Below are 115,343 nucleotides of genomic sequence, written 5' to 3'. Positions count from 1 at the left end.
CTTCGGCGTCAGGTAGTAGATCGCCCCGAAGGTGATCATTCCCACCCAGCCGAGAGCGCCGGAATGCACGTGGCCGATCGTCCATTCGGTATAGTGGCTGAGCGAATTGACGGTTTTCACCGACATCATCGGGCCTTCGAAGGTCGACATCCCGTAAAAGGCGATGGCGACAATCATCATCCGGATGATCGGATCGGTGCGGATCTTGTCCCAGGCGCCCGAAAGGGTCATGAGACCGTTGATCATGCCGCCCCAGGAGGGCATCCAGAGCATGATCGAGAAGACCATGCCGAGGGTCTGGGCCCAGTCGGGCAGCGCCGTGTAATGCAGATGGTGCGGGCCGGCCCAGATGTACATGAAGATCAGCGCCCAGAAGTGGATAATCGAGAGCCGGTATGAATAGACGGGTCGGTTGGCCTGCTTCGGCACGAAGTAGTACATCATACCCAGGAAGCCGGCGGTGAGGAAGAAGCCGACGGCGTTGTGGCCATACCACCATTGGGTCAGCGCGTCCTGAACGCCCGAGAAGACAGAATAGCTCTTCGATCCCAGGAACGAGACGGGCACTGCAAGATTGTTGACCACGTGCAGCATCGCGATGGTGACGATGAAGGCGAGGTAGAACCAGTTTGCCACGTAGATGTGCGGCTCTTTGCGCTTCAGGATCGTTCCAAGATACACGGCGAGATAGGCGACCCAGACGATGGTCAGCCAGAGGTCGACGTACCACTCGGGCTCGGCATATTCACGGGCCTGGGTGATTCCGAGAACGTATCCGGTCGCAGCCATCACGATGAAAAGCTGGTAACCCCAGAATACGAACCAGGCCAGGCTGCCGCCGAAAAGACGCGCGCGACAGGTGCGTTGCACCACGTAGAACGACGTCATGATCAGCGCATTGCCGCCGAAGGCGAAAATGACCGCCGATGTGTGAACGGGCCGCAGCCTTCCGAAATTGAGATAAGGGGCGATGTTGAGGTCGGGAAAGGCCAGTTGCAGCGCGATGACCACGCCAACCAGGAAGCCGACTACGCCCCAGAATACCGTGGCGATCAGGCCATACCGTATCACCTCGTCGAAATAGCCTGATATATCGACTTTCCGCCGTTGGCCTGCCGGCGAAAAATCAACTCTCCTGATCAGGACAGCAGCGCCCGCGGCAAGGCAGAAGCAAAGTATCCCCATATGGACCGCAAAGAGATGATCATGCGCGAATGCGGCTAGTAGCAGCGCTAGAAACGCCGCGACCGCGATCACCATCGTTTCCGTTGTGTAATTCATGATGTCGTCCCCAGTACGCCGACGACCGCGTCGCGGCCGTCTTTCTCGCCAGGACTGTCATGAAGCGGCAAATTGCGCCTTGATCTGCGTCAACGAGAGGGCCGGTAAATGGGACAGCGCTACGCGTCTTAAGTCGTTGGCACATTCCGACTGTCATACCGTCACCCAGGGTGTTCTTGGTTCGATCTCGCGTTTTGCTGGTGGATCAGTTCTCTGGATTGCCGGAAGCATGTTGCTTTCAGCTTGTCGGTCATTCCAGACATTGCGCTGACCACGGCGATAATCTTATTTCTTCCTGCACCGCAACTCAGCTAAATGCCGAACAACTCGAGCGTAATGACAAAGATCTCGAAAACTCGACTCTCCGAATTTGACAATGGTCGTCTTTATGTTTCACCTAGAATATCGGCGCTGTGAACCACCAGGCCGACCATCAGTCCAAGCGTGTCGACGACGATATGACGCTTGCGTCCCTTGATCTTCTTGCCCGCGTCAAATGCCGCCGCTTTCCGTGGTTTTTACGCTTTGACTGTCGATCACGCCCGCAGACGGCGAGGCTTCCCGGCCTTCCAATTCACGCGCCTCCATCACAAGATGATGGTTGATCCGACCCCATAACCCTGTCGCTCGCCATTCATAGAAATAGGACTGCACAGTTGTAAAAGGCGGAAAATCCTTGGGCATCATCCGCCATTGGCACCCAGTCGTGGCGATGTAAAGCAACGCATTCACGACCTCGCGAAGATCGGTGCTACGCGGCCTGCCCAGCCGCCTCGGTTCGGGCAGGCAAGGCGAGATCAATCCCCATTCCCGGTCCGTCAGATCGCTTGCATACCGCATTGCGCGTCGGGCATATTGCCGACGGGTGAAATCAGTCCAGCCCATTGTGGTCTCCGTTCGTCCTAAGCAAACAAACAGAATCACAACTGGCTGATTTAACTCAACTCTTTTTCGGTCAGGCTCTTAGAGATCCTTACAATGTTCTTATGAGAACTTTTACTCAAATCACTGCCAGCTTTATTCTATTCTAAGCTTTATGGCCGCCCAATGCTGGCGGGAATGCAAATCGTCAGCGTCTGGGCGGCGCGCATGACGAAGGGCTGGTTGACCGACGGAGGCCGCTGTCGCGGCCGCCGTAAACAAGACCCTCGGAGCAGGCAAGATTACATGCACGCCGGCCACCGCCTATGAACTGCTCATTAGCTGCAGTTTCTTTCATCCGCCGATTGCTTCGTAGCGTGCAGAATTGGGGCCTCAGGGTGACGAGCGCGCGACAGCGGGCGGAGGTGGATATTCGACTTTCCGCCTCAACCTTCGCGCAAGACCAGAAGAGAATTGTGGGTGTAGGAAACCCCTTACTGGCAGGCGGTCAGGCCGCCCGGATTTCGAATGGCGGCAAAACCGACGCCGTCGATCGTGTTGTCGTTACGGACAATGAAGCAGTAATTCATCGGCGGGAGGTGCGGCGACGATGCAGGAGTTGGCCCCAGCCGGAATGACATAGGTGTCCGCTCCGACGATCGCAAAGACGGAGGCCGTTCCATTCGGATGGGGCACCGGCTGCTTGGTGAACAGGATCGCATCGTTCGGCGGTGCGACCGCAATGGCCTGCTAGTTCCGGGAATCGGACGAAAATACGAGTTGTGCCGCGTCGGGCAGCGCTGTTGCGAGGATAGAGACGGTGGCAATGGCAAGCCCGGCAGCGATTTTACCGCGACGTGCTGTTTGGTCAGCGGATTTCAATGTAATACGTAACGTTGCTATATTCCTTTTGTTCAAGGGTTTATTGGCTTGCTCAAGCGTCAGTGATGATCCGGATCTCTGGGTCTATGGTCCTCCTGTCGCCGAAAAGGTTCCGTCAGCTTTGTAAGTCACGGTGTAGGCCGCGTAGCCCATGGTGAAATCGCAGCATGCCGAGTTGCTCTCGTCATAAGCGACGGTGCTTCCGACCGGCTGGTAGCCCATCTTCACGAAAAAGATCTGCTTCGGTATGCAGTTCATGACGGCGTTGGGGACAGGAGCGACAAAGCTCGAGAGTATAACCGCCTGATTGTTGTTCAGGGCGACGACGCCGCAATAGAGTTCGGGATGCGGCAACGGGGTATAGGAAGGCACGTTCATGCCAAACCCTCCGATCGCAATTCCGGCTTGATTGGCGGGCGCGGAAAGTCCGAGCGGATCGAGCGTCAAGGTCGTGCAGTTGTCCGGCGAACCGTCAACCGTGGTGAGCGTAACCGGTCGGAACGCGGATGTGCTACCGACCACGGATAGTGTGGCGGCATTGAGCGAGAGAAGCGCGATCAGCTGCGAGGGCGACGCCGCCTGTTTGGTGCTGAATGCACCTGCATAGACCTGACTGTCCAAACCGAAATTGACTTGCGCTCCCGAACTTGCGTAATTGCCGATGCTTTGGCAGCCGAGACTGCCGCTGAAGACGAGACCAGGGCTCGGCAGCAACGGAAATGCGGCCTGCTTCTGGAACACATAGAAATATTGCGTCGTCTGCGAAAAGTTCCGAACGATGATCTGGTAGGACGAACTGGTCATTGCGTGTGACAATCCCCTTAGAGATCCAGCCTGTCCGCGCCCGGGCGGCGGCGGCAACCGCGAGGATGGTGCGCAGGTGAAGAGGGGACGGTTCTTCACCTGCATGGGTGCCAAGGCTTACTGGAGCTGCGTGGTCCAGGTGCCGTCAGATTTCAGGCTGACGTTGCAGACGGAATAGCCGCCAGTGAAATCGGAAAGCGCCGCGTTCACGCTCGATTGCGTGAAGTTCATCACGACACCTGGCGTGTAGGCGCCGGTCTGGACATAATATTTAAGGATCGGCTGGCAATCGGTATTGCTGGCGGGGTTTGCCTGCACGAAGTTGGAGAGCACGATGCCGCCATTGACGGCAACCGCCGAGCCGACATTGAAATAGGGCGGCGCGTTGAAGACCGGCGTGGTGATGCGGAAGGCGCCAGGCTGCACACCCTCCCCGTAGATCGGCGAGGATAGTCCGAGCGGATTAACCGTCGCGGTCGTCCAATCGTTCGGTTTGCCGCTGCTACCGGAACTCGTAGCAAGATCGATGGCGCGGCTGGCTGACGAGTAGCCGGAAGAGGCGCCGATTTGCGGCTGTGTGTTCGCCGGCTGGATGCCGGCATAATATTGCAGGTTAACCTGGAAGGTCAGGATCGCGCCCGTGTTGTCATAGTTGCCGAGCGATTGCGAGAAAAGGCTATTCGAATAGACTCTCCCCCCGCCGGTATAAATGGCCGGCTGCTGGAAGAAGTAGAAGGTTTGCGTCTGGGGTTCGCAATTTTTCACGTTGATGGTCAGCATTGTAGACATGTCGGCAACCCTTCTGCCTGAGGGATTTTGCACTTACGTGCAACAGTCGATTTGTGAGATACTCACGGCTGGTCGGCGTGGCATGTTTCGTTCCTGTTGTTTGATCTGCGACACGTTTCAGGTGCTGTGGGGTGTTAAATGCCGCACCCGATCCTCCTTCTCATTTATTTTCCTCCACGTGTTCGAACCGATGCGGTTATCCCGCAACGCGGATGCGAAAGCCGTTCCGCTGCCTCGCAATAGCTCACAAGATTCGTGCCAAGCAGGCCGATAGAGATGACGAACAATATTTACTGCGATTCCAGTTATGTGGGCGCAAAATGCGCGATTGAGAACAGGAACGCTTGTCACGTAAACGACAAAGGTGATGACAATGTCGCAAATTGTTGTATGCGTCTGAAGGACCACAAGCTGGCGCTGGCTCAGCAGTAAGGCGCGTCAGATCAAGTGGCTTCGGCTTTGGTTATGCGGTAGCTCGCCCAACCGATCAGAACGGCGTTGATGTAACGATTGAGGCGGAGAAAAGCCAAGACCTCGACGCGCTGCAGCAGCTTTTATGGACGGCTTTCGATTGATATTTCCAGCAAGGGTTACTCGACGCTTCTGGCAATCATCCTGTTCACGCCCGCAACATCAGCTAAACCGCTTGTCCAAGCCTCACTAGGCGCCCGCAGCGTTATTTTCTCGATCGCTGTGCTTCTGATCGCGCATACGGTGTCGCTAGTCAGATTATCAACGGCAAACCGAAGCGCGATACACGCCCACCGCACCAGAGCTTCAGTCCCCGTGCTATCTCCCGGGGGATTATTCGGCGTTGAAATCTTCCAACTCGTGGCGCAGCTATCATGGACTTGTCCGACCTGAAGGCTATCGAACCGCCCCTCCACTCGCGGTGGTGATCGGGGCGGATTGCGACACGACATGTCGGCAACCCTACAAAACCCCTTCGCATAGCGACAACGAAACATGTGCAATCTCGAAGGCTTACCGGCGCAACCTGATTGGCACGAGCAGTGCTCAGAGTTAGCCGGGTCCCTAAAGCCCGAATCCGATTGGGAGCTTAAACGACGATGCACATCGTGGTCTGTATCAAACAAGTGCCGGACTCAGCGCAGATACGCGTCCACCCGGTGACAAATACGATCATGCGCCAAGGCGTACCGACCATCATTAACCCATACGACCTGTTTGCTCTCGAAGAGGCACTTCAGGTTCGTGACCGCTATGGGGGCGAGGTGACCGTTCTAACGATGGGACCGCCCATGGCTGAGCAAGCGCTACGCAAAGCCCTTACCCACGGCGCAGATCGCGCAGTGCTTCTGACCGACCGCCACTTTGCCGGATCTGACACGCTGGCGACCTCGTATGCTCTTTCTCAAGCAGTAGCGAAGATTGGCGAGAGCTATGGGGGGCCTGATATCGTCTTTACGGGAAAGCAGACAATTGACGGCGACACGGCCCAGGTCGGACCCGGAATTGCAAAGAGGCTGAACCTCCAGCAACTGACTTACGTAACGAAGATTGTCTCCATTGATCCCACTTCGCGCGAGCTCATGGTTGAACGGCACGCGGAGAGCGGCACGCAGATGCTGAAGAGCACGTTGCCATGTCTCATCACCGTGCTGGAAGGTGTCAATGCTATCCGCCGGGGCTCTCTCGATGATGCTTTCCGTGCAGCGCGAAGCCAGGGTCTTAAATGGGGGGCCGCTGACGCCGGCATTGGGGAGTTGACCAAATGCGGCCTACGAGGATCGCCGACGGTCGTGAAGCGAGTATTCGCTCCTGGTCCGCGCGCCGAAAAAGCTATGCAAGTGGACATTAACGACAAAACGTTGGCCGAGGTCGCCGCGGACACGGTCGTTGCAATTTTTGCCCGCCAGCCCGTTTTGGAACGCAAGCTCACGTCCCATGGCAATCGGTGAGCAGCGAGGAGTAGATTTTGGTCGCTAGAAAAAATGAAACGCCGTCAAACGCGGTCGGCCGCGCCAGCTCAGGGAAAAAGCTGCTTAAGTGTTTCGAAGATCACCGGCACGTCTGGGTCTTCATGGAACTTGAGGGCGGCAATGTTCATCCCGTATCGATTGAACTCCTCGGCGAAGGCCGCAGACTAGCTGACAAACTGGGTGTCCAACTGGCCGGGGTAATCCTCGGTTCGTCTGAAGGCGTGGGCACCAAGCCGGCGATCGAAGAGGCCTTCGCTTACGGAGCTGATGTCGCCTATCTGGTAGAGTCGCCCCTCCTCGCCAACTATCGAAACGAACCCTTCACCAAGGCTTTGACGGATCTGGTCACTACTCACAAACCAGAAATTCTCCTTCTCGGCGCGACTACGCTCGGCCGCGACCTCGCCGGTGCTGTTGCAACGACCTTACAAACAGGGCTCACGGCTGATTGCACCGAGCTGGATGTTGATGGAGATGGTTCACTCGCAGCGACGCGGCCAACTTTCGGCGGGTCCTTGTTGTGCACGATCTACACGCTGAACAGCCGGCCGCAAATGGCAACGGTGCGGTCCAGGGTCATGGCGACGCCACAACGCTCGGATAAGCCAATTGGACGCGTTATCCAACATCAACTCCTGATGGTTGAGGAGGAGATCGTCACCAAAGTGCTCGCGTTCCTTTGTAACAGCGGGTCTGAGCAATCCGATCTGGCCAACTCCGACATCGTGGTTGGGGGCGGACTCGGCCTCGGCGCTGCAGGAAACCTTCAATACTTGAGAAACCTGGCAACGACGATCGGCGGGGGAGTCGGGTGCTCGCGCCCACTGGTCCAAAAAGGCTGGATGCCTGCTGATCGACAAATTGGTCAGTCCGGCCATACCATTAGACCCAAGCTCTACATCGCGGCGGGAATATCTGGCGCGGTCCAACATCGCGTTGGCGTCGAAGGAGCCGATCTGATTGTGGCTATCAACCTTGACGAGAACGCTCCGATCTTTGACTTCGCCCACATCGGCGTTGTCGCATGCGCGCTGGAGTTCTTGCCGGCGTTGACAGAAGCTTTCGCCAAGCGAATGCCACCGCACAACTCTATCAAGGTTATGGACCGAGGAAGGCTAGATGACCAAGGGTAAGTTCGACGCGATAGTCATTGGCGCCGGTATGTCCGGCAACGCCGCAGCGTATTCGATGGCTAGTCGCGGTCTAAAAGTGCTGCAGCTGGAGCGCGGAGAACATTCAGGCTCTAAAAATGTTCAAGGGGCTATATTGTACGCCAACATGTTGGAGGCGATTATCCCAAACTTCCGCGATGACGCTCCTCTTGAACGGCATCTGGTAGAGCAACGATTCTGGCTAATGGATGACTCGTCGCACACGGGCGTGCACTATCGCTCTGATGACTTTAACGAACTGAAGCCAAACCGGTATACGATCATCCGCGCCCAGTTTGACAAGTGGTTCTCATCCAAGGTGCGCGATGCCGGCGGCACAATCCTTTGTGAAACGACAGCGACTAGGCTCGCTCGGAACCTGAGAGGTAAAGTAGTAGGCGTTCACACGGACCGGGAGGGCGGTGTGATCCTCGCGGACGTGGTCGTCCTCGCTGAGGGCGTAAACGGACTGCTTGGAACTCGAGCCGGCTTACGCGATATACCGAGGCCAGAAAATGTGGCCCTCGCTGTCAAGGAAATGCATTTCATGCCGGAAGAGGTCATCGCAGAGCGCTTCGGCCTCAACGGTAGCGAAGGCTGTGTGATCGAAGCCGGCGGCACGATCTCACGCGGAATGGCCGGACTGGGCTTCCTTTATACCAACAAGGAGTCGATCTCGGTGGGGATCGGCTGCCTCGTCTCCGGTTTAGCGGGAGGCATGGAAAATCCGTACCGCCTTCTTGACGCCTTCAAGCGACATCCCTCGATCCGACCATTACTGGCCGGATCAGAGATAAAAGAATACGCCGCGCATCTTATTCCCGAAGGGGGCTTCAAGGCAATCCCGCAACTCTTTGGCGACGGGTGGGTGGTCGTGGGCGATGCGGCGCAACTAAACAATGCCGTGCATAGGGAGGGATCAAACCTCGCGATGACATCAGGCCTCATGGCCGGCGAAGCGATCTGTCAGATAAAGAGCCGTGGCGGCTTGATGACGAAGCGCAATCTCTCTCTATATAAGGGCATGCTGGATAAGTCGTTCGTCATGAAAGATCTGATAAAACACAAAGATCTTCCAAGCCTCCTCCACACTGACAGTCACAACTTTTTCATGACGTATCCAACGCTTATATCTCAGGCAGCGCAAAATTTTGTGCGCGTCGACGGTGAACCTAAAATCAACAGGGAGAAGGCCACAGCCGCCTCCTTTATCAAGGCACGATCCCGTTGGGGGTTGATTAGCGACGCGGTCCGCTCCGCCGTATCTTGGCGTTAAAGGAAAATTCGATGAAGGCGACCATCATTGAGCGCATTGAGGACAAGCTGTACCAAAACCGATATCTCGTCGACACTGGACGTCCGCATATAACAGTGCGACCGCACCGGTCGCCAAGCCCGAACCTGCTCGCCTTGACGCAAATCTGTCCGGCCAAATGCTACGAGCTGAACGAAATTGGTCAGGTGGCGATTGTTCCCGATGGCTGCTTGGAATGCGGCACATGCAGAGTGTTGTGCGAAGCTAGTGGCGACATAAAGTGGAATTATCCCCGGGGCGGGTTCGGGGTCCTCTTCAAATTCGGATGAGGAGTCCCTACCTCCGGCGGGATAGCAGCGACCGATCCAGCTGCATTAGCGGCGGCGATTGAATGTGCATCCACTCAACCTTTCGAAAGGCTAATTTTTGCGCCGTCGATAACACCTATTTTTAACTTAGGAATATGCGTTAGCATATTTCGTGCAGCAGGGTAAAAAGCAGTGCACCCTCCCCTGTTTGTAGGCATGATTAAACCAGAGGCGCGGCTCCATATACTCTACGACATATCCAAAGAGCTTATCTCTTCTTTTCCTCTAGACAACGTCCTGAAGGCTGCGATGAACGCCCTCGCCGAGCATCTGCGATTGCGCGATGGCGGAATCGTGATTCACGGCTCCGGAGGAGAGCCCTGGATAAACGTACGGGCTCCCATTGGGCACGACGTTCGCTCACGTTCTCTTACGATTGAACAGGCGGACACAATAAATCGTGTCATCGCTAGCGGGGAAAAGCACTTTGGGAAAAATTCTGTCGTTCTCCCCGTTAAAGTGAACCGGAAAGCAATCGGCGCATTATGGATAGATTTCGCTCAGCAAAGCGGAGCTCAGGACGAAAGCCTTCTGGCAATGATTGCCGTCCTGATCGGCTTAGCCTGCCAGCGCTATCGCGAATTGTGCAGCGATGGCTGCTCAGTCGCCGAGGAACAACAAGCAGGACAGATTCCCAAAATCAAGCCGAAGTCTCATCCCACCCAAGTCGATAAAATCGACTGGATCGTTGGGGAGAGCCTCGCGCTCAAGAGGGTATTAGCTACCACCAAGATCGTGGCCGCGACGAACTCCGCGGTGCTCTTGAGAGGAGAGAGCGGCACTGGCAAGGAATGCTTTGCAAGAGCAATACACGCGTTATCGATACGGAAAAGCAAGGCGTTTATTAAGTTGAATTGCGCCGCGCTGTCGGAGACCGTTCTGGAATCCGAATTGTTTGGCCATGAGAAGGGCGCTTTCACCGGCGCTCTCCTTCAACGAGCTGGACGTTTCGAACTGGCCAATGGCGGAACGCTGTTGCTTGATGAAATTGGCGATGTATCGCCACAATTCCAGGCAAAGTTATTGCGCGTGTTACAGGAAGGCGAATTCGAACGTCTCGGCGGAACGAAGACATTGAAAGTAGACGTTCGAGTCATATGCGCCACCAACAAAAACCTTGAAGTGGCCGTCCTTCGAGGTGAGTTCAGAGCCGACCTCTATTACCGGATCAATGTGGTGCCCATCATTTTGCCGCCACTTCGGCAGCGCGACGGTGACATTTCGCTTCTAGCGCAAGTGTTCCTCGAGCAATTCAACAAGGCAAATGATCGAAATTTCGACTTCGCGCCGTCGGCAATAGGCATTATGTCGAAATGCGCCTTCCCCGGCAATGTTCGCGAGCTGGACAACTGCGTACAAAGGACCGCTACTCTCGCCAGTTCAAATACGATCGCTTCATCAGATTTTGCCTGTCAGCAAGGCCAGTGTTCTTCGGCGCTCCTCTGGAAAGACGGCCGCGATGGCATTGACAACGACGCGGTGCATAGTCTCAACCCGCGAGATACAATGTCGAGCGGACTGGGGCTCTACGCAGGTACCCCCAGCGGTGCCACAGCCACAATGGAGGCACCGGGTCTCACTGAGCGTGATCGACTGATCAATGCAATGGTGAAGGCTGGTTGGGTGCAGGCCAAAGCAGCTCGTATCCTGGGTAAAACGCCGCGGCAGGTCGGCTATGCGCTACGCCGGTTTCGTATCGATGTGAAGAAGGAGTGACCGCGATCGCCAAGAGCTCCGTAAGCGTGGCACAACGACTTCGGGGGCGAGCTATTCATTTCTACAAGACATCTCCGGCAGCAAGCGGGGAAACGGGCGGTAAGGCGACATAAGAGCTGAAACAATAATATCTCATCGCTCGAAATCTCTCTTGCTTTTGGAGATCTAACCTTTCCTCACCAGTGGAACAGTGCAATGTCGGAACCGGAGATAAAGGTCGGGAAGACCAGCAGTGCCCTCTTCGACCGGGCGCCGATGGCTCCCTCTATGCCCGGCGGCCGCGCATCTTCGTCCCATGGCCTTTCGGTGACGGATGACATAGATGCGCGGATCTGGGAGAGAATCAAAGACCATCCCTGCTTTTCAGAGCAAGCCCACCACTATTTCGCTCGCATGCATGTCGCGGTCGCGCCAGCCTGTAACATCCAGTGCAACTACTGCAATCGCAAATATGATTGCACCAACGAAAGCCGTCCCGGGGTCGCATCAGTAAAGCTAACTCCCGACCAGGCACTACGCAAGGTGCTTGCCGTCGCCAGCAAAGTGCCGGAGCTTTCCGTAATCGGCGTTGCCGGACCGGGCGACGCTTGTTACGACTGGAGGAAAACAGTCGCGACGTTTGAAGGAGTTGCGAGAGAAATACCTGACATGAAACTATGCATCTCCACCAATGGATTGGCGCTTCCGGATCATGTCGATGAGCTAGCTGACATGAATATCGATCACGTGACGATCACTATCAACATGGTGGATCCGGAGATAGGGGCGAAGATCTATCCATGGATAATTCACGGACATCGTCGATACACTGGCATAGCAGCTGCCGGGATCCTTCACGAGCGCCAAATGTTGGGTTTGGAATTGCTGACCAAGCGCGGCATCCTCACCAAAATCAATTCGGTTATGATTCCAGGCGTCAATGACACGCACCTCGTCGAAGTTAACCGATGGATCAGAGACCGCGGCGCATTCATGCACAATGTGGTGCCCCTGATTTCCAAGCCTTCGCATGGTACTTATTACGGTCTTACGGGTCAACGTTGCCCGGAGCCGTTCGAACTGAAGGCACTTCAAGACTGTCTCGATGGCAACATTAAGCTTATGCGCCACTGCCAACAATGCCGGGCCGACGCCATCGGTTTGCTGGGCGATGATCGCGAGCGAGAGTTTGCCCTCGACCAGATCTCCACCAAAGTTGAATTCGACACCAGCAAGCGCGAGGCCTATCGCAAGCTGGTCCAGCATGAGCGAGGGGATCAACTGGCAGCAAAATTGGACGCGAACAAAGCAGTCAAGTCACTGGGTTCTTCGGGAACCCTTGCAGTTGCCGTGGCGACTAAAGGTGGCGGCCGGATCAACGAACATTTCGGTCAGGCAAGGGAACTCCAAGTGTATGCAGTCTCACTAAAGGGGATCAACTTGGTGGGACACCGCAAGGTCGAGCAGTATTGCCTCGGTGGTATAGGCGAGAAGGCCACTCTCGATCACACCATCGTTGCACTCGACGGCATCGACATTCTGCTTTCTTCCAAAATCGGCGATTGCCCAAAAAAGCGGTTGGCAGAAACTGGCGTGCGAGCCAGTGACGCATTTTCCTATGATTACATCGAGTCTGCGATTGGCGCGCTATACGCCGCCGAGTTTGGCGGCAAACCGGCAATGCCGACGGCTTTAGGCCCCTCTAATTGAATCAGGAGCTAAAACATGGCCTTCAAGATCATTGTATCCCAATGCACCCAGTGCGGCGCTTGCGAATTTGAATGTCCCTCAGATGCGATCAGTTTCAAAGGTGAGGGATATGTTGTGGATCCAAAAAAATGTACCGAGTGCAGGGGTGAGTTTGACACGCAACAATGCGCTTCGGTGTGTCCGATGCCGAAGACCTGCGTCCCTGCCTGATCGCCACCGGACTAAAGCGCAAAGACAGAGCCACGCCGGAGATATCGGCCTGCGCATATGTCGTACTAAAATAGCAGGCTTTGATAGCGCTCGACTTCCGGAGCTCCAAAGCCGCCGCAGCGAGAAGGGACATGCATGAGAGTGACAATCAGCAGAACTGACGTCGGCTTATCGGTCTATATTCACAAGAAAGACCTTGAGGAACCGATCATTTCGGTTGAGCACAAAAACCTATGGGGCGGCTTAATTTTGCTGAAAAATGGATGGCGGATAGCCCTCCCCGACCTATCGCAGAACAGGCGCCTGCCCGTTACTGTCGACGCGAGGAGGCTATCCAGTTAGCATGTGCGCAGGTTGATAGATGAGCGTCGATGCGAAGGGCAAGCTGCATACACGCCAAATAGGGGGCATCGAGTTCCCGATCCCTTGAAGGCGGCCATCGGCAAGAGGCCGCTCGTAAATCAGGCGGAATCCGATATGACGCAACTCAACGAAACAACGCTCAAAGGCCTCGTTGGCCGCATCCTTGACGATACTGGCGGAGCGTTTAGCGTGCCACTGGTACGGATCGGAGATGCACTCGGGCTATACAGGACACTGAAGATCGGGCCGGCGAATGCCGACGAACTTGCCGATGCCTCGGGATGCGCACCTCGTATACACCCGACAGCAAGGTGAAGTGCACTCCTGAATTCCAGAGCACTCGCTTCAACCTCGGACAGGCTTTCATGCAAATCAGGGAGATAGGAGACATGCTCGCTGATCCAAGAGAAACTGGGTTGCTAGCGATTGCACAGCAGTCGGCGGAGGGCGCTCTTCAATCTTCATCCAACGCGGCAAGGCGAGCCTCGGCACGGGCCGTATCGGTAATCCAAGCAATAGCCCTAATCATCAGCTTGTAACGGCATTCGTCCCCAGTGGTTCTGACATGACTTGCCTTGCAGCAATGTTCAGATCTCAAGCAGGAGAGAAAGACATGGCCCGTATCCAGGAACATGACCAATGCTACTCAAATAAGGACTACGACATCGCACGTGCCTTTTTTCACGCTAAGCCGCTGTTGCTGGCACAGATCGATGCCGCTGCCCCAAGCGACGATACAGTAGCCAACGATCAGGGGACGGTACAGTTCCACCTCATCGGCCAGAAGACCGATGATCCGCAATACAGCGGCATCATGAATGAAAACCAGGACAATCTTCTGGCAATCGGCGGTCTCATCCATGATTATATGCACACCAACTATCCTGATATTGGCTCGAAAAAGCTCGACATTAATACCTGGACGAACGTCGTCGGCCACATTCCCAACCTTTCGGCCGGACCGCAGAAACAGAAGAGCTATTCCAACAAAGTTGCCGGCACATCCGTCTCCGGCACTTTCCTCTCGCTAATCGCAAAGGCCATCGTTACCGACGGGGCATCTCTGATGACGGACTTTCAGTCGTTCTTGACCGCGATGAGCAACCTGACTTTCAGTGCCAACCGCAAGACGCCACATTACAAAGCGGTGACATGCACCTATCAGAATTATCTTCTCGGCAACGGCGGCGGGGGATACTTCGACTACGGCGCCATCGTCTTGCGGGAGATCGAGATCAAGGAACATTTCCTTGAGCTGAAATCCTGCTGCTCGTCGACGCAATACGTCAACATCGACATGAGCTACACTGAGGTCACCAATATCGTTCAAACCCGGCGCATCCGAAAAGGCGGTCCGGATTACGAGAAATTTCAGGAACTGGTGAACAAGAATTCCACCGAGCAGTTCAGGAAGGCTCAGAACTTCTTCAACGGCGGTTCGACGCCGCAACACGACATCGAGCCGCAAGTCTGACACCGGGTCGGCGCATTGCGGCTCACCCGACAAAAGTTCGGCTTAGGACGAACGCATCGACTCCAAGGAAGCGACAGGGCAACGGGGATGCTCTGTCGGGTCGTCAGATTTCGTGATCTCCGCGGCGCTCCGGAAAGGAACTGACATGAACCCATTCGCCAAAACAGTTGCGGGTCTTTTCCTCGTGGTCGGCCCTGAGAGCAATAGCCCCCTCGACGCAGAGAGGATTTGTTCAGGCTTGATCCAGAAACTGTCGGAAGATGCCTCCCGCAATCTGGATGCCCGAACCTGGCAGAACGCCGTGCAGATGGTCCCTGATCAGATAGAAAGTGCGACAACGTCGCAAACGGTGAACTGCATAATGCCGCTCGGGGGTTTGCCGGGCAACCTTGCGATGTTTTGCACCGGAGCCGTCAGTGGAAGCCATCGGCCCACACTGGCGAAATCCATTGGCTCCTACTTGGGAAAATTTGGGAAACCGACAGCGTTCAACTGCCTCATTCTGGATCAATCCGACACGGCTGAAATCCACCTCTATCTCACGTGCCTGAATGTAACGGAGGGCCGAAAATCGGAGAAATTTAGCATCTCGTCGACCCAACTTTCGGCGACGCTGAATCTTTCGAACAAGCAAACGCAGGCCACTATCACCAAGGTCTTCGGCTCCTTCCCGGCGACGAGCGACCAACCTTTCTACCTCCGCATGCTGAATTGATGCAGATGCTCACCTAATCAAGCTCAATGGAGGATATCCGTACCCGATGCTCTGGCCGCACGTAGTCCCGACTAGTTTTATCAGTGACCATGGACTAGGCGTGGACTCTTGGGATTCCCAAGTTTGAGCAAATCAGATTCAAGTCTGTCTTTTGGAGGCAGTCATGGGTGTTTTGGATCGATTGGTGCTGCGGGATGAACAGTGGGAGCGGATTGCTCCCCACATCATTGGTGACGAGCGCACGCGCGGTTCGTCAGGCCGCGACAACCGAATGTTTGTGGAGGCCGTGCTTTGGATCGTACGCACTGGCTCGCCCTGGCGTGACCTACCAGAGGTCTTCGGCGAGTGGAACAGTGTCTTCCGCCGTTTTAGCCGCTGGAGCCAGAAGGGTATCTGGTGGCGCATGTTTGCGGCGATGTCAGACGATCCAGATTTTGAATATCTGATCATCGACTCCACCATCATCCGCGCCCATCAGCACGAACTGCCGGCGCAAAAAGGGGGCTGAAGATCAGGCCCTTGGTCGCTCTCGCGGCGGCCTGAGCACCAAGATCCACATGGTGGTGCGCGGGTTGGGCTGCCCGGTTCGCTTCACACTCACCGCAGGCCAGAAAGGAGATGCGCCGCAAGCCGATGCCCTGATCGAGGGACTTCCCGCCAAGGTCGTCATGGGTGATACCGCCTATGACAGCGATCGCCTGCGCGCCGAAATCGCCGGAAAAGGCGCAGTCGCCGTCATCCCCAACAATCCTTCTCGTGCCAAAAAATATCCGCTGGACAAGGACCTCTATGCTCAGCGCCATCTGATCGAATGCTGCTTCTCAAAACTCAAGCAGTTCCGAAGGGTCGCCACGCGCTTCGAGAAAACCGCCCGAAACTACCAAGCTGTCGTCACAATCGCCGCAACCGTGCTATGGCTCAGATAACTGTCCACACGGCCTAGCGCCTCCTCCACCAAACGCGCCCGGTCAGAAATTTTGTGCGCGTGGGGATAGTTTCAAAGCAGGTCTGGATGCCATTGGAGCCGAGGTTTCCATGGCCTAATAGGATAACGGCATGGAGAGGCGATTCTTTCCTTCGAATCGTTAAGCAGCATTCATCACCGCATTAGTCGCCGCCGAAGCAATGCGGTCGACACGAGGAACGGTACGACTATGTAGATGCAGAGAACACCGATATGCAGGCAGACATTGGCGATTGGTTGGCCCAGCATTGTCGGGCGGATAAGATCTATCGAATGTGCCAAGGGCAAGAAGGCGGCTATCTGTTGGAATGCTACGGGCAATTGGTCTACGGGAAACACTGCGCCTGACAAAAACAACATCGGTGTGATGACAAGGGTTTGGTAGAATATGAAGTAATCGTAACTGGGCGCGAGGGCCGTGACGACCATTCCAAGGCTCGCAAAGGCTAAGCCCGTGATGGCGATGACCGGAAGAGCATAGAGAAGAGCCAGCCAGTGAGTGTATCCCAACATGGCGGCGACGATACCAATACCGGTGCCTGCGAGCGACGCCTTGGTTGCTGCCCACGCCATTTCCCCAACGACGATATCCCCTAGCGTGAGCTGTGTGTACAACATTGCTTCCCAGGTGCGCTGGCCCTGCATTCGGCCAAAGGCCGCATAGATAGTCTCGAAGGTTGCAGCAGTCATCGCGCTTGTCGCGATCATTCCAGCCGCCAAAAATGCAGTGTACGATACGCCGTCAACGCGCCCGACCATCACTCCCAATCCAGCGCCGAGCCCGAATAGGTATATTACGGGATCGGCTAGATTTCCGAGAATGGATGCCAGCGCCGCTTTTTTCCAAGCCAGATAGTTTCTGCGCCAAACTGCGAGCCAGTTCAAACCGCCGGCGGGTAATGTTGCTACGCCCATCGTCTACTTCTCCATCTCGCGTCCGGTTAACCGCAAGAAGACATCCTCTAGATTTGGTGGACGCTCCAGCAAGCGCAGGTTCGAATATGCACGCAGTTGCGCGCGCACCTGCTCTGGATCAGGCGTGTAGCAGAACAGGGTCTCTCCGCTGATTTCCAGTCGCCTAGCATTTGGCCTGATCAAAAGACTTAGCTCCTGCGGATCGCCACCATAAATTTCGATCACGGGACAGCCAATCTGCTCCTCGATCAGGGCATGCGGTCGGCCTTCGGCGATCTTTCGGCCAGCTTCAAGCACGCACAGCCGGTCGCACAAGCGCTCCGCCTCTTCCATGATATGGGTCGTCAGAAGAATTGTCTTGCCGCGTGCCAACAGCGATCGAAGTCGTTCCCAGATCAAGTGGCGCGCGTGTGGGTCGAGACCGGTGGTCGGCTCGTCCAAAATGAGTAGCTGCGGGTCATTAATGAGCGCACGCGCCAAAGTGAGGCGCCGCTTCATTCCTCCCGATAGGTCTGCCACACGCGTATTCGCCTTGCTTTCAAGTCGCGCAAATTCAAGCAGCGATGGGATGACCGTTTCGATTTCTCGGGTGCTCATGCGGAAGTAGCGGCCGTATACCAAAAGGTTCTCACGGACCGTGAATTCCAGGTCGAGATTATCGAACTGAGACACGATCCCGATTTTCGCGCGCGCCAAGCGAACCTGGCCCGGCTCCTGCGCTCCGAGTACAGTGATCTTGCCTACACTCGGCGACGTCATTCCTAGGATCATACGGGTGATCGTGCTTTTACCTGCGCCGTTCGGTCCTAAAAGACCAAAACATTCTCCTGCGGCGATAGTAAACGACAAGTCATTGACGACGATTTTACCACCATATGATTTCGAAACGCCGGCCAGGTCGATTGCGACTGGGGACAATGAGCCAGAAGGCGAATCCATTGCCTTAAATTTCCATTGGTGCTGCCGCTCCGATAGGATGAGATGATCCTGGTGCCGATCAGCGATCGTCGTCTTCAAATTCGTTAATTGCCCGTTCATTTCTTGTCCCAGATTTTGAGCTGCAGTGACGCGTTCATCACTCGCCACTATAGGCAATTTCAGATGTAGCCCGCCCTGGCATTTTGGTAGCGCCCTGCTGCCCAACAGTGGGCGCAATCGCGACTGATCCGCGCGACAGCCAATCGCTATTGGATAGGGTACAAAGGGCATAGGCCTTCAAGGGAATTAAGAGAAAGATGTTCACGAGCGTGTGGAGAGCAAAACCCAAAAACCTAAGTTCGCGGGCGCGATAGGCAGCCACGCTACAGCGTACAAGAGTCATGGATCCAATGACCAGGATCGTCCACCAGGGCAGTGTGGCGGTCAGCGCAAACTGGCCAATTCCTGTCAATACCGACAGCGCAAGAAGTAGCAGGCCGACATTTTGCCCGATTGCGTCCAGCGTGAGATACCGATCGAGACCAGGCAGTACAGGAAGCGCAAGCAAAGTATCCCGAAAGGTGCTGCGTGCCCACCGTAGTTGTTGGCGTAGATAAACACCCATCGTGTCTGGAACGACTGTCGCCGCGATGGCGCTCGGAACATACTCAGTTCGAAAGCCTGCGCTCAGCATGAGAATCGTCAAATGGCGATCTTCGCCGAAGTCACTCGGCTTGCCGCGATAAAGCTGCGTCTCGTACTGATCGAGCAGCGAAAGCATAGCAGACCGACGGTACATCGCACATGGGCCGCAGCAACACATAACTGCACCGAAGCGAGCTTGTGCCGCGCGCTCCTCGTTGCAGGCAAGCCAGTACTCCATGTCAATCAAGCGAGTTAGCCAGGTGTCCGCCTGGTTACTGGCTTTCATTTGGCCCATCGCCGCACCGACTGCTGGATCCCGCATTTTGTGGGCAAGCTTAGATACGACGTCGGGGGCGATCGTGGTGTCTGAGTCCACATTCAAAATGAGATCCCCAGAGGACTGGGTTATAGCGGCGATTTGCGCTTTGCGCTTTCCAACATTTTTAGGGAGAATTGTGAAGTTGAATCTCTCATCGTCTGCATAGGCAGCGCGCTGAGCCACAACCGCGTCGCGATTTTTGGAACCGTCGTCGACTACATAGATGCGCAATTTTCCGGCATAATCTTGCTCCGCAAGCGACGCGAGGCATTCCGAAAGAACGATTGGGTCCTCGTTGAAGCACGGCACGATGACATCAACGCTTGGCACGGGGTTGGTTTCAATGTCTTTCGCAGGTGTTGTTGAAATCGTTGTCCGCCTAGCATGAAAGACCTGCGCGCTCTTGTAAACGGTGGCGAGCATTGCATAAAGCGAGATGGCGGCGATGCTGGTTGTTGCGAGCAGGGTCATGGTTTCTCGTTTGTCCAGTGTTTCAGGGAAGTGAACGAATCTCGAATCCGCGGCTATGCAGTGCCGGAATAATTCGAGAGAGTGCTATGAGCGTCTGGTCACGGAGTCCGGCAAGCGAGCATTGCTCCACCTCATCGGGAGGACACCCGTCGTGCAAAAGCACGATTGCCCCAGGCCGAGCAGCAGCAAGCACCTCATCAACGATCACGTCGACGCCCGGGCAAGACCAGTCTCTAGGGTCGGCCGACCAGTGAACGGCTCCAAGTCCAGCCCTCACCGATGCTGAAAGGACGTCTTCAGTCCAAACCCCGTAAGGCGCTCGTAAGTGCCGGACCAAGGCTTGGGGACAGGCCGAGACAATAGCTTGATGCGCCTCGTCTATTTCACGTTTCACATCCTTGGGATCGCAGGTGGCGAGGTCGGGATGCGTCATGGTATGATTGGCGACATCATGACCTTCCGCCACAAGACGCCGAATGAGTTCGGGGTGATCCTTCACGTATGAGCCGATAGCAAAAAATGTCGCCGGAACGCGGTGCTCAGCTAGAACATCCAGGATTTGCGGCGTGCAGAATGGATTAGGACCGTCGTCGAACGTCAAGTAAACGCAGCGAGCTTCCTGGCCGCTTGTGTGATTGACCGGTACTTCGCTCATATATGCGGGCCGCTTCATAGTTCCGACCCGTTTCGTTCAATCAACGAGCCCGCGGGCCACTCAGTCATTGGACGGTCGACGGGAACCACCAATACGAGGACATCTTCAGTGCGCGTGGCTGGCAGGTCGGAATGCGCGTCTGGAAGCGTCGAGCGCACACGCAGCCCGGTCATGATATTTGCGGTACCGTCTCGGCAGTATCTTTCCATATGATTCCGCATGGCGTGGCGAACTGTTCCGAAAGCAAATGGAACGCTCAACTCGCGCAGAATCGGAAACATAGCGCGGACCGAGTGAGCGATTCCTAATCCTTCTAGATCCGGTCGCACTCCGTACAGGCCTAGCTCGGCCACAAGCAAATCAGTCGTACCGACTTTTATGAAGCGGCGTAACAAGCCCATGTGGCTAGCGACGCCGTGCGAGTCATATGCGATTGCGCGGCGTTCGGGCCTCGCACCACCCCAGCTTCGGCCAGTCTCGAACGGCTTGGCATTGAACGCTCCCGTCGGCCCATAGGTCTTGCAAAAAAAATCGGCGAGTTCCGCGTGGTCGGAAGCTTCCAGCTCATTTTCCCAGCATATTTTCCATCGCACTTCAGAAGACATGCAAAAGCTCCAAGTTGTTTCGTCGCCCAACCACGATCAGAGCTGCGCGATATTGTTGCGCATACTTGTTGGATTGCCGGTTAGGCAATCGAGCGGTTAAGAGATGTAAGAGTCTCAAATCGGGCCCCTGCCCGGCGCTTCGTTTTTTAGTTCCTGGTCCTGATATTGATCAAGTTCCGGGTTTTCTATAAGTGATCCGAAAGATTGGTAAAATTGATTGTTTGGATGGCAATCATCTATGGAATGGATATTCAACCCATGCGTTTTAAAGGCCTAGATCTAAACCTTCTTGTAGCACTCGACGCTCTAATGACCGAGCGCAAGCTCACAGCAGCGGCGCGCAGCATCAACCTCAGCCAACCCGCCATGAGCGCTGCCATCTCTAGGTTGCGCGACTATTTCCGCGACGACCTTTTTATCATGCAGAGACGGGAGCTAGTTCCGACCCCGCGTGCAGAGGCACTTGCCCCCGCTGTTCGCGAAGCACTCTTGCATATTCAGCTCTCCGTTATCGCTTGGGATCCAATAAACCCAGCGGAGTCCGACCGCCGATTCAGAATTATCCTCTCAGACTTCATGGCACTGGTCTTCTTCGACAAGATAATACTGCGCTTAGCTCGGGAGGCGCCAGGAGTCAGCTTCGAGTTGCTGCCACTTGACGACGATCCGGAGGAGCTTCTCCGCCGTGGTGATGTCGATTTTCTGATCCTCCCGGACTTATTCATGTCCGGCGCCCATCCGAAGGCAAGGCTTTTCGAAGAGAGACTGGTGTGCGTCGGCTGCCCTACGAACGAGCAGTTACAAGGGCAGCTCTCCTTGGAGCAATATATGTCCATGGGACATGTTGCGGCTAAGTTCGGACGTGGTCTCAAGCCTTCCGTAGAGCAATGGCTATTGATGCAGCACGGCCTCAAGAGGCGTATTGAGCTCGTCGTCCCGGGGTTTAACTTGATCCCGCCATTGCTGTCTGGCACTAATCGAATAGCAACCATCCCCCTGCGGCTGGTCAAACATTACGAACGAACTATCCCACTAAGAATCATTGAGCATCCTTTGCCGCTTGTTTCGTTCACTGAGGCTGTCCAATGGCCGGCTCTTCACAACACTGATCCTGGAAACATCTGGATGCGCGAGATTATGATCCAAGAGGCTTTGCGCATGGAATCTGAGATGGAAAGTTGTACGTCGTAAGCGGCACCGTCGGCTCATTTCACAGCCCCAGTAATTAGATCCATACGCATTGGCTGTGTTCCCAAAGGAGGTATTACGTTACAGGCGGCCCCCCGCCGCCTCAGCTCAGCTAGCAATCGAAGCTATTGCCGAGAGCGATCGTTTCTATCTGAGAAGGTGCGATTCGTAATGCTTTCCCTGGCCTCATGCAAAAGTGATTCAAAACTTTATTCCTGTAACTTATGTTCGGCCCATCGCGGAAACCAGCATCCAGCTGCGGCGACTTCCACGACCTTCCGCACATGCCTTCTGCGCGAAATTGAGCAACGCGCCGACCCGGGATAGTAGCCGAAGCTCTACTTTCGATCCCGCAATACTTGTTCTTGAGGATTTGCAACGGCGCCGGCGCGAGAAGTTAGCCGCGGCAATATGTCGAGCCACAATCCATAGTGTGGATGCTTTTGATCCACACAATCAATTTTACCAATGATGCCATATGATCCATAGCAGGGCAGCCGCGCGGCGAGATTCCGGTAAGTTTTATTGGTTTCTGTCGTCACTTCGCAGACGAGCCGGAACATCTTCCGATGTTCGCAGCAATTAGATCGAGCCTTCTCGCAAGGCCGTCGGCTTGTCGAAATTAGGCATGATGGAGAGGAATACAAATGGCTGATCAACTCACACTGGAAATTATCAGTGCGATCAATAAGCTCGTCAAAGCTGAAAACGGCGAAAGAACGAGCGTAGCCCTCGGCGAAATAACGACTGACACTGAGTTGACTTCACTTGGCATCGATTCGCTGGGTTTGGCCGATGTCCTTTGGGATCTGGAGCAGCTCTACGGCATTAAGATCGAGATGAATACGGCCGATGCCTGGTCGAACCTCAACAATATCGGCGACGTGGTGGAAGCCGTCCGTGGCTTGCTCACCAAGGAGGTCTGAATGGACAGGCGCGTCGTTATCACCGGATTGGGCGGACTGTGCGGACTGGGCACCGATGCTTCCTCTATCTGGACGGAGATGCGCGAAGGCCGCTCCGCCATCGGCCCGATCTCAAACTCAGAGATTCATGAGCTGAAGGGGATGATCGGGACCGAGATCAAGGTGCTGCCTCAACACGACATTGATCGCAAACAGCTCATCTCCATGGACCGCTTCAGCCTGCTAGCCGTGCTTGCAGCTAAACAAGCCATGCTACAGGCCGGCCTTTCGTGCAATGAAGGAAATGCCCACCGTTTCGGCGCGACAGTGGGCGTTGGCTTTGGCGGCTGGGACGCTACCGAGAAGGCCTACCGCACCCTCCTATTGGGCGGCGCGACTCGCACTGAGCTATTCACTGGGGTAAAGGCAATGCCTAGCGCGGCTGCCTGTCAGGTAAGCATGAACCTCGGGCTGCGGGGGCCAGTCTTCGGTGCCACCTCTGCCTGCGCCTCGGCCAACCATGCGATCGCTTCAGCGGTAGATCAGATCAAGCTCGGTAGGGCGGACGTTATGCTAGCTGGAGGAAGCGACGCGCCACTCGTGTGGATCGTGCTTAAGGCATGGGAAGCAATGCGCGTACTCGCTCCAGATACTTGCCGGCCATTCTCGGCCGACAGGAAAGGACTAGTTTTGGGCGAGGGTGCGGGCATGGCCGTGCTGGAAAGCTATGAGCATGCCGCCGCCCGCGGTGCAACGATGCTTGCCGAGGTCGCCGGCATCGGCCTTTCCGCCGATGCCTACCACATCGCTGCACCAGCTGTGCATGGGCCGGAGGCGGCGATGCGCGCCTGCCTTGTTGATGCGAGTTTAAATGCCGAGGATGTAGACTACCTCAACGCCCATGGCACCGGCACCAAGGCCAACGATCAGATCGAAACGACGGCGATTAAGCGCGTCTTTGGTGACCATGCTCGATCGATGTCCATCTCTTCTACCAAATCCACTCACGCGCACTGCCTCGGGGCAGCAAGTGCGCTCGAAATGATAGCCTGCGTGATGGCGATCCAAGAAGGTGTCGTGCCGCCCACCGCCAACTATCGCGAGCCAGACCCCGATTGTGACCTGGATGTGACCCCTAATGTGCCCCGGGAGCGAAAGGTGCGCGTGGCCATGAGCAACGCCTTCGCCATGGGCGGCATGAATGCTGTCCTTGCGTTCAAGCAGGTGCCATGAAGTTAAGACCGCCACGATTGAACCCCTTGTAGGGCCAGCAGCAAATGCCTGAACCAGGCGCCGCCGATTCCCTTCAGCAAGGCTTCGCTGCAATTCCGCAGATACTCAGGCATCTGAAAGCTCACGCTACACCGAATTCACCACGTGTCGCGGGGAGCTGGAGCCCGCTATTTTTCGACGCCGGGAGCTCTCACGCGGCTCGCCGGCGACCAAAGTTTAGGCCTCACCTTTTCTGCCCGCGAATAAGGAGTGTTGCTTTCGATTCCACCTCTGCCTTCACCCGATATCCCGCCAGGTGCCAGCTTGATCGCGAATTAGTCGCTGGTCCGGTGTTTTTGGGGCGCTTGCCGCTGAGTACGGAACCTGCCAAGTTGAATCCGCACATCTGATTGTGCCCTCCCCAAGCTGGTGAAACGCAAGGTCGCTGGTGCCGTCAGCCCCTTGTGCAGGATTTGCCTCGCTTGAGCAGACGACTTCAACCGGCCGCCAAAGGGGAAAGATTGCTGTTTACTCCTCTGTGAGCTCTGCCGTTATTAGTTGAATTCCAGCGGCAATCACCGACCACCCCCACGAACAAGATCTGAGAAGATACGATGACACGCAGCCAAAAAGAGAAGATGCTAGCAGGCGAAATGTACAACGCAGCGGACCCCGAGATCCAAGCCGAGTTGCTCCTCACCGGGGCTTGGTTGAAGCGGTATAATGACACGCTGGGCGACTCCGCCGAGCGGTGGAATGGGCTCCTTTTAGAACGATTGGGAGCAGTCGGGCTTGGAGCGGTTATTCGTCCTCCGTTCCACTGCGATTACGGGTTCAACATCCGGATCGGAGCTTGGGTTTACATCAATTACAACTGCGTCATTCTTGACGTGGCAGCGGTAACTATCGGTGACGGAACCGCAATAGGCCCTGCTGTGCAGATTTACACCGCGGACCATCCACATGATCCAGAGCAGCGCCAGGCTGGACTGCAGTTGGGACGACCTGTCAGCATTGGCAGGCACGCCTGGATTGGCGGTGGAGCAATCATTCTCCCGGGCGTGACAATTGGCGATCACGCTGTCATTGGCGCTGGTAGTGTGGTCACGCGAGATGTTCCTGCAGGAAGCACGGCCATGGGAAATCCAGCTCGGGTCAAGGCTGGTGGACGCTTGCCGAAATCATAAAAGCAGGCCTTGGGGTAAATCCGGCGGTAAAGGGCTGGTTTCTTTGCTTCTGCGAACGGACTTCTGGCCGCCATGGCCCTTTCGGTTCCAACTGTCGGCACTTTCACTCTGACGCCAACCTCTTTGCAAATGCGGCTGCGCAGTCCTGCTGACCGATTCGTGATCATGTTTGCATGCAAAGGGGCAACTACGCCTTAGGGTCAGCCCGCAGACACATACCGCTTCACCTGCAGAAAAACGAATTGCCTTTCAGCCCGTGCGCCGATGAAAAACAATTGGCGGCATGTCGTCGGCAAATAACAATTCCTGTTGGCGCGAACATTTTCAGAGGCAGGCCCCACGCCCCGGTCGTAGCTTATCAGTCGACACTTTGCAGAAGGCATCATGCGCTGCCTACAGCGTCTAATCGACGCAACCCGAGTGGGCGACATCCATATCGTGGATGATAGCTATCCCAACAATCAATTTTACTAATCTGTTTGGATTTATTAGCACGCGCTGGAGGACACGCGCCGAGCGGCGTCCGCCTCCTGATTACCTGTCGGGGGCTCTTGGGACATGGGTGACGAGCATGTGTGGGATTGTTGGCATAGTGGGACATAAGCCCGTGTCGGAGCGGCTGATCGAAGCCTTGGGGCGGCTGGAATATCGCGGCTATGATTCATCCGGCGTTGCTACGATCTTCGAAGGAGAATTGCACCGGCGCCGTGCGGAAGGCAAGCTCGGGAACCTTAAAACGAGATTGAAGGAAGCGCCCCTGAGCGGCACTGTCGGCATTGCCCACACACGATGGGCGACCCATGGCGCACCGACAGAATGCAACGCTCACCCGCACTTTACCGATGGTGTAGCCGTTGTTCATAACGGCATCATCGAAAATTTCTCCAAGCTAAAGGACGCATTGGCGGAGGTAGGGACCAAGTTCCAGACTGACACGGACACCGAGGTGATTGCGCATCTCCTGACAAAATTCCGCCGGGATGGCATGGGATGCCTTGAGGCAATGCATGCCATGTTGAAGTGCGTCGAGGGCGCCTTCGCTCTTGCCATCCTGTTTGAGGATGATCCCGCGACCATAATGGTGGCGCGCAATGGACCACCGTTAGTGATAGGCCACGGCGATGGTGAGATGTTTCTAGGCTCCGACGCGATCGCTCTTGCTCCGTTCACCAATGACATCACATATCTGAACGATGGCGATTGGGCTGTTGTAGGCAAAACGAGTGTCCAGGTTTTCGATATCGAAGGCAATGTCGTTACGCGCCCACGGCACATATCGCTTGCTACCGCAGACCTGGTCGGCAAGGGCAATCACCCGCATTTTATGGAGAAGGAAATCTACGAGCAACCGGAGGTCATCGCCCGTGCTCTTGGTCACTACATCAATGTCAACGATAGTCATGTCACAACGACTTCAACCGACATCGATTTCGCCGGGGTTGAGAGCCTCGCGATCTCCGCCTGCGGCACGGCATATCTTGCGGGACTAATTGGCAAATATTGGTTCGAGCGCTACGCACGCTTAATCGTTGAAATTGATGTCGCCTCTGAATTCCGTTATCGAGAAATCCCGTTGTCGCCGCGGTCGGCAGCGCTCTTCATCTCTCAATCTGGTGAGACGGCTGACACGCTTGCATCGCTGCGCTATTGCAAAGCACATGGTCTGAGAATAGGCGCTGTCGTCAATACGCGAGAATCAACTATGGCCCGCGAGGCAGATGCCATCTTTCCGATCCTCGCCGGGCCAGAGATCGGCGTTGCTTCTACCAAGGCATTCACTTGCCAGCTTGCTGTTCTCGCTGCGCTAGCCATCGGCGCAGGCAAGGCGCGGGGCACGATCACAGACGACGAGGAACAGGTGCTCGTCCAAAGTTTGGCGACCTTGCCGGGCGTTATGCGACAGGTGCTGAACGACATCACGCCGGAGATCGAACTCTTGTCTCGGGAATTGTCGCATTACCGCGACGTGCTCTATCTCGGCCGCGGCACGAGTTTCCCATTGGCCATGGAAGGTGCGCTGAAGCTCAAGGAGGTTTCCTATATCCATGCTGAAGGTTATGCGGCAGGAGAATTAAAACACGGTCCGATCGCCCTGATCGATGAAAATATGCCAGTCATTGTCATCGCGCCACATGATCGGTTCTTCGATAAAACTGTCTCCAATATGCAGGAAGTGGCCGCCCGCGGCGGCCGCATCATTCTGATCACCGACGAAACGGGAGCTTCGATGTCAAAGCTTCCCACCATGCACACTATCGTATTACCCGATGTTGCGGAGATTATCGCGCCGATGATCTTCTCTCTCCCGCTGCAGCTTCTTGCGTATCATACCGCGGTCGTTATGGGGGCAGATGTGGACCAGCCGCGGAATCTAGCTAAATCGGTCACAGTCGAATGATTGTGACGATTGGTTAGATCGCAAATCGCCTCCCGGAAAATCCAGGACTTGATCAGACATCAAAAAAGTGAGGTCGTATGCACGAACTTTCGCTCGCCGACGTGCCGTCGCGAATTGGCCAGGAGCTCGGTAAATCCGAATGGATCACCGTCGATCAAACTACAATCGATCTCTTTGCCGATGCGACACACGATCATCAATTCATCCACGTGCACCCGGAACGCGCGGCAGTCGAAAGCCCGTTTGGTGGCACTATCGCTCACGGCTTCCTGACACTCTCGCTTCTGTCGGCGATGAACTTCAGCGGCATGCCAAAGATCCGCGAGCAGACCATGGGCCTTAACTACGGCTTAGACCGGGTGCGTTTCATGTCACCAGTTAAGACCGGCAGCCGTGTGCGCGGTCGCTTCGTTCTCTCTGAATGTCAATTTCGCGGCGCAAGCATGCTGGTGACTACCTACGAGGTTACGGTGGAGATCGAGAACGAGAACCGACCGGCACTCACTGCTAATTGGATCACTATCATTCAGTTTGATCCGAACGACAGGCCTAAAGGGATTTGACGCCAGCTCGCGCCAGCGGGTGTCGACTTGTTGTTTTGGCTGCACGCGATTTCGTAGTGTCACGCCGGAATTCTCGATCTGCTGCGTCGGCAATTGCGCGCTGGCATCATCCTTTGGGCAGGCGAAACGGGTTTGAGTTGAATTTCGCTGTAATGGAGGCTGATTGATTGCATTCGTTCCGTCTGGCCGCTGCGGTGTTGCCGCTACTTTTGTCATCTTGCATGCTCGGGCCCGACCATGCACCGCCGGAAACGCCTTTGCCGGAGAAGTTTTCCGAGGGTGCAAAACAGAGCGCCGGCGATGTTGCGGTGTCGGCGTGGTGGGATTCGTTTTCAGATCGTACGCTCAACCAGTACGTTGCCTCCGGCCTGGATGAGAACCTCAGTGTTCAGCAGGCGCTCGAAAGGGTTAATGCCGCCGCCGCGGACGTCACCATCGCTGGCGCCGGGGGCCTTCCCAAGGCATCACACACGACAAGCGGCGAGATCGGCAAAGGGGGAGATATCACGAGCACACAGAATATCTCCAGCGTGCAACTATCGTTGACCTGGCTGCTGGACGTATTCGGTCAGTACCGGCGCAGCACTGAAAGCGCACTGGCTTCTCTTGATTCTGCGCATGCGGCTGTCGACGCCGCAAAGCTAGCTCTAATCAAAGATCTTGTTTCCTCCTACATCGACGCCCGGTACTACCAGCAGCGCGTCTCGATTTCCCGAGCGAACCTGAAGTCCCGCCAGGAGACCTACGATTTCACGAATCTTCAAGTCGAAGCGGGAGCGGCTTCCCGGCAGGATGTCTTGCAAGCCGAAGGACTTGTCCGATCGACGATTGCCGAAATACCAAGGCTAGAACTGAATTTTCGCGTGTCGGCGCATCACATTGCGGCCCTCCTCGCTTTGCCGTCGGAAACAGTGATCAAGCAACTGCAGAAAAGTGAAGGGCAGCCGGTCTATCGCGGAAAGATCAATGCCGGCATTCCCGCCGATCTTATTCGCAATCGATTCGATATTCGCCAGGCTGAACGGGATCTCGCCGCCGCGACTGCACAGATCGGCGTGGCGGAAGCACAGCTTTACCCCGCGATAACGCTCTCCGGCTCGATCACCCCTTCCTATATCAAGCAGCGCGGCCGTCACGGGGGTATCTTGAAATGGTCCTTCGGGCCGAGCCTTGACCTCCCAATTCTGGACGGCGGCCGTTTGCGGGCAAACGTGGAGACTTCTAAATCGGACGCCGCAGCAGCCTACATAAGCTGGAAATTAACCGTCCTGACAGCTGTGCAGGAAGTCGAGGACGCTTTGACAGCCGTCCGACGCGACGTTCACACAGAGAACTCACGTCGCAGGCAAGTAGAAACGATCGAAGAAGCACTGAAGCTTTCGACGGCCTCGTACACGGATGGCGCCTCTTCTCTCCTCGATGTTCTCGAAGCGCAAAGGCAGGTGTCCAGCGCTCAGGCGAGCCTCGCTGCGGCGATCCAGCAACTGGCCAAGGATCACGTGCGGTTGAATGTAGCAATCCGCGGTGGTTTTGCGGCTCCCAAAGTCGCGTCACCCAGGGAGGCCTCGACGGTTGCAGCCGCAAATGCAAACATCCAATCCGCACATTCGCCATAGCCGAGCGCTGGATGCGGGATGGTTTAACCTGATCAAGTCATTAGCGCGCCAGCGCCTGAGTTGTATTGGCGCCGGCCGGGAGGTCGTCCAATCGCGGCACATGCCCTTCACCACCTCCCGCTTACGAGCAGGGCTTAGAGCTAATGGGATGGTCCGCCCTGTCTCCCGAGAGCATAACGGAGGTGGGCAAAGGAGGGCTGAAATTATGGATCGCAACCAACTGCGCCAATGCGCCGTCTTCGGCATCGATATCGGAAAGAACCTCTTCCACGTGGTCGGCCTGGATAGTTCCGGCGCGAGACGCTACTGCAGTTCTTCGAACGAGCGAACAGAACGCTTGTCGGAATGGAATCCCGTCCGGGTTCCCAATGGCTTGCGCCAAGTTGCAGACGATGGGGCATTCCGTCCGCATCATCCCGGCGCAGTGAAGTCTACGCAAAATCGAACAAGAATGACATCATCGATGCTGCGGCGATCGCAGAAGCTGCAAGGCGACCGACGATGCGCTTCGTTGGCATTAAGCAAGCCGATCAGGTCGATCTTCAGATGTTGCATTGGGTGCGTATTCCGATGAAACCGGCCACCGATTCCGATTTGAAGCCGGCTATTTTTCGGGCTGATCCTGGGTCTGTTTGATGTTTGGATCGGGTTTTGTGTCAGGTCAAGCTTTGCTGTGTTTCAAGCGCCATCGGTGAACGCTGTTTGCGCATACTTTCGCCAATGAGATCGATGCCTCGGCGTTGTGAACGAGGCGATCCAGTATCGCATCGGCGGCGTTGGGTTTGAAATAATTTCCCACCAGCGATCCAGGGGCACCTGGCTTGTGACGATCGTCGAGCGACGCTCGTAGCGGTCTTCGATGATCTCGAGAAGATCGCGGCGCTGATCATCGTTGAGTTTTTCCGGTCCCTAGTCATCGAGGATCAGCAGGTCGGTCTTGGCGATAGATTTGGGGATTCTGCCGTATCGCCCGTCACCCCTTGCAAGCGCGAGCGTGGCGAACAGCCGGGGAACGCGGTGGTATGCAACGGAGAAATCCTCGCGGCATGCTTTGACCGATGGATGCGGCCCAGCGCCGAAAGCGATCTGGTGTCCACTCAGCGTATCGCCGGTGGGAACTGGGCATGTGATCTGGGTCGGTTCCATGACGACAGCCGCCATAGCGGCGCTGATGGACGGCGATGCGCTTGCCGCGGTAAAAGATCTCGATGGTGCGCGCCGTTGCTCTAAGATCGACCTGCTGGCGAATGAGGGCATGAGGGACGGAATAGAAGAAGCTTTTGAACTCGACGTGATAATCGGTCGAGACACGGAGCAGACGCCATTCGGCGAATTCGTAGTTTCACCCGGGAGGCTAGCGAGCGCAGCACGTTCGACACGTTCAAATACTTGCCGCCGGGTAAACACCCAATCGACGCATGAGGTGATCGTTGATGCGATCAAGTGCCAATAGCGGCATTGGCCTCAGCCAGCGAGAAGAAAGTCAGCTTGCGCAACCGCCCCAGGATGCAGGTGGCGCATGGCGGCGTCGTCATCGGCGACGAGAACTTGTTTCAATGGCGTACCTTTACTGGTGCAGTCGATCAATAAAATCACGTCGTTTCTATTTTCAGTTCCCTGCGCCATGTTGGAAAAGAGAAGCGCCCCAAGGGTGGAACGCTCCTCGGATCATCGAATTAAATGAAGCCGAAATTTTCCGCCGTAAGCGAGGTAAGATCCGACATGTCGTGCAGATTGTCGACATGAGCGAAGGCATGCGCGTGGTTCGCAGAATCGACATAGGCTAGTGTCGCACCGTGAGTTTCGCCATCTTGACCGAGAGTTTTTTGATCATGGAAGACAATGATGTCACCGCGGGCTTCGTGATCAATAGCAGTCGCGGCGGCAGCGGCAGACGCAAAGCCTCGATCAGTGATTACCACGACGTGCTCGCCGTGCGCGCCTTCGGCCGCGCCGTTGTAGAAGGTGTCCACAAATTCGCCCGGAAAGCCCTTGGAATGATTGATGAAATTTGCATCAAACAGATTCCGGTCACCACCGAAATCTGCGGCGTCCAGGACAAAGCGGTCCTGCTTCGTGTCGAAATCCATCACACTCGTATAGCAGTGCGTTGTTCCAACCATAGGGTCGTGGAACCGAAACACGAAGGCGTCGCCGTCGTCGCCGCCAGTCAGAACATCTGCGCCGTCACCAGCCACAAGTATATCGCTGCCAGGGCCGGCGTAGAGCACGTCATCGCCCTCGCCGCTATGCGGTATTACGCGGTGAGGGTCGGTACGTATAAGGGGTAGGAGGCGTCGCTGTACAAGAGATCGTCACCACCGTCGGCATGGATTACGTCTGAGCCTTTCCCGGCCCAGACAATGTCATGGCCCGGACCGGCCGTGATGCTGTCTTGGCCGTCACCAGCTTTGATCCGATCATCGCCGTTGCCGGCATCAATCCAGTCGTTCTTCTTGCCGCCATCGATTATGTCGTTTTCAGGGGATCCTTTGATAAAACTGCCGTTATCACTGCCTTTGATATTCATCGCATATACTCCTTATTAGGCAACGGGCGCCGCCTGTGCCCCTTATCTTTTCCAAGAGCGAATTAGTGAAATCCATTGTTTTGATATGACCTATTTGAATGACGGATGCGAAAATGTTTATCTCGGCCGCACGGCACGCCCTTCGTAGTTGGCCGGCAGATATGAAAACGACTGGGGGCTATGACGATCGGCGGCCGTTGACGAAGGCCACAACTTCTTCCCTCGTATACGCTGAAGACAAATCTGCAGAGCACCTGATCTCAGGGTGCTTTGCAGATCGAAAACCTCAGCTCCAGGCGTGGAGCGGTGGCTTCTCGCCGTTCAGGAAATACTTACCCAAAATGGCGTACTTCCAGCGGACGGGTCGTGCAGAGTATGGGTGCGGGCGTTGCGCCAGTGGCGATCAAGCCCGTGCTCTGCAAGGGTCGAGCGCGTTGAGTATCTTCGCTTCGGCGGTAACGATCTGGGCTTCCGCAACGGCTCAGGAAGAACAAATTGCGATGCTGATCACCAGCAGGAACAGCGCCGAGATACTGGTCTCGACGACGCCGTCAATGTTCTGAATATCCTCACTAAACTATAATATATTTGAAAATATATGACGTATAAGTTTGCTTTAAATGGCGAAGTATCAATCCATTACCGATTTTTGATATAACATAAACGAATATACGATTAAATATATCCTCTGCATCTCTTGTCTTAAATCAGGTAATTGTAGAGAGTCTGCTTATGAAAGCAGGTATGACAATGCTGAAATATTCAACAAGGGCTGTCGCAGGGAGGAACGTCGGGGGCTATGGTCCAGGAGGAAGGCTCCAGCACAGCAGGGACAACGCCTCCTATGTCCCGAAGAGCGTCGGGTCGACTCAAGACCCAACGGACGCGAGGCGAAACTTGATCCAGTCGAGCGATTTGGCTTTTCTCATGGAAGCTCATGATGCCCTCTCCGCGAGTAAGGCGTGGTTTGCAGACCCTTGCGCGTCCAGCCCAGCACCGGATGTTAGTTTCGTTCGTTATCGAGTTACATATGTCGCTAATTAAAAGAAAAATCTTCTCCGTGGGCGTCTCGATGCTAATGGCATGCGGCGCGTCGGCGGCCGATCTAGCTGACCACAGCGTTCCGAGCGCCCCCTCTTATGACGCACCGGGAACCTTCTCGTGGGCCGGGGCTTACGCCGGTCTTCATGGAGGTGTCGCGGCCTCCAAATTCAACCCGTTCAACAATGGTCGCGCCCCAGCGGTGGGCGCTCAGGTAGGTTACAATTTCCAGGCTGGATCGGGCGTTTTCGGCGCAGAACTGGAAGGCTCTTACTTGAACAACGAAGTACGTGTGCCCGTCGGCAACGTGGAAAGCCGCTTCCGAGGTGCCGCGAAAGCGAAGGCTGGCTTGGGCTTTGATCGCACTTTCGTCTACGGCACCGCGGGCGCCACAACGACCGAGTTCGAGGGCCACCGCCTCGTATCCGGATCGGACAAATGGAAATCCGGGCCGGATAGCTGGAAACACGGCTACCTCTTTGGTGGCGGCGTCGAGCACGCGTTTTCGGGCGGCGTGTCGGCAAAGATCGAGTACAACTACGTCATTAACAACGCCGTCCCGACCACGAGTGGAGGCATCAGCTCAAGGTCCGACCTCAACGATAATGTAATTGAGGCGGGCCTAAACTTTCGCTTCTGACGAATTCGTCTGAAGCCTTGAGCAAAACCCAAATACAAGGCAACCGCCCGCACGATCAGCCATGCCTCGAACAATGCCGGCGCTTGAAACCATCCATCGATTGCCGCTTCAGCTTTTCGGCAATAGCATTCAGAATCATCGGCTCGCTCCACAACTTTCGGAACGGCAATCATCTTCCCATGTCAACATACCGTTGAGCGCCAAAATTTGCGACAGGCCCTGCTTTGAAGTTCTCAGTCGTCTGCCGTACGGTTCCGAGTGAATGCGAAGCTATGGCGATCGGGCTGACGCACTCGGTTAAAATTGACGGCTCGAATTGTTTTTCAGACGAGCGGCGCCAAACGGTTTGCCGAGGACGATCCCGCCTGAAGATGCGCTTTTTGGTTGTATGCATCAAGGGTATATAATATGGTTTTCAGAGTTTAGCTGCCCACGGAACTGGACACTCACTGCTTAGATGTGAGGAAGTTAATCTTGCACCGAACCGGGAGGTTGTCGTGAAGGAAGAATCCTCAGCGGTCTCGAATCTGGTGTTCGATTTCCTGTCAGAGTCAGCCAGCGCAAAGAGCAAAGACGATGTGTTACTCTTATTTGGAAAAATTTCGCAGTATTTCGGGTTTAGTTATTTCGCGATATCCGGCATCCCCTCGCCTATTGAGCGAATTGATTCCTATTTCGTTTTGGGCAATTGGTCAGTCGGGTGGTTTGATCGTTATCGTGAAAACAATTATGTCCACGCCGACCCCATAGTGCATCTTAGCAAGACATGCGATCACGCATTTGTTTGGTCGGAAGCTCTGCGAGATCAAAAACTCGATCGGCAGAGCCGTCGTGTCATGGATGAGGCACGCGAATTCAAGTTGATTGACGGCTTCAGCGTTCCTTTACACACTGCCGCTGGGTTTCAATCGATTGTCAGTTTTGGAGCGGAAAAGGTAGAGCTCTCAACCTGCGACCGAAGCGCGCTCTATCTGATGGCGGCTTACGCGCACAGCTTGCTCCGCGCCCAAATTGGGAATGATGCCAGTCGAAAAATTCAGGCCTTACCCATGATCACAACGCGAGAGCGCGAAATCATCCATTGGTGTGCCGCAGGCAAAACAGCAATAGAGATCGCAACGATTCTCGGACGATCCCATCGAACCATTCAAAATGTCATTTTGAACATCCAGCGAAAGCTCAATGTGGTTAATACACCTCAGATGATTGCCGAAAGCTTTCGTCTCAGAATCATTCGCTGAAGCATATGGAGTTTTCGGCCACTTCAAAGATCGGGCCTGTTGGATCACGACAGCCATCATGATCAGATAGTAGCCCCGTTGAAATGCAGAGCTAAATCTGCGTCTGAATTGATAGACAGGCGCAACACAGTTTTCGGTAGGTCGAGCAGGCAGCATCGATTGGGGGGCTGCGAGGACGTGCTTTGAATTTGTTTCCCCAGAAGTCGTCCAATGACCGCCTACCGCCAGACGGCCCCCCCGAATTGACCAGTCGCGTCTTTTGGGGTGATCCCCGACAGATCGCAGTGGTTGGCATTTTCTGGTCGGGCAGCTTGGATCAGCCGCGCACTTTTAACCGGCGCATTTATCATGCAATACGCGTTAAAGCGTGCGGGTAGCCCTGGCGTTGTATTCGCCTGGTTGCCATTTGGCCTGCAGTTGACGCTTGCCCCCTCCAAACGCCCCGATGGATCCACGGGCTCACCGCTGAAGTGTAACCGGTGTTTCCATCACACCACCGAATCCGTTCGTCCGTTGCAGAGATCGCGCCATCCCTTCATAGTTGCAGGCGTATGAGGGCGGATAGCGATGCTTAGAAGGAAATACGATGCGAAGGTGACACGAGAACTCGCGGTGATGAGGATCGTGTTTGCATTGATCGGGTTAGTTGCCTGCGTGGCTATCCTTGGTTTTTATCTGTGGCGGCTCCAGAATTTTGAGCGGTCCGTCGCAACGGTCGAAGCCGTTTGGGACGAAGAAGTGAATCGTCGCGGGACGACAATCGTAACGATGGCAGACCTATCTTTCTCAAGGACTGCGCCCATGGGGGAGGCAATTGCTTGCAGGCACCAGTTTGAGATCGGCACGCCTCGTGACGGTTTTAAAGTCGGAGATAAGCTTGACATTGTACCAGCAACTGGAACTTGCCAGAGGGTCGACATCATTGGCCGAAGCGGTGTGAACCCTTAGACTTTCGCGACGACTCTTCTGTGTGTCAGCGTCTTGGCGCTTTCCAAGGCAAGAGTTCCTCGATCCGGCTCTGCTTGTGGCCACTGACGATGGCGGTGAGCGTGGCGGTCAGGTAGGCCTGCGGATCGACGGCATTGAGCTTGCAAGTCTCAATGAGCGAGGCGATTGTCGCCCAGTTCTCGGCACCTGTATCATGACCCGCGAAGAGCGCGTTCTTGCGATTGAGGGCAATCGGCCGGATGGTCCGCTCGACGGCGTTGTTGTCGATCTCGATGCGGCCGTCGGTCAGGAAGAGCTTCAGACCATCCCAGTATTTGGCAATGTAGGCCAAGGCTTCGCCGAGTGGGGACTTAGTTGAGACATGGGCGCGGTGATGGACAAGCCAGGTTTGCATGTCGGCGACCAGCGGCGCTGACCGCTCCTGCCGTCCAGCGAGACGAGCCTGCGGATCACGGCCGCGCAGTTCGGCCTCGATGCGATACAGTTCACCGATCTGTTTGACGCCGTCCTCGGCAATCGGTGCTGAGCCGTTGCGGGTGATCTCCACCAGCTTGCGGCGGGCATGCGCCCAGCAATAGGCAAGCCGAATGTCGGACCCAACACGCTCTGGCGCGATCAGCCTGTTGTATCCGGCATAGCCATCGACCTGCAGGATGCCGGAGAAGCCCTGCAATATCCGTTCGGCATGAATGCCTCCTCGACCGGGAGCGTAGGTGAAGGCGACGCCCGGCGGAGCACCACCGCCCCAAGTACGATCATCTCGTGCCAGCGCCCAGAAGTATCCGGTCTTGGTCTTGCGGGAGCCGGGATCGAGAACCGGTACACGGGTCTCATCCATGAACAGCTTGGTCGAGCGCTTCAGGTCGGCAACCAGCGCATCGAAGACGGGACGCAATTCGAACGCAGCCCGGCCGACCCAGTCGGCAAGCGTTGAGCGATCCAAATCGATGCCTTGGCGGCTCATGATCTGGGCCTGCCGATACAACGGAAGGTGATCGGCATATTTGGAAACCAGCACATGGGCGACGGTCGCTTCCGTCGGCAGTCCTGCCTGGATCAGCCGCGCTGGAGCTGGAGCCTGAACGACACCGTCAGTGCAGGCGCGGCAGGCATATTTGGGGCGACGGGTAACAATGACGCGGAACTGCGCCGGGACCACGTCCAGCCGCTCGGAGACATCCTCGCCGATGCAATGCAGACAACCGCCGCAGGCGCAGATCAGGCTTGCTGGTTCGATGACCTCTTCAACACGGGGAAGATGCCTTGGAAGGGAGCCACGATTTGTCGCGCGGGGCTTGCTGATCCTGTTTCCAGGAGGACCGTCCGCCTCATCCTCGGCATGGATCGCTGCCATCGCCGTTTCCAGGTCCTCCAGTGCCAGATCGAATTGGTCGGGATCAGTCTTCTCGGACTTTCTCCCGAAGGCTGCCTGTTTGAAGGCGGCGACCAGCTTCTCAAGCCGTTCGATCCGCTCATCCTTGCGGCCAATCTGGGCGTCTTTACCTGCCTCGCTCAGCCGCGCCGCAATCAGCATCGCCTTCAGGGCGGCAACATCATCGGGAAGGTCGGCGGCATCCAGCATGGGCGAAAACTATCAAATCCTGAGCCGACTTGCCTGTGGAATTTGCCGTGCTGAGTCATCGTGCCGCAGCTATTCGATGGCCTCCGGTGTTCTCGTTTGGACGGCATGAACTCGCCGCCAATCAAGGCCTGCAAACAGGGCCTCGAACTGGGCATGTGTCAGCGTCATCAGGCCATCCTTGATGCCGGGCCAGGTGAACGTGTGCTCTTCCAGCCTTTTGTAGGCCATGACGATCCCAGAGCCATCCCAGTAGATCAGCTTCAACCGGTCCGTCTTACGTGACCGGAACACAAAGACCGTTCCGGTGAACGGGTCCTTGTGCAACTCGTTCTTCACCAGCGCCGCCAATCCGTCATGACCCTTGCGGAAATCCACGGGTTTGGTGGCCACCATGATCCGAACGCGGTTCGATGGAAAGATCATATTGTCGCCGCCAGGGCGCGGGCGATGGCAGCGATCCGGGACGCGGACGCACCTTCCTCCAAGCGGATCGTAACAGTGCCTACGACGATCTCGGGGCGACCAATCGCTTTCGGCGGAGGCACGGAAACTGGCGGATCAACGATCACCGCCGCGAACTCTACCGCATCCTCCGGTGCTGGCAGGATCAGCTTGCCCTGCCGAGCCATCGTCCGCCAGGTGGAAAGGCTGTTGGCTCGCAATCCATAGCGTTGCGCAACTTCATTGACCGTCGTACCAGGCCGCAAACTTTCCGAAACAATCTTCGCCTTGATCTCATCAGGCCAATGTCGGTGAACCTCACGTCCAGGCTTCCTGGTTGTGAGAAACTCCAATGAGGTCTCCATGGAGAAACTCCCGTTCTTCATCCATGAAAACCTCGATCACAGATCAGGCGGAGAAGGACAATGTGGAGACAGAACACCGGTTACGCTGAAGTCGCATGTTTTCCCGGTTGACGTTCCCGGATTTCCAACCGGACCGGCAAGCGTGACGCCGCGGATCACGACGCCAGTTTCTACGGGCTTCGCCCCCACCTTGCCTTTTTGCTGCTCCTCAGCCGCGGCACCCTGCGCGAACGTGACGGTCAGAGCGAAAGCAGCTAGCCATCCGAAAGCTCTCAAAGTAGCAGTCATTAAGGTTCTCCTCTTTTGCCGGCCGGCAAGATGTCGCTTCCGGACCGATGTCTCTAAATCGAATGAAAGGACCTACACCCCTTTCAAGTTACCGAAACTTGATCAGGTAGTTCACGGCCACGTTCTTGGGACGCGTCTCAAGAGCTGTGCGTGCCGGATTTTCGGGTGAACCTGTCGATTTGCTTGAGATGGAAGTTCCGGCGGCATTGCCCTGCTGCGAAATTCCCGCCGGCGTCGTTATCTCATAGGGATGCGCGTGAACTTGCAGAGCATCGCATTGGAGTGATCCAACAACATTCGCAACATTATTGCCGGTTGGATCTAGCCGTCGTTTCGCGTCAGGGTCCATACCGCCACCGGCATCGAAACCGCGCAGGAACAGCCCACGGTAGTCTGGAATCCGAAATTCCAGATCGGCCGTAGAATTCCGCTCTCCATAGAGTCCGCCGAGAACGGCGTAGAGTTCTGGATAGACGGCTGCCCTGAGATAGCGTCCATCGCAAAGCATCCATCCCTGGGCTTCGACGTAGCTGATAGGAGCTTCCGCATTTGTACCCGCAGCCTCGCCAGAGCTTGCGCAGGGCGTGTTGCTCCAGATTGTATTGACCGAGCTCGAGATAGGGGCAACTTGCCCCGCAAAGGGACACACCGCACCGATTGGAGGCCCTGCAAACATCGTTGGTTCCTCGGGCAATATTGATGTGTGAGGAAAGGAGTGCCAATTATCAGCAACAACAGGCACTCCCATGCATCAGTTCCGCCCTGACGGGCGGAGCTGAAGCCAATTCACCCTGCCATCAAGCCGGGTTGATATCCCAGGTATTGTCCTCTTGGAGCACGCCTACGAGATTGAAGACGGCAGAGGGAAACTTGGCTTCCCTGGTCTGGGTGATCGTGTCGATGCTGAGCACCGACCCGATAGTGACATTCGTTCCCGCCGCAATCCAATAGCTCGGAGTTGGCGTGAACGTGTGGAGCAGATTGGTGCCCGCTTGTGCAACATAAGTCCCTGTTCCGGACATGCCGATGCCCACGGAGAACCGGTTGTTTGGCACATTGCCAGCATCGTTGATGACCAGTGATCCTGCAGGATCCCCCTTGATCGGCGCGGTCAGGCCAGGTCCATCGCTTAATGAAAAAGTAGTGGTGTTTCTCCCGCTGGGGCTGCAGTCCTCCACCCCGGAGGCAAAAAAGTCCACGCCAGGAATCAGTTGTCCCGTGTCGCTCCAGACGAAATTATAGGCGAGCTCCCAAGTGAACTTGATTTGATTGCCAACCCGAATTTGATACGGAGAGCAGAACCATGCCAAGGAGAAGACATTGGCAACAGGTTGAGGCATCTTTTGATAGACATAGAAGGTCCAAGGTTGCGCCGATTGATTCTTCAGCAATAACGAATATTGCGTTCCTTGGGCAAGCGCTGCGCTTCCCGGCTGTGATGCACGGGCATGATCCGTCATTTCCTTGTCTACGTAGCTGACATGCAAGGACATTTAACTCTCCCTTTTCCATTGATTTTGTGTCTTCACGCCAGGACTGATCCAATCGCTTGGACCGCTTCTTGGCCCAGCTCCAACTGAGGCGAGTGTTATTGGAGACACCAATTCAGCTATAATCATTTCCGGGTGACGTAAATGAGTAGATTTACTCCCTGACAGACCACGATTAACCCATAGGCATGCCCCCGAAACCCGGGACGGTAAGAGCGGCCGAAGTCTATTTGGTCGGTAGCAGATAAGCACCGGCCGAGATGGCTTTCTAACGTGATCCCATCAACGAAAAGCGGCCTGAGAGGCGGCTTGATCGAGCCCCTGGCGTCTTTGACGCACACCGTATGCTCTGCAAATTTACTCTAGCGGTACGAGATGATGGCATTCTTAAGCCCGTTTTGGCGATCTTTCCGTTACCGCCATTTCCCATGCCGCGGGGGATTGTTTGATTTCAAACCATGGTAGCGCGACGAACGACGTTAATCATCCGCGACCTAGGCCGTAGTGACGATTTAACTATTTGAGCCAAATAGCGATAGCGGCGAGTTTAACGAAGCCCATGAAGTTTGCGAGCAGCTTGTCATATCGGGTTGCGACGCGTCTGAACTGTTTGAGCTTGTTGAAGAAGCGTTCGATACGGTTTCGCTCCTTGTAGAGATCGGCGTCATAGGGGCGCTGGAGCTTGCGGTTGCGTTTCGGCGGGATGACGACGTCAGCACCGGTTTCAGTGATCTTGTCGCACAAATGATCGGCATCATAGCCCTTGTCGGCAATCGTAGCGGCAGCCTGGATGCCATCGACGAGATCGTGAGCAAAGGCGATGTCGTTACGCTGTCCGGGAGATGCGATCAGACGAACCGGAAGCCCGAGCGCCTCCGTCGCGGCATGGATTTTGGTGCTTAATCCGCCCCGAGACCGGCCCAGGCCCTGGGCATCCGCCCCCCTTTGACCTTACGCGCCCCTGCCGCATGCTGGTGTGCCCGCACGATGGTGCTGTCGATCATCAGCCATTCCAGGTCTGCTTCTCGGGCAAGCATCGCCAGCATCTCATCGAGCACACCCATTTCGATCCAGCGGTAGTAACGCCGTTTCACCGAGCGGTAGTCGCCCAGTCGCTCGGGCAGGTCGCGCCAGCGGCTGCCGGAACGGGCCATCCACAAAAGCGCGTCCAGAAACAATCGATTGTTCGTGCGCGGACCGCGTTTGCCCTTGGTCCGTCCCGGCACAAAACCTCTGATCCGTTCCCATTGATCATCCCGAAGGGCATCGCAATCCATCACTGACCTCCAAAAGTCAGCGTTGAATCTGATTTGCTTGCCCTTGGGAATCCCAAGACATTAAATCGTCACTACGGCCTAGCTCAGAAATGAGTATTTCTACTCATTTTCAAGGACAGAAAGATCGCGCATAGTGATCTCCGGGGGTCAGGGAGCGATGATGAAGATTTGCATTGGGGACTCTCGGGCTAACGCCGTAATCATGGAGAAAATCTGGCGGTTTCGACACCAGCAATTTGTGGAACGACGTGGATGGCAGGCATTACGCAAGAGTGACAGACGGGAAATAGATCAGTTTGATCACGATTGCGCTATTCATTTTAGCGTTCTCAAGAACGATGCGGTGATCGGGTATTCTCGGCTCCTTCCTACGGTGCAGCCGCATCTTCTTTCAAGCGTCTACCCGCAAATCATGCGGGGCCAAAAGTGGCCAAGGTCGCACGACGTTTTCGAATGGACGCGGTGGGCGGTTGCAAGCGGTGACGAAAGGATTGACGGGGTTCGAGTATCGCGGGTTTTGATGATCGGGTTGATGGAGTTTTGCCGCGTTGCCGGCATCACCTCGCTCATCGGCGAGACGCACCCAAAGCTGATAAACTCCTTGCGCGCCAACGGGTGGCAAACACACATCCTCTCAGAGCCCAGCATTTTCGAAAACGAATTAGTCGTGCCACTCGAAGTCATCCCATCGTCCGCCCCGCAGACGTGAGGGCAACTAGCTAGCATAGGAAATTCCGCTCGATGTTTGAACCTTACGGCTCAGGAATTTTTGGTCACCAGTTCGCCGCCAGTCCGGCTCAGAAGCGCACAAGTCCCCGCCCGGAATTCTTTTGCACAAGCGGTGCTACATCGCAATCAATGCTTAGGTCAGAGAGCCAGTCACGTAGCCGCCCGGATCGATTGCAGCCTAATGATTCCGCAGCCTATGCCACCCTAGAACGGCATGGGACAGTCAGTGTACCTCAGTCACTCGCGTAATTGGCATCCCTTTAGGGGGACGGCGAGGAGAGCAACCAACGGAGAGTCATAACATGGAAACGACAACTAGCCGCAAGCCCGTTAATCTCATCGGTAGCGAGTTGAGCGTGTTTGCCAAGGCGCCGCGCGTCGGACCGACCCCTTCGACCGCAGAAATTGCTGCCATGATCAAGGGGGGCAAGCCAGGCGACATGGACAAACTGGACGTTTAAGTTTCATCCGTGTGACCGTCGCCAAGGCGGCGGTCACTGGCCCTTTAGATTTTCATCAACTAAGCGATCACCATGTTCAAGGGAACGATTGACCGAGGTCATCTCGTACGTGGCTGAACCCCCGATGTACCCGCCCTACCCCAACATCTCTATCAAGATCCTAGACCATCCTTTGCTCGAAAGCTTCCGGTGGGACACCAGTGATCAAATCATCCTGATCTGCCGCGAGCGTTCTGCCGAAGCGAATGGGCACCTTGTGGCACTCAGGGATTGGCCGATAGAACGAGCGCAGGATTTCTGTGCTTTTGGGCAATGGCCATTGGACTATCAGACAATTTCGATCAATCGCCATTCCGGCACGGTGACCTTCAGCGCCGGACATGGAGGTGTTGCGCCACTTTATCTGAAGGTCAGCGGCGAGCGCATCGAGCTCTCCTGGTCGATAGCGGACTTTTATTCGGGCATGACTCTCCCCGACGTCGACACGGATCGAACCGGCCTGCGTCTTGTGGGGACGCTCCCCTATGCAACAACCACGATGTTTCGCTGTGTTTTCATGCTGACGGAGCGCGCGTCACTTTGCATCAGCAGGACGGGAGCCATCGAGACGAAATATCCCCCTCCGGCACCGTATTTCATCCCGACTCCGCTTGTGGATGAGGCCGATGTTGCAGCCGCAGCATGCCGTTTGATCGACACCCTGCTGCGTCGCTGGCCCCTCACGCCGGCCCTCACGGCTAGCGAATTCAGCGGAGGATTGGATTCGGCAGTCGTTGCCGCCATTTGGCGGGGCAGCATCCTGACGCCCTGCAAACCTATGCCTTGGAGGTCGAGGGGCCAGCTCGAAGTCAACAGACTTCGCGGCGCGAAATAGCAATCGAGCACTTTGGCTTCCACGACCAAACGCTGCGTGTTGACACGGTACCAATGGTTCCGTGTGGGTTCGAGGTGAGTAGCGACTACGTCCCCGCGCCCTACAATGCCGATCTGCAGCGGCCTCTCCATCAACTATTGAAGTCGCTCGCAACTGCCTCAGCCCCACGGGCGGTCGCAACTGGTACAGGCGGTGATGAATTGCTAATGGCCCATGCTTTCGAGCAAAATCACGAGCAATTCGCTCGTAATATTAGCGATGCATTCCTTCCTGCGATCCTTCCCTCCGCCATGACACTGGTACTCAAAAACTGATTGCCCGACTATGCAGTAAGCTGCGATCGAGCACCCTTTCCTATTCTGCCGATCTCGGTACTGGAGGCACACGCCGCGCGGGCTCCTTTGTTTGCGAGCCATGGCATATGGCCAATTAGCCCATTCGCCCAGCCAGAAGCCGTACGATTTTATCGGAGTTTGCCTTTAGCCTGGAGGCACGAAAAGGCGCTGCATCGCCGGATGTTGGAACGGCTTGGATATCCCAAACGGTTCTTCGGAGTTTCTATAAGAGAAAATTTCGAACACTATCTGACCGGCTCGCTGATTATCGGTGCTAGCGAGATCACTAATCAATTATCCCGTCGTTGCCTGCTGCATGAAGGGGACTGATCGATGCTGACCGCCTGATCGCCACAATAGACGACATCCGATACGATTCTCCGCTTAGCGATCTCGGCTTTATCTTCCACGCGATTAACGTTGAACACATGCTTCGGCGAATTGACGGAACTTGAAGGAGATCACCCGCTATCGCAGCGGGGACTTCAACACGCCTGCAACTGGTAACCCGTGCATCGCCGCGGAACGAGGCCGATGGGTTCGCTGCCACTTTGAAATGTCGTGCTTCTGGAGCGAGACTTATATGAACATTTGCCATCGCTCGCGCCCAGACGCCGCGTCAATGACGTCTTCCTCGTGAAGTGGATCGCTAGCCGTGGCGTAGTCGAGTGACATGGCGCTTGATCATCGCCGGAAACAGCCCTTTGCGGCAAGTGATCAGAATTCGTTACTGCTGGTCTGGTGATGGGATACAGGCTGTTCGAACAATGGTCCTAGAAGCTACACATGGATAAATGAGACATCCTGTCGGCTGGTCAGATATTCGACATTGTCATCACCTTTGTCGGTTACGTGACAAGCGTTCCTGTTCTCAATCCCGCATCTTTGCGCCCACATAACTGGAATCGCAGTAAATTATTGTTCGTCATCTCTATCGGCCTGCTTGGCACGAATCTTGTGAGCTATAGCGAGGCAGCGGAACGGCCTCCGCATCCACGTTGCGGGATAACCGCATTGCCTCGAACACATGAAGGAACGCCAAACATGGCAGCTCTGCGTCAGATCGCATTCTATGGAAAGGGCGGCATTGGCAAGTCCACTACATCCCAAAACACGCTAGCCGCCCTTGTGGACCATGGGCAGAAGATCCTCATCGTCGGCTGTGACCCTAAGGCCGATTCTACGCGCCTGATCTTGAACTCGAAGGCCCAGGATACGGTTCTTGATCTCGCTGCAACGAGAGGTTCGGTTGAAGATCTTGAACTCGAAGACGTGCTCAAGGTAGGCTATAAAGGTATCAAATGCGTGGAGTCTGGCGGCCCGGAGCCAGGCGTCGGCTGCGCGGGACGCGGCGTTATCACGTCGATCAACTTTCTCGAGGAGAACGGCGCCTACAACGATGTCGACTACGTGTCTTATGACGTGCTCGGTGACGTTGTGTGCGGCGGCTTCGCGATGCCGATCCGTGAAAACAAAGCTCAGGAAATTTATATCGTCATGTCCGGCGAGATGATGGCGCTCTATGCCGCCAACAATATCGCCAGGGGCATCCTGAAATATGCTGCAGGCGGCAGCGTACGCCTGGGCGGCCTCATTTGTAACGAGCGTCAAACCGATCGCGAACTCGACCTCGCCGAAGCGCTGGCTGCCAAACTCAATTCTAAGCTCATCCATTTCGTGCCACGCGACAACATTGTCCAACACGCCGAGCTTAGAAAGATGACGGTGATCCAATATGCGCCGGACTCTCAGCAAGCGGCCGAGTACCGAACACTTGCCCAGAGAATACATGACAATTCTGGCAAAGGCACCATCCCGACCCCCATCACCATGGAAGAGCTTGAGGACATGCTTCTCGATTTCGGGATCATGAAGACCGACGAGCAGATGCTTGCCGAACTTCAAGCCAGGGATGCCAAGTTGAAAGCTGCCCAGTGATCACACTGACACGAGCGCGCAGCGACACGCAAAGCACCCGCCATCCCGTGAGGGAGGTTTCGCCGATGTGGCTTCAGCCGGATTTTCCAAGGGGTTGGGTTAATGACCTTCAAATACGCCAATGACAGTGATTTACATGCGAAGCTTATAGCGGATGTGCTGTCGCAATATCCGGACAAAGCAGCGAAGCGCCGAAGTAAACACCTTAGCCTGGCAACGAGCGAAAAGGACGCCGGCGAGGACCCAAACGCGATTAGCGAATGCGAGGTAAAGTCGAATATCAAGTCTGTTCCAGGCGTGATGACGATCCGCGGCTGCGCTTACGCCGGTTCAAAAGGTGTCGTCTGGGGACCAATCAAGGATATGGTTCACATTTCACACGGGCCGGTCGGCTGTGGTCAATACTCCTGGTCGCAACGTCGCAACTATTACGTCGGTCTGACAGGCATCGACACTTTCGTGACGATGCAATTTACCTCCGATTTCCAGGAGAAGGACATCGTTTTCGGCGGTGACAAGAAACTGGAAAATGTCATCGATGAGATCGCTGAACTTTTCCCGCTAAGCAATGGCGTCACCCTGCAATCAGAATGTCCGATCGGCCTGATTGGCGACGATATCGAGGCCGTAGCTCGAAAAAAGGCCAAAGAACACGCGACGACCGTCGTGCCGGTACGCTGCGAAGGCTTCCGTGGCGTGTCGCAATCGCTTGGCCACCACATCGCCAACGACGCAATTCGAGATTGGGTCTTCGACAAGAAAGACATAAAATTCGATCCAGGTCCCTACGACGTAAATGTCATAGGCGACTATAACATTGGCGGCGACGCATGGGCCTCGCGCATCCTGCTCGAGGAGATCGGATTGCGCGTGGTCGGCAACTGGTCCGGAGATGCAACTCTCGCCGAAGTGGAGCGCGCGCCGAGAGCGGCACTCAACCTCATTCACTGCTATCGGTCGATGAATTACATCTCCAGGCACATGGAGGAAAAATATGGCATCCCTTGGATGGAGTACAATTTCTTTGGACACTCCCAAATCGATGCCTCGCTGCGCGACATAGCCAAGCACTTCGGGCCGGAGATCCAAGAAAAAGCCGAAAAGGTCATAGCCAAATACCAACCCCTCGTTTGGGCCGTAATCGACAAATACTGGCAGCGCCTTTCCGGCAAACGGGTGATGCTCTACGTCGGGGGATTGCGTCCTCGTCACGTCGTCACCGCCTATGAGGACCTCGGGATGGAAATCGTAGGAACCGGCTACGAATTCGGTCACGGCGACGACTATCAGCGCACTGGCCATTATGTAAAAGAAGGCACGCTGATCTACGACGATGTGACTGGCTATGAACTTGAGAAATTCATTGAGGGAATTCGGCCCGATCTCGTCGGGTCCGGCGTTAAAGAAAAATACCCGGTGCAGAAAATGGGCATTCCATTCCGTCAGATGCACTCATGGGACTATTCTGGTCCGTATCACGGTTATGACGGCTTTTCGATTTTCGCCCGAGACATGGACATGGCCATCAACAATCCCGTTTGGGGTCTTTACGACGCGCCGTGGAAGAATGACCGCGCCTCGGCGGATGGCAGTAGCATGAGGACCTAATATTCTCGAAGAAAAATGCGGGAGGCCTTACGCGCCGAAGGTCTCTGATCGCCACCATGTCGTCGCAGCCAGACCGAAAGAGGTGACCCTATGCCGCAATCAGCTGAGAAAGCTCTCGACCATGCGCCTTTGTTCTGCGAGCCGGAATACAGGCAAATGTTGGCCGAGAAAAAGCTGAACTTCGAACGCCCACACCCGGAAAAGGTCGTGTCAGACCAGCGCGAATTCACGAAGACTTGGGAATACCGCGAGAAAAACTTGGCCCGTAAAGCCCTTGTCGTTAATCCAGCCAAAGCCTGCCAGCCACTCGGCGCGGTTTTCGCAGCGGCGGGATTCGAACGAACGATGTCGTTCGTCCATGGCAGCCAAGGTTGCGTTGCCTACTACAGGTCGCACCTATCGCGCCATTTCAAGGAGCCGTCATCGGTGGTCTCGTCATCAATGACAGAAGACGCCGCTGTATTTGGTGGCCTGAAGAATATGGTCGACGGCCTCGCCAACACGTACAAGCTCTATAACCCGAACATGATCGCGGTATCGACCACATGTATGGCCGAGGTCATCGGAGATGACCTGCATGGTTTTATCGAAAACGCCAAAAGTGAAGGTTCTGTCCCGCGAGATTTCGATGTCCCCTTCGCCCACACACCTGCCTTTGTCGGCAGCCATGTCGATGGCTATGACAGCATGGTAAAAGGTGTGCTGGAGAATTTCTGGAAGGGCACCGCGCGAAATGAAGCCACCGCTACTATCAACATCATTCCTGGATTTGATGGCTTCTGCGTTGGGAACAATCGCGAACTAAAACGCCTGCTCGACCTGATGCAAGTGACTTACATGTTCATCCAGGACGCATCAGATCAGTTCGATACGCCTTCCGATGGCAAATTTCGGATGTATGACGGCGGGACCAGCATCAATGACGTGAAGGCGGCGTTGAACGCGGAGTGGACATTGTCCCTGCAATATTACAACACTCGCAAGACGTTAGATTACTGCAGAGACGTTGGACAAGCGGCGACCTCCTTCCACTACCCTCTCGGCGTCGAAGCTACCGACGAACTTCTGATGGTGATATCGGAAATTTCCAGCAGAGAGATTCCCGAGGCGATCCGTCTGGAGCGCGGCCGACTCATCGATGCGATGGCGGACAGCCAAGCTTGGCTATACGGAAAGAAATACGCGATCTATGGCGATCCAGATTTCGTCTATGCGATGGCGCGCTTCATCATGGAGACCGGCGGCGAGCCAACCCACTGCCTCGCCACAAATGGCACCTCAGCTTGGGAGGACGAGATGAAGGAACTCCTCGCATCCTCGCCCTTCGGGAAGAATGCACAGGTCTGGCCAGGCAAAGATCTCTGGGCACTGCGCTCGCTACTGTTCACAGAGCCGGTGGATCTCCTGATCGGAAATTCTTATGGGAAGTATCTTGAACGGGACACCGGTACCCCACTGGTTCGGCTGATGTTTCCAATTTTCGACCGGCACCATCATCATCGATTCCCCCTCATGGGCTACCAAGGCGGACTGCGTCTTCTAACGTCGATCCTCGACAAGATCTTCGACAACCTCGATCGCGAAACAATGCACGCGGGTGTGACAGATTATTCGTATGACCTCACTCGCTAGGAGCGGCGGTCGGCCAGGCGGCCTATCTCTCAACCAGATATGAAGGCAGACGAATGTCCTCGCTCAACGCCAAAATCAAAGATGCCTTCCACGAGCTAGCGAGTGAAAGGAGCGGCAGCAAGGGTCCTAAGGCGCGCCGAAGGAATTGCGCGAGGCCAATGGCCCCGGGAACGGCCGTCGGCGGTTGCGCTTTCGACGGCGCCAAGGTCGCACTGCAGCCGATCACCGATGTCGCACATCTGATTCACGGGCCACTCGCCTGCGAGGGAAATTCCTGGGACAACCGTGGCGCTGCCTCGTCAGGTCCAACGCTTTGGCGCACGAGCTTCACGACTGATCTTACGGAAATCGACATCATAATGGGACACAGTGAACGGAAGCTCTTTAAAGCGATCCGGGAAATCAAGGATGGGTATGCGCCCGCGGCAATCTTTGTCTATTCAACCTGCGTTACAGCGATGATCGGTGACGACATCGACGTTGTTTGCAAGCGAGCGACGGACGAATTCGCCTTTCCAGTGGTGCCGGTCGATGCGCCAGGTTTTGTCGGATCTAAAAACCTCGGCAACAAGCTAGCGGGCGAGGCGCTGCTCAAGCATGTCATAGGTACCGTGGAGCCCGATGAACCGGGCCTTTGCGACATCAACATACTCGGCGAATTTAACCTCTCGGGTGAGTTCTGGCAGGTGAAGCCGCTCTTGGATAAGCTCGGCATTCGCGTCCGTGCCTGTATTCCCGGAGACGCGCGATATCTGCAAGTCGCCTCCGCCCACCGCTCACGCGCGGCGATGACGGTGTGTTCGACAGCGTTCGTTACGTTGGCACGTAAGATGCAGGAACGCTGGGACATTCCGTTTTTCGAGGGCTCCTTCTATGGCATCTCCGGCACCTCGGAGGCGCTCCGGCGGATCGCCGATCTGCTTGTAAAGAAGGGTGCTGCCCCCTCGCTTTTGCATCGCGCGGAAATCCTTGTAGCGGAAGAAGAGGAAAAGGTGTGGAAGAGGCTGGAAGCGTACCGACCTCGCCTTGAGGGCAAGCGCGTGCTTCTAAATACAGGCGGCGTGAAATCCTGGTCGGTCGTCCATGCCTTGATGGAGATCGGCATGGAGATCGTCGGCACGTCAGTCAAGAAATCGACGCTCGAAGATAGGGAGCGAGTGAAACAGACCCTGAAGGAGGAGAACCTTCTGTTCGAGACGATGTCGCCGCGCGAGCTTTTCTCGCTTCTACTCGAGAGAAAGGCTGACATCATGCTATCGGGCGGACGCACCCAGTATATAGCGCTAAAGGCAAAAATGCCCTGGCTCGACATCAACCAGGAGCGTCATCACGCTTACGCTGGCTATGAGGGAATGGTGCAACTTGCTCGACAAATTGACCTGGCAATCCAGCATCCGATGTGGCCGCAGGTGCGCGAGCCGGCGCCATGGGAGCCGGCCTTGGTCGCTGAAAAGCGAGCGAAAAGAGAAGCGTAAGCGCGTCGAACCAAACCCGCGAGATCACTCGCAAAAAGATGTTGAGGTCGTACTATGGCACGCGTCGTATCCCAAACTAAGGCGGCGGCGGTCAACCCCCTGAAGTCGTCTCAGCCGCTTGGTGCTGCCTTCGCCTTTCTGGGCGTCGACGGCGCAATACCTCTGCTCCATGGTAGCCAGGGATGTACGAGCTTCGCGCTCGCACTGCTCGTGAGGCACTTCAATGAAGCGATCCCTCTGCAAACCACGGCGATGAACGAAGCCGCGATAATCGTCGGCGGCGCGGATCGTCTCGAAGAGGCAATTCTCAGCCTCAAAACCCGCACAAGGCCACGACTGATCGGGATATGCACGACCGCATCGGTAGAGGCCCGCGACGAGGATGTCGCCGGTGACGTCGAAAATATCAAACGCAGGCGGGGGATAGAACTTGTGGGCACCGAAGTGGTAGTCGTCAACACGCCTGACTTTGACGGCGCCATAGAGGAGGGGTGGTCTAAAGCTGTTACCGCCGTGATCGAGGCAATAGCGCGACCTGACAAGCAGTACCGCAATCCGAGGAAGATCGCGATCTTGCCTGGCTGGAACTTAACGGTTGCTGACATAGAACATCTGCGCGAAACGGCCGTAAGTTTCGGCCTCGACCCGGTTATTCTGCCCGACGTATCCGGAGCGCTCGACGGCTCCATCCCCGAAGAATGGATGCCGATAACGAATGGCGGCACGAAATTGAAGGAGATCCGCGATCTCGGTGCGACGATGCAGTGTATCGCAATCGGTGAGCATATGCGGCGACCGGCTGAAGCGCTGCAGAGACTGACCGGCGTGCCGTACGTGCTGTTTAGATCGCTGACGGGACTAGAAAACGTCGATCGCTTCATTCGCGTGCTCGCCGCTATGTCACGCAAACAGACACCGCTCAATGTCCGCCGCAACCGAATGCAGTTGCAGGATGCCATGCTTGACGGACATTCCCATATGGCTGGCAAGAAGATCGCAATCGCTTCCGAACCCGATCAACTTTTCCAGCTCTCCAACTTTTTTACTACCATGGGTGCGGAAATTGCGGCCGCTGTCACCACGACCGGCACTTCGAAGGCGCTCGAGATGGTACCGGCGAAAACCGTCAAAGTCGGCGATCTCAGTGATCTGGAAAGTCTCGCCGCAATGGCCGATCTTATCGTCACACACTCGCACGGCCGAGAAGCTGCCAGACGTCTCGGTGTTCCGCTGATGCGGGTGGGTTTCCCCATCTTCGACCGCTTCGGCAGCCAGCACAAGCTTACAGTATTATACCGGGGAACCCGCGACGTGATCTTCGACTTCGCGAACATCATTCTGGCTAACCACCCTCCGAACCCCGGCCCACTTGCCTCAACCGATAGGCGGTAATCGCAATAATGAGATCAATTCGTCGCGTCTCGCTCTTCAATGGCGGACTTCATCAACGCGGACGAAACGGCAGGTGGGCACTTCGCGAATTGCCGTCGCCACACAAGATATGAAGGGACTGACAGCGCAGCTTGAATCGGTCAGACGATTTGACGCGACATGCGACTCGAGGACCTTCGTGGAATCCGCTGGGTTCGAAATCACAAGATCGGAAGATGCAGAAGCGAAGGTGGAGGACCGCACTGGGGTAAAGATTGCGGCGTTAGTCAGCTGCCAACTCGCGTTTGTCTGACAATTGGCGGGCCTTCCTCAGCCACTTTGTCATCGGCAGAACACGATAAATCGGAGGAATCTATGACAAGCTCATCCGTGACTCGCGACGGGTCCCGATGGATGCCGGAATATCTGAATTCGATCAACCCTGCGATGTGCATCGGCTGCGGTCGCTGCTTCAAGGTTTGCTCACGCGAGGTCATGCATGCCCACGGCATCGATGAGGCAGGTGACATGCTCGGTGTTTGCGATGGCGAAGACGACTTTAATGGTGAGCTCAGTCGCGTGATCATGGTCATTGATTATCCCGGCCGATGTATCGGCTGCGGAGCGTGCGCCCGCGTCTGCCCCAAGAACTGCCAGACTCATATCGCCGTCCATCATCGTTCATTGCACGAATCTTGAATTCCGTTCCGAGCGGTAAAAGCCGCCGACGCGGTCCAATGAGAGACAACCGTGGATACGCCATCTCATAAAGACGAATCTGCTGCATGCTCAACAGTACGGTGTGCCGTATCAATTCCGAGCCTACGATCTTACTTCGCGGCCGGTTCAAGCCGCGATAGCTCGAAAGGCTGGCCCGTGTCGCATTGCGGATACGGAGACACTTCCAATGCTTACATACTCTTGACGAAGGAGTGCACAATGACTCACGTCCCGCGCTTAGTCGTAAAAATGCTCTCTTCGCGGGTCATGACGCAGGTGCGGAGAACTGGGCGATTATCGCCTCGCTGATTGAGACCTGCAAGCTTAATTCTGTCGATCCGCTCGCCTATCTGACCGCCACGCTCAAGGCTATCGTCAATGGCCACAAGCAGAGCTATCGACTATCTGTTACCATGGGCTTATACCGCAAAGGTCGAACCCGCAGCCGAAGAGAACCACTTGGGCTTCACTCCCCGTAGATGCCAATTCCAGTAGTGGCAGTGGCGACGTAGACGCAGAATCCAACGGCTACCCCAGGAAAAACTCCAGCAGCCAAGCTTGTCCTCTGGATGATAACGATGGCGGCAGCAAGTGGTCCAAGCAGCAAACGGAGCGTTTGCACAACACCTAGCGCTCCATAGTTCATATTGTGGACTGACTGCTGGACAACATAAACCAGACAAATATGCCGCCGAACACGATTAAGCCGGCACAGGCTCCCAAAACCCAGCCATGCCGTCTCCACACATTCCGTAGTTCCCAAAGAGCGGGAGGCAGCGCAAACGCCCACGGTATAAGATCAGTTATTGTCCAGATTTACGAAACTTCACATGAAGATGTTTCTAGTCTGTGAGACAACCGCTCGAAGACGTCGCCTGGCAACACCGTTTACGTCCAACTTACGACATCATCGTCACCTTTGTCGGCTCCGCGACACGCATTCCTCTTCGCCCGATCCCGCATTTTCCGCCCACCTCTTTGAGATAGCAGCGAATAATTGTTCGTCAGCTCAATCGGCCGACTTGGCACGAATCTTGAGGGCTATTGCGAGGCAGCGGAGCGGCCGCCGCGTCCGCGGTGCGGGATAACCGCATTGCTTCGAACTCATGAAGGAACACTATCTATGACGGGAAAGCGCGGAACTGGCAAATCGCCGAAATGTCGTCAAGTTCCAAAAGGGAGTGGACGTGCTCGCCGGCATCCGCGACGAGGATGTCGATGTCGGAGCGGCGCCGAAGACGTATCATCCTTCACGCACGGCAAAGGCTTTCTGAGCTCGAGGCGATCTGGAGATTAAAGATGCAAAACTGAACCTAAGCGTTTCGTTGGCGATCTGGGGAAAGACGTCACCCTGCAGGCATACATCATCAGGAAGCACGAAGGAGTTTCATCATGCCGTTGACCAAGACGAACACCAACCACGCAATCCGGGGAAGAGCTATCCCGAACAGTGGGCAGCAGAATGACTGTAAGGCTGTCATTGCACAAATCACTTTCGCCGATCTAGGACGTGGGGCTGGCACATTGCATACCGTGGGCGTTGCCCGCGTCGACATGCAGGGGCGAACCGCGGCGGGTGATGCGAACATCCAAGTCCAGATGGGTGGAGGTACGGTCGCTGCTGCAATGATCTTCAATTCCGTGCAACAGACGACGGATGCCGCCAATCAAAGGGGAGCGGCCAACGGCACCATCTCGGTGCTCAATCAAAGCATGGACAGCGGGACGGTCTGGAATTTAACAGGAACGCTTCCATGACAGTCTAGAGCGGTTCATTACTTATCGGAATCTGGTCGGGATTCCCCAATCTGCGGTATTGTGATTCATGATGGATGCTGGAATGGAGGCCAGCATCCGTGACGCGACCTTATTCGAATGTTCTTCGTGAATGCGTAGTGGCTGCAGTTGCAGCCGGTCAGAACTGTCGGGTGGTGGCGGAGCGGTTCGACATAGCCGTTTCCTCTGTGGTGAAGTGGTCACAGCGCTATCAGTTTCCGCAATGAGTCGGGGTGATTTTTGTGTGTAGGATTTTGCCGTAGGAGCGGTCCCAATCCGCCCGTTCTAAAAATCATATTCCGACTAATTTGATGTCGAGAAGCGACCAGCTGGAATTCACCCCATGCTGAAGCCCTATCCGGTGAAGACGAAGCTTGCGGCTCCGCGTAAGACTTCAGGCGCTCAGGAAAAGATCTGGCCCGGCCGGCTGGACGAGCACGTCCAGCCGTATTTGATTAATGCGCCGGAGTTGAACAGCGTCCGCTTAAAGCGCGACCGTGAGTTGCTGCACCCATCTTCCTTGGAGAGGTGTAGCCTTGGAAGGAGTTGTTCAACGATGTCAGCGCGGCGCATCGCATATCTTTTCTAGAATACCTAGAGCGGATGCGATCCTTCGGATCCTCGACGCGTCGAAATCCGCGTCATTCTCCAGAGCTGTCACCTCTGCCACAGTCAGACCAGTGGTTTCTGCAACGTCATCCAGCGAATAGCCGCGAGCTAGGCGAGCTTCTACAAGCAGAGCACCAACGGACGGGGCAACTTGGGATTTCGTAATGTTCGAGACCATGTTCATGTCGTTTAAGGCTCCTTTTGGCGGCCGGAAAACGTGCATCCGTTTTCTAGTTCCACCGCTGCCGACCACGTCCGGCGACGGACAGTTTCTTCGAAATCCGCGGGCGCTCTTTCTATCAGTTTGTGCGACGGAGTATAGGTCTGACGCGATGAAGGACGGACAACCCTTGCATGGCAGCCGACAAGAGGTGACCCGCTCCCAACTGCGGCGCAAACTCGCGACGGCCGATAAACAGCTTCCTATCTGGCAGGAGCGTTCATGCCGGTGGGAAGCTCGTGGCGAGTGATGTACTGATCGTTCTCAAGCGGGGAGCGACGGACAAACAATTCGAGAGTTGCCTCGGCGTGATACGCTCAAGGGCCGCAGGTTCGGCCAGAGCTTGTGTGAAATCTCCTGGCTCTGTTGATCGGCCGTCGTCTTGAAGAAATCGCCGGAGAACGGCGCGTCGAGATCAAGCGCGACCTGAGGTCAAGGACCCTTCATCGTCTTGGCACCCTAAGGGTTTTGCGGAACTTCGAGCGCCCCAAAAGAGGATGTGAGCAAGCCCGCATTGCGCGGCATTCGCGCCTCAGTTCACCAAGTCGTTGACGTTGGCAGGCGTGATGAGCTGAAACGGAATGTAGCCCTTCTTTTCGACCTTTTCGCCCTTAGCAGGCGTGAGTGCGGCATCGAACGATGCCTTGCCCTGGCCGGCGGCATCCTGGAACACGGCAAAGTCGAGATCGCCCGCCTGCTGGCGGCAAGCGCGTCCTGCGTGGCGTCAACGCCGCCGACGACGACCTGGGTCATATCCCTTGCCGGTCTTTGAAACGTCTGATCACGCCGTGTCTGCATGGCGGCAGACGGCTTTCGACCGTGCCCAGTCAAGCATGCCGTAGAGAACGGCGCAACCGATGGCGACTTCGGTCTGCTGACCAGGCCGCGACCTGGCCCGAAGGCGCCGTCCTATGATGGCCTTGTATCGCCCGATGACCGTTTCGACCAGGAAGAGTTTAGCGTAGCGGTTGGGGACCTATTCCCCCAAGCGCCAAGTTATGAAGTGCGAAATACACAATAATATATGAAATAATATTTTTATAACTCGCGGCTTTCTCCCACAAGTGGGCGCATCTGTCAAATATGAAAAGATATACTATAAAATATACGCAACACACTGTTGCGCTGCTTGTTATTTTCATGAAGTGTCGTGTCCTGAGGAGCTACGGTAGCAACGGAAATTCTTTCCCGACGAATGCTGAGATCTTGCCGGCGACGGCATCATCGTCGGCAGGCTTACACAAGGAGCACTATGACATGGAGCGCCAAAAGAAATCAGACAAGCGTCATGGCTACTCGCGCCTGCGGTTGGCAACCATCGACGGCGTGTCGCTGCCTGGTCTGCAATTGCCACTCGACCGGCAGGAGGGCTCGGGGTCGTCGAAGAAGCCCTTTTTCCAACAATGGCTCCTGGATTTTGCTTTCGGTTGCGAGCTATTTTATCCAATCCAGCTATATGAACATCTCGCAACGAGCGAGGGCGACGACAAAGGCGCTAAAAGTGAGAGTTATGAGTATGGACTTGGGAGAATTCGGGCTGGCCGCCACGTTCCTCATTTGAAATCCACGTCTCTCGGGTCTTCATATTCCAGAATGGAAGCGCCGGCTCAGTCGCCAACGCTTGCAAACTCTAACAACAGGTCGCCGGACGGATGGAGGATATTATGGACGACGTGGATGCGACGCAACCAAAGGACGGCTCGGACACACAAGTTTCAACAGGTGCGAACCAGCACGGCAGGAACATCCAAAGATGGTAAGAAAGACTTCAGAAACCTGACCACTATACGGTACACGCAAGCCGCAGTTCAAATCCTGCTGCCGCTATCATATATCCTGGCAACGCTCGCTCATGGGCGAAAATCAAGGATATTTGGCCCGCAAGGTTCGCCCAATTATACAGCAGAAAGGATTTCATTCTCCATGTCATTATGTTCTGCGAAATGCATTCGCATTGCCGCACTTGCAGCGACCGCCATCGTGCTGGGCACCCAGATCGCAATTGCGCAAGAGCCGTCTATAGGATCTCAGTGGCTGAACACCCCGGCATCTCGAGTGGAAGCGCTTGCGGTCCTCCAGACCTTGAATGCCAATCTCCTGAGTAACGCTAGTGCTACGTTGACCCTTGACCGCTGGTGCGCCGCGCATAAGCTCGCACCGAAAGGTTCCAAGATCGTGGCTCAGCGTGTGGACAGGCAAGGCAAACCGGCCGATGAGCACATCCATGAACTTCTGACCGTTGGACCCGGTGAGCTTATCGCTTATCGCCGCGTCCGCCTGGTCTGCGGCGACCGCGTCTTGTCCGAAGCCGACAACTGGTATGTACCTGCAAAATTAACTGCAGAAATGAATCGGGCGTTGAATACCAGCGATATCGCGTTTGGCAGAGCCGTTCAGGCTCTCAATTTCACTCGCACAAACCTGTCTGCCAAGTTGCTCTGGTCCCCTCTATCCGAAGGCTGGGACATGGACGGCTTAATAACGCATAAAACAAGTTCCCTTAGCCTGCCGCCGTTCCTGCTCGAACATCGTGCCATACTGAAACTTCAAGACGGCACTCCGTTTAGCGCCTTGGTCGAAAGTTACACGGACAAGGTCCTAGACTTTCCAGTTCCGCGCCTGCTTTCTCAATAGCGCTTCGGTATCTCGGTACACTTGCTGCACTGCGCGGGATAAAATAGAAAGCCACGGCATGGGACAAAGGCGTCCGGCTTGCACAAGCGTGCCGGTCGGGCGATTGACTTGTCGATTCGTTTGATCGCGGCGACCACGCACGATAGCCTGTGTGTAACCTGACCCCAAGCCATCGCAGATTGTCGCTTGACAGTTCCCTCGGCAAACCTCTACGCTTTTTGCATTCACCAGGGGGTCCCATCAAGGGGCTGAGGTACTGCTATCGCGCGCAGTGACCCGTTGAACCTGATCCAGTTCATACTGGCGTAGGGACGGTGCAAGCGCTCGAAGCAGTGGATTCACGCGTGGAATCCGTGCCGGCGTCTTTTCATCATTCCGGCTGAGGACTGGGTCTCCAATCGAAAGTTGGAACCTCAAACCATGAATATCGCAGCCACCCCAACCCACACCACCGGCCCCTTGCCGGCATCCAGGAAGATCTACATTCGGGGCGGCGTCCATCCCGACATTTGCGTGCCGATGCGCGAAATCAGCCTACATCCGACATCAGGCGAGCCGCCCGTTGTGGTCTACGACTCCTCCAGCCCCTATACGCTCGAGGGCGCCGAGATCCGTATCGAACAGGGGCTGCCCTCACTGCGACGCGACTGGGTTCTCGCCCGCGGCGACGTCGAGGCCTATCAGGACCGCCATGTCCGTCCCGAAGACAACGGCTTTGCCAGCGGCGAAAGGCTGACGCCCGAAGTTCCCACGCTACGCCGGCCGCTACGCGCAAAGGATGGCGAGGCCGGCACCCAGTTTGCCTATGCGCGCGCCGGTATCATCACGCCGGAAATGGAGTTCATCGCCATCCGCGAAAACCCCGGCCGCAAGGCGCAGGCGGATGCCGTAGTCCGCGACGGCGAGAGCTTCGGCGCGCATATTCCGGATCATGTGACGGCGGAATTCGCCCGGCGGGAAGTGGCGGTGGGTCGGGCGATCAACCATGTGGCCCAGTGCCCGCCAGTCACCATCGAACGAATACGCCCCGCTCTGCAGATCATGAGCGCCGTCGCCCAAGGCGCGTTCATCGACTCCGGTTGATGGGCATTCAGCCAGAGACTCCATTCGAAACCCGCAAGAAATCCGGATCCTCGCCGGCATCAGTAAGGATGTTTTCTGCACCAATGCGGCCATGAACCAGACCCTGCGCGTGGACAATTGATAGTGCTTGTACGACCCTGCGGATACACTCGCGAAGGGTGACTTTCGGTGAGGGCGCGAAACACGCAAGGAATGTCATCCATGCTGCGTTTTAAAACCGCCCGCGTGTGGCGCGCCCTGCTTTTTGGAGTGTAGTCGCGGGCGGAGGCATGGCTTCCGTGCCGACGCTCGCGGCACCGCCTCCTTTGCGGAGGCAAATGACGATGCGCAGAAGCTGGGGAAGACCCTGTGCGCGGTCCTTGATAACGTTGCCGTCAAGAAGAGCTAGGTGACTTCCGTGCGTGCATTCAAATCTGCTTGGGCCCGTGGCGTCGATCCAACTGATGGCAACCGTAATCAGCGGCGCGCTAAGCCGTCATTCAGCAATCTTTTCGGCCGCCATTGCGAAAGTCAAGGATGCTCGCCTTGAAAGGACTCGAACCGGCGACACCCTATTCAAATCTGAGATTGTTCACGTACAACAAGCTTAAAAGGGCAGACAGCACGCCACGCTCACCGTTCAAACCGCTCTAGCATTTTTCTCAACTGCGCGTTTTGCAACGTTAGCTTTCTGGCCAGCTGATCCCTGAGCACCCTGATTTCGTCATCGAGGCTCATCTCGTTTGCAGTGTGGATAACCTGGGGATCGTTCGCAATCGCCACCGCTTCCTTGCTGCGGCTCCTTTGCTCGCGCGGTCTGACCTCGGCCGTTCGCTTGATCCTAGCGGCATCATGTGCAGCGGTGAAGTCAATACCAGTACCACCGGATATAGCGGGATCAGCGCCCTCCACGATTTTGGCGACTTCGCCGTCGACCTTGTCTTGGACGTCGTTTTCAGCTCCTTCGGAACGCACAGGCTTGAGAGAAATTGCACCGGGTTGACCGTGACGAGGTAGCTCCTCGCCCGCCGGCCGACCATCGCTATTCAGGCTGTCCTCGACAGGCGTTTCAGTCGAACCAGAACTAGGCAACGCCTCCGGCGAAACCTTCTCGGTCGAGCCGTTTTCTCGCTTTTGTTCGCGTCCCGGTGAGACCAGTCGGGCAAGAAATTTCCAGGGAGACGCCATCTATCCGACCTCGCGTTTTATCCCGCAAGCAGGTTGCAAGTTTTAGTTCCGGCAACAGCATTCACCGTTGCCAAATTGTATCTCTTGCTAACCATGGAAATGCGGCCGGCGGTTGACCGGCTGCTTATATCAGTCGAGCTTGAGCCGTTTGCGCAGATCGGCATTTTCAGCGCGAAGTTTTTCAGCCAGAAGCTTCCGCAGCCGCTGGTTTTCCTCTTCCAACTGCAAAAGGTCTGCCATCTCGTCGATCGCCGTCATCGGTGCGGCCGGCGCTGTCTGCACGGCCTTTGGAGCTCGGCGCACAGGTGCGCGTTTGGCACTCGCCGCAGCTTCGACCCCCTTTGTCTTGCGCCCTCTCCTCTTCACACCACCGGCGCCGGCCAGAGCAGCTGCTGGCTCTGCCGTAGTGTCAGCTGACGCGGTTTCGAGTGCCGCGGCTTTCTTGGCCCGGGGTTTGCGCTGTTTCTTCGGCGCAATTGGCGTTTCGACAACGGTCGGCGCATCGGCACTGGTTGCAGTATCAGTCTCGTCGGCCATGCCTATCTCCTGTGTATCTGATGCAGTTGTCGACGGCCCGAGAGGCGGTGTCAACAACGACTCGGCCTTATCTGGATTTGGTAAAGAAATTTCGCTGTCGGATTTGCCACTCTGAGAGCTATCCGGCAGAAACGGCATTGCCCCTTCGTCTAAGTCGCGAGCGACGGACTTTAGGTCCACGTTGCCCCAGATCGAGTTCGACCTGGTATCGAGTTTTCGTCTGCCGGTTTTGTACTCGACGGCAAAACTGCGTTGCACTTTTTTCAATATAAATGGCCTTGGAAAATCCACGGGATGATTTGGTGATGGGATGGTACGTCCGGAATAACGATTACCGGACTGCCCGTCTATAGCCATGCTCCTATCAGATCCATCGCATCGGTTCCGGGCAGAATATATGGCTAATCAAATGCGGGCTGAGCCGCGTGAGGCCACATTGGCGAAGTCGAACCGTACTGAATCAAAAGTTGCACGTGGTCGCGCGGACTTATCGGCGAGCTTCCTTGTTGTGCATCGTCGGAGTCTTAAAAGATTTTCCGCAACGCCGACGTCGGTCTGTGGAGCGCATCCAGAGCTCCGGCGTTGCCGGCGCGCGCGGGCGAAGGCCCGCTCGATCGGCGCCACCGTCGTCACGCATGAACTGCCGAACCCTCATCGAAGAAGGAGTGCGCCTGTCAACCTTGTCTTTCTTTGCTCGCCTAGGCCGGCATCGCAACGTTATCTGTCTCGTTCACCAATGAGAACTGGAGGAAGCGCGCACTAATTGTAGCCATCTTGACTTTGAACATCAGCGGCCCGTTTGCGCTGCCGGGGGCGGTCCGCACTGCGACCGACTCAGATTGCTTTGCTAGTGAACATTGATCGCCTTGATGGGGTTCTAGCTGTCGACCCGATTGTCAGCCCGAGTTGGATAACGCTCATTTATGGAACTGCAGCTTTGAGAGAAAAAGATGGCAATGTCACCAGACCTGGCTGAACGGTGACACCCCGCAGGTTCAGCGCCTTAGAGCCTCACCAGTACTTTTCAAGAAGAAATGCATCTTTTCCGGATCGATCGGAACATCGAACGTGTCTTCGGGTCTGATCCTGGATGAGGCATGAATCTGAGCGGTAAACGCGCTCGCACCAGCTTTCCCGATGGCAAGGGTGTGCGGGCCGAGAGGTTCGATATCGGCGACGTGCACACGAATCGTCGGAAAGGTGGGGTCCGCGGTCATGGTGTGCTCAGGCCGAATACCGAGAACGACGGCCTTGCCAATGCCCTCCGAAAGGTGCTCCACGATGTCTGCTGGAACGGGAATGGCGACATCGTCTTCCGCCCGGAAGACAACGCCGCCGTCGCCGGCCCCCAACCGTCCTTGAACAAAATTCATGCTGGGCGCGCCGATGAAAGCGGCGACGAACAGGTTCTTCGGCGATTCATAAAGCGTGATCGGGTCGGCGGCCTGTTCGATCCGACCCTGGTTCATCACCACGACCCGGTCGGCCATGGTCATCGCCTCCACCTGGTCGTGCGTCACATAGACGATCGTGGTCTGCAGACGGCGGTGCAGCAGTTTGATCTCGGTGCGCATTTCGATGCGCAGCTTGGCGTCCAGATTGGATAGCGGTTCATCGAACAGAAAAACATCGGGCTGGCGTACAATGGCGCGCCCGATGGCGACGCGCTGACGTTGACCGCCCGAAAGCGCGCTCGGTTTGCGATTAAGATAGGCGCCGAGATTGAGAATGCGCGCAGCATTCGCAACAGCAGTGTCGATGTCCTCTTTCGGCGTTCCACGCACCTTCATGCCGTAGCCAATGTTTTCGGCGACTGTCATATGCGGATAGAGTGCATAATTCTGAAACACCATCGAGCAATTGCGCAAGCCCGGACGCAACGCAGTAACCTCTCGCTCGCCGATGCGGATTTCTCCGGACGTCGCCTGTTCCAGCCCGGCGATCATTCGCAGCGTGGTTGTCTTCCCACAACCGGAAGGCCCGACGAGAACCACGAATTCCTTGTCGGCAATCACCAGATCGAGCGGAGGAATGACCGCAACGCTACCGAAGGACTTGGTGACCTGATCCAAACGCACCTGGGACATGCTGTAACCTTTTCATCAGAAGTCCATCGCCTGCCGTAAGCGGCGATGGTTCTTTCTTCTGCCAACGATGCTGATCCCACCCCGCAGAGCCGGGATGGGATTTATTGAAGACGGCCTACTTCGCAGGCAGGCCCATTGACGAGCGATAGGCTGCCAGTTGCTTGTCGCGGCCAAACTCGTCCGTAAGCTTGTTCCACCCGTCAGCGACGGTATCTAGCGCCTGCTGGGGCGTCACCTCTCCAGCCAATGCCTTGGAAAGCTCGATCTCAAGAATTTCCGTATAGGAGAAATAGCCCGGCAGGCGCATGTCGAGCGCCGTGTTCTTGGCGGTCACCGCGTCCTTCTGGCTTCCAAGATATTCCTTAGCCTCGCGCTCGGAAAAGATCTTCGACCACAACTTGGTATTTGTCGTATGCGAAAGGCGGTATGGATTGACGCCTGTGCCGCCGGTAATCGCCGCCTGACCGGAAACTGCTGGGCTCGTCAGGAACTGGATATAGTTCCAAGCTGCCTCCTGGTTCTTGGAAGACGACGGAACAGCCGCCTGCCACCCGCCGAAGGCCATGAAGGAAGTCTGGACGACCTCGGGCTGCTTGTCCCACTTCTTGGTCTTGTAGTTCCAGATCTCGTCCGAGCCCGGCAGCGATGCCGAACCGACATTGCCAGCAACCTTGGACTGCTTCGGGTCGGCGGCGATGACGCCGGTATCGCCCCAGCCGATCGATTCCGCGACCTGGCCACCGGCAAAGGCTGCGTTCACTTCGCCGAACGAGAAGTTCAGCGCATTTGGCGGTGCCAGTTTCGAAGCGCGAATATATTCCTCCAGGCCGCGCACCCAGCCTGGATTGTTGACCTGCGCATCCATCGTGTCAGGATCGAAGAACATGCCGCCCGGATTATCGGGATGGCTTGTGTAGCCGGCAACATGGCTGAACAGGAACCAGAATTGCTGGCCACCACGGCGGAAGGCTTCCGCCGTGCCCCAAAGGCCCTTGTCCGGCTGCTGGAAGAATTCAGCGATGTCGAGATACTGCTTCCATGTCTTCGGCGGGGCCAGATCGTAGCCATATTTCGCCTTGAAGGCGCTCTGGTTTTCCGCGTTTTCAAACAGATCAATGCGGTAGGTATAGGTATGAGCGTCGCCGTCCATGGTCTGCGACAGGACCTTGCCGTTCCAGACCATCAATTGCTCGCGGTAAACCGGGGCGATGTCTTCCCAGTCGGCACCTGATTGCATACTCTTCGGCATTTCCGAAAGAAAGTCGGTGAAGTCCGGTGCCCAGGCCGGCGCAAAGGCAACCACGTCGAACGTGTCTTCGCCCGAGGTCAACGAGGTTACGATTTTTGGATAGAGTTCCGACCACGGAAATTCGACGACATTCACCTTGCCGCAGGTCTTTTCCTCCCAGCCCTTGGCGGCGAGTTGCAGCGCAGAAGCAATATAGGGGCCTGTCTGCGTCGTGGCGGTGAGCGTGACACCGGTGTAGTCCGGTTCGCATGCGAGCGCGGATGGGACGCCCGCCACAGCAAATAGTCCTGCGGCCGTTGAACTCAGTAGCAATCTTCTCATGTTTTCCTCCCTGGAATTGAACAATGACTAGGCTTGTCGAACGGTCACTTTATTGCTCCTAAAAGCAGGCCAGACCGCATCAGCCTGCTCAAAATGCCCGCCATGACGACCATGGGTATGATCGCAACCAGGGCGGCTGCCGATATCGACCACCACTCGTCACCGCGCTGGCTATTTTGCCCTGAGACGAGAATGGGAAGTGTCTGCCATTTGGAACTGGTCAGGAAGAGTGCGAACAGGAACTCGTTCCAGACGAAGGCGAGCGTGATCATGAATGTCGCGATCAGGCCCGGCTTGGACATGGGCAGGACGATACCGAAAAAAATTCTCCACGACGGCACATTGTCGACCATCGCCGCCTCTTCGACTTCCACCGGCAGTGCCGCAAAGAAATCGCGCATCAGCCAGATCACGATCGGCAGCGAGAAGGCGACATAAGCGAAGGTGAGGCCTGTATAGGTGTCCACCAGTTTGAACCCCAACTTGCCCATTTCCGTGTACATCAGGAACAAGGCAAAGGCGGCGACGATAGGCGGAAACATGCGCTGGCTGACAAACCAGAAGACGATATCATCATTGCCGAGGAGCGGCCCCGGAAGCTTCATTCGGCTGGAGCCGATGGCGAGCGCAAGCGCGGCGACAAAGGCGTAGATCAGCGAAATGGCCTGCCCGTAGCCCAGCACATGACGGCCGAGCAGATATCCGCCGAAAGCAACAACGACGAAAATCACGCCGGACAGCAGCTTGACCTCGAAGGTGAAGCGCACCAGCGCGTAGGCTGCCATCGATCCGATGAAGGTGGCCAGCACCGATGCGGAAAGCCCGACGATCGTGGAAGCGATGAAGGTGTTGTAGAACTGGCCGCGCGCGCCCGACAGAAGCTCGCTCCAGGCTGTCAGCGTCGGGTCGAAGTCGACAAATGGAATATAGGTCGGCCCGCCGACGACCCCAAGCGGCGACTTGAACGAGGTGATCGCCACCCAGTAAAGCGGAAAGAAGGTGAAGGCGAGCCACAGTAGGCAGCCTGCGAGCGCCCACCAGCGGCCGGATCCTTTGAGGTCGCGCACGCTCATTTGTGCTTCTCCAGATAGGGCTTCAGGATGGCGAGATAGACGAGCCCGATCACGGTAATGACGATCAGGAACAGGAAGGACAGGGCGGAGGTGTAGCCGAGGTTGAACTTCTTGAAGCCCTCCTGATACGCGAACAGGGTCAGCGTTTCGGTCGAAATGCCAGGCCCTCCGCCTGTCATGACGAACACCGTGTCGATGATCTTGTAGCTCTCGATGAGGCGGATGAAGACCACAGCCACCGAAATCGGCAGCATCATCGGGAAAGTGATCCCCCAGAACTGCTGCCAGGGGCTGGCATTTTCAAGCGCGGCCGCCTCGTAGACGTCCTCCGGCAGGGTTTGCAACCCGGCAAGAAGCATGAGGATGACGAAGGGTGTCCACTGCCACACTTCGACGGAAATGATGGCGCCGATAGCCCATCTGGTCTGCGTCAGAAACGGCAGATTGGGAAAGCCGAAGGCGGTCATCAACTCATTGAGCGGCCCCATCGTGGGATTGAGGATCTGGCGGGCAATGAGTGCAACGGCAACGGGCGCCACCAGCATTGGCACCAGGAAGCTGACCCGGAACAAACCTTCTCCGGGCACCCGACGGTTGAGCGCGAGCGCCACGGAAAAACCGATGACATACTGCAGCGCGACTGCGACAAAAGCGATGATCGTCGTCGTCCAGGCGACATTCCAGAAGCGCGGATTCTGAAGCAGTTCCGTATAGTTGCCGAAGCCGACGAAATGCGCGGGGATCGGCGGCACGAGCCGCAGGCTCATGAAGCTGGTGGTCAGCGAATAGATCAGCGGGAAGATCGAGATCACCAGCACGATCAGCAACGCCGGCCAGATGAAGAAGTGTTTGATCGGATCGTTGCGGGTCATGCCGCGTCTCCTTTCTGGAGAAGCGCCTCGATTTCCTCGATCTTCGGCATTGCAGGTGCGGTACCCCGCCGCGTCACCGCAATACCGGCGGTCGCGCAGCCGAAACGCACGGCCTCGACCGAACTAGCGCCCCGCGAGAGCGCTGCCGAGAAGCCGCCGACGAAAATCCCGAGGATCGAAACACCCACCTTCATTATCGTTTCCCCTCAAACGGTTTCCGGCGGAATGACGCCTTTGGTGAACAGGAAGCAGCCGTAGAAGCGGTTTTCGCCCGTGGTGATGACGCAATAGGCCTTTTTTGCCTCCTCATAGAAGGCGAAACGCTCGATGCCATACATCGGCGCCGGCTTGCCCTCGGCGCCGTCGATAACGGCCTGGACTTCCTGCTGCACTGGAGGGATCTCGTCCGGCGCGCCCATGATTTCCATTCGCCCGGCGGACGGCTGCAGCGGCGTATCCAGCGGCATTACCGAAAGAATAGCTTTGATGGCGCGGGCAGCAGACACATTGTCTATCCGCAACAGCTTGCCGAGCACCGTTTGCCGGGCAATGGAATCCGAAGGAAAATTGGTGTCGGAAACGACGACCGTGTCGCCATGCCCCATGGATCGGAGCGCGTGCAGCACGTCCGCATTTAGAGCCGGATCGATATTTTTCAGCATGAAAATCCTCCCTTAGTTGCACCATTTCGCAGCACCTCGTGCCGCAAAGCAGAGCCCATAATCGCAGCTCCGTTACAGCTCTGCGATTCCCTCAAATTCCGTCGTTCTCGCCTGCCGGTGCGGTTATCCTCCCGCCCGCATGACCAGAGTTGGAGCCCTCAATCTCCGTAGGGGATCCAGATATTCTTCACATCTACAGCGCGGCGAACGTATAGCGCGCCTTCGGCGGAGGCCTTGCTCCCCCACTCGAATGCTTCCTCAAAATCTTCATCGTAGATAGGAGTTTTTAGCGCCTGGAGCACAATGGTGGGATTGGTGGTACAATCCATTGGCTTGAGGCGCTTGACGGCTTCAACGTCAGCGGTGTCGGCGACTACCGTCGTCATTTGACGCAATTGCGCAAGCTTGTCCATGAACTGAACTTCTCCTCATATCTATTCGGCAAGTGACAATCGCTCGGCAATTCCACACATCGATGGTGCTCCACGCCGGCTCAGCTTCGTGGTTTGGTGCAGACATTTTTGAGCGCCACTGTCGTTAAGGCATCCTCCGTCCACTTTCCAAGACGAACAGATCAGGGTTTTTCGGACACGGCGCTCTTTGCTCTCCAGAATTCGAAGAGGTGCAACCGATCGAATATGCCTGTGCCTGAGCGGAGCGCGGAAACGCCGATCAGAAGTGCCCCCCAGATGGCAATTGTCAGGAACTGGCTAAAGTTCATCAAATTGAACACGGAGGAGATCAACTGCAAGAGCAGCAACGCAGCAAACAACCCTGATACTTTTCCGGTGCCGCCATATGGATTGATGCCCCCCAGAACCGCCGCCAGGATGCTGATGAGAAGGAAGCTCTCGCCATAGGACGCGTTGGCAGAATTGAATCGGGCCATCATTACAAGCCCGCCGCATCCTGCAAGCGCGCCCGATAAGGCATACGTCAAAAGCAAAACTCGTTTGACATGTATGCCCGAGAACTGGGCAGCTTTCTCGTTGGCGCCGACAAGGTAGACCTTCTGACCGAAGGATGATCGCCGAAGAACCACCGACACGAACACGCAAAGGGCAACAAACAGCAGGAACGCAAGCGGTACGCCCAGATAGGTTCCATTTCCAATCGCAACGATTGGATCTGGAAAGCCTGACAAGACGTTTCCACGCGTCAGTCCAATGGCAAGACCTTTGCAGGCGATCATGGTCCCCAGTGTGGCCAGAATGGGGGATACACCGAGATAGGCGATGATGAAGCCGTTCAACAGGCCTATCAGAATTGCGACGGCGAGGCCCGCGGCAACCGCGCCTACTTGCCAGGTGAGCCAAAGCACACTTCCAGCATCGCCCCACGGAATTGTGAACTGCAACACCGACGCTATCGTCAAAGCGCAGAGATTGGCCGTCGAAATGATCGACAAATTCAGCCCGCCGGAAAGGAGCGCAAGCATCATCGCAAGACCAAGAATGCCAAGTTCCGGGGTCTGAAAGGCTATCGACTGAAATGTTCCCACACTCAGCAGCCGATCGCCGAGAATGAGGCCAAACACCGCCAGAACGGCCATGAAAATGGAAGCAAGCGTCATCGTTGTGGCGTTCTCTCGAACGAAACGGGATATGAGAGATCGATTGGCGGACGGCTTCATGGTAATTTCCTCCCTAGGACGCGAGTCCAGCATGCCGACGCCGCTGAGACAGCGCAGTCGCCGAGACCGCAAGCAGAATAACGCAGCCGACAAAGAACTGATTCCAGTATGAGGACACGCCAAGCAATATCAGTCCGTTCTGCAAAATTGCGATGAGCATCACGCCGAGTACGGCGCCAAACACGGAGCCGTTGCCACCGGCCAGACTCGCGCCGCCAAGAACGACAGCCGCAAGCACTTCGAGTTCCTTGCCGATGAGCGTCGTCGGCGTAACCGATTGGGCCAGCTGGGCTTGCGATATTGATGCGATCGCAGCCATGAACCCCATATAACCGTAGACAAGGCACCTCAGGCCGAAGACATGAAAACCAAGGCGTTCGGCGGCTATCTCATTCCCCCCCATGGCATATATTTGACGACCGATGTTTGTCTTGTTGAGCAAGACCCAGGTCATAAAGAATGCGACCACTAGCAACAGCGCCTGGAAATTGATCGCATAAGGAAATCCATTACTGTCGGTGAATTCGAACCACCAGATCCCTTCGCGGAAATAGCTGGGAAGCGAGGTGATATAGTCGCCGCGGGTGATATATATTAGCAATCCATAAAAAATATTGAGAGTGGATATAGTCACAATAACCGAAGAGATGCGAACCTTATGAATAATAGCCGCATTGAATAGCCCACATAGTATACCAGTGCAGCAGGCGACAAGGAACACTCCGAACCACCCAATTGGATAGATCTTGGCAATCATGAGAGCCACATATTGAGCGACGCTGGCTATGGCAGTAAAGGAGATGTCGATCCCACCGAACACCAAGACCACAAGCAGACCGGCTGCAAGAATGCCTGCAAACGAAGTGGAGGTGAGAAGGTCGAAAAGGTTTTGCAGCGTCAGAAAACTGTCCGTCGCTGCCGTGAGGAACATGGACAATACGATGACGACCGCAAGCAGCCAAAATTCGTGACTTCGTGTCCAGCGTTGAATTGTCTTAGGCATAGATTTCCTCCTGCAGATTTCTCTCGGTCGACGAAAGCGGATGCACTTCGCTGACGAGCCTGCCTTGCCGCATGACCAGGACACGATGGGTGTGGTAGAAGACCTCCTGGGCTTCGTCGGAGATGAGCAGTACCCCGACGCCTTCTGCCGCCAATCGGTGCACTATCTCATAGATTCCGTCCTTGGCCTTGATGTCCACGCCGACGGTTGGGCTATCGAGTATCAGCACGCGGGGTTTTGTGGCCATCCACTTGCCCAACACTACCCGTTGCTGGTTGCCTCCTGACAGAGTTCCGACGGGATTTTCGAGGTCGGACACTTTCGTGTTCAGGCGAACGATCCAATCATCGGCTGCGGCTACACGTTTGGCGGGGTTGATGAGGCCGAATTTGCCGGCCAAGCTGTCGAGGACCGTCGCGAGGATGTTTGCAGAAATGGGCTGCCCCAGCGCCAGGCCGAGCATCAACCTGTCTTCCGGGACGTAAGCCACACCGCTGGCTATTGCGACACGATTGGAGCTGGCTATCAGCGGCTTTCCGGAGACTTCAATCGTGCCGCGGGACGGTGGATTCATACCGAAGATGCTGAGTGCGAGTTCTGTCCGTCCGGAGCCCAAAAGCCCGGTAAGGCCGACGATCTCTCCTTTGCGAATGTCGAAGCTGATATCCTCGTAGTGGCCTGGTCGAGTCAGGTTTCGAACCGCCAGCACAACCTCCGCAGCCTCGCCTCCGGGCCGCGGAGGCGCATAGTGGAACTCATGACCGGTCATCAAGGTCTCGAGCCGCCGTGAAGTGATCTCGCTGGCATCGAAGGTCCCCACCTTACCGCCGTCACGCAGAACCGTTACGCGCTCGGCTATCTCCATTACTTCATCGAGACGGTGGGATACGAACACCGTGCAAATGTCTCTGCTCTTAAGGTCGTTGACGACACGCAGCAGAGAATCCACCTCATGCCGGGTCAACGAGGCGGTGGGCTCGTCCATGATGACCAGCTTTGCGTCGGCGGCCATGGCGCGGCAAATCGCAACCAGTTGCCGGTTTGCGATAGAGAGGTCCGACACCATCGTCTCCAGGTCGAGATTGACGTTGATGCGGGCCATGGCTTTCGCCGCAATGTCATTTATGCGGTTCCAATTCGCGAGCCGAGGCAAGCCCATGTGGCTGCCGATGGCGATGTTCTCCGCCACGGACATATTGGGGAAGAGGGAGAGATCCTGATAGATAACCTGGATGCCACTCTTGGTGGAAAGAATGGGGTCCAAACGAGCATGTTCGCGACCCTCCAGAACGATGCTACCACCTGGATCGGGCGCCTGCACGCCAGCAATAATCTTGATCAGGGTGGATTTGCCCGAACCATTTTCGCCAACAAGACAGTGAACTTCGCCGGCCTCCAGCGACAGATCGACATCTCGAAGCGCACGAACTCCGCCGAAATGCTTGGAGACATGGGTCAATTCAAGGAATGTGGTCATAGTGGGCTTTACCCTTAGTCGCTGGCATCTGTCCTGCCGCAGGCGAGCGAGGACCCGCCTGCGGTATTTCCTGCAAGGACGGCTACAGACCTTGGGCGATCAGGCCATCCACGGTTTCTTTGTTGATGTGGGTGATCTTGTCGACCTTGATGAGCTTTCCGGGAACATCCACCGTAGCCTTGCCGAGGCCGGGAACATCCATCCCGTCCTCGATTTTCGTTCCGTCGAGGACCAATCTGGCGACGGCAACCATCGCAGAGCCAGCTTCTCTCGGGTTCCACATGAAACCTTCCCGAATGACGCCGTCCATGATCAGGTCCTTGGCCTGCGACGGCAGCACCGTGCCTATGACGGCAACCCGCTTGCTCAGGTGCTTTTCCTTCACGGCGTTGCCGGCGGCGATCGGACCGTTCGAGCCAAACGCGAGAATACCCTTGAGCTTCGGATAGGCCTTCAGCACGTCGATGGTCGTGCGGTAGGCGCTGTCGATTTCGTCGGCGCCAGGGAAGCGATCGGCCACGAGGTTCATCTTGGGATAATGTGCCTTTTGATAGGCGATGGCCGCGTCGGCCCACTTGTTGTGCAGCGGGGTAGTCAGGGTGCCGACATAGACGACATAGTCCCCTTCCTCGCCCATTTCCTTGGCGAGGCTCTGCATTTGAACTTCGCCGAACTTGGTCGAGTCAATGAGTTCGACGTCCCAGTCGCGGCCCTCCTGTTCCGGCCCCTCGTGGACAATAACCTTGATGCCTGCTGCCTGAGCCCGCTTGAGCACAGGCTCGCACGCCTTGACGTCCAGGGGCACAAGGCCGATCACGTCCACCTTTTTGGCGATCAGATCTTCCAGCAGCTTGACCTGCTGAGCCGGGTCGATGTTTGCCGGACCGGTCATGGAAACGTCGATGTTGAATTGCTTCCCTGCCTCCTGCAGGCCGCGCTCAAGGGCACCGAAGTACGGGATGCCGGCAATCTTGACAACAGTCACCATGACTGGGTCGGCCGCCATCGCGAGGTTTGGCGTGGCAATCAGCCATGCCACGCCTGCGGCCAAAGAAAACTTCAAAATGTCACGACGTTTCATGCTCTTCTCCTCCTGTGAGCGTTGTAGACTCTAGATTTTCGGAATTGCGTCTGCGGTCCGTCGCCGCCAGCTGTCGCCTCAGAGGCCGTAGCGTGTCGCCAAGCCGCGCAAATACGGCAGCCCTTGATCAAGTACAGCGCCAGCATTGGGCGCGGCCGGCCGCCACATGCAGAGTGCCGCAGCAAGCTGTGGCGGTACCGAGACAAAGCTCTCAATGACAAGATCGCCATCGAATCCGGTGTCGCGCAATGTCCGGAAGACCAGTTCCCAATCTACGGTGCCGGTGCCTGGGACACCGCGATGACTTTCGGAAAGGTGGATATAGGGAGAGCGTCCCGCGGCCTGGCGGATGCCGTCGTCGAAACCACTCTCCTCTACGTTCATGTGATAGGTGTCGAGGTGGACGAAGGTATTCGGTTCATCGATTTGCTCAAGCAGCCATATTCCTTGCGCGGCCGTATTGAGAATGTGGGTGTCGAAGCGTGTGCAAGGTTCGACACCGAACGTCATGCCGAGTCCAGCAGCGCGCCGGGCTACCGGCTTCAGTGCCCGAACCACCGCTTCGTACTCGCTACTTGTTGGGGGAACACCGGTCTTGTAGCCGAGCGCCGAGTAGGTGACGCCAGTCAGCATGGAGCACCCAATGTGGTGAGCGGCGTCGAGAACTTGAAACAGATATTGCGTACAGGCTTCCGGAGCCAGGTGAGCCATCTTGTCTTCGGGCAGGCAAAGCGACGCGGTTGCCTGAAGACCATGATCTCGGATTATCGACTTTGCGTGATCCAGATCGATTTTGGCCGGCTCGAACAAAGGGATCTCGATTATTTCCAGCCCGTATCGCGCCGCCTCAGGGATAGCGGCGTTGGCCGCCTCTGTCGTCCACTCGGGCGCCCACAGACTGAAGTGCATTCCAAATTTTGCCATTGCATTTATCCTCCCGTAATCCGCTGCAGAGCCAACGAGAACGCTGGACCAGACAGCGTCAGCGCGACATTTCTTCGCCGCTGATCATTATGGGAATAGTCATCGAAAAATTTGCAAAGGTCAACACAAATATATCTTGTGAAAAACATTTGTTTACAGGATCCAACACCATGCCAAGCCACAAATTGCCGTTCCGCCGCATTTGTACGATCATTGCTTAAAAGCACCTAACACAAAAATCTTTCTTGAAATACATTTGTTGTGACGATATATGTCTAGTGGCTAAGGGGATTGTGACCCCGGCAAATCCCATCGGAGGTCAGAATGCCCAAGGAAATCCACATCGACCCTAGGACCTTCAAGGTGCGCAGTACGCTGAAAGCACCCTCAATTCCTATCCACGCGTACGATGAGAATATCGAGGCGGAACGTGCCCGGTATGGCGACGAAGGATTGCTGCAAATTCTGCGCGATATGATTATCATACGCGAATTTGAGACGATTTTGGCTTCGCTAAAGGGAAAGGGAGCATATTGCGGCATTGAGTTTAACTACAAAGGGCCGGCTCACCTTTCGATCGGGCAAGAGGCTGCTGCCGTCGGAGCGGCAGCCTCACTCGAGCCGCATGACCATATTTTCGGAAGTCATCGCAGCCATGGCGAGTTCATCGCGAAGGGCCTTTCTGCGATCCGAAAGCTCCCGGATGATGCCTTGCGTCTGATTATGGAGAGCCATGAGCGTGGTACGCTTCTCAGGACCGTGGAGACCTCTCTGCAGGGTCCGAAAACAAGCGAGACCGCGGAGAATTTTCTACTGCTCGGCCTGCTTTCAGAGATCTTCATGCGCTCAACCGGTTTCAACCGAGGCATGGGCGGGTCGATGCATGCCTTCTTCCCGCCTTTTGGGACTTATCCGAACAATGCAATTGTCGGCGCGTCCGCCGGAATAGCCACGGGGGCCGCATTGCGAAAGAAGCTTGCGGGGGCCAGCGGCATCACTGTGGCCAACGCGGGCGATGGCTCTACTGGCTGCGGGCCCGTCTGGGAAGCTATGAATTTCGCCGCTATGGCACAATTCGAGACGCTGTGGGCAGATGCTTTCAAAGGAGGTTTGCCGGTCCTGTTTTTCTTCACCAACAACTTTTATGCGATGGGCGGTCAGACCATCGGTGAAACAATGGGATGGGACCGCCTGTCTCGCATAGGGCTGGCGGTCAACCAGCAAGCCATACACGCGGAAACCGTCGACGGAACAAATCCGCTCGCCGTTGCTGACGCCGTCGCACGCAAGCGCGAGCTTTTGGTTCAAGGCCGCGGGCCCGCCTTGCTGGACGTCGAATGTTACCGCAGCTCGGGTCATTCAACGACAGATATCAACTCATATCGGACGAAGGACGAGATGCAGGCGTGGGAACAGCACGATCCTATCATTCTGTTCTCCAATCGCCTTCAGGAGGCCGGGATTGTGACCGCTGGCCAGGTCGCCGAACTGCGCGAACAGACAACGGATCGCATGCGCTCGATTACTGCGATCGCGGTCGATCCGGCACTTACTCCTCCCGTTGATATTCATGCAGATCCAACGCTGATCGGCAAGCTCATGTTCTCGAACACCAACATAGAGCTGCCCTCGCAAGAAGTTTCGCTCCTCAAGCCTGTCGACGAGGTGAGCCGGATCCGTCAGGACGCGAAGAAAAGTCGATACGGCTTTGCCGAGGACGGAGCCAAGCTGTCACCCATGCGGGCTATCACATTGCGTGACGCGTTGTTCGAGTCCGTCTTGCACCACATGACGCACGACGGCAGTCTTGTCGCCTATGGGGAAGAATGCCGGGAATGGGGTGGCGCATTCGGCGTTTACCGGGGGCTTGCCGAAATCCTACCGCATGATCGTTTGTTCAATTCACCGATCTCCGAAGCTGCGATCGTTGCGACGGCGGTCGGCTTTGCGCTCGAGGGCGGCCGCGCGCTGGTGGAACTGATGTATGGCGACTTTCTAGGCCGGGCGGGCGACGAAGTCTTCAATCAGATGGCAAAATGGCAATCGATGTCCGGAGGTGAGCTGAAGGTTCCCGTCGTTTTGCGTTGCTCGATCGGTTCGAAGTACGGCGCCCAGCATAGTCAAGACTGGACGGCATTATGCGCCCATATTCCAGGCCTCAAAGTTGTATATCCGGCAACGCCGTATGATGCGAAAGGCCTGTTGGCTTCCGCATTGTCAGGCAACGATCCGGTGGTTTTCTTTGAAAGCCAGCGCCTCTACGACACCGTGGAAGAGTTCCGCAATGAAGGCGTGCCGACCGGCTACTACCAACTTCCCATTGGTGAACCCGATTGTAAGCGCGCTGGAGAAGACGTCACAATTCTGACGGTGGGACCTTCGCTTTACTCCGCGCTCGCTGCTGCTGAAGAACTCGAAAGCACCTTCGGCATCTCGGTCGAAGTGATTGATGCGCGTTCGCTTGTTCCATTTAACTATGAACCCGTGCTTGCCTCGATAAGGAAAACCGGACGCATCGTACTGGTATCGGAGGCCTCGGAGCGCGGCAGCTTCCTGATGACGCTCGCCGCAAACATTACGCGATTCGGCTATGAAACTCTTCACGCCGCGCCTCGTGTAATCGGCTCTCCGAATTGGATCGTGCCCGGCGCTGAGATGGAATCAACCTACTTTCCCCAGAAAGATGACATCATTGATGTCATCACCAGCGAGTTGTTTCCAGGCCAGCGCAGCAACCGCCGCAGCATACGTGACTGGGACGATCGGGAACTTGCCCGTCTCGGTCTGTGAACCAACACATTTTTGAGCGAGGAACACATATGGATATCCCGATCATCATGCCGAATCTCGGAAACGAAATCGACGAGGCCCAGATCGACGAGTGGTTCAAGACGGAAGGCGACATGGTCACCGAAGGTGAACAACTCGTCCTGATCACGACACCCAAGGTCACCATGGAAATCGAAGCCCCAGCGACAGGCATTCTGAAGAAAATCCTGATTCCCGCAGACGAGCTTGCGGCAGTGGGCTCCACGCTTGGGATCATCGAGACATGACAAACGCGACCGCAAACTTACCGCTTCCAGTCTTCCGCTTGGGTGGGTCGGGGCCGAACCTTCTGCTTCTCCACGGGTTCGGAGCTGACCGAATGAGCTGGATAGCCAATCAGGACGCGCTCATGCAGTCGTTTGCGGTTTTTAGCTGCGACCTGCCTGCGCATGGCGGTCAACCGCCTGGCAGGAATGGCATGAAAATCTCGGAGATGGCCGATGAACTGATTGACGCACTCGCGCGACAGAACGATCGCTTTGTAGTGGTGGGGCATTCACTGGGCGGCGCAATCGCCATCGAACTGGCAGCCCGCCGACCGGATTTGGTCGCCGGCCTTGGCCTGATCGCACCGGCTGGTCTGGGCAAAGAGGTGGGTCGAGAATTTCTGAGCGAACTGCCTGAACTTAGCGAGTTGGGCTCTGCGTTGGCGCTACTTCAGCGTTTGGTCTCGCGCCCGCGCCTGATAACGCCACCGATCGCTCAACGGCTCCTCGACCACCTGGAACGACCGGGCATTCGTGCCGCTCTTAGAGCCCTGGCTTCGGAGTTAAGCCATGTCGAGACCTCGATTGAACCCCATGTGGCCTCCATAGCCGTCAGCAGAGTTCCGCGGATCGTCATTTGGGGAGAGGAAGACACGATAAATCCGATCGACCGTCCGAGACTGTCGAGGTTCAACGCTCAAGTGCTGACTCTGCCGGATACCGGGCATCTTCCTCACGTTGAGGCAAGCAGAGCCGTAAGCCGGCATCTTTGTGAATTTCTGAAGAGTGCCGTATTGGAATTGGGGGGATGAGTTCATGATCGTTGTCTGCGGTGATGCCTTGATTGACTTTTTGCCGGTCGCGCTCCCGGAAGGTGGCAGTGGCTACATCCCTGTCTGTGGTGGATCCTGCTGCAACATCGCGACTGCGATTGGCAGGTTAGGCGGGAAAGTCGGATTCATGGGAGGGCTGTCCGAGGATTTTTTTGGCGCCATGCTGGTTCAGCAATTCAACGAAGCGGGGATTGATCTTCGCTATGCAACCCGCCTGCCTTTCGACACGACGTTGGCTTTTGTGCGTCTGGGCGACGACGAGCCTGAGTACGCGTTCTATGACAGCGGCAGTGCGGCACGGCACTGGACGCTGAAAGGGGCACCATCTTTGGGCACCGAGGTTGACGTCCTGCACATCGGTTCGGTCACGTTGATTCACCCCCCTGTCTCGAGCGCTTGCGAGTCGCTGTTCGAGAACGAACAGGGTAAGCGCGTGCTCTCAATCGATCCAAACTGCCGGCCCGGTCTGGCGCAGGATCCAGAGGCATATCGCCAGCGTCTCAATCGCCTCTGCGGTATGGCTGATATCGTAAAGCTGTCGGTGACGGATCTCGGATTCATGCAGCCGGGTGTTGGGCCGCATTCAGCAGCGGAGAGTTGGCTTTCAAACCGGGCCAAGATCGTCCTCGTCAGCCGGGGTGCGGGCGGCGCAACGGTTTATCTTGCGGGTGGCAGAGTCGTTGAAGTTCCAGCACGCCCTGCAAGGGTTGTTGATACCGTTGGAGCCGGAGACGCACTCATTGCAGGCTTTCTCACCCATCTCCAGCAGAGCGGCGACTTGCATCGCGATAGCATCGGTGCCTTGACGGGTGACCGGGCTCGCAAAGCTCTCGAGTTTGCCGCACATGTTGCAAGTCTTGCCTGCGAGCACCGCGGAAGTGACCCGCCGTGGCGCAGAGAAATCATCTTGGCTGGATACGACGAGAGCAGTCAAATGTGACGCCAAGCACCGCAAGCTATTGCGGAGGTTAGCCGTGCCAGTTAAGGGTGAATCGCCACGTCTAGAGATGCTTTACTCGAAGATCTGCGAACGGATTTGGGCGCCATTCGCATCGTGGGCGCAACGATTATCCAAGTTGGTAGAATGATGGGCTGCCGACACTTTCGGAGGGGCGGATTGGATGACAAAACTGACAAGGATGCCCCCCACCAGCTTGCTGGACGCTGAAAGCCTCAGGTTGAAGGCAGCTTTTCTTTATTACAATCAGAAACTTACCCAAAACGAAGTCGCCGCAAAACTGGGGGTCAGCCGCAGCACAATCGTTAAGCTCCTCGATGAGGCGCTGAAGCGGGGCGAAATCCAGATTTGGGTGAAGCAGGCCGCAAGCGAGTTGGAGCTGGCATCTGAGCTGGAAGCCGCGCTCAATCTCGACGAAGTGATCGTCACGCCGCCGGCGAAAGATGTCGACGGAACGGCCCGGGCCGTTGGGCAAGCGCTGGGTCAGTTTCTTTCCGACACCATTCCCAACAACGCGACGATCGGGGTTGGCTGGGGACGAACACTCAGTGCCGCGCTTTCGAGTTTTCGCCCGCTGCGGCGCGAAGGGGTAAAAATTGTGTCTCTGCTTGGAGGTACAGTGGAAGCCCAGCATGAAAACCCGATCGATTTTACCTGGCAGCTCGCCAATCAACTCGGGGCGCAATGTTTTCTTTTGATGGCGCCGCTGCTGGTTGACTCTCCCGACACCAAAGAACGCCTAATCGAAAAGTGCGGCTTGAATCGGATCATGAAGCTGTCCGCCGATCTGGACATTGCACTGGTGAGCGTCGGCGATATCGGCACCCATTCAACATCGCTGTCGGTCGCATCTCTTGCGCCAGAGGAGTTGGAGACGCTCATCGGCAAGGGAGCAATGTGCGATGTTCTGTGCAATTTTCTTGATCGAGACGGCCGCACGGTGGACCATCCGGTAAACGATCGGGTGATGTCAGTCGATCTCGATACAGTGAGACGCGCACGGCACGTGGTTATCGCATCGGGGGGAGAACAACGAGCCGCCGCAATCTTGGCAGCTATCAGGCGAATCGGCTGCAATACTTTGGTGACTGATGAAAGCGCTGCGCGTCAGATGCTCAGCTTGCTCAGAAGTCCAAGGGTTGATTGATAATTTTCGTCGCCGTTTTTTCCAGTTCGCCGCCAAGAACGACGGCTGGGCCGAATCGCTCCAAAACCACCGTGACGGCGTGGCCGACCATATGGGCTTCCGGATGGCCGAGCTGCCGAGGGCCGTGCGCTGATGTCCTGCACCCCGGACCAGAACGCACTGGGCCTGGCGCTGCCGTGCGCCTCGGGGATCGAGCGTTATCTTAAGGAAAAGCAGGAAAACAATGTCCCCATCCTGGCGCCGGGCGAGATCTGGTCCGCGGCCTATAGGTTCGGCTGCCTCTCGGCCGACTTGGCCCAAACACTGAACGACAAGATGATGCGTGCTTCGATCGCTTAGGAGTCGAAGTGGGTTCGGCACTCCGCCCGCATGACAAGCGATCTTTCTGAAGCAGGACTCAACGAGCCGGAACGCACTTCTCCTAAATGTTCATGTGGACCTTAGTTTTTCGTGCCTGGGCTCGCTTGAGAACGGGTCGCAGCGCTAACCCAGAAGGCGTGCCGATTTCCAATCGCCAAGCTTGCAATCGTTGGATGCGATGAGGAGTTGGACAACCGAAGAGATCTCTCCGCGATAAATGGCGAGATCCGCATCGGTTGCATCGGAAAAATCGTGGTGCCGTGTCACCTCCTGATTGCTGTAGAAGCGGGGCACTAGAAATCAACTTGAACGTGAACCGAGTGCACCGCGTTTCTCGCATCAGATACCGGCTGTTCTTCCCCAAGCTCGTTTTTGCAGCGACATAACAGGACGTGGGGGCCTGGCTCCGGCGACCAAGTCAACTCGAACCGCTGCCAACTTCTTCCCTCGCGCGGCCCTACTGAGGCAGTCCGCCATGAGCCTCCACCGTCCACGCTGACCTCGACGCTAGAGATCTGGCGATCTCCCCAAGCCCAGCCCCATATTTTCGTTGGCATGTCCGCTGACAGCAGAACATTTGGGGACGGCGATACGATAACGGACTCCGGGGTCACGTCCCAAACCGGCTTCGTTCCCGACGCGGTGGGGTCATTATAGAACCGCGTCGTATAGGCGCCGCTTGCGCGCCGATCCGCAGCCGTGATCGAACCAACCCATTTTACTGAGTTTGTGCCATACCAACCCGGCACAACCAGTCGAACCGGACCTCCACGCTCCGGAGTGAGCGGCCGGCCGTTGATCTCAAGTGCAAGAAGAACCTCTTCCGCGAGTGCTTTCTCGATAGGCAGGTCTTTTTGATAGGCTTCTTCAATTTCGGCGTATTCGCCCCACTCGAGGCCGGAAGTCCATACATATGACGCATCGGTGCTGATCTTTGCACGTTCCAGAACAAGCGACAGCGGCACGCCTTTCCAAACCACATTTCCGATCCTGCGCCTGGCGACTGTCGGGGCAAGCGGACTTCCAGCGCATTCGTGAAATGACATGTACTCGCGCTGAGGCATGGCTTGAAGATCCGAGAGACGCAACCTCGTTGGAGTGCCCACGAGGCCATCGACATCCAGATGCCAATGGTCGGGGTCGATTTTCAGAAACCCCATATGCGTGACCAGAAAAAGATCGTCCTCCGGGGTGATCCAGGAGTTAAGGGCATGAACCCCTTCTGCCGGACCTTGGAAGGAGAAACCCTTCTTTATCATGTGCATACCCGTCCGCGTCATCGCCTTACTCCTCTAGGGCCGGTGCATCGAGGCGGGTTCCATTTTCCTCCCGGCCTTCTTGGAACCGGATCGGTTTGCGGCGTGTCCGATTGACAGTGACGTCGAATATATCAAAGCGGTTGTAACCAGCAACGACGTCGTGAAATCGTTTCGGTTCAACACACTCTTCCAGATCGATATGGGCATAGCCGATACCTTCATCAATCATTTCGTCACCAAATGGCGCTCCAGTCGGTCCGAGGAAAAAGCTGCTGGCCCGCGGACTGGCATCTATGATCGCTGCGATCGCAGGATCATCCAAAGCAATAGATCTGCGTGCGCTTTCATCCAACCGACCGGCGACAACGATGCCGAAGCACTTGGCCTCGAAACAATGGGCTGAGGCCCGAATGCGGTTGGCCGCCCTGTTATCGTAGTTATCGCTCTCCGTTGGAACACGAGTGGGCCAGATCGGCGGATAGCTACTTATATGAACCTGTTCGGCCTGCGTCATCAGACTGTAGCGCGCGAGTGGATTTGTGTTTTCCCCGCAGATGAGACCGCCGATACGGCCGATTCTTGTATTTGCGACGACCAGACCTGCGCCATCGCCCGGATCCCAAACCAGTTTCTCGAAAAACGTTGCGACCAGCTTCCGATGATGGATGAGGATTTCGCCTGTATCGGATATCAAGACATTGCTATTCCACAGTCCTCCAACACTCGCCGGGTTGCGCTCGGAGAAACCGATTGAAACGAATACACTGTTATCGGACGCAGCTTTGCGCACACGCTCAATTTCTGGCCCATCGACATATACCGAGGCGTTCAGGAAGCGTTTGAAATGTCCGTGCGATTGAATGGGTGGGTAAAGTGCCGCCCAGACGGGAAACCCGGGAAGAAAGCTCTCTGAAAAAGCCACAAGTGATGCGCCATTTCGAGCAGCCTCTGCAATTACCGAACAAGCTTTCTCCGCGCTCTCCAACGGATCGAGATAAACCGGGGCTACATGAGCAGCGGCGGCCTTGAAGTTCGTGCTTCCCATCGACATTCCTCTACTGATCAACGTTCGCCATCAGCCATCTCGACCAGCTCGGCAAAGGCAGGCTCAAGAATGCCGTTTTGCTGTTAGACCGATCTCGATACGTGCTCCAAGCGGCAGGCTGGCGCAGCCAATGGTGGTGCGGGCCGGGAAGGGCGATGACAAACGCGTCGCGTAAATCTCATTCATCTGGCCAAAGTCAGCCATGTCGGTGAGATAGACATTGACGGATACGACATCATCCAACCCCAGGCCCGCTGCCTCAAGGACTTGAAACAGATTGTCGAAACACTGGCGTGTCTGGTCGGCTACATTTCCGTCGACAAGTTTGCCGGTGCCGGGGTCTAGCGGTGTCTGGCCGGAGCAGAACAGAAGATCGCCCGCCCATGTCGCGTGCGAATACGGTCCCACTGCCGCAGCGTTCGAAGCATTCACAGTTCGTCTAGACATGGTTTCTCCCAAGGCAGGTTAAGCAGCGCGACCTGCTGGCGACCAGGATATCCGCAAGTGGTTTGCGTCATGCTATGCTGCATGTTCGCCTTTACAGCCCGTTCGAAACTATCAAAACGAATTTGTGCGCCAACCCGAATAGGATGCACTACTCTGTGCAAAAATAGTCGGAGGGTCGCATGGCGACTGCAATCGATCATCTTGACTGGGACGATCTCAAACTTTTCCTCATCGTCGTTCGGTGCAAGAGCGTGACCGGCGCCGCTCGCGAACTAAAAGTCAGCCACTCCACCGTATCGCGCCGACTTGCTCGTCTGGAATATACGGTTGGCGGTGCACTCGTCGAACGGACCAAGGACGGCCTTCTGCTGACACCGGCCGGCCTGGTTACAATGCGGCGAGCGGAGGAAATCGAGAACGGCGTGAATGCTCTTCGCAGCGACGTAAGCAATCGTGACGAAATACGCGGCACAGTCAGATTGGCCACCATGGAAGGCATCGCAACGCTTTATCTCTCCGAGCGCCTCGTTGAACTCAGTAGCCGGTACCCTGATCTAGACCTCGAGCTTGTAACATCGCCGCAAACCGTTCGGGTCGCTCGCCGGGAAGCTGATTTATTCCTAAGCTTCTTCAAGCCCCATGGAACTTCTCTCGACAGTCAGCTGATCGGACGTTTCAAGACTGGGTTGTTCGCTTCGCAGGCTTATCTTGAGCGAAATGGCGTTCCCTCTCAGGCGGCGGACCTTAGCGAGCACCGCTTTGTTGGCTATATCGAGGAGCTGATTCAGCTCGAAAGCGTGCTCTGGCTAGAGGAACTCGTACCCACCCCAAAAATTGCGTTCAGCTCAAATAGCATGATGTCGCAGATGTTCGCGGCGTCTGCGGGCGCAGGAATTGTAGCCCTTCCCGAATTCGCACTCAGTCTAAACCTGGGTCTCGTTCCAGTGCTCGACGAGCTGAGCGGCGAGCGCGAGATCTGGATGTCTGCACATCAAGACCTAGCCTATCTTCCAAGAGTGAGAGCCGTAAAGCAATTCGTGAAAGAGCTGGTTCGTCGAGACGAACAACGCCTTCTGAGAAACTCACCTTGGTCTTCGTGAAGTTTCGCAAATCGGACTGCGCGGAGCGCTCTGGCCGGCTGAATTGGCGGACGCTTACGCCCCGTCGCTCAATTCTGCACATCGGGTTGCGAAGTTGTCAGCTTCCGTGACAGCGCCGATTGCGTCAACAAGATTGACGCTCGATCAAAGGAAGGAATCCCTCATGTCGCAAATCAGCCGCGACGCTCGCAAGACTTTGGACCTTCTTCGCTTGCGTGCTGATACCCCCGGCACAAAAAACAGAAACCACCTTAACAATGCTGGTGCTGCGCTGATGCCGAGCCCTGTTATTGAAGCGGTGGTTGGGTACCTAGGCCGGGAAGGGGAGATCGGCGGATACGAAGCCGCAGCTGAGGCCAACTCTCTACTGGAGGGGACATACGACAGCTTGGCCACCTTCGTAAACTGCGCCCGTGACGAGATTGCGATAGCTGAAAATGCGACGATCGCTTGGCAACGCGCCTTCTATTCCCTCGCTTTCGGACCTGGAGACCGGATCCTGACGGCAAGTGCCGAATTTGCAGCCAACTACATCGCCTTTCTGCAGGTTGCCAGGCGCACCGGTGTATCGATCGAAGTCATTCCGAATGACGCTTCTGGGGTCCTTGATCCGGACGCACTGGCGAAAATGATCGATGATCGCGTTCGGTTGATAGCGGTTACCTGGATCCCGACCAACGGCGGGCTTATCAATCCAGCAGCAGCGATCGGCCGAATAGCGCGCGAAAATGGCATTCTCTATCTGCTCGACGCATGCCAAGCTGCGGGTCAAATCCCGATCGATGTCAACGCGCTCGGGTGCGACATCCTGACTGCTACCGGCAGGAAGTTTCTCCGAGCCCCACGGGGAACGGGATTCATGTACATGCGCAAATCACTCCTGGATAAGATCGAGCCAGCCATGATCGACCTATATGGCGCGCCCTGGACTGGTCCGGATCGATACGAATTGCGACCTGATGCCAGGCGTTTTGAAACATGGGAGAAGAACTATTCGGTTCGTCTCGGCCTGCGGGCAGCAGTGGATTACGCGCTCGAAATAGGGCTCGAAAACATCGAAGCGCGCTGCAGTCACCTTTCTTCAAGGCTTCGGGAAGGTCTGAGGGGGATGCGTGCCGTATCCGTACATGATCTTGGGGCGCCGCTCGCGTCCATCATCTCATTCACCGTTAACGGCTGGGATTCGCCAGCCGTCATGGCCTATCTGGCTGGCAACGGAATCAACGTCTCGGTTTCCCCGCCCTCTAGTACACCCGTGGACGCGTATACGCGACAACTCCCGCCGGTGGTGCGAGCTTCCCCACATTATTACAATTCGGAGGAGGAAATTGAGGCATTCCTAGAGGCAATTGCTGGTATTGCCGCGTAACTGATCGGCGCGACTGGATCGACTGGATACCAATAATGCCATTTTTTTCGGCTATTGGTGAGGCTTCTTTGCGGGAACACCGGCAACGTCCCATCTAGGCGGCGAGCAGACTTCATCGTCGTTTTGTTCATCCTGGCCTTAAAAGAGTGCCTCTGGCGCCACCCACACCGGCTTCGGGGGTACATGTCGGAGAAGTGGCAGTTCGCGACTTCAGGGTTGGTGGTGGCGTCGTAATGTATCGCGCGAGAAAGATACGCAGGCAAGGGAATATCATCACTTCCACCGGTGATATTTAAAATTTACGAGTTCAGAAAGGGCCGCAGCGTCGCAGGGTCCACGCTCGCCTGATCGCTAATCAGAGCTCTGTCAACGGCGATTAAATCGCACTCGTCGCGCTCGTTCGATCAATCTTTCTAGCCCTTGTTTCCGCCCCTTGACCTGTAAAGGCGTTCAGGAAGTCTGCGTCGAAGCCGAATAAGACCCCGCCAATGTTGTAGCACGGGTGAGTTCTCGGCCGCGTCCGCCGAGGTTTACGCCTTTCTCGATATCGATCGCAGGAAAGTCCGGTTTCAGAAACGCCGCTGCAGGTGATGTAGGAGATCTACCCCAGCGTCCACCAACGGCAGCAACAAGTGTGCATCAGCGCTGGTCTCGCATAGCCGTGCCGCGAAATCCTGCTGCTTCCACTGGCTTACGCTAATGATGATCGGAAAGTCAGGGCCAACCGCCTCATTGATGGCGGCGACGGCCACGCTTGGAAAGCGTGGCCGCTCCTTAATCGTCGCGACACCATAACGATTGTTACACTTGTTGGTACCTAGTCAGAACAGGTCGAGGAGATAGCCACGCGCACCGCGGCTTGCCCGGCCTCATCAAGTCCGGATGGCTTTCTACCGGCAATTCAAGTTCCCAGTCCGTTTAGCGAACGGAACATACAACGCAATTTGCGGCCCCATTTGGTCACCTGCATCGTGTACGGCATTGCCGGCTCCAATTACAGCCGGCGAGGTCGTGGCTGCTCGGAATGACGATCCTTGGAGAACAAGCATCACCTATGCGTCTGGCAGACGGCGCTTTGATCGTGTCCGGGATTCCCGTGATGAAACTCTCAAGGACCTGACCAGCGCGGCAGCAAATTGAGCAAAGTGCGCTGCCCTTTGGCTCGTTTGCCACGTTCCGGTGGATCGTTTCGCATCCTATGATTACGCCATAAACTTCACGGAGGATCGTTATGACAATTTACAATATCGCTCTGATCGGATTTGGCGGCGTCAATCGCGCCCTGACTGAACTCATCGCCGCCAAGAACCAGCTCTGGGAACGCGACCTTGGCTTCCGCCTGAATATTGTCGCTGTGAGCGACCTCTATTTGGGTTCGGTAATTTCGCCAAATGGTCTTGATGCAAAAACTCTGGTCGACGCGAAGTTCGAAAAGGGTGGCTTCGGACAACTTTCGGGTGGAAGTGCTGAAGCTGACAACGAGACCATCATCAAGACGGCGCCGGCAGACATCGTCGTCGAGGCAACGTACACCAATCCCAAGGATGGCGAACCCGCCGTCTCGCATTGCAGGTGGGCACTTGAGACCGGCAAACACGTGGTAACCACCAACAAAGGCCCTGTCGCCATCGCTGCCCCAGCGCTCAAGGCGTTCGCAAAAACCAACGGCGTGCGCTTCGAGTACGAAGGCGCCGTGATGAGCGGCACACCTGTTATTCGCATGGCGGAAAGAACCCTTGCCGGCGCCGAATTGAAGGGCTTCGAGGGGATCCTCAACGGCACATCCAACTTCGTCCTCGGTCGCATGGAAAGCGGTCTGGATTTCGCCTCCGCCGTCAAAGAAGCACAGAAACTCGGTTATGCCGAAGCCGACCCGACCGCAGATGTGGAAGGTTTCGACGTTCGTCTGAAGGTTGTCATCCTGGCAAACGAACTGCTTGGCGCGAATCTCAAGCCTGAGGATATAAGCTGCAAGGGCGTCTCAGGTCTTTCACTCTCCGACATCGAGGAAGCCGCCAAGGCAAACAGCCGCTGGAAGCTCATCGGGGCTGCGGTCCGCAATGACGACGGCAGTGTGACCGGCAGTGTTTCCCCCAAACGGCTTGGCCTCGATCATCCGCTGGCAGGCGTCAACGGCGCCACTAATGCAGTCTCACTCGACACCGAACTGCTGGGCGCCGTGACGATCACCGGACCTGGCGCTGGCCGCATCGAAACTGCATATGCTCTTCTTTCCGATATCGTCGCCATTCATTCCGCGGGCGCTTCTTCCACCGCTAAGGAAGCTGCATGATGCACAACCTTGCACTCACCCAAGCGACAGGCCTCGAAGAAATTGCCGTCACCAGCCCCTTCGACGGTACGCTGGTCGGAACAGTTGTGGAAACCTGTGCTGCAAGCGTGGATGCGCTCCTTGAGCGAGCCAGGCGCGGCGCGCAGATTGCCAGAACCCTGCCCCGTCACAAGCGGTCGGCGATCCTTGAAACCGCCGCAGCAGCAATCGAGGCCTCGCGGGAGGAGTTCGCGCTCCTGATCGCCAAAGAGGCGGGCAAGACGATTACGCAGGCCCGCAAAGAGACAATCCGGTGCGTCAATACGCTCAAGCTGTCCGCCGACGAGGCCAAACGCAATGCGGGCGAAGTCATTCCGTTCGATGCTTACGCGGGCTCGGAGTCTCGCCAGGGTTGGTATACGAGAGAACCGCTGGGGATTATTGCTGCCATCACGCCCTACAACGACCCACTCAACCTCGTTGCCCACAAACTCGGTCCCGCGATCGCCGGTGGCAACGCAGTGCTTTTGAAGCCGTCCGAGTTTACTCCACTCTCTGCCGTCAAGCTCGTCGAGGTCATGATCGAAAGCGGTCTACCTGAAGAGATTATAACGGTTGCGATCGGTGGCCCTGAGCTTGGAAAGGCTCTTGTTGCGGCGAGAGACGTTCGCATGATCTCGTTTACTGGCGGCTTTGCCACCGGTGAAGCGATTGCCAAGACCGCGGGCCTCAAAAAACTTGCCATGGATCTCGGCGGCAATGCGCCTGTCATCGTTATGGAAAATTGCAACTTCGATGCGGCCGTCGAGGCTTGCGTATCGGGAGGCTTTTGGGCGGCCGGTCAGAACTGCATTGGCACGCAGCGAATTCTGATCCAGCGGCCGATCTATCAGCAATTCAAGGCGAAATTCGTCGCAGATACCAAGAAGCTCAAGACTGGCAATCCCTTGGATGCCGATACCGATGTCGGCCCGTTGATCTCCGAAAAGGCTGTCAGCAGAGCGATCGCAATGGTCGAACGGGCGCTCGCTGCCGGCGCGACATTGCTTTGCGGCCATAAGCCAGCCGGCAATCTCTACCCGCCGACCGTCCTGGAGGATGTTCCGATATCCTGCGACGTGTGGGGCGAAGAAGTATTCGCGCCGATCGTCATTCTTCAGCCCTTCGATGGATTGGCTGATGCAATCGGTCTTGCAAACGGCCCTGACTACAGCCTTCACGCCGCCATTTTTACCAATGACCTGGAAGCGGCGCTCGAAACTGCAAGCAAGATCGAGGCCGGTGGCGTCATGGTCAACGACTCCTCCGACTACCGGTTCGATGCAATGCCGTTTGGCGGCTTCAAATATGGCAGCATGGGCCGCGAGGGTGTGCGGTTTGCCTATGAGGACATGACCCAGCCGAAGGTCGTGTGCATCAACCGGTTGAAGCCTTAACAGCTCTTTCCACGCTCAATGCCATCAGCAATTTCGGGGTAAACAATGTTCAAGGGTTCTATCACTGCACCTGTCACGCCATTTGCTGATGGCCATGTGGATGAGGGCGCGCTGCGCGATCTCATCGAATGGCAGATCGACGAAGGGTCCTTCGGCCTTGTTCCGTGCGGAACGACCGGGGAAAGTCCGACGCTCAGTCATGCCGCGAGTTCTGTGAAAGTCGGCCGGACACAGTTGCAAGACGCTGCGCCCGTGACCGCGGGGAAGGAATTCGAAGCGTTTGCTGAATTCATTGACGAGGATATCGTTCAAGTCCAGTACGCCTCTAAGCTTCTCAAGGAGATAAACCTCGGCGGTTCGGCGAGCGGCACGGCAATCAACGTACCCTCAGGCTTCGCGCAGGCGGTATGCGATCACCTGTCCCAGAAATCCGGCTACCGGTTAATTCCGGCCCGCAACTTCATCGAAGCCACATCGGACACGGGCGGATTCGTCTCCTTCGTGCTTAAACGCATTGCCTTCAACCTGACGAAGATTTGCAACGACCTTCGGCTGTTGAGTAGCGGTCCCCGTGGCGGTCTGGGAGAGATCCGCTTGCCGCCGGTCCAAGCCGGCTCGTCGATCATGCCTGGCAAGGTCAATCCCTTCATCCCGGAGATGATGAACCAGATTAGCTTTCAGGTTATCGGCAATGATCTTACGGTGACGCTCGCCGCCAGTGCCGGTCAACTGCAGCTGAACGCGATGGAGCCGGTCATCGTTTTGAATATCCTGCAGTCGATGCGCATGCTAACCAGAGGCATGGTGATCTTAAAGGAACGCTGCATCGATGGCATCGAAGTTGACGTCGATCGTTGCCAGGCGTTGCTCGACCAATCTCTCGTTCTTGCTAAGCCGCTGGCGAAGTTGATCGGATACAGCAAAGCGGCAGATCTAACCAAAAAGGCGCTGGTCGAAAAGAGAAACTTACGAGATGTTGTCGAAGAAGAAAGAGGTCTGACGGAAAGCCAGGTTCATCAGATTTATGGAGATACCGCGGAGTTTGCGAATTTCTCAAGAAGTGGTTGGACGGAGGGGAAAGATGGCCGTTTTCACTGAAATATCCGACGAAGACCGAAACTCGATAGCCGCAGCCTACGGTATGACATCGTTGTCGTCGGTGATCGGTATTGCCGACGGTGACAGGGAAACGACCTATCTTTTCCGGACAGCGGGCGGTGAATTCATCGTCACGCTTTTCGAAAACGGCGCCGAGCCGCTGGATCTGGAACGCGCGTTCGCAACGATGGAGAAGCTGAACAACAGGGGTATTCCATGTCCTAAACCGACGCGGACGGTTGATGGCGACGCCACCTTCCAGGCCGCCGGTCGCCTTGTTGCCATCGTGAGCTTTGTAGCGGGATCATCGACAAACAATCCAACGCCAGAAAAGAGCGAAAATCTCGGCCGCCTCATGGCGCGGATCCACGTGATCCTGCAAGGGGGCCGAAAACATTCTCTGGATGAGCTGCCAACGGGTGCCCTGCATGGAGCCTTGGTACCTTCCAATGTCTTCTTCCTCGGAGAGAACGTCAGCGGTGTGATTAACTTCCGGCTCCGGCACGATGACGTGCTGATTTCTGAGATTGCGGACGTTCTCATTAGCTGGGCGAGCCAGCCGGCTGGAGAGCTGGACGAACAGAAAGCCCGGGCCATCTTGGCAGGCTATGAGAGTGTAAGACAGCTGACTGAGGCGGAAAAGAAAGCACTTCCCGCGTTCGTCCTCGCATCCGCCGCCAGACACTATGCTAGCAAAGAGGACAAGATTTATATGCTTGAGGCGGCTGTACGCGCATTTGAATCTTCGGGATTTGGCCCAGTTGCCCGGCAACCGGCCTGTCGGGCATGAGATATCTTCTCGACCGCATCGACGAACAAATCCTAAGCGCGCTGCGGACCAACGCACGGGCCTCTCACGCTGAGCTATCGGGCAAGGTCAATCTGTCCCGTAATGCTGTTCGCGTTCGGATAGAACGGCTAGAACGCGAGGGCTTCATCAAGGGCTACACGATCGTCACTGGGGATGGCGGAAACGATAGCCCGATCACCACCGCATTGATGTTTGTCTACCGCCAGGACCGGATGAGGGGTGGCGAGGTCATCCAAGCTTTGCGGACAATTCCAGAGGTCGTCGCTTGCGATGTGATGACGGGCGATTTCGATCTCGTCGTCAGAGTGGAATCTCCGCGAGCCGATCGAATTCGCCAGATCTGGCAGCTGATATCCGAACTCCCGGGCGTACGGGACACCCTTACGGCGTTCGCTCTTTCCTCCGTTGTGCGGAGGGATGAGGTGCGCCGCGGCCAAAATCCGGCAGCTTCCAACGAGCCTTTATGAGCCCTGTTAAGAAACTGCGAAACATGCGTGCACCGACCAATGCAGTCGAACTTCTACCGAACGGCCGAGATCGGCGCATGTGAAAGCGCATTGTACTCGGCATCAGATCGTATGGATGCCGCGACCCCGCAGGTTTTCTGACCCGGCGTTTCCACTCAACGATGTGGGGAAACGCCTCCAGTGGCAATCGCGGAGGACCTTTTTTCCGGCTACGTCAATATGTGAGAGATGGGTTGAGGGCTGACGGGAGCGAGGGTGTTTGCCGCGGGCGGTGGTCTATACGACGCGGCCGCCTACGAGATCGACGTGTGGAACCGGCAGGCCGCGCAACAACCATCACGACGGGACTCCGAGAAGTCGATAAGAGGAAGCACCAGAAGGCCGCAGCGGAAAATACAAATCTCCTTCGACAGCGCCTCATGGACGTGAACGAGCCGCCTTGACGATAAGATTGATGGTGAGGCCTGCTCCGAGCACTGCTTGCGTTCAAGCGCGGCGAGCCACGTGTATAAGCAATGGTCAAAACGCCGGGCCCAGAGGATGAAGATCGGAGTCGCATTTGCGGGGAGCGTAAGTGTTGATTGCGGAACGGGTAAGGCATGTCAATCGCGCAAGGGTCTGCTCTTCGCCCAGGGCGTCACTGGCTATCAGCCGCTTCGCAAGGATTGCGGGTTGCACAAAGTTCGGGACAGCGATTTCACTAAGTCGCGGACAAAAGTCGCGTCGGATTTAGATCGATTTTCGTGAGCACCGATCTGGCAATTTGTCCTCGTATTTTGAGCGAGGACATGATGCCCAGACGGAATCCCGGAATCGTAACGAACCCGCAAGACGCGGCGTCGCAGCTTTTCGCCCGTTTAAGACGGCTGTACTGGGCGCGCCCCCTTGCCTTTGAGGATTGGCCTGCGGGTGGTCCCGCCACGTTTCTAATCGTCATGCACCGCGTGCATTTTCACGATGCGAATTATTAATTTGATTGAATGCACCGTCGGGCCTCACAACGAACGGAGGCGAGATCAAAATTTTCGAGACGTGGGTGACCGCGCTAATCGGGGGACAACCCAGATATCGGGAACTGAATGTGCCCATCTAGTCAAGCGGAGGCGAGTATGACTGGTAGTCAATCCAGAAGGAGATCGGCCGACAAGATCGACCCGGAACAACTGACCATCGTTCCACTGCGACACCCTTGGAGGTGGGTGGCCGTCGCCTTGGTCTTAGTGTCGGTCGCCGGCATGATCAGGTCAGCAATTTCCAATCCCGAGTTTCAGTGGCCCATCGTCGCGCAATATCTGTTCAACCCACTCATACTCGATGGTCTTTGGCAAACCGTTCTAATCACAGCGGTCGTGATGGCTCTAGCCACTCTCGGGGGAACCATCGCCGCATTGATGATGCTGTCTCCGAGCAAGCTGCTTTCTGTGCCCGCTGCGGGCTTCGTCTGGTTCTTCCGAGGCACTCCAGCTCTCGTCCAGTTGATCATCTGGTACAATCTGTCGATCGTCGTCAAAAATATCACGCTTTGGCTGCCGGGGGTCGGCACAGTGTATTCGGTGTCTACAAATGACATCATGACCCCACTGGTCTCGGCCATCGTCGCACTCTCGCTTCATGAAGCGGGATATATGGCCGAAATCGTCAGGAGCGGATTGAAGTCGGTCAACAAGGGCCAGTACGAGGCGTCGGCATGTCTTGGGATGAATCCTAGCCTGGCGCTGAGGAGGATTGTCCTTCCCCAAGCGATGAGAATAATCATTCCGCCGACCGGAAACGAGACGATCAACCTTCTCAAGACGACCTCTCTGGTCAGTATCATCGCTGTGGGCGATCTGCTGTACTCGGCCCAGGCCATCTATGCCCGGACGTTTGAGACCATCCCTCTGCTCCTTGTTGTGTCTTTCTGGTACCTCGCCGTAGTCTCGATCATGTCTGTCGGTCAGTTCTACCTGGAAAAACATTTCAGCCGCGACGAGCATCGCATCAATCCCGGAATCACGAGGGCAATACTCGGGAACCTGGCCAAGATCGGTCGGAAGGAGGCGCTGGCATGACTGCACCCGGCACACATCACGAGCGCTTCGGGATCGCATCTACGACGATGGTACATGCCAAAGGCATCCGCAAATCCTACGGCCATCTCGAGGTGCTCAAAGGCGTGGACCTCACGGTGCCGTCCGGCTCGGTCGCTTGCATCATCGGCCCTTCGGGATCGGGAAAGAGCACATTCCTGCGCTGCATCAATCACCTCGAGGAAATCAATGGCGGGTTGATGCTCGTCGACGGAGACTTCGTTGGCTATCGCCTAGAAGGCAACAAACTCTACGAACTGCCGCCGAGCGCGATATGCCAGCGCAGGGCCGAGATCGGAATGGTTTTCCAGCAGTTCAACTTGTTTCCTCACATGACCGTGATCGAAAATCTTATGGAGGCTCCTTTACGCGTGAAGCGGGAGCCGGTTGCGCAGGCGACGGCAAAGGCGATTGAACTTCTCAAACGGGTGGGCCTTGCCGAAAAGAGGGACGCTTACCCGAGGCAGTTGTCGGGCGGCCAGCAACAGCGCGTGGCTATCGCACGGGCGCTCGCGATGAACCCAAAGGTCTTGCTTTTTGACGAGCCGACATCCGCACTCGATCCAGAGCTCGTGGGCGAGGTGCTCGAGGTGATGAAGAGTCTGGCGCGCGAGGGAATAACCATGGTAGTCGTGACGCATGAAATCGGGTTCGCTCGCGAGGTTGCCGATCAGCTTATCTTCATGGACGGCGGCCTTGTCGTCGAATCCGGCAAGCCGCGAGAGATGATTGCCAACCCGCAGTCTCCCCGAACACGTGAGTTTTTGGCGCGCGTCCTCTGACGCGCGGAAAAACTCGCGGACCGCCCTCCGAAATTCATCTATCCACAGCCACAGAAGCTGAAGGACAGGACTTGCCCATGAACTCTTCTTTCGAGCAGCGCATCATAGAACTGGCCATCGATCTCCCGAAACCGCCCGGATCGGTCGCGAACTACGTCGCAACTCACCAAGTCGGGAACCTCCTGTTCATTTCAGGGCAGCTTTGCGTGTCTCCCGATGGCATACTCGTGGCGTTGGGATCGCTCGGGGAAAACGTCTCTGTCGAAGACGGAATACGAGCTGCTCGGGCCGCCGCGATCAATGTCATAGCTCAAGCTAGAGCCAGCCTTGGAAGCCTGGACAAGATCAAGAGGGTCGTTCGACTGGGTGGGTTCATCGCTGCGACGTCTTCGTTTTCCGAGCACGCACGCGTCATGAACGGTGCCTCGGACGTCATCCTTGAGATTTTCGGCGAGCAAGGGCGGCACGCGCGGAGCACCATCGGGGTTTCTTCCCTGCCATTGCAGGCCGCAGTCGAGGTCGAAGCCCTGTTCGAGCTAGACTGACAAATGCCTGTATGCCCCTTTCGGCGGTTTATCGCAAACGCGGCTTTTAAGGCCGCAGGCGCGTTCAAAGCTCCAGTCGTTCATAGACGCCTTGTTTGAGCGTCCTCTGTCTGTCAGACACGTCTTTGATCAGGTTCCGAAACCACACATGCCCGGGGTCTAGTTCATTCGATCTATCGAAGATCAACGAAATAGTGACATCGGGAAGTTCGAGCGGCGGAGGAACGATCGCTGTCTCGCTTTCTTCAGAGAGTGCCAGCAACACGCCGTCGCCGAACGCCGAAATCAGCTCCGTGCCTTTGATGACCCATGGAGCAACGAGATAGTGCGGTATCGTTGCAACCACTTTTCGATGAAGGCCGAGCTTCTGCAGGGTTATATCCGCGATGCCGGCTGCGATGCCGTCCGCGGATATCTGAAGGTGCGGCGACGCGAGGTAACGATCCAGCGACATGTCGGCCATCGCCGGATTTCCAGCCCATCCAGCACAAACCATCCGATCCCTCGAAAGCTCCACGACCTCGAAGTGCTCGGCATCGAGCTTGGGGTTGCCAAGCACCGCGCATTCCACTTCGCGGTTCTTCAACGACCCGAGTGCGTCGGGTTCCCTGGCGTGGACCACATTCAACGAAGCATTGGGCGCGAGCATCGAGAAATTCTCGATCAGTTCGGGCAAGTAGGTGACGGCCGTATAGTCCGAAAGGCCAATCCGAAAATTTCTAGAGGTGGTCGTCGGATCGAAATTGAGGTGTCGGTCCACCGCCACCCGAATTTCGTGCAGGGCCTGGGAAATGACCTCCGCCAATTCTTTCGCCCGGGCGGTCGGCTCCATGATCCCCGCTTCTCGGGTGAAGAGGTCGTCTTTAAACACGTCGCGAAGCCTGCCCAGTGAATGGCTTATGGCTGACTGGGTGCGCCCAAGCCTGTCCGCAGCCCTGGTCACACTCCGCTCCCGCATGAGGACGTCGAAGGTCCTTAGGAGGTTGAGATCGAGTTGGTTCAAAGAGAACTCGGCCATATCGGGACCCTCGGGTGCTTTTGCTCGCCGTCAAAAGATATCGGCGGTCCGCAAAAGATCATGAATGCAGCTCATATTGTCAATGCATCTTTTCAATTCGATTCACTGCTCAGGATGTGCTTCCTTACCCGTGCTAACGCCAACGTCCAAAAAAGGGGATCATCATGAAAGCCACGCATCTGGGTATTTTCGTCGCCCTCGCGCTTGCCCAGAACGCCATCGGAGCGGAGATTCCGGTCACGGAATCCGTCAAGTCGTCGGGTACGCTCACAATCGCCAATGGGCTCGACTACGCCCCATTTGAGTTCGTCGATGCAAACGGCCAGCCGGCTGGCCTGGACGTGGATTTGGCGCACGAGGCGGCGAAGCTCATCACGGCTAAACTCGACCTTCAGCGCATACCTTTCGCTTCTCAAATTCCTTCGCTCGCGGCCGGAAGGGTCAAGGTAGCGTGGGCGACGTTCACGGTGAAGGAAGATCGCTTGAAGCAGGTCGACTTCGTCACGTTCCTCCAGTCCGGAACCGTGGCGATGGTTCTCCCTGACAAGAAAGACTCCATCTCGGATGCGAAGAGCCTGTGCGGCAAGCGGGTGGCGGTCCAGACCGGATCGGCGGCCGATTTCACCACGGACAAGCTGAGCGAGGACTGCGCGAAATCCAACCTGCCCAAGATCGACAAGGTCATCTATCCCGAGCAGAAAGACACGATCCAGGCGGTGCTAACAGGTCGGGCCGACGCTCGTTTCGACGACTCCACCGCGGCTGGATATTACGAGCAGACCAGCAAAGGAAAGCTCGTCGTTGCTCCGGGAGTCTACGATGTCCTACCTTTGGGCGTCGCCGTCCAGAAAGGCGACAAGGCCTCAGCTGAAATGATGCAGGCAATTTTTCAGGAACTCATCGCCAACGGCAAGTACAAGACCGTCCTCGACAAGTATGGCATGTCGCTCGCGGCGGTCAAAAAATCCCGTATCATCACCTCTGTCGATCAGATTGCCGAATAAGCCCCTTACGAGCGGATGAGCGCCATCCGCTCGCTTTCACCCTCGCTTCGTGACCGAATTCACGAGCAACGGGAGCCGACGGAAACTGCGCCATTTTTTCACCGAGATCATGCATGAACGCACACGCTTCAACGAGGCACGAGACCTATCTGAACGCGGCCGAACTCGCATTCATCCGCAGCCAATACCCGATCGTCAAAGAATGCATCTATTGGAACAACGCCGCTGTTTCCCCTATATCGATCGGCGTGCGGGATGCGATCTCCCGGCAGGCGACACTCCATGCCACGGACACGTCCGGGATCATGGTGGCAAGCGCGCCGACATGCGACAAAGGACGCAGCCTTGCCGCCAAACTTGTTGGCTCGACTGCGGAACGGATTGCCTACATCCAGAACACCTCGCATGGCCTGTCGCTCGTCGCCTTGGGAATCGATTGGAAGCCTGGTGACAACATGGTGGTTCCTGAGCTCGAATTTCCCTCAAACTTTCTCATCTGGGAGACGCTTTCCCAGCAAGGTGTGGAAATCCGCACGATGAAGGCGCGCAACGGAGCGCTTGCTCCAGATGATCTTCGTTTCCTGGTCGACGGCAGGACGAAACTGGTCGCAGTGAGCCATGTTCAGTTCTACAGCGGTTTCCGGGTCGATCTCGCCGGATTCTCGCAAATCTGCGCCGATCACGACGCATTGTTGGTCGTCGACGGCACGCAGTCGGTCGGGGTGCTGAGCGTGGACATGGAAGGCGAAGGCGTAGATGTCCTCGTTGTGAGCGCCCATAAATGGATGCTCGGACCAGTCGGAATAGGCTTCGCCGCGTTCTCCGAGAGGGCTTTCGAACGCATCAAGCCGCGCGTTGTCGGTTGGTTGAGTGTGAACGACGCCTTCTCCTTTCATCGTGTTCTCGATTTTCTTCCAGACGCCAAGCGGTTCGAACCAGGCACCGAGAACGGCGCAGGCATCTTCGGATTGGCCAAGAGACTTGAAGAGATCGATTCCATCGGCATGGAGAAGATCGAGAGCTATGTTATGGAACTCGGAGCGCGGATTCGGAGGCAGGCTAAATCCGCAGGGTACGAAATCATGAGTGATTGGCCGGAAGAATCCCAGTCGGGCATCATCCTGCTGAAGAATCCAAAGGTGGCCACCAGCGTACTGTTTGCAGACTTGGATGCTGCCGACGTGAAATGCAGCGTCAGGAACGACGCCATCCGTTTTTCGCCTCACTACTACAGCAATGACGATGAGCTCGCGCTGGTCTCCGAGGTCTTACGGGGAGCAACATCCCGAGCCAATGCGTAACCCGCCACTCGCTCGAAGGCGGCACTTCGATAGTGCGCATGCTGCTTTTGCCGCATTCCGGCCAACCAAGATGATTCCGGTGATCCTGGGCAGCAAGAAGTGGCGTCGATACAACGAAATCGATTGTCGATCAGCAGCCATTCGTTCGCAAGAAAGTCTAGCCGATACGGCTTGTGCTCGACCTGCAGGTTCAATAAGAGACCCGAGCCGAACAGCACGCCACTGCACGGCAGCAACTTGTAATCCGCGATCCTCGCTTCGAGAAACGCTTCTTCGGCCGGTGATTCACAGAACGGCAGGAAGTAGCTCTTCCGATCTGGATCTTCCGATGTCGCCGTCCAACGCCGAGCCTACCAGGCGTCGACCGGAGGGTCCGGCTTCGGATCCACGATGTTGTAAATCGTCGAGGCGAAGAAGGCAGCCAGAAGGAAGAGAAGAGGAACAACGAAACCGCCTGCGAAGCAGATCACCGTGAGATTGCGCGGATGACGATCATCTTTTGCTGAGCCTTGGCGTTCACGCTGATTCCCCAATGCAATGCCGGCCCCCACCGTTGCTTCGACTGGCCCGCAACAGCAAGTCTGGCAAGGCTCGTGGGCGTGTAAACAGGTCCCTGTACAGCTCGTTGTTGACCAGTGCCGCCAATCCCATCACAGATTAGTGCGGCAAGGACAACGTGGGACCGGAACAGCGTTTACGAAGAGGATTGGCCGCCGCAATATATGTTCGCTGCTTCCCCTCGAGAATGCCTTTTGATAATTCCGCGCATATGGCGCGCCGCCAGTGTTCGGATTGCTGGAAGAATAAAATCGGTGAGATCGCTGATTGATCACCGTGCCACGATGATCGCGTCCCTGGTTTCCACCAATCGCAGTCGGCAAGCTGTCTCTACACGGCAAGGGCGCGACGAATGACTTCAGGCGCTAGCCAATTCATTCGGGCCAGCCAACTAGGCGGAAGCGTCCAGCCCGACTGAGTCTGAAGCCTGGATGGCCCTATAAACCTTAGGGGCGTTGAAGGGCTTCCCACTAAGCGCGTCCTGTACCCGGTGAGCTGCTGCAGGCGCCCTCCTTAGGTCAGCTGCGTACGAGTTCAGCGCGACGCGTGCTTCAGATTTTGCCTAAAACTCCTAGTGCGGCCGCGGTCCTTCGTATCCTTGAGGCGTCAAAATCCGCGTCGTTCTCAAGTTCTGTCACCTCGGCCACGGTCAGACCGGTGGTTTCTGCGAGGTCGTCCAAAGAATAGCCGCGAGCCTGGCGAGCCTCTGCAAGCAGGGCGCCGATGGATGGGACAGCAGGGGATTTCGCAATCTTCGAGGCCATGTTCATGTCTTTAAGCTTCCTTCTGGCGGCCGGAAAACAAAAGGTTTCTAGTTCCACCGCTGCCGACCGCGTCCGGCAGCGGTGGATTTCTCCGATTTCCGCGGGCGCTCTTTCTAGCAGTTTGTGCGATGGAGTACAGGTCTAACGTGGTGAAGGAGTGGACGACCCTTGCCTCCGGGGGTCAACCTTTCCCTGCGATCATCATTGGCGCCCGCTAGTAGAATGACGTCTTGCTGCAATCGACATTGATCGCCGTAATCGAGTACAGGGCTTGGACTGAAGACGAGCAGCTTCGCGTGCCTCCTTTGAAATCAACATCTATCAGGTTTCCATATGTCGGGATGGAAGCGCCGTCTCAGTCGAACGCTTGCAAATCAGATCGGCGAGCCGACCGAGGATATCATGGACGACATGAATTCGACGCCAGCAAAGGACGGCTCGGGTACATAGGCTTCAACAGGTGTGAACCATCACGGCATCGAAAGATGGTAGGAAAGTAAAATCTTGCTGCCGGTATTCCATTCGTTTGATCGCGGCGACCACCCACCGATAGCCTGAGTGTCACCTGCATCCCCAAGCCATTGCAGTTGTCGCTTGACAGCTCCCTCGGCAAGCCTCTACCCTTTTTCGCATTCACCAGGGGGGTCCCGGCAAGGGGCTGAGATACTGCTATCGCGCGCAGTGACCCGTTGAACCTGATCCAGTTCATACTGGCGTAGGGACGGTGCAAGCGCTCGAGAGGTTTCGGATTCACGCGTGGAATCCGTGCCGGCGTCTTTTCATCATTCCGGCTGAGGACTGGGTCTCCAAACTCAAACTTGGAGCCTCAAACCATGAACATCGCCGCAAAGAATATCACCCCAACCGTCACCACCGGCCCCTTGCCGGCATCCAGGAAGATCTACAGTCGGGGGGACATCCATCCCGATATTTGCGTGCCGATGCGCGAAATCAGCCTGCATCCGACATCGGGCGAGCCGCCCGTTGTCGTCTACGACTCGTCCGGCCCCTATACGATCGAGGGCACCGAGATCCGTATCGAACAGGGGCTGCCCTCACTGCGACGTGACTGGGTTCTCGCCCGCGGCGACGTCGAGGCCTATAAGGGCCGCCATGTCCGTCCCGAAGACAACGGCTTTGCCAGCGGCGAAAGGCTGACGCCCGAATTCCCCGCGCTACGCCAGCCGCTGCGCGCAAAGGATGGCAGTGCAGTCACCCAGCTCTCTTATGCGCGCGCCGGCATCATCACGCCCGAGATGGAATTCATAGCCATCCGCGAAAACCTCGGCCGCAAGGCGCAGGCGGACGCCATAGTCCGCGACGGCGAAAGTTTCGGCGCCCATATTCCGGACCATGTGACGGCGGAATTCGTCCGGCAGGAAGTGGCGGTGGGTCGGGCGATCATCCCCGCCAACATCAACCATCCGGAAGCCGAACCGATGATCATCGGCCGCAATTTTCTGGTGAAGATCAACGCCAATATCGGCAACTCGGCCGTCACCTCATCGATGGCGGAGGAGGTTGAGAAGATGGTCTGGGCGGCCCGCTGGGGCGCCGATACCGTCATGGATCTCTCCACCGGCCGTAACATCCACAACATCCGCGAATGGATCATCCGCAATTCGCCGGTGCCGATCGGTACCGTGCCGCTCTATCAGGCGCTGGAGAAGGTCGAGGGCATTGCCGAGAACCTGACCTGGGAGGTGTATCGCGACACGCTGATCGAACAGGCCGAACAGGGCGTCGACTATTTCACCATCCATGCCGGCGTGCGGCTTCACTACATCCCGCTCACCGTCAACCGCGTCACCGGCATTGTCTCGCGCGGCGGTTCGATCATGGCGAAGTGGTGTCTCCATCATCACCGCGAAAGCTTCCTCTACGAGCATTTCGAGGAGATCTGCGACATCTGCCGCGCCTATGACGTCTCCTTCTCGCTCGGCGATGGCCTGCGCCCCGGCTCGATCGCCGACGCGAATGATGCGGCGCAGTTCGCCGAACTAGAAACACTGGGAGAGCTGACCAAGATCGCCTGGGCGAAAGACTGCCAGGTGATGATCGAAGGCCCCGGCCATGTGCCGATGCACAAGATCAAGGAGAACATGGACAAGCAGCTCGAAGTCTGCGGCGAGGCGCCTTTCTACACGCTCGGGCCGCTGACGACCGATATCGCGCCGGGCTACGATCACATCACCTCTGGGATAGGCGCAGCGATGATCGGCTGGTTCGGCACGGCGATGCTCTGCTACGTCACGCCCAAGGAGCATCTGGGGCTTCCCGACCGCAACGACGTGAAGGTAGGCGTCATCACCTACAAGATAGCGGCTCACGCCGCCGATCTCGCCAAGGGGCATCCGGCGGCACAGCTGCGCGATGACGCGCTCTCGCGTGCCCGTTTCGAATTCCGCTGGGAGGATCAGTTCAACCTCTCGCTGGACCCCGAAACCGCCCGCAGCTTCCACGACGAGACGCTGCCGAAGGAGGCGCACAAGGTCGCGCATTTCTGCTCCATGTGCGGACCGAAATTCTGCTCGATGCGCATCTCGCACGATATCCGCGCCGAAGCGCAGAAGGAGGGACTGGAGGCGATGGCGGCACGTTATCGCGAGGGCGGCGGCCTCTATATGCCGATAGAAACCCTGCAACATTCGGGCGAATGAGATGCGTGTGCTTGTCAAAGGGGCCGGCGTTGCCGGCCTGACGGTGGCGTATGAACTGCGCGCTCGAGATGCCGAGGTCACCGTGCTGGATCCATATGACGGTTTCCTGCGTGCTGCTTCGTGGCTCGCGGGCGGAATGTTGGCGCCCTGGTGCGAGCGGGAGAGTGCTGATGACGCGGTACTCATGCGCGGTCTCACCGCCGCCGACAAATGGGAGGCAATGGTGCCGGGAGAGGTGCGACGCAACGGAACGCTCGTGGTCGCCTCGGCCCGCGATCTTGGTGAACTGCGACGCTTTGCCTGCCGCACGACGGGTTATGAATGGCTGGAAGAGCCGGCGATTGCGGCGCTGGAACCCTCACTTGGCGGGCGGTTCCGGCACGGGCTGTTCTTTCGCCGCGAAGCCCATCTCGATCCCCGGCGAGTTTTGAGTCTGCTGCGCACCAAGCTGACGGCTCAGGGGGTCACCTTCGTGGGCGAGAGCTCGCATGAGGAGAGCTTCGACAGTGTCGTCGATTGCACGGGCGCTGCGCGCATTGGTGAGGCCGAGGAGTTACGCGGCGTCCGTGGCGAAATGCTTTACCTTAGAAGCTTTGACGTGGATCTCTCCCGGCCGGTCCGCCTGCTCCATCCGCGTTTCCCCGTCTACATCGTCCCGCGCGGAGACGGTCTGTTCATGGTCGGCGCGACGATGATCGAGACGGAATTCGACGGGCCTATTGTCGCCCGTTCACTGATGGAACTGCTCAACGCTGCATACACGCTATTTCCGGCCTTTGCCGATGCAACCATAATCGAAACGGGTGTCGGAATCCGCCCAGCCTTTCCGGACAATCTTCCACGTGCAAGCCATCAGGGAACGGTGATCTCGCTCAACGGCCTCTACCGCCACGGCTTTCTGCTCGCGCCAACTATGGCGGCCGAGGCGGCTGAACTTGTCTTCAACCAACATACCACCAGAAGGAATGCCTCATGAAAGTGATCGTTAATGGCGAGGCCCAGGATGTCGCGGCTGAGACGCTGTCGGAACTTTTAGTCCTGATGGAATACGAGGGTGACTGGCTGGCGACAGCCGTCAACGGTGAACTTGTCCATCGCGAAGACCGGTTCGATCGTTCGCTCAGCGACAATGACAGGATCGAAATCCTGTCGCCGATGCAGGGAGGCTGACGGATGCTGACGCTCTATGGGGCTGAAATAAACTCCCGTCTGCTCCTCGGTACAGCGCGATACCCCTCTCCTACCGTCCTCTCCGAGGCTGTCAGGCAATCGGCGACGGAAATCGTCACCGTCTCACTTCGTCGTGAGATGTCTGGCGGCCGCAGTGGGGGCACCTTCTTCGAGATGATCCGCGCGCTCGGCGTTCGCATCCTACCCAACACTGCAGGTTGCCACAGCGTCGCGGAAGCGGTGCTGACCGCAAGGATGGCACGCGAGCTGTTCGCCACCGACTGGATCAAGCTCGAGGTCATCGGCAACCATGATACGCTACAGCCGGATGTCTTCGGCCTCGTCGAGGCGGCTCGCATCCTAGTCAGCGAAGGTTTCGAAGTCTTCCCCTACACGACGGACGATCTGGTCGTGGCCGAACGACTGCTGGAGGCCGGCTGCAAGGTGCTCATGCCTTGGTGCGCACCAATCGGCAGTGCCGCCGGGCCGCTCAATCCGACAGCGCTCAGGGCAATGCGGGCGCATTTCCCTGACGTGTCGCTGATCGTCGATGCCGGCATCGGCCGGCCGTCGCACGCAACTGCGGTGATGGAGCTCGGTTTCGATGCAGTTCTGCTCAACACCGCCGTTGCCGGCGCCGGAGATCCCGCGGCGATGGCAGCCGCCTTTGCCGCGGCAATCGCCGCCGGCAATCAAGCCTTTAACGCCGGCCTGATGGAGCCGCGCGACATGGCCGTACCCTCTACGCCGGTGATCGGAAAGGCGGTGTTCACATGAAGCTCGATCCGTTCTACCTGATCGTGGACAGCGGCGAGTGGATTGCCCGGTTGGTACCGCTTGGCGTCAAGCTGGTGCAATTGCGCATCAAGAATCGTCCGAGGACTGAACTATGCGCCGAGATTCGCCGCGCAGTAGCAGTCTGCGCTAAACATCAATGTCAGCTGATCGTCAACGACTACTGGCGGCTTGCGATCGAGGAAGGTTGCGGCTTCGTCCATCTCGGCCAGGAGGACCTTGCGACAGCGGACCTCGACGCGATCCGAGCGAGTGGCTTGAAGCTTGGCGTCTCGACGCATGATGAACGCGAGTTGGAAATCGCACTGGCAGCAAAGCCTGATTATATCGCACTCGGCCCGGTCTACACGACGATCCTCAAGCCGATGAAATGGCCGCCGCAAGGGCTGACGCGGCTGAGCGAATGGAAATCGCGCATCGGCGACCTGCCTCTCGTCGCCATCGGCGGGTTGAATGTCGAACGGATCGAAGGCGTCCTTGCTCACGGGGCGGATAGCGTCGCCGTCGTGACCGACGTGATGCGGCATGAAAATCCGGAACTTAGAACAAAGCAATGGATCATCGCCACAGCGCAGGCGCGAACTCCCAATCTTCAGTAAGCCGCCAGGAAACCTGGGTAATGGATCATCTTGAGGCGGAAGGGCTGGTTGAAATGTTAGCAAAGCAGGGGCCGATTGTTGCCAAATTGGATTAGAACGACGCCCGCCAGATCTGCGAGATACGGTCGGCACGAGTAGGGCGGGTCGCGCACAGTCAGGGGGCGTCGGTTCATCATGACCCTCGTCGGATATAACGCAACATCGGAGCACCGATGGTGGAGTTCTACGTCTCCCACTGTCTGCGGCGCGTCGTACGCTGCGATGATGACAATCATGTCGATCGCTGGTGCCCTGACTGGCGTCATCGACGAGGACACGCGCGCGCCGCTGAGCCAGATGCAAAAGCACAACAACCTCAAGGTATACTACACGGTAACGAAAGAGGTCCTGAACGCACTCGGGATTGCAGCACAATAGCGGTTGGAGTGCCGTTCCGCTCTATACGCAACGCGTGGCACGCTCCGAGCTTCTGAAACCAGCGGAGGGGCTAGACCATCCCCGTGGTCTTTTCGTTCCGGCCGCGGGTCACTCGTTTTGGCAAGCCGGGTCGCTTGTAAGATCAGTCACCCGAATGGCGGACAGCTTGGTGCCGGCCCTCTTGAACCGACGCCGTGTCTGCCACGGCCAGGACGCTCCTCCAACAATGAGCATAGCAGGCGAAGTCGCCCCGCGACGGCGCCAGTTCGCGCACGGCTTGACCGGTTAAAAGGGCAGCGCAAGGCGGCTCGCTCAGAGAAGGTGACAAGGTCAGTTTCGAGGTAGGCCAGGACCGCAAGATCGGGAAGTCCAAGGCCGAGAACGTCAGCGTGCTCTAATTAAGGGCTCCGCGTGACAGCCTGACCAAGAAATTCGGTCAGGCTAGTCGCGTCTGAGATCCGCGGGCTCACGGATCCGCTTTAAATCCGTCGCCTTGAACGGCTTCGATCCAACGATCGCTTTTTCAAACTAGATATCACTGAAAATTCCTGCTCTTCACCTTCAGCGTATCGATATGAAGATCAGGCACGAACATGTCGCGCGCGGCGACAACAGGCTTCGGCTTGTCCCGCGGATCCGGTCCACCTCCCCGCGCAAACTCATCACCCCTGCCAGCCGGAAGCCGGAACTCCTCATCCCGATCGGCAAGGCCGACAAGGTCGCCGGACAGATCGAACAGCTGCTGGGCGACAAGATGGACCACCTCCCCTTCCCGCTGGATCCGGCCATTGATCGCCATCATCAAGGACCCGAGAACGATCCGCCGTCGTCTTTCGAACAGCGTCGGCCAGACGACCAGGTTGGCCGGCCCGGTCTCGTCCTCGATGGTGATGAACATGACGCCCTTGGCCGATCCGGGCTTTTGCCGCACCAGGACAAGTCCGGCGGTATAGACCCACCGCCCGTCCCTCGAATTCATCGCCTCGGCACAGGTGATGATGTTGCGCGCCGACAGATCCTTGCGCAGGAAGGCGATCGGATGCTGCCGCAATGTCAGCCCGGTATGGCTGTAGTCCTCGATGACGTTATGACCGTCCGTCATCTGCCGAAGTGCCACCTCCGGCTCCTGCTGCTCGGCGATTGCAGCCATTTCCCGGTGGGCCGCGGCGGCAAACAACGGCAAGGGTTCGTCGCGCAATGCCTTGATCGCCCAGAGTGCGTCTCGACGCTCGAGCTGCAACGACGGCAGAAAGGCATCGGCCTTGGCAAGCTGGACGAGCGCCTCCGATGGCACCCCGGATCGGCGCCACATGTCGTCAACCGAGGCAAAGGCAGTGTCCATGCGTGCCGCGACAATGCGCGCGGCGTCAGCGACCGCCAGTCCTTTCACCTGCCGGAAACCGAGCCGGACAGCGTGGCGGCCAGAATTGCCGATCCGCTCCAGTGTGCAGTCCCATCGGGACCGATTGATGCAGACCGGCCGCACCTCGACGCCGTGGGCTCTCGCGTCGCCGACGATCTGCGCCGGCGCGTAAAAACCCATGGGCTGCGAATTGATTAGCGCCGCGCAGAAGGCTTCCGGATAATGGCATTTGATGTAGCTCGACGCGTAGGCGATCAACGCGAACGAGGCCGCATGGCTCTCCGGAAAGCCATAGGAGCCAAAGCCTTCGAGCTGGGAGAAGGTCTTTTCGGCGAATTCCGGCGTGTAGCCGTTCCTCACCATTCCCGATACGAGTTTGTCCTTGAACCGCGAAACGCCGCCGGTGAACTTGAAGGTCGCCATCGACTTGCGCAGCTGATCGGCCTCGCCGCCGGTAAAGCCGGCGCAAACCATCGCCACCCGCATCGCGCTCTCCTGAAACAGCGGCACGCCCAGCGTCTTGCCGAGCACCGCCTCAAGCTCGGGCGTCGGATATTCGACGGCCTCCTTGCCTTCGCGCCGGCGCAGATAGGGATGCACCATGTCGCCCTGGATCGGGCCGGGCCGGACAATCGCGACCTGTACCACGAGGTCGTAGAAGGTCCGGGGTTTCAGCCGCGGCAGCATCGCCATCTGGGCGCGGCTTTCGATCTGGAAGGTGCCGAGCGTATCGGCTTTGCGGATCATCGCATAGGTCGCAGGATCCTCCTGCTCGATGTCAGACAGATCGAGATCGCGGTCCTTGTGCTCGCGGATCAGATCGAACGCCTTGGCCATGCAGGTCAGCATTCCGAGCGCCAGGATGTCCACCTTCATGAATTTCAGGGCTTCGACGTCGTCCTTGTCCCATTCGATGATCTGACGGTCCTTCATCGTCGCCGGTTCGATAGGCACGAGATCGTCGAGCCGATCATGGGTGAGGACGAACCCGCCCGGATGCTGGCCGAGATGCCGTGGCGCGCCCATCAATTGCTGCGCAAGCTTTAAAGTCAGCACAAGACGCCGGTCGTCTGGATTGAGATTGAGCTCGCGGACATTGCGATCGCAGACCTCCTCCGACCAGGCCCACATGCCCGACGACAAGGCCTTGATCACGTCCTCCGGAAGCCCAAGCGCCTTGCCGACGTCACGGATCGCGCCGCGCGCCCGGTAGCGGGTCACGGTGGCGCAGAGTGCTGCCTTTTCTCTGGTATAGGTGCGGTAAATCCACTGGATCACCTCTTCCCGCCGCTCGTGCTCGAAATCGACGTCTATATCCGGCGGCTCATCACGCTCCTGGGACACGAAGCGTTCGAACAGAAGATCGTTTGTCGAGGGATCGATACTGGTAATCCCGAGAATGTAGCAGACGGCGCTGTTGGCGGCGGAACCCCTCCCCTGGCAAAGGATACCCTGAGACCGCGCATAGCGCACGATCGAGAAGACAGTCAGAAAATAGGGCGCGTATTTCATGGTGCGGATGAGATCGAGTTCGTGCCGCACGACCTTCAACACATCGGGCGGTAGTCCCTCCGGATAGCGGTCGGGCACGCATTGCCAGACATAATGCTCCAGCGAGGCCTGAGCATCCTTGCCCGGTACGATCGCCTCCTCCGGATATTGGTAGGTGAGCTCCTCAAGCGAGAAAGTGCAGCGACGGACGATCTCCATGGTTCGCGCGAGGGCTTGCCGGTACCGCGGAAACAACCGCTCCATTTCTTCGGGCGGCTTCAGATAGCGATCAGCGTGGCGCTCGCGCTCGAAGCCGACCTCGTCGATCGTGGTGCTGGTCCGAATGCAGGTGACAATGTCCTGCAGCTGCCGTCGACCTGGTTCATGGAAGAGGACATCATTGGTGACGACCGTCTTCACCTTGAACCGTGACGCAAGATTGGAAATCTCATGCAGCCGCAGCTGGTCGTTCTGCCGGCGCCGCAGACAAAGCGACACGTAGGCCCGATCCCCAAACAGCTCGGCCATCTTGCGCAGCTGGATCGCGCAGGCGTCATCCGGCAGATCCGGCACCAGAATGCCGATCATGCCGTCGGTGTATGCGACGACATCATCCCAGTGCAGGATGCAGTTGTTCTTGCCGCCCCGCGACTTGCCAAGCGTGATGAGACGGGTCAGCCGGGAATAGGCAGCCCGGTCGGTCGGATAGATCAGCAACGACATGCCGTCTTGCAGATCGAGCCGGCAGCCGACGACCAGACGCAAACCTGTGGCGCGGGATGCTTCGAGTGCCCGGACAATCCCGGCCAGCGAATTGCGGTCGACGACGCCGAGGGCTTCGATGCCGAGAGCCTTGGCGGTCTCGAACAGTTCCTGCGCCGAGCTTGCGCCGCGCAGGAAGGAAAAATGGGTCGTGACCTGCAGCTCGGCATAACTCATGCGAAGATCCCATGCACGAACCAGCGATGGCTTCCGGTTTCAGGATCGATGCCATCACCGGAGCGAAACACCCAAAGGCGCTCGCCGGCCTCGTCTTCGATGACGAAGTAATCGCGCACCGCCTCCATCTCGGCGTCGCGCTGCCACCACTCGCCAAAGATCCGTTCCGGACCGTCGGCGCGCTTGACCTTCCGCCGCTTGCCGCGCCAGGTGATCGAGACCGGCGGCCGGTCCGGCAGCAAGGCGATGGCCTCGATCAGCTCCGGACGCGCCAGCAGCCGGACAGGCCGACGCCAATGGCTGACCCAGGTGACTTCGATCGGGTCGGCCGCCGCACTGATGCGCTGGACGGAGCGCTCGGGCACGTCGGAAGCAACCGGTGCCACCCGATAAACACGCTGACCACGGTTGCCGTAGATATCGATCAGCGGCGTCACGTCCTTCACTTCCTCCTCGACCAGCGAGGAGGATTTCTGGCGCTCCTCCAGCGGCTCGGCCATGACGGCGACGAGCGTCAGTTTCTCGATCCCGAAGCCGGGCTCGATCTTCTCTGTCCGGTCGCGAAACAGCTTCGTCAGCCAGGCGACATCGCGCACCGGCTTCACCGTGCCGGCGCGGATTGCCTGCCGCGTACCGTCAACCTTTTCGACGATCAGGTCGGCGCGCCGAACACCAAGGCCGCGCCTTTGCAGCTCCTCGATCAGTTGCACGACCAGCCGGCCGACATATTTGTCGATGGTTTCGGCAGCGCCGATCGGTTCGGCGAAGGCGCGGCTCACCTCGATGAGCTCGGCGGTGCGGATCGGATCGATTGGCTCGGAGATGCGGCCGAACATCTGGTCCAGCCGCCGGCCAATCTCCGGACCGAAACGGAGCGTCAGCGGCGCGCGCGGCGTGTTGGCCAATTCGCCAATCGTCTGGAAGCCGAGCGTGCGCAAATCGCTGACGACTTTCCCGGGAAGGCGCAGCAACGATATCGGCAGCTTTTCGACGGCGCGGACGGTCTCACCTGAAGGCACGATGACCGTTTCGCGGCTGATGGCACGCGCACAGGCGTGGGCCGCACCCCAGGTGTCGGCGATCGCGACACGGGGCGTGAGTTTTTTTGCCAGGAACTGATTGGCGATCTTCGTCACCATGGCGAGCTCGCCGCCCTGCAGGTGATCGGCGCCTTCGGTGTCCATGACGATGCCATCGATCCCATCGACCGCGACGATCGGGGAATAGAGCGTCAGCGCCCAGATCGTGATCCGTTCGAGTGCTGCGGCATCCGCCGCAGGATCCGCATCGACCAGCATCAGGCCGCGAAACAGCGCCTGTGCTTTCGCAGCCGGCATGCCGACATGAACGCCGGCTTGTCTGGCGGCTGCGTCGGCGGCAGATACCCAGCGTTTCGAGCCGCTCCTGGCGATCACGGCGATCGCCTGTTCAGGCGGAATAGACGGATCGGCGCGACGAATACGATCCGTCGGCAGATCCGGAAGATAGATCGAGACAACCCTTGTCATCGCACGCCCTCACGAGAAACTCAGCACATTCACCCGCTTTCACGCGCATCAATTCCAGCAACCATTGGGCTCTCCCCACACCCGGCACTGGCAATTCCTCCGACGGCATCACGCTCACCCGCCATCGGGTGATCGACGCCGTCGGCTGCCCGAAATCATTGGCCTCCGTCTGCCGTCGCCAGCGGCGGACGGCAAGCGCCATGGTGCCGGTGCGCTCAGCCGCCAGCTGCAGCCGGCGCGAGCTGACCATCGGCAGGCGAACGAGTTCACCGACGACGGCGCCGAGCCCACCGAAAGACAGCCCTTCCTCCATGTTCGCCAGGACGTCTTCCTCCTTGTCGGATTCGACAAAGATCACCCGGTCGGGATGGAGACCGACCTGGGCGAGTGCCGGAAAGAACAGGTCCGGCCGGGTCAGGCACCAGGCGATCGGGCCTTTGGTGCGGGCCGCTATCCCCGCCGCAAACAGGGCTGCCGCCGCGCCATCGACGGTCCCAGCTCCGCCGCCGGCAAATTCGTGCAGGGCGCCATAGGCCAGGCCGCCTCCCGGCAGGACTGCATCGATTTCCGGCACGCCGAAGGAGAGACAGCCAGCCTTTCTGGCCGACACGCCCTCCAGCGAGGCGATGCGCTCGCGCAGATCGAAAATCACCCGTTCACGGGCAGCAGTCATCGTTCACGGCTCCCTTCAAAGTCGTGTTGGCGGCCGACATCATGTCGAACAAAATGCGGATGTTCTCTTTCTGTTCCGCCCCAATAAAAGAGTCAAGCAACCGGAGGAATGGGAATATTATCCTGAACATTAGAAATCGCAGAATACCGAAGGGAATCAGGCCCATGGCGCAAACTGAATTTTTTCCGAGCGTTTGCGAGGGCTAATCCCTTTGTGTGAATTGCGGGGACAAGTCGGCATCGTCACAGTGTCTTTAAGATTTTTCTGCTGAACTCCCGGCATGCCGAAGCCTCCGAGATCAAAACCCCTCCTTCGTGACACCGAGGCCCGGATCCGTTCACGGCCGCGAGGCAAGCGAAATCCGGCTCAACCACAGCTCCTGTTCGATGCCATGCCTGAGCGTGTCGAGCCCGCGCTGGCGCAATTGAAGTCTCATCCCCCAAGGGGAAGCGAGTGGAGCTGGGAGATTAAATGGGATGGCTATCGCCTTGCCGTTCATATCGAGCCGCAAGGGATCAGGATCCTCACGCGTGGCGGCCATGACTGGACGCATCGGTTTCCGGCGATAGAGCAGGCCGCCCGAGCGCTCGGGCCGGCGACAATGATCATCGATGGCGAGGCGGTTGTGATCGACGAAGAGGGTCGGCCGGATTTCGGGCTGCTGCAGCAATCGCTGGGCGCATCCGGCAAACAAACCGGCAACCGTGCCTCCGACGCCGTCCTTTACGCTTTCGATCTTATCTATCTTGATGGCCACGATCTGCGCGGTGTCGAATACCGGTCCCGACGGCACCTTCTCGAGGACACGTTAAACGTCGCAAACAATGATGAAGCCGGCTCCATTCGGCTATCGGAAACACTCGATGCCGAACCTACTGTCCTCCTGGAGCATATCTGCCGCCTCGGCCTGGAAGGCATCGTCGGCAAGCACCTCGATCGGCCCCATCGTTCCGGCCGAACCGGCGATTGGGTGAAAGTCAAATGCGTCCAGAGCGAAGCCTTCTTCATTGTCGGCTATGAGAGGTCGACAGCGTCCCCTGCCGGCTTCGGCTCGCTGGTGCTTGCTGCGTATCGTGGTGATGAGCTCGTCCTCGTCGGAAGCGTCGGCACGGGATTCAGGCAAGCCGAGATCATCAGGTTGCGGAAGATGCTGGACACGCTGCGATGGAAGCGAAAGCAACCGCCCCTGCCCTATTCCGGAAGTGGCGATGTCATCTGGGTCGAGCCGACCCTGATCGCCGAGATCGAGTTTCGCGCCTGGACGTCGGATGGGAAACTTCGCCATCCGTCGTACAAGGGCTTGCGAGAACGCCAGGACAACGCCGACGTCTTCCGGCTCGACTAGCGAAACCGGCGCCGTCCGCTAGATTGTCGTCCATTCGAGCTCAATCGGAGTAGATGGCCTGCTATGTGCAATCTTTATCGCATGGAAGACAAGGACTGGGTCGCGAAGTGGGCGCAGGATGCTGAAAGCCTGATCAATCTGATGCCTGCCTATCAGATGAACCCCGATCAGATGGGGCCGATCGTCCGCAGCACCGCCGACGGAAAGAAGCAACTGGTCCATGCGCGCTGGGGACTGCCCTCGCCGCGCTTCGCGCTCGAGAAGACGGCCAAAATCAAGGCCGAGAAACTTGCGGCCAAAGGCAAGCCATTCGATCTCGAAAAACTGATCCGCATGGAAGCCGACCGCGGTACGACCAACGTGCGCAAGCTCAATTTTCCGCACTGGAAGCGATGGTTCGGTGTCGAAAACAGATGCCTCGTTCCGGTCACCAGCTTCGCCGAGCCGGATCCAGCCAGCCAGGTGGTTGGCGGAAACGTACCGAATGCCTGGTTCGCCCGCGACGAAAGTAAGCTGCTGATGTTCTTTGCCGGTCTCCACGTGCAGCAATGGCAGAGTGTCCGAAAAGTCAGGGACGGCCTGACCACCGATGATCTCTACGGGTTCTTGACCACAGATCCCAACGATCTGGTGAAGCCGATCCATGAGAAGGCGATGCCGGTCTTGTTGCTGACGAAGGAAGAGACCGACGTCTGGATGCGGGCGCCCTGGGAAGAGGCCAAGGAACTGGCCCGCCCGCTACCCAATGACGCGCTGATCATTTCGTCGCTCGAGCCGTACGGATCGACGATTGTCTCGAAATCCGGAGAGCCGGTGGAACAGGGCAGTCTGCTTTGACAGCTGAACTCAGAGCCTGAATGGATCGGAAAACGAAAAAGCCTGCCGCGGGAGGAGGTGCGGCAGGCTTCTCGAAATATTGAACAACGGCTAAGAGGAGGAGTGCCGCTGTTCCGTCAGGCGCCCTTTGGGAGGAGGAGTGGGTCGCCTGAAATGCCAACGATGTTTCGTCTTGCAAAACCGATCCCGTAATCTGCTAGATGGACGATGTGGCGCGTCCCTCGAACAAACTCCCGCGCCGGTAAGTTAGAAGGAGGTATTTCGATAAATGTCACCCTCACATCCGAAGACCTGGCAGAGCTACAATGACCAGATTGAAATTCTCCTTTCACGAGGTCTTGTCATATCGGACCGCGCACTGGCTCTGGATTATCTAGAGCGAATTGGCTACTATCGTCTCAGTGGCTACTGGTTTCCATTCTGGGAACTCACTGGACTTTGTTGCGCGCTGACAGACGACTTTAAAAGGCCGGAGAAGGTCAAGGTCAGTCGGATACGAACCGACCGTTTCATAGACGGAGCGACGTTTCAGAACGCCGTCGACCTTTATGTGTTTGACAAGAAGCTTCGGTTGCTTGCGCTCGATGCTCTTGAGCGCATCGAAATCGCCATGCGGGTTGACATATCGCACGCTCTGGGTCGCCGTGATCGGTTTGCTTACCGGAGGCCGGAGCTTTTTCACGATAGTTTTGCTGTCGATCTCAACAAGGAGGGCCTGACGAACCACCATGGCTGGCTCGGCAAGCATGCAGCTCTCATCAATCGCTCAAAAGAGGAATTCATCGCCCACAACAAGCGAAAATACGGACTCCCGCTTCCGATTTGGGTAGCTTGTGAAGTCTGGGATTTCGGTACGATGTCGATGCTCTTCGCAGGTATGAAAGAAGATGACCAAGACGCTATCTCATCGGAGTACGGTATTCTCAATGGCCGTGTTTTTGCGTCATGGCTTCGCTCGCTCAACTATATGCGAAACGTATGCGCACATCATAGTCGCCTCTGGAACCGCAACATTGTCGATCAGCCCAAACTGCCGCCAAAAGAGCAGGTTGCCTTTGTTGTCGACTTCGAAGGAAACGAGCGCCTGCGTGCCCGACCATATCTGCTCTTTTGTATTGCCCAGCAGCTTATGAGCGTGATTAACCCGTCATCCACATGGTGGGATCGTGTCAACAAATTGCTTGAGAACGAATTTCCTGATCTGAGCCATCTCGACATCACGCTCGATAGTCTCGGCGTGGATGCAAATTGGAAGGGTCGCAAATGGGTTCAGGCAATAAAAAACCCCTGAGCAGCTTCCCGTGCAAAGCACGTTAAACCGACAGGGGCCGTGTTGACACCATAGATAACACGATCGGCCGACATGTCAAGAAGCTACTTCGACCAATCTTGGCGCTAAAAAATCGCTCAAATTGGACGTCCGGTCATTGCTTTTTATTTTTGCGCCTCTTTTTTTCTTTGGAGCCTGTTTTCTTACCGTCATTCTTTTTGTCAATGTCGTTCTTCTGCGTTTCTTTGATGTCGAACCGTTCATTGGCTGTGTCGTCCCTATAACGATGCCAAGCCTTAAGATTGGTTTTGCGAATATTGACGGTTACATATGCCTCGCGAAGGCGAGCGAGGATGTCATCGAGCGCCTTGCGCATCTCGGGCCGCGCAGCTTCAATTTCGTTCCAGGCTTGCTCGCGCTCTCCACGTAGCGGGGCGTCCATTGGACTTCCGAAGATATAGAGGTGACCGCCTGGCGCGTCGTGATATTGCTCGCCGTGAGACGTCGCCGCGTGCCAGCTCTGAAACAGGCGGTCGACGGCGTCTGCTATCACTGGATCATGGAGATGAAAAAGGCTGTTTTCAACGACGCCTCTGAAGTTTTCCCAGAACCAAAGCGCCTTACCAGGTACGCTGTGGGGTAGTCGCTCGATCAAATCATCGAGCGTCGGCAGATGGATCGACGACATTAGCCATTTGATGTTCTGCAGGTCCTGATCGTGCCGAATATTCTCTGGCGAGAGGCCACGCAGCTCCGCAGGGGTTTTTGGATTCTTCTCCAACACTGCCGAGATTGCCACACCCAACAGAGCTGATAACTGCGTCAAGTCAGGCTTTCGATCGCTTGCCGCTAAGCCGTAGGGGCTAGCGCGGTGCTGCGCGAAGTCAAAAGGCAGATCTGCCGGAAAGCTCCCCTGCTCCTGGTTGAACAGCAGGATCACTCTGTCCCACCCAAGGGTCGCAACCGCATAACCCAATTCGAAGACCACGTTCGGATTCGGACTGGGCCGGTCGTTCCCTGTTGGGCTCACCGTGGTGATGTCGGCGACGAAGATATGAGCCCTATCAATTTTCTCGAGGATCTTTGCCGCAATGTTCGGGCTGCCGGAGGTGTCTCGCGTGGCTTCATCGCGGGTGACCTTA

Annotated in this window: 96 protein-coding genes, 18 pseudogenes and 2 riboswitches (2 of these 116 cut by a window edge); of the genes and pseudogenes, 67 read left to right on the top strand and 47 right to left on the bottom strand. The window is 56.7% G+C overall.

Annotated features, from left to right (window positions below):
• From ccoN to RlegSU303_RS26985, 4 genes and pseudogenes are all read right to left on the bottom strand, one after another.
• Positions 1-1,281 carry the 5' portion of a cytochrome-c oxidase, cbb3-type subunit I gene (gene ccoN, locus RlegSU303_RS27000; protein ID WP_020048098.1) on the bottom strand. The gene continues 342 nt to the left of window position 1, outside the view, so only the first 1,281 of its 1,623 coding nucleotides appear in the window; the start codon lies at positions 1,279-1,281; its stop codon lies off the left edge, out of view.
• Between the two features lie 401 nt (positions 1,282-1,682).
• A pseudogene (locus RlegSU303_RS26995) lies at positions 1,683-2,166 on the bottom strand (IS5 family transposase); the annotation flags it as partial.
• Between the two features lie 942 nt (positions 2,167-3,108).
• Complete coding sequence (locus RlegSU303_RS26990; RefSeq protein WP_011654238.1) at positions 3,109-3,942, bottom strand: hypothetical protein; 834 nt, start codon at positions 3,940-3,942, stop codon at positions 3,109-3,111.
• A 3-nt stretch (positions 3,943-3,945) separates the two neighbouring features.
• Positions 3,946-4,617 (bottom strand): hypothetical protein, encoded by a 672-nt coding sequence (locus RlegSU303_RS26985; RefSeq protein WP_011654237.1) that lies wholly within the window; start codon positions 4,615-4,617, stop codon positions 3,946-3,948.
• 1,070 nt (positions 4,618-5,687) lie between these two features.
• On the opposite strand from RlegSU303_RS26985, the gene RlegSU303_RS26980 reads away from it, so the two are divergent.
• The 12 genes and pseudogenes from RlegSU303_RS26980 to RlegSU303_RS26930 all read left to right on the top strand — a co-directional run bounded on the left by RlegSU303_RS26980 (position 5,688) and on the right by RlegSU303_RS26930 (position 16,427).
• Positions 5,688-6,539 carry an electron transfer flavoprotein subunit beta/FixA family protein gene (locus RlegSU303_RS26980; protein ID WP_011654236.1) on the top strand — a complete coding sequence of 284 codons (852 nt, stop codon included), beginning with the start codon at positions 5,688-5,690 and terminating at the stop codon, positions 6,537-6,539.
• 17 nt (positions 6,540-6,556) lie between these two features.
• A complete protein-coding gene (locus tag RlegSU303_RS26975; RefSeq protein WP_011654235.1) occupies positions 6,557-7,693 on the top strand; it encodes an electron transfer flavoprotein subunit alpha/FixB family protein in 1,137 nt (378 codons plus the stop codon).
• Positions 7,680-8,987 (top strand): NAD(P)-binding protein, encoded by a 1,308-nt coding sequence (locus RlegSU303_RS26970; RefSeq protein WP_011654234.1) that lies wholly within the window; start codon positions 7,680-7,682, stop codon positions 8,985-8,987. Before RlegSU303_RS26975 ends, RlegSU303_RS26970 begins: the two co-directional genes overlap by 14 nt.
• 11 nt (positions 8,988-8,998) lie before the next feature.
• A complete protein-coding gene (locus RlegSU303_RS26965) occupies positions 8,999-9,295 on the top strand; it encodes a ferredoxin family protein (RefSeq protein ID WP_011654233.1) in 297 nt (98 codons plus the stop codon).
• Positions 9,296-9,490: 195 nt separating this feature from the next.
• Positions 9,491-11,050: a nif-specific transcriptional activator NifA gene (nifA, locus tag RlegSU303_RS26960; RefSeq protein WP_011654232.1), complete on the top strand. Its 1,560-nt coding sequence runs from the start codon at positions 9,491-9,493 to the stop codon at positions 11,048-11,050.
• Between the two features lie 195 nt (positions 11,051-11,245).
• A complete protein-coding gene (nifB, locus tag RlegSU303_RS26955) occupies positions 11,246-12,739 on the top strand; it encodes a nitrogenase cofactor biosynthesis protein NifB (protein ID WP_011654231.1) in 1,494 nt (497 codons plus the stop codon).
• Between the two features lie 15 nt (positions 12,740-12,754).
• A complete protein-coding gene (locus tag RlegSU303_RS26950; protein WP_003551816.1) occupies positions 12,755-12,949 on the top strand; it encodes a 4Fe-4S binding protein in 195 nt (64 codons plus the stop codon).
• Between the two features lie 135 nt (positions 12,950-13,084).
• Positions 13,085-13,291: a putative nitrogen fixation protein NifT gene (gene nifT, locus RlegSU303_RS26945; RefSeq protein WP_020048095.1), complete on the top strand. Its 207-nt coding sequence runs from the start codon at positions 13,085-13,087 to the stop codon at positions 13,289-13,291.
• A 135-nt stretch (positions 13,292-13,426) separates the two neighbouring features.
• A pseudogene (locus tag RlegSU303_RS34420) lies at positions 13,427-13,606 on the top strand (hypothetical protein); the annotation flags it as partial.
• Between the two features lie 319 nt (positions 13,607-13,925).
• Complete coding sequence (locus RlegSU303_RS26940; RefSeq protein WP_011654229.1) at positions 13,926-14,786, top strand: hypothetical protein; 861 nt, start codon at positions 13,926-13,928, stop codon at positions 14,784-14,786.
• Positions 14,787-14,931: 145 nt separating this feature from the next.
• Positions 14,932-15,501 carry a hypothetical protein gene (locus RlegSU303_RS26935; RefSeq protein ID WP_020048093.1) on the top strand — a complete coding sequence of 190 codons (570 nt, stop codon included), beginning with the start codon at positions 14,932-14,934 and terminating at the stop codon, positions 15,499-15,501.
• A 163-nt stretch (positions 15,502-15,664) separates the two neighbouring features.
• A protein-coding gene (locus RlegSU303_RS26930; protein ID WP_122330916.1) for an IS5 family transposase occupies positions 15,665-16,427 on the top strand; the annotation gives its coding sequence in 2 pieces (ribosomal slippage) (positions 15,665-15,994 and positions 15,996-16,427; 762 coding nt in all).
• Between the two features lie 173 nt (positions 16,428-16,600).
• On the opposite strand, the gene RlegSU303_RS26925 is transcribed toward RlegSU303_RS26930, so the two are convergent.
• From RlegSU303_RS26925 to RlegSU303_RS26905, 5 genes are read right to left on the bottom strand one after another with little or no spacing between them, the layout of a single operon-like run.
• Positions 16,601-17,380 (bottom strand): ABC transporter permease, encoded by a 780-nt coding sequence (locus RlegSU303_RS26925; protein WP_011654225.1) that lies wholly within the window; start codon positions 17,378-17,380, stop codon positions 16,601-16,603.
• 3 nt (positions 17,381-17,383) lie between these two features.
• A complete protein-coding gene (gene nodI / locus RlegSU303_RS26920; protein ID WP_011654224.1) occupies positions 17,384-18,418 on the bottom strand; it encodes a nodulation factor ABC transporter ATP-binding protein NodI in 1,035 nt (344 codons plus the stop codon).
• 37 nt (positions 18,419-18,455) lie between these two features.
• Positions 18,456-19,733 (bottom strand): chitooligosaccharide synthase NodC, encoded by a 1,278-nt coding sequence (nodC, locus tag RlegSU303_RS26915; RefSeq protein WP_011654223.1) that lies wholly within the window; start codon positions 19,731-19,733, stop codon positions 18,456-18,458.
• Positions 19,734-19,755: 22 nt separating this feature from the next.
• Positions 19,756-20,406 carry a chitooligosaccharide deacetylase NodB gene (gene nodB / locus RlegSU303_RS26910; protein ID WP_011654222.1) on the bottom strand — a complete coding sequence of 217 codons (651 nt, stop codon included), beginning with the start codon at positions 20,404-20,406 and terminating at the stop codon, positions 19,756-19,758.
• Positions 20,403-20,993 carry a NodA family N-acyltransferase gene (locus tag RlegSU303_RS26905; RefSeq protein ID WP_003551805.1) on the bottom strand — a complete coding sequence of 197 codons (591 nt, stop codon included), beginning with the start codon at positions 20,991-20,993 and terminating at the stop codon, positions 20,403-20,405. The genes nodB and RlegSU303_RS26905 overlap by 4 nt, the downstream gene beginning before the upstream one ends.
• A 258-nt stretch (positions 20,994-21,251) precedes the next feature.
• Here RlegSU303_RS26905 and RlegSU303_RS26900 point away from each other — a divergent pair, with 258 nt between their 5' ends.
• From RlegSU303_RS26900 to RlegSU303_RS34595, 8 genes and pseudogenes are all read left to right on the top strand, one after another.
• The gene (locus tag RlegSU303_RS26900) at positions 21,252-22,184 is read left to right on the top strand and encodes a LysR family transcriptional regulator (RefSeq protein ID WP_003551803.1); all 933 of its coding nucleotides are present in this window, start codon (positions 21,252-21,254) and stop codon (positions 22,182-22,184) included.
• A 644-nt stretch (positions 22,185-22,828) separates the two neighbouring features.
• A complete protein-coding gene (locus tag RlegSU303_RS26895) occupies positions 22,829-23,107 on the top strand; it encodes an acyl carrier protein (protein ID WP_011654221.1) in 279 nt (92 codons plus the stop codon).
• Positions 23,108-24,319: a beta-ketoacyl-[acyl-carrier-protein] synthase family protein gene (locus RlegSU303_RS26890; protein ID WP_003551798.1), complete on the top strand. Its 1,212-nt coding sequence runs from the start codon at positions 23,108-23,110 to the stop codon at positions 24,317-24,319.
• 593 nt (positions 24,320-24,912) lie between these two features.
• A complete protein-coding gene (nodL, locus tag RlegSU303_RS26885; protein WP_003551796.1) occupies positions 24,913-25,485 on the top strand; it encodes a nodulation O-acetyltransferase NodL in 573 nt (190 codons plus the stop codon).
• Between the two features lie 571 nt (positions 25,486-26,056).
• A complete protein-coding gene (gene glmS / locus RlegSU303_RS26880) occupies positions 26,057-27,883 on the top strand; it encodes a glutamine--fructose-6-phosphate transaminase (isomerizing) (protein WP_011654220.1) in 1,827 nt (608 codons plus the stop codon).
• A gap of 77 nt (positions 27,884-27,960) precedes the next feature.
• A complete protein-coding gene (locus tag RlegSU303_RS26875) occupies positions 27,961-28,446 on the top strand; it encodes a MaoC family dehydratase (RefSeq protein ID WP_011654219.1) in 486 nt (161 codons plus the stop codon).
• 167 nt (positions 28,447-28,613) lie between these two features.
• Entirely contained in the window at positions 28,614-30,062 is a 1,449-nt protein-coding gene (locus RlegSU303_RS26870) for an efflux transporter outer membrane subunit (protein WP_011654218.1), read from the top strand.
• A gap of 205 nt (positions 30,063-30,267) precedes the next feature.
• Positions 30,268-30,626: pseudogene (locus RlegSU303_RS34595) on the top strand (IS110 family transposase); the annotation flags it as partial.
• A gap of 92 nt (positions 30,627-30,718) precedes the next feature.
• Here the strand turns inward: RlegSU303_RS34595 and RlegSU303_RS26860 are convergent.
• The 4 genes and pseudogenes from RlegSU303_RS26860 to RlegSU303_RS26840 all read right to left on the bottom strand — a co-directional run.
• Positions 30,719-31,115: pseudogene (locus RlegSU303_RS26860) on the bottom strand (ATP-binding protein); the annotation flags it as partial.
• Positions 31,036-31,380: a Mu transposase domain-containing protein gene (locus RlegSU303_RS34590; protein ID WP_371316936.1), complete on the bottom strand. Its 345-nt coding sequence runs from the start codon at positions 31,378-31,380 to the stop codon at positions 31,036-31,038. The gene RlegSU303_RS34590 and the pseudogene RlegSU303_RS26860, both read right to left, overlap by 80 nt.
• 358 nt (positions 31,381-31,738) lie before the next feature.
• A pseudogene (locus RlegSU303_RS34415) lies at positions 31,739-32,592 on the bottom strand (calcium-binding protein).
• Positions 32,593-32,878: 286 nt separating this feature from the next.
• Positions 32,879-33,027, bottom strand: a pseudogene (locus RlegSU303_RS26840) (SfnB family sulfur acquisition oxidoreductase); the annotation flags it as partial.
• A 595-nt stretch (positions 33,028-33,622) separates the two neighbouring features.
• Between RlegSU303_RS26840 and RlegSU303_RS26835 the strand changes: the two are divergent.
• A complete protein-coding gene (locus RlegSU303_RS26835) occupies positions 33,623-34,273 on the top strand; it encodes an outer membrane protein (RefSeq protein ID WP_231283859.1) in 651 nt (216 codons plus the stop codon).
• Here RlegSU303_RS26835 and RlegSU303_RS26830 read toward each other — a convergent pair.
• Positions 34,270-34,412: pseudogene (locus RlegSU303_RS26830) on the bottom strand (IS6 family transposase); the annotation flags it as partial. The gene RlegSU303_RS26835 and the pseudogene RlegSU303_RS26830 overlap by 4 nt on opposite strands.
• Before the next feature lie 358 nt (positions 34,413-34,770).
• On the opposite strand from RlegSU303_RS26830, the gene RlegSU303_RS26825 reads away from it, so the two are divergent.
• On the top strand, positions 34,771-35,514 hold the full coding sequence (locus tag RlegSU303_RS26825; protein WP_003551769.1) for a helix-turn-helix transcriptional regulator: 744 nt from the start codon (positions 34,771-34,773) through the stop codon (positions 35,512-35,514).
• Between the two features lie 973 nt (positions 35,515-36,487).
• Here the strand turns inward: RlegSU303_RS26825 and tnpC are convergent.
• The 6 genes from tnpC to RlegSU303_RS26795 all read right to left on the bottom strand — a co-directional run bounded on the left by tnpC (position 36,488) and on the right by RlegSU303_RS26795 (position 41,905).
• Positions 36,488-38,044 (bottom strand): IS66 family transposase, encoded by a 1,557-nt coding sequence (gene tnpC / locus RlegSU303_RS26820; protein WP_231283600.1) that lies wholly within the window; start codon positions 38,042-38,044, stop codon positions 36,488-36,490.
• A 69-nt stretch (positions 38,045-38,113) separates the two neighbouring features.
• Positions 38,114-38,467: an IS66 family insertion sequence element accessory protein TnpB gene (tnpB, locus tag RlegSU303_RS26815; RefSeq protein WP_222356307.1), complete on the bottom strand. Its 354-nt coding sequence runs from the start codon at positions 38,465-38,467 to the stop codon at positions 38,114-38,116.
• A complete protein-coding gene (gene tnpA / locus RlegSU303_RS26810) occupies positions 38,464-38,850 on the bottom strand; it encodes an IS66-like element accessory protein TnpA (protein WP_231283601.1) in 387 nt (128 codons plus the stop codon). Before tnpA ends, tnpB begins: the two co-directional genes overlap by 4 nt.
• Positions 38,851-39,226: 376 nt before the next feature.
• Entirely contained in the window at positions 39,227-39,814 is a 588-nt protein-coding gene (locus tag RlegSU303_RS26805; protein WP_077978095.1) for a tail fiber protein, read from the bottom strand.
• Between the two features lie 121 nt (positions 39,815-39,935).
• Positions 39,936-40,631 (bottom strand): protein RhiA, encoded by a 696-nt coding sequence (locus tag RlegSU303_RS26800; protein WP_011654211.1) that lies wholly within the window; start codon positions 40,629-40,631, stop codon positions 39,936-39,938.
• Between the two features lie 513 nt (positions 40,632-41,144).
• A protein-coding gene (locus tag RlegSU303_RS26795) for an IS5 family transposase (RefSeq protein WP_122330915.1) occupies positions 41,145-41,905 on the bottom strand; the annotation gives its coding sequence in 2 pieces (ribosomal slippage) (positions 41,145-41,566 and positions 41,566-41,905; 762 coding nt in all).
• Between the two features lie 157 nt (positions 41,906-42,062).
• On the opposite strand from RlegSU303_RS26795, the gene RlegSU303_RS26790 reads away from it, so the two are divergent.
• The 12 genes and pseudogenes from RlegSU303_RS26790 to RlegSU303_RS26735 form a co-directional block, all read left to right on the top strand.
• The gene (locus RlegSU303_RS26790) at positions 42,063-42,614 is read left to right on the top strand and encodes an acyl-homoserine-lactone synthase (protein ID WP_011654208.1); all 552 of its coding nucleotides are present in this window, start codon (positions 42,063-42,065) and stop codon (positions 42,612-42,614) included.
• Positions 42,615-42,936: 322 nt separating this feature from the next.
• Positions 42,937-43,095, top strand: a complete 159-nt coding sequence (locus RlegSU303_RS26785; RefSeq protein WP_020048084.1) for a hypothetical protein — start codon at positions 42,937-42,939, stop codon at positions 43,093-43,095.
• An 88-nt stretch (positions 43,096-43,183) separates the two neighbouring features.
• Positions 43,184-43,969, top strand: coding sequence for a hypothetical protein (locus tag RlegSU303_RS26780; RefSeq protein ID WP_231283900.1), 786 nt, complete (start codon positions 43,184-43,186; stop codon positions 43,967-43,969).
• Positions 43,970-45,348: 1,379 nt separating this feature from the next.
• Entirely contained in the window at positions 45,349-46,242 is an 894-nt protein-coding gene (nifH, locus tag RlegSU303_RS26775) for a nitrogenase iron protein (RefSeq protein ID WP_011654205.1), read from the top strand.
• 102 nt (positions 46,243-46,344) lie between these two features.
• The gene (nifD, locus tag RlegSU303_RS26770; protein WP_011654204.1) at positions 46,345-47,850 is read left to right on the top strand and encodes a nitrogenase molybdenum-iron protein alpha chain; all 1,506 of its coding nucleotides are present in this window, start codon (positions 46,345-46,347) and stop codon (positions 47,848-47,850) included.
• Between the two features lie 90 nt (positions 47,851-47,940).
• The gene (gene nifK / locus RlegSU303_RS26765; protein ID WP_011654203.1) at positions 47,941-49,482 is read left to right on the top strand and encodes a nitrogenase molybdenum-iron protein subunit beta; all 1,542 of its coding nucleotides are present in this window, start codon (positions 47,941-47,943) and stop codon (positions 49,480-49,482) included.
• Between the two features lie 53 nt (positions 49,483-49,535).
• Positions 49,536-50,957, top strand: coding sequence for a nitrogenase iron-molybdenum cofactor biosynthesis protein NifE (nifE, locus tag RlegSU303_RS26760; protein ID WP_011654202.1), 1,422 nt, complete (start codon positions 49,536-49,538; stop codon positions 50,955-50,957).
• Positions 50,958-51,011: 54 nt separating this feature from the next.
• On the top strand, positions 51,012-52,349 hold the full coding sequence (gene nifN, locus RlegSU303_RS26755) for a nitrogenase iron-molybdenum cofactor biosynthesis protein NifN (protein WP_011654201.1): 1,338 nt from the start codon (positions 51,012-51,014) through the stop codon (positions 52,347-52,349).
• A 354-nt stretch (positions 52,350-52,703) separates the two neighbouring features.
• Entirely contained in the window at positions 52,704-53,027 is a 324-nt protein-coding gene (gene fdxB, locus RlegSU303_RS26750) for a ferredoxin III, nif-specific (RefSeq protein ID WP_011654200.1), read from the top strand.
• Positions 53,028-53,275: 248 nt separating this feature from the next.
• Positions 53,276-53,543: pseudogene (locus tag RlegSU303_RS26745) on the top strand (transposase domain-containing protein); the annotation flags it as partial.
• Between the two features lie 897 nt (positions 53,544-54,440).
• The gene (locus RlegSU303_RS26740; protein WP_011654198.1) at positions 54,441-54,806 is read left to right on the top strand and encodes a hypothetical protein; all 366 of its coding nucleotides are present in this window, start codon (positions 54,441-54,443) and stop codon (positions 54,804-54,806) included.
• Positions 54,807-54,904: 98 nt separating this feature from the next.
• Positions 54,905-55,039 (top strand): annotated as a pseudogene (locus RlegSU303_RS26735) (helix-turn-helix domain-containing protein); the annotation flags it as partial.
• A 344-nt stretch (positions 55,040-55,383) separates the two neighbouring features.
• On the opposite strand, the gene RlegSU303_RS26730 reads toward RlegSU303_RS26735, so the two are convergent.
• From RlegSU303_RS26730 to RlegSU303_RS26720, 3 genes and pseudogenes are all read right to left on the bottom strand, one after another.
• Positions 55,384-55,617, bottom strand: a complete 234-nt coding sequence (locus RlegSU303_RS26730) for a helix-turn-helix domain-containing protein (protein ID WP_011654195.1) — start codon at positions 55,615-55,617, stop codon at positions 55,384-55,386.
• A gap of 568 nt (positions 55,618-56,185) precedes the next feature.
• Positions 56,186-56,412: pseudogene (locus RlegSU303_RS26725) on the bottom strand (rhizopine-binding protein); the annotation flags it as partial.
• Positions 56,413-56,434: 22 nt separating this feature from the next.
• Positions 56,435-56,629: pseudogene (locus tag RlegSU303_RS26720) on the bottom strand (IS5/IS1182 family transposase); the annotation flags it as partial.
• Positions 56,630-57,576: 947 nt separating this feature from the next.
• On the opposite strand from RlegSU303_RS26720, the gene RlegSU303_RS26715 reads away from it, so the two are divergent.
• Both RlegSU303_RS26715 and RlegSU303_RS26710 read left to right on the top strand, forming a co-directional pair.
• Positions 57,577-58,287, top strand: coding sequence for a hypothetical protein (locus tag RlegSU303_RS26715; protein ID WP_026264770.1), 711 nt, complete (start codon positions 57,577-57,579; stop codon positions 58,285-58,287).
• A gap of 219 nt (positions 58,288-58,506) precedes the next feature.
• A riboswitch (TPP riboswitch) is annotated at positions 58,507-58,617 on the top strand.
• Between the two features lie 90 nt (positions 58,618-58,707).
• Positions 58,708-59,268 (top strand): annotated as a pseudogene (locus tag RlegSU303_RS26710) (hypothetical protein); the annotation flags it as partial.
• A 714-nt stretch (positions 59,269-59,982) separates the two neighbouring features.
• Here RlegSU303_RS26710 and RlegSU303_RS26705 read toward each other — a convergent pair.
• The 14 genes and pseudogenes from RlegSU303_RS26705 to RlegSU303_RS26640 form a co-directional block, all read right to left on the bottom strand.
• On the bottom strand, positions 59,983-60,537 hold the full coding sequence (locus tag RlegSU303_RS26705; RefSeq protein ID WP_011654191.1) for a hypothetical protein: 555 nt from the start codon (positions 60,535-60,537) through the stop codon (positions 59,983-59,985).
• Positions 60,538-60,666: 129 nt separating this feature from the next.
• Positions 60,667-61,341, bottom strand: coding sequence for a transcriptional regulator (locus RlegSU303_RS26700; protein ID WP_011654190.1), 675 nt, complete (start codon positions 61,339-61,341; stop codon positions 60,667-60,669).
• Between the two features lie 728 nt (positions 61,342-62,069).
• Entirely contained in the window at positions 62,070-63,161 is a 1,092-nt protein-coding gene (locus tag RlegSU303_RS26695) for an ABC transporter ATP-binding protein (protein ID WP_131718316.1), read from the bottom strand.
• Positions 63,162-63,276: 115 nt separating this feature from the next.
• Positions 63,277-64,731, bottom strand: a complete 1,455-nt coding sequence (locus RlegSU303_RS26690) for an ABC transporter substrate-binding protein (RefSeq protein WP_231283899.1) — start codon at positions 64,729-64,731, stop codon at positions 63,277-63,279.
• A gap of 44 nt (positions 64,732-64,775) precedes the next feature.
• Positions 64,776-65,804, bottom strand: coding sequence for a carbohydrate ABC transporter permease (locus RlegSU303_RS26685; protein ID WP_131718599.1), 1,029 nt, complete (start codon positions 65,802-65,804; stop codon positions 64,776-64,778).
• Entirely contained in the window at positions 65,801-66,676 is an 876-nt protein-coding gene (locus tag RlegSU303_RS26680) for a carbohydrate ABC transporter permease (protein WP_128403546.1), read from the bottom strand. The genes RlegSU303_RS26685 and RlegSU303_RS26680 overlap by 4 nt, the downstream gene beginning before the upstream one ends.
• Positions 66,673-66,840 (bottom strand): annotated as a pseudogene (locus tag RlegSU303_RS26675) (PfkB family carbohydrate kinase); the annotation flags it as partial. The pseudogene RlegSU303_RS26675 and the gene RlegSU303_RS26680, both read right to left, overlap by 4 nt.
• Before the next feature lie 42 nt (positions 66,841-66,882).
• Entirely contained in the window at positions 66,883-67,338 is a 456-nt protein-coding gene (locus tag RlegSU303_RS26670) for an RbsD/FucU family protein (protein ID WP_020050260.1), read from the bottom strand.
• Positions 67,339-67,571: 233 nt separating this feature from the next.
• Positions 67,572-67,751: pseudogene (locus tag RlegSU303_RS26665) on the bottom strand (transaldolase family protein); the annotation flags it as partial.
• A gap of 161 nt (positions 67,752-67,912) precedes the next feature.
• Positions 67,913-68,971: an ABC transporter permease gene (locus RlegSU303_RS26660; protein ID WP_020048067.1), complete on the bottom strand. Its 1,059-nt coding sequence runs from the start codon at positions 68,969-68,971 to the stop codon at positions 67,913-67,915.
• A gap of 13 nt (positions 68,972-68,984) precedes the next feature.
• Positions 68,985-69,974, bottom strand: a complete 990-nt coding sequence (locus RlegSU303_RS26655; protein WP_131718320.1) for an ABC transporter permease — start codon at positions 69,972-69,974, stop codon at positions 68,985-68,987.
• Positions 69,967-71,451, bottom strand: a complete 1,485-nt coding sequence (locus tag RlegSU303_RS26650) for a sugar ABC transporter ATP-binding protein (RefSeq protein WP_115156514.1) — start codon at positions 71,449-71,451, stop codon at positions 69,967-69,969. Before RlegSU303_RS26650 ends, RlegSU303_RS26655 begins: the two co-directional genes overlap by 8 nt.
• 82 nt (positions 71,452-71,533) lie before the next feature.
• Positions 71,534-72,532 carry a substrate-binding domain-containing protein gene (locus RlegSU303_RS26645; RefSeq protein ID WP_011654711.1) on the bottom strand — a complete coding sequence of 333 codons (999 nt, stop codon included), beginning with the start codon at positions 72,530-72,532 and terminating at the stop codon, positions 71,534-71,536.
• Positions 72,533-72,610: 78 nt separating this feature from the next.
• Positions 72,611-73,456, bottom strand: a complete 846-nt coding sequence (locus tag RlegSU303_RS26640) for a sugar phosphate isomerase/epimerase family protein (protein ID WP_011654710.1) — start codon at positions 73,454-73,456, stop codon at positions 72,611-72,613.
• Between the two features lie 324 nt (positions 73,457-73,780).
• Here RlegSU303_RS26640 and RlegSU303_RS26635 point away from each other — a divergent pair, with 324 nt between their 5' ends.
• From RlegSU303_RS26635 to RlegSU303_RS26605, 7 genes are all read left to right on the top strand, one after another.
• The gene (locus RlegSU303_RS26635; protein ID WP_018517314.1) at positions 73,781-76,246 is read left to right on the top strand and encodes an alpha-ketoacid dehydrogenase subunit alpha/beta; all 2,466 of its coding nucleotides are present in this window, start codon (positions 73,781-73,783) and stop codon (positions 76,244-76,246) included.
• 29 nt (positions 76,247-76,275) lie between these two features.
• The gene (locus RlegSU303_RS26630) at positions 76,276-76,512 is read left to right on the top strand and encodes a lipoyl domain-containing protein (RefSeq protein WP_011654708.1); all 237 of its coding nucleotides are present in this window, start codon (positions 76,276-76,278) and stop codon (positions 76,510-76,512) included.
• 92 nt (positions 76,513-76,604) lie between these two features.
• Positions 76,605-77,303: an alpha/beta fold hydrolase gene (locus RlegSU303_RS26625; RefSeq protein ID WP_231283898.1), complete on the top strand. Its 699-nt coding sequence runs from the start codon at positions 76,605-76,607 to the stop codon at positions 77,301-77,303.
• A 4-nt stretch (positions 77,304-77,307) separates the two neighbouring features.
• A complete protein-coding gene (locus tag RlegSU303_RS26620; RefSeq protein WP_131718321.1) occupies positions 77,308-78,264 on the top strand; it encodes a carbohydrate kinase family protein in 957 nt (318 codons plus the stop codon).
• A 181-nt stretch (positions 78,265-78,445) separates the two neighbouring features.
• Positions 78,446-79,429: a sugar-binding transcriptional regulator gene (locus tag RlegSU303_RS26615; RefSeq protein ID WP_011654705.1), complete on the top strand. Its 984-nt coding sequence runs from the start codon at positions 78,446-78,448 to the stop codon at positions 79,427-79,429.
• Positions 79,422-79,562, top strand: coding sequence for a hypothetical protein (locus RlegSU303_RS26610; protein ID WP_157865238.1), 141 nt, complete (start codon positions 79,422-79,424; stop codon positions 79,560-79,562). Before RlegSU303_RS26615 ends, RlegSU303_RS26610 begins: the two co-directional genes overlap by 8 nt.
• Positions 79,562-79,768 (top strand): hypothetical protein, encoded by a 207-nt coding sequence (locus tag RlegSU303_RS26605; protein ID WP_020048059.1) that lies wholly within the window; start codon positions 79,562-79,564, stop codon positions 79,766-79,768. Before RlegSU303_RS26610 ends, RlegSU303_RS26605 begins: the two co-directional genes overlap by 1 nt.
• 314 nt (positions 79,769-80,082) lie before the next feature.
• Here the strand turns inward: RlegSU303_RS26605 and RlegSU303_RS26600 are convergent, their stop codons facing one another.
• The 3 genes from RlegSU303_RS26600 to RlegSU303_RS26590 form a co-directional block, all read right to left on the bottom strand.
• Positions 80,083-81,069, bottom strand: coding sequence for a molybdopterin-dependent oxidoreductase (locus tag RlegSU303_RS26600; protein WP_131718322.1), 987 nt, complete (start codon positions 81,067-81,069; stop codon positions 80,083-80,085).
• Between the two features lie 4 nt (positions 81,070-81,073).
• Complete coding sequence (locus RlegSU303_RS26595) at positions 81,074-82,093, bottom strand: carbon-nitrogen hydrolase family protein (protein WP_131718323.1); 1,020 nt, start codon at positions 82,091-82,093, stop codon at positions 81,074-81,076.
• A 63-nt stretch (positions 82,094-82,156) separates the two neighbouring features.
• The gene (locus tag RlegSU303_RS26590; protein ID WP_131718324.1) at positions 82,157-82,540 is read right to left on the bottom strand and encodes a RidA family protein; all 384 of its coding nucleotides are present in this window, start codon (positions 82,538-82,540) and stop codon (positions 82,157-82,159) included.
• Positions 82,541-82,719: 179 nt separating this feature from the next.
• On the opposite strand from RlegSU303_RS26590, the gene RlegSU303_RS26585 reads away from it, so the two are divergent.
• The 12 genes and pseudogenes from RlegSU303_RS26585 to RlegSU303_RS26530 all read left to right on the top strand — a co-directional run bounded on the left by RlegSU303_RS26585 (position 82,720) and on the right by RlegSU303_RS26530 (position 94,489).
• On the top strand, positions 82,720-83,640 hold the full coding sequence (locus RlegSU303_RS26585; protein WP_018068053.1) for a LysR family transcriptional regulator: 921 nt from the start codon (positions 82,720-82,722) through the stop codon (positions 83,638-83,640).
• Between the two features lie 163 nt (positions 83,641-83,803).
• Positions 83,804-85,009, top strand: a complete 1,206-nt coding sequence (locus RlegSU303_RS26580; protein WP_131718325.1) for an aminotransferase class V-fold PLP-dependent enzyme — start codon at positions 83,804-83,806, stop codon at positions 85,007-85,009.
• A gap of 1,231 nt (positions 85,010-86,240) precedes the next feature.
• Entirely contained in the window at positions 86,241-87,302 is a 1,062-nt protein-coding gene (locus tag RlegSU303_RS26575; protein WP_011654697.1) for a homoserine dehydrogenase, read from the top strand.
• The gene (locus RlegSU303_RS26570; RefSeq protein WP_163928138.1) at positions 87,299-88,717 is read left to right on the top strand and encodes an aldehyde dehydrogenase family protein; all 1,419 of its coding nucleotides are present in this window, start codon (positions 87,299-87,301) and stop codon (positions 88,715-88,717) included. Before RlegSU303_RS26575 ends, RlegSU303_RS26570 begins: the two co-directional genes overlap by 4 nt.
• A gap of 45 nt (positions 88,718-88,762) precedes the next feature.
• Positions 88,763-88,867 (top strand): annotated as a pseudogene (locus RlegSU303_RS26565) (dihydrodipicolinate synthase family protein); the annotation flags it as partial.
• A gap of 54 nt (positions 88,868-88,921) precedes the next feature.
• Positions 88,922-89,815 (top strand): annotated as a pseudogene (locus tag RlegSU303_RS26560) (lyase family protein); the annotation flags it as partial.
• Positions 89,799-90,605, top strand: a complete 807-nt coding sequence (locus RlegSU303_RS26555) for a homoserine kinase (protein ID WP_131631586.1) — start codon at positions 89,799-89,801, stop codon at positions 90,603-90,605. The pseudogene RlegSU303_RS26560 and the gene RlegSU303_RS26555, both read left to right, overlap by 17 nt.
• Complete coding sequence (locus RlegSU303_RS26550) at positions 90,602-91,093, top strand: Lrp/AsnC family transcriptional regulator (protein WP_131631587.1); 492 nt, start codon at positions 90,602-90,604, stop codon at positions 91,091-91,093. The genes RlegSU303_RS26555 and RlegSU303_RS26550 overlap by 4 nt, the downstream gene beginning before the upstream one ends.
• Before the next feature lie 444 nt (positions 91,094-91,537).
• Positions 91,538-91,759, top strand: a pseudogene (locus tag RlegSU303_RS26545) (IS110 family transposase); the annotation flags it as partial.
• A gap of 443 nt (positions 91,760-92,202) precedes the next feature.
• Entirely contained in the window at positions 92,203-93,144 is a 942-nt protein-coding gene (locus RlegSU303_RS26540) for an amino acid ABC transporter permease (protein WP_131718327.1), read from the top strand.
• Positions 93,141-93,944, top strand: coding sequence for an amino acid ABC transporter ATP-binding protein (locus RlegSU303_RS26535; RefSeq protein ID WP_131718328.1), 804 nt, complete (start codon positions 93,141-93,143; stop codon positions 93,942-93,944). Before RlegSU303_RS26540 ends, RlegSU303_RS26535 begins: the two co-directional genes overlap by 4 nt.
• Before the next feature lie 77 nt (positions 93,945-94,021).
• Entirely contained in the window at positions 94,022-94,489 is a 468-nt protein-coding gene (locus tag RlegSU303_RS26530) for a RidA family protein (protein ID WP_131631589.1), read from the top strand.
• A 64-nt stretch (positions 94,490-94,553) separates the two neighbouring features.
• On the opposite strand, the gene RlegSU303_RS26525 is transcribed toward RlegSU303_RS26530, so the two are convergent.
• On the bottom strand, positions 94,554-95,507 hold the full coding sequence (locus tag RlegSU303_RS26525; protein WP_131631590.1) for a LysR family transcriptional regulator: 954 nt from the start codon (positions 95,505-95,507) through the stop codon (positions 94,554-94,556).
• A gap of 164 nt (positions 95,508-95,671) precedes the next feature.
• Between RlegSU303_RS26525 and RlegSU303_RS26520 the strand changes: the two genes are divergently transcribed.
• Together RlegSU303_RS26520 and RlegSU303_RS26515 are read left to right on the top strand one after the other, a co-directional pair.
• Positions 95,672-96,511 carry an ABC transporter substrate-binding protein gene (locus RlegSU303_RS26520; RefSeq protein WP_131718329.1) on the top strand — a complete coding sequence of 280 codons (840 nt, stop codon included), beginning with the start codon at positions 95,672-95,674 and terminating at the stop codon, positions 96,509-96,511.
• Positions 96,512-96,624: 113 nt separating this feature from the next.
• Positions 96,625-97,812 carry an aminotransferase class V-fold PLP-dependent enzyme gene (locus RlegSU303_RS26515; RefSeq protein ID WP_131718330.1) on the top strand — a complete coding sequence of 396 codons (1,188 nt, stop codon included), beginning with the start codon at positions 96,625-96,627 and terminating at the stop codon, positions 97,810-97,812.
• A 350-nt stretch (positions 97,813-98,162) separates the two neighbouring features.
• Here RlegSU303_RS26515 and RlegSU303_RS26510 read toward each other — a convergent pair whose 3' ends face one another.
• Both RlegSU303_RS26510 and RlegSU303_RS26505 read right to left on the bottom strand, forming a co-directional pair.
• A complete protein-coding gene (locus RlegSU303_RS26510) occupies positions 98,163-98,363 on the bottom strand; it encodes a hypothetical protein (protein WP_131718331.1) in 201 nt (66 codons plus the stop codon).
• A gap of 558 nt (positions 98,364-98,921) precedes the next feature.
• Positions 98,922-99,140: a helix-turn-helix domain-containing protein gene (locus tag RlegSU303_RS26505; RefSeq protein WP_131631594.1), complete on the bottom strand. Its 219-nt coding sequence runs from the start codon at positions 99,138-99,140 to the stop codon at positions 98,922-98,924.
• A 622-nt stretch (positions 99,141-99,762) separates the two neighbouring features.
• Positions 99,763-99,874: riboswitch (TPP riboswitch) on the top strand.
• 93 nt (positions 99,875-99,967) lie between these two features.
• Between RlegSU303_RS26505 and thiC the strand changes: the two genes are divergently transcribed.
• The 7 genes and pseudogenes from thiC to RlegSU303_RS26470 form a co-directional block, all read left to right on the top strand.
• Positions 99,968-101,794 (top strand): phosphomethylpyrimidine synthase ThiC, encoded by a 1,827-nt coding sequence (gene thiC / locus RlegSU303_RS26500; RefSeq protein ID WP_131718332.1) that lies wholly within the window; start codon positions 99,968-99,970, stop codon positions 101,792-101,794.
• 1 nt (position 101,795) lies between these two features.
• Complete coding sequence (thiO, locus tag RlegSU303_RS26495; RefSeq protein ID WP_131631596.1) at positions 101,796-102,770, top strand: glycine oxidase ThiO; 975 nt, start codon at positions 101,796-101,798, stop codon at positions 102,768-102,770.
• Complete coding sequence (thiS, locus tag RlegSU303_RS26490; RefSeq protein ID WP_027668146.1) at positions 102,767-102,964, top strand: sulfur carrier protein ThiS; 198 nt, start codon at positions 102,767-102,769, stop codon at positions 102,962-102,964. Before thiO ends, thiS begins: the two co-directional genes overlap by 4 nt.
• Positions 102,965-102,967: 3 nt before the next feature.
• Positions 102,968-103,741 carry a thiazole synthase gene (locus RlegSU303_RS26485; protein WP_131718333.1) on the top strand — a complete coding sequence of 258 codons (774 nt, stop codon included), beginning with the start codon at positions 102,968-102,970 and terminating at the stop codon, positions 103,739-103,741.
• Positions 103,738-104,358: a thiamine phosphate synthase gene (locus RlegSU303_RS26480; protein WP_131718334.1), complete on the top strand. Its 621-nt coding sequence runs from the start codon at positions 103,738-103,740 to the stop codon at positions 104,356-104,358. The genes RlegSU303_RS26485 and RlegSU303_RS26480 overlap by 4 nt, the downstream gene beginning before the upstream one ends.
• 273 nt (positions 104,359-104,631) lie before the next feature.
• Positions 104,632-104,775: a hypothetical protein gene (locus RlegSU303_RS26475; RefSeq protein WP_225510624.1), complete on the top strand. Its 144-nt coding sequence runs from the start codon at positions 104,632-104,634 to the stop codon at positions 104,773-104,775.
• Positions 104,776-105,074: 299 nt separating this feature from the next.
• Positions 105,075-105,173, top strand: a pseudogene (locus RlegSU303_RS26470) (cold-shock protein); the annotation flags it as partial.
• Positions 105,174-105,310: 137 nt separating this feature from the next.
• Here RlegSU303_RS26470 and RlegSU303_RS26465 read toward each other — a convergent pair.
• The 3 genes from RlegSU303_RS26465 to RlegSU303_RS26455 are packed head-to-tail and all read right to left on the bottom strand — an operon-like array spanning position 105,311 to position 110,749.
• A complete protein-coding gene (locus RlegSU303_RS26465) occupies positions 105,311-108,568 on the bottom strand; it encodes an error-prone DNA polymerase (protein WP_131718335.1) in 3,258 nt (1,085 codons plus the stop codon).
• Positions 108,565-110,076, bottom strand: a complete 1,512-nt coding sequence (locus RlegSU303_RS26460) for a Y-family DNA polymerase (protein WP_165507505.1) — start codon at positions 110,074-110,076, stop codon at positions 108,565-108,567. The genes RlegSU303_RS26465 and RlegSU303_RS26460 overlap by 4 nt, the downstream gene beginning before the upstream one ends.
• On the bottom strand, positions 109,997-110,749 hold the full coding sequence (locus RlegSU303_RS26455) for an ImuA family protein (protein ID WP_131718336.1): 753 nt from the start codon (positions 110,747-110,749) through the stop codon (positions 109,997-109,999). The genes RlegSU303_RS26460 and RlegSU303_RS26455 overlap by 80 nt, the downstream gene beginning before the upstream one ends.
• 280 nt (positions 110,750-111,029) lie before the next feature.
• Between RlegSU303_RS26455 and ligD the strand changes: the two genes are divergently transcribed.
• The 3 genes from ligD (at position 111,030) to RlegSU303_RS26440 (ending at position 114,222) form a co-directional block, all read left to right on the top strand.
• Positions 111,030-112,094, top strand: a complete 1,065-nt coding sequence (gene ligD / locus RlegSU303_RS26450) for a non-homologous end-joining DNA ligase (protein WP_131718337.1) — start codon at positions 111,030-111,032, stop codon at positions 112,092-112,094.
• A 63-nt stretch (positions 112,095-112,157) separates the two neighbouring features.
• Positions 112,158-112,931 (top strand): SOS response-associated peptidase, encoded by a 774-nt coding sequence (locus RlegSU303_RS26445; protein WP_131718338.1) that lies wholly within the window; start codon positions 112,158-112,160, stop codon positions 112,929-112,931.
• Between the two features lie 268 nt (positions 112,932-113,199).
• Positions 113,200-114,222, top strand: a complete 1,023-nt coding sequence (locus RlegSU303_RS26440) for an Abi family protein (protein WP_131718339.1) — start codon at positions 113,200-113,202, stop codon at positions 114,220-114,222.
• Between the two features lie 133 nt (positions 114,223-114,355).
• Here RlegSU303_RS26440 and RlegSU303_RS26435 read toward each other — a convergent pair whose 3' ends face one another.
• Positions 114,356-115,343, bottom strand: partial view of a TIR domain-containing protein gene (locus RlegSU303_RS26435; RefSeq protein WP_131718340.1) — the 3' portion only. Its footprint extends 131 nt past the window's final position; the window shows 988 of its 1,119 coding nt (coding positions 132-1,119); its start codon lies off the right edge, out of view; the stop codon is at positions 114,356-114,358.

It is taken from the genome of Rhizobium sp. SU303, from assembly GCF_021052345.1.
Taxonomy (GTDB): domain Bacteria; phylum Pseudomonadota; class Alphaproteobacteria; order Rhizobiales; family Rhizobiaceae; genus Rhizobium; species Rhizobium laguerreae.
This window is presented reverse-complemented; position numbering and strand designations above follow the sequence as displayed.

Coding starts and splice junctions, on each gene's coding strand:
- RlegSU303_RS26985 (WP_011654237.1), bottom strand. CDS start 4,617: ATGTCTACAATGCTGACCATCAACGTGAAAAATTGCGAACCCCAGACG.
- RlegSU303_RS26980 (WP_011654236.1), top strand. CDS start 5,688: ATGCACATCGTGGTCTGTATCAAACAAGTGCCGGACTCAGCGCAGATA.
- RlegSU303_RS26970 (WP_011654234.1), top strand. CDS start 7,680: ATGACCAAGGGTAAGTTCGACGCGATAGTCATTGGCGCCGGTATGTCC.
- RlegSU303_RS26965 (WP_011654233.1), top strand. CDS start 8,999: ATGAAGGCGACCATCATTGAGCGCATTGAGGACAAGCTGTACCAAAAC.
- nifA (WP_011654232.1), top strand. CDS start 9,491: ATGATTAAACCAGAGGCGCGGCTCCATATACTCTACGACATATCCAAA.
- nifB (WP_011654231.1), top strand. CDS start 11,246: ATGTCGGAACCGGAGATAAAGGTCGGGAAGACCAGCAGTGCCCTCTTC.
- RlegSU303_RS26950 (WP_003551816.1), top strand. CDS start 12,755: ATGGCCTTCAAGATCATTGTATCCCAATGCACCCAGTGCGGCGCTTGC.
- nifT (WP_020048095.1), top strand. CDS start 13,085: ATGAGAGTGACAATCAGCAGAACTGACGTCGGCTTATCGGTCTATATT.
- RlegSU303_RS26940 (WP_011654229.1), top strand. CDS start 13,926: ATGGCCCGTATCCAGGAACATGACCAATGCTACTCAAATAAGGACTAC.
- RlegSU303_RS26935 (WP_020048093.1), top strand. CDS start 14,932: ATGAACCCATTCGCCAAAACAGTTGCGGGTCTTTTCCTCGTGGTCGGC.
- RlegSU303_RS26925 (WP_011654225.1), bottom strand. CDS start 17,380: ATGGGCGTAGCAACATTACCCGCCGGCGGTTTGAACTGGCTCGCAGTT.
- nodI (WP_011654224.1), bottom strand. CDS start 18,418: ATGAACGGGCAATTAACGAATTTGAAGACGACGATCGCTGATCGGCAC.
- nodC (WP_011654223.1), bottom strand. CDS start 19,733: ATGACCCTGCTCGCAACAACCAGCATCGCCGCCATCTCGCTTTATGCA.
- nodB (WP_011654222.1), bottom strand. CDS start 20,406: ATGAAGCGGCCCGCATATATGAGCGAAGTACCGGTCAATCACACAAGC.
- RlegSU303_RS26905 (WP_003551805.1), bottom strand. CDS start 20,993: ATGTCTTCTGAAGTGCGATGGAAAATATGCTGGGAAAATGAGCTGGAA.
- RlegSU303_RS26900 (WP_003551803.1), top strand. CDS start 21,252: ATGCGTTTTAAAGGCCTAGATCTAAACCTTCTTGTAGCACTCGACGCT.
- RlegSU303_RS26895 (WP_011654221.1), top strand. CDS start 22,829: ATGGCTGATCAACTCACACTGGAAATTATCAGTGCGATCAATAAGCTC.
- RlegSU303_RS26890 (WP_003551798.1), top strand. CDS start 23,108: ATGGACAGGCGCGTCGTTATCACCGGATTGGGCGGACTGTGCGGACTG.
- nodL (WP_003551796.1), top strand. CDS start 24,913: ATGACACGCAGCCAAAAAGAGAAGATGCTAGCAGGCGAAATGTACAAC.
- glmS (WP_011654220.1), top strand. CDS start 26,057: ATGTGTGGGATTGTTGGCATAGTGGGACATAAGCCCGTGTCGGAGCGG.
- RlegSU303_RS26875 (WP_011654219.1), top strand. CDS start 27,961: ATGCACGAACTTTCGCTCGCCGACGTGCCGTCGCGAATTGGCCAGGAG.
- RlegSU303_RS26835 (WP_231283859.1), top strand. CDS start 33,623: ATGTCGCTAATTAAAAGAAAAATCTTCTCCGTGGGCGTCTCGATGCTA.
- tnpC (WP_231283600.1), bottom strand. CDS start 38,044: ATGCTGGATGCCGCCGACCTTCCCGATGATGTTGCCGCCCTGAAGGCG.
- tnpB (WP_222356307.1), bottom strand. CDS start 38,467: ATGATCTTTCCATCGAACCGCGTTCGGATCATGGTGGCCACCAAACCC.
- tnpA (WP_231283601.1), bottom strand. CDS start 38,850: ATGGAGACCTCATTGGAGTTTCTCACAACCAGGAAGCCTGGACGTGAG.
- RlegSU303_RS26805 (WP_077978095.1), bottom strand. CDS start 39,814: ATGTTTGCAGGGCCTCCAATCGGTGCGGTGTGTCCCTTTGCGGGGCAA.
- RlegSU303_RS26800 (WP_011654211.1), bottom strand. CDS start 40,631: ATGTCCTTGCATGTCAGCTACGTAGACAAGGAAATGACGGATCATGCC.
- RlegSU303_RS26790 (WP_011654208.1), top strand. CDS start 42,063: ATGATGAAGATTTGCATTGGGGACTCTCGGGCTAACGCCGTAATCATG.
- RlegSU303_RS26785 (WP_020048084.1), top strand. CDS start 42,937: ATGGAAACGACAACTAGCCGCAAGCCCGTTAATCTCATCGGTAGCGAG.
- nifH (WP_011654205.1), top strand. CDS start 45,349: ATGGCAGCTCTGCGTCAGATCGCATTCTATGGAAAGGGCGGCATTGGC.
- nifD (WP_011654204.1), top strand. CDS start 46,345: ATGACCTTCAAATACGCCAATGACAGTGATTTACATGCGAAGCTTATA.
- nifK (WP_011654203.1), top strand. CDS start 47,941: ATGCCGCAATCAGCTGAGAAAGCTCTCGACCATGCGCCTTTGTTCTGC.
- nifE (WP_011654202.1), top strand. CDS start 49,536: ATGTCCTCGCTCAACGCCAAAATCAAAGATGCCTTCCACGAGCTAGCG.
- nifN (WP_011654201.1), top strand. CDS start 51,012: ATGGCACGCGTCGTATCCCAAACTAAGGCGGCGGCGGTCAACCCCCTG.
- fdxB (WP_011654200.1), top strand. CDS start 52,704: ATGACAAGCTCATCCGTGACTCGCGACGGGTCCCGATGGATGCCGGAA.
- RlegSU303_RS26740 (WP_011654198.1), top strand. CDS start 54,441: ATGCCGTTGACCAAGACGAACACCAACCACGCAATCCGGGGAAGAGCT.
- RlegSU303_RS26730 (WP_011654195.1), bottom strand. CDS start 55,617: ATGAACATGGTCTCGAACATTACGAAATCCCAAGTTGCCCCGTCCGTT.
- RlegSU303_RS26715 (WP_026264770.1), top strand. CDS start 57,577: ATGTCATTATGTTCTGCGAAATGCATTCGCATTGCCGCACTTGCAGCG.
- RlegSU303_RS26705 (WP_011654191.1), bottom strand. CDS start 60,537: ATGGCGTCTCCCTGGAAATTTCTTGCCCGACTGGTCTCACCGGGACGC.
- RlegSU303_RS26695 (WP_131718316.1), bottom strand. CDS start 63,161: ATGTCCCAGGTGCGTTTGGATCAGGTCACCAAGTCCTTCGGTAGCGTT.
- RlegSU303_RS26690 (WP_231283899.1), bottom strand. CDS start 64,731: ATGAGAAGATTGCTACTGAGTTCAACGGCCGCAGGACTATTTGCTGTG.
- RlegSU303_RS26685 (WP_131718599.1), bottom strand. CDS start 65,804: ATGAGCGTGCGCGACCTCAAAGGATCCGGCCGCTGGTGGGCGCTCGCA.
- RlegSU303_RS26680 (WP_128403546.1), bottom strand. CDS start 66,676: ATGACCCGCAACGATCCGATCAAACACTTCTTCATCTGGCCGGCGTTG.
- RlegSU303_RS26670 (WP_020050260.1), bottom strand. CDS start 67,338: ATGCTGAAAAATATCGATCCGGCTCTAAATGCGGACGTGCTGCACGCG.
- RlegSU303_RS26660 (WP_020048067.1), bottom strand. CDS start 68,971: ATGAAGCCGTCCGCCAATCGATCTCTCATATCCCGTTTCGTTCGAGAG.
- RlegSU303_RS26655 (WP_131718320.1), bottom strand. CDS start 69,974: ATGCCTAAGACAATTCAACGCTGGACACGAAGTCACGAATTTTGGCTG.
- RlegSU303_RS26650 (WP_115156514.1), bottom strand. CDS start 71,451: ATGACCACATTCCTTGAATTGACCCATGTCTCCAAGCATTTCGGCGGA.
- RlegSU303_RS26645 (WP_011654711.1), bottom strand. CDS start 72,532: ATGAAACGTCGTGACATTTTGAAGTTTTCTTTGGCCGCAGGCGTGGCA.
- RlegSU303_RS26640 (WP_011654710.1), bottom strand. CDS start 73,456: ATGGCAAAATTTGGAATGCACTTCAGTCTGTGGGCGCCCGAGTGGACG.
- RlegSU303_RS26635 (WP_018517314.1), top strand. CDS start 73,781: ATGCCCAAGGAAATCCACATCGACCCTAGGACCTTCAAGGTGCGCAGT.
- RlegSU303_RS26630 (WP_011654708.1), top strand. CDS start 76,276: ATGGATATCCCGATCATCATGCCGAATCTCGGAAACGAAATCGACGAG.
- RlegSU303_RS26625 (WP_231283898.1), top strand. CDS start 76,605: ATGAGCTGGATAGCCAATCAGGACGCGCTCATGCAGTCGTTTGCGGTT.
- RlegSU303_RS26620 (WP_131718321.1), top strand. CDS start 77,308: ATGATCGTTGTCTGCGGTGATGCCTTGATTGACTTTTTGCCGGTCGCG.
- RlegSU303_RS26615 (WP_011654705.1), top strand. CDS start 78,446: ATGACAAAACTGACAAGGATGCCCCCCACCAGCTTGCTGGACGCTGAA.
- RlegSU303_RS26605 (WP_020048059.1), top strand. CDS start 79,562: ATGTCCTGCACCCCGGACCAGAACGCACTGGGCCTGGCGCTGCCGTGC.
- RlegSU303_RS26600 (WP_131718322.1), bottom strand. CDS start 81,069: ATGACGCGGACGGGTATGCACATGATAAAGAAGGGTTTCTCCTTCCAA.
- RlegSU303_RS26595 (WP_131718323.1), bottom strand. CDS start 82,093: ATGGGAAGCACGAACTTCAAGGCCGCCGCTGCTCATGTAGCCCCGGTT.
- RlegSU303_RS26590 (WP_131718324.1), bottom strand. CDS start 82,540: ATGTCTAGACGAACTGTGAATGCTTCGAACGCTGCGGCAGTGGGACCG.
- RlegSU303_RS26585 (WP_018068053.1), top strand. CDS start 82,720: ATGGCGACTGCAATCGATCATCTTGACTGGGACGATCTCAAACTTTTC.
- RlegSU303_RS26580 (WP_131718325.1), top strand. CDS start 83,804: ATGTCGCAAATCAGCCGCGACGCTCGCAAGACTTTGGACCTTCTTCGC.
- RlegSU303_RS26575 (WP_011654697.1), top strand. CDS start 86,241: ATGACAATTTACAATATCGCTCTGATCGGATTTGGCGGCGTCAATCGC.
- RlegSU303_RS26570 (WP_163928138.1), top strand. CDS start 87,299: ATGATGCACAACCTTGCACTCACCCAAGCGACAGGCCTCGAAGAAATT.
- RlegSU303_RS26555 (WP_131631586.1), top strand. CDS start 89,799: ATGGCCGTTTTCACTGAAATATCCGACGAAGACCGAAACTCGATAGCC.
- RlegSU303_RS26550 (WP_131631587.1), top strand. CDS start 90,602: ATGAGATATCTTCTCGACCGCATCGACGAACAAATCCTAAGCGCGCTG.
- RlegSU303_RS26540 (WP_131718327.1), top strand. CDS start 92,203: ATGACTGGTAGTCAATCCAGAAGGAGATCGGCCGACAAGATCGACCCG.
- RlegSU303_RS26535 (WP_131718328.1), top strand. CDS start 93,141: ATGACTGCACCCGGCACACATCACGAGCGCTTCGGGATCGCATCTACG.
- RlegSU303_RS26530 (WP_131631589.1), top strand. CDS start 94,022: ATGAACTCTTCTTTCGAGCAGCGCATCATAGAACTGGCCATCGATCTC.
- RlegSU303_RS26525 (WP_131631590.1), bottom strand. CDS start 95,507: ATGGCCGAGTTCTCTTTGAACCAACTCGATCTCAACCTCCTAAGGACC.
- RlegSU303_RS26520 (WP_131718329.1), top strand. CDS start 95,672: ATGAAAGCCACGCATCTGGGTATTTTCGTCGCCCTCGCGCTTGCCCAG.
- RlegSU303_RS26515 (WP_131718330.1), top strand. CDS start 96,625: ATGAACGCACACGCTTCAACGAGGCACGAGACCTATCTGAACGCGGCC.
- RlegSU303_RS26505 (WP_131631594.1), bottom strand. CDS start 99,140: ATGAACATGGCCTCGAAGATTGCGAAATCCCCTGCTGTCCCATCCATC.
- thiC (WP_131718332.1), top strand. CDS start 99,968: ATGAACATCGCCGCAAAGAATATCACCCCAACCGTCACCACCGGCCCC.
- thiO (WP_131631596.1), top strand. CDS start 101,796: ATGCGTGTGCTTGTCAAAGGGGCCGGCGTTGCCGGCCTGACGGTGGCG.
- thiS (WP_027668146.1), top strand. CDS start 102,767: ATGAAAGTGATCGTTAATGGCGAGGCCCAGGATGTCGCGGCTGAGACG.
- RlegSU303_RS26485 (WP_131718333.1), top strand. CDS start 102,968: ATGCTGACGCTCTATGGGGCTGAAATAAACTCCCGTCTGCTCCTCGGT.
- RlegSU303_RS26480 (WP_131718334.1), top strand. CDS start 103,738: ATGAAGCTCGATCCGTTCTACCTGATCGTGGACAGCGGCGAGTGGATT.
- RlegSU303_RS26475 (WP_225510624.1), top strand. CDS start 104,632: ATGTCGATCGCTGGTGCCCTGACTGGCGTCATCGACGAGGACACGCGC.
- RlegSU303_RS26465 (WP_131718335.1), bottom strand. CDS start 108,568: ATGAGTTATGCCGAGCTGCAGGTCACGACCCATTTTTCCTTCCTGCGC.
- RlegSU303_RS26460 (WP_165507505.1), bottom strand. CDS start 110,076: ATGACAAGGGTTGTCTCGATCTATCTTCCGGATCTGCCGACGGATCGT.
- RlegSU303_RS26455 (WP_131718336.1), bottom strand. CDS start 110,749: ATGACTGCTGCCCGTGAACGGGTGATTTTCGATCTGCGCGAGCGCATC.
- ligD (WP_131718337.1), top strand. CDS start 111,030: ATGCCGAAGCCTCCGAGATCAAAACCCCTCCTTCGTGACACCGAGGCC.
- RlegSU303_RS26445 (WP_131718338.1), top strand. CDS start 112,158: ATGTGCAATCTTTATCGCATGGAAGACAAGGACTGGGTCGCGAAGTGG.
- RlegSU303_RS26440 (WP_131718339.1), top strand. CDS start 113,200: ATGTCACCCTCACATCCGAAGACCTGGCAGAGCTACAATGACCAGATT.